At 67.7% G+C, this 113812-nt stretch carries 98 protein-coding genes and 9 pseudogenes (1 of these 107 cut by a window edge); 51 read left to right on the top strand and 56 right to left on the bottom strand.

Annotated features, from left to right (window positions below; translation table 11 throughout):
* Positions 1 to 31: 31 nt before the first annotated feature.
* Positions 32 to 1609, bottom strand: coding sequence for an oleate hydratase (locus OG219_RS01375; RefSeq protein ID WP_266821969.1), 1578 nt, complete (start codon positions 1607 to 1609; stop codon positions 32 to 34).
* Between the two features lie 313 nt (positions 1610 to 1922).
* Here OG219_RS01375 and OG219_RS01370 point away from each other — a divergent pair, with 313 nt between their 5' ends.
* The 4 genes from OG219_RS01370 to OG219_RS01355 all read left to right on the top strand — a co-directional run bounded on the left by OG219_RS01370 (position 1923) and on the right by OG219_RS01355 (position 10226).
* Positions 1923 to 3473, top strand: coding sequence for a cytochrome ubiquinol oxidase subunit I (locus tag OG219_RS01370; RefSeq protein WP_266821967.1), 1551 nt, complete (start codon positions 1923 to 1925; stop codon positions 3471 to 3473).
* A gap of 28 nt (positions 3474 to 3501) precedes the next feature.
* Positions 3502 to 4497 (top strand): cytochrome d ubiquinol oxidase subunit II, encoded by a 996-nt coding sequence (gene cydB / locus OG219_RS01365; RefSeq protein ID WP_266821966.1) that lies wholly within the window; start codon positions 3502 to 3504, stop codon positions 4495 to 4497.
* A gap of 58 nt (positions 4498 to 4555) precedes the next feature.
* Positions 4556 to 8164 (top strand): thiol reductant ABC exporter subunit CydD, encoded by a 3609-nt coding sequence (gene cydD / locus OG219_RS01360; protein WP_266821965.1) that lies wholly within the window; start codon positions 4556 to 4558, stop codon positions 8162 to 8164.
* 346 nt (positions 8165 to 8510) lie between these two features.
* The gene (locus OG219_RS01355; RefSeq protein WP_266821964.1) at positions 8511 to 10226 is read left to right on the top strand and encodes a GAF domain-containing protein; all 1716 of its coding nucleotides are present in this window, start codon (positions 8511 to 8513) and stop codon (positions 10224 to 10226) included.
* A gap of 20 nt (positions 10227 to 10246) precedes the next feature.
* Here the strand turns inward: OG219_RS01355 and OG219_RS01350 are convergent, their stop codons facing one another.
* Positions 10247 to 10438: a hypothetical protein gene (locus tag OG219_RS01350; protein WP_266821962.1), complete on the bottom strand. Its 192-nt coding sequence runs from the start codon at positions 10436 to 10438 to the stop codon at positions 10247 to 10249.
* A 707-nt stretch (positions 10439 to 11145) separates the two neighbouring features.
* Here OG219_RS01350 and OG219_RS01345 point away from each other — a divergent pair.
* Complete coding sequence (locus OG219_RS01345) at positions 11146 to 11985, top strand: universal stress protein (RefSeq protein WP_266821960.1); 840 nt, start codon at positions 11146 to 11148, stop codon at positions 11983 to 11985.
* Between the two features lie 897 nt (positions 11986 to 12882).
* On the opposite strand, the gene OG219_RS01340 is transcribed toward OG219_RS01345, so the two are convergent.
* Positions 12883 to 13182: a hypothetical protein gene (locus tag OG219_RS01340; protein ID WP_266821958.1), complete on the bottom strand. Its 300-nt coding sequence runs from the start codon at positions 13180 to 13182 to the stop codon at positions 12883 to 12885.
* 196 nt (positions 13183 to 13378) lie between these two features.
* Positions 13379 to 14362: a hypothetical protein gene (locus OG219_RS01335; RefSeq protein WP_266821956.1), complete on the bottom strand. Its 984-nt coding sequence runs from the start codon at positions 14360 to 14362 to the stop codon at positions 13379 to 13381.
* Between the two features lie 343 nt (positions 14363 to 14705).
* On the opposite strand from OG219_RS01335, the gene OG219_RS01330 reads away from it, so the two are divergent.
* Together OG219_RS01330 and OG219_RS01325 are read left to right on the top strand one after the other, a co-directional pair.
* A complete protein-coding gene (locus OG219_RS01330; RefSeq protein WP_266821954.1) occupies positions 14706 to 15692 on the top strand; it encodes a nitroreductase family protein in 987 nt (328 codons plus the stop codon).
* 279 nt (positions 15693 to 15971) lie between these two features.
* Positions 15972 to 16814, top strand: coding sequence for an Hsp20/alpha crystallin family protein (locus OG219_RS01325; RefSeq protein ID WP_266821953.1), 843 nt, complete (start codon positions 15972 to 15974; stop codon positions 16812 to 16814).
* Between the two features lie 373 nt (positions 16815 to 17187).
* On the opposite strand, the gene OG219_RS01320 is transcribed toward OG219_RS01325, so the two are convergent.
* From OG219_RS01320 to OG219_RS01310, 3 genes are all read right to left on the bottom strand, one after another.
* Complete coding sequence (locus tag OG219_RS01320; protein ID WP_266821951.1) at positions 17188 to 17367, bottom strand: hypothetical protein; 180 nt, start codon at positions 17365 to 17367, stop codon at positions 17188 to 17190.
* A gap of 489 nt (positions 17368 to 17856) precedes the next feature.
* Positions 17857 to 18867 (bottom strand): zinc-dependent alcohol dehydrogenase, encoded by a 1011-nt coding sequence (locus tag OG219_RS01315; RefSeq protein WP_266821949.1) that lies wholly within the window; start codon positions 18865 to 18867, stop codon positions 17857 to 17859.
* Between the two features lie 150 nt (positions 18868 to 19017).
* Positions 19018 to 19890: a universal stress protein gene (locus OG219_RS01310; RefSeq protein WP_266821947.1), complete on the bottom strand. Its 873-nt coding sequence runs from the start codon at positions 19888 to 19890 to the stop codon at positions 19018 to 19020.
* A gap of 380 nt (positions 19891 to 20270) precedes the next feature.
* Here OG219_RS01310 and OG219_RS01305 point away from each other — a divergent pair, with 380 nt between their 5' ends.
* The 3 genes from OG219_RS01305 to OG219_RS01295 all read left to right on the top strand — a co-directional run bounded on the left by OG219_RS01305 (position 20271) and on the right by OG219_RS01295 (position 23101).
* Positions 20271 to 20963: a response regulator transcription factor gene (locus OG219_RS01305; RefSeq protein WP_266821945.1), complete on the top strand. Its 693-nt coding sequence runs from the start codon at positions 20271 to 20273 to the stop codon at positions 20961 to 20963.
* Positions 20964 to 21303: 340 nt separating this feature from the next.
* Positions 21304 to 22332, top strand: coding sequence for a type I glyceraldehyde-3-phosphate dehydrogenase (gene gap / locus OG219_RS01300; RefSeq protein ID WP_266821943.1), 1029 nt, complete (start codon positions 21304 to 21306; stop codon positions 22330 to 22332).
* Between the two features lie 268 nt (positions 22333 to 22600).
* A complete protein-coding gene (locus tag OG219_RS01295) occupies positions 22601 to 23101 on the top strand; it encodes a hypothetical protein (RefSeq protein ID WP_266821941.1) in 501 nt (166 codons plus the stop codon).
* A 733-nt stretch (positions 23102 to 23834) separates the two neighbouring features.
* On the opposite strand, the gene OG219_RS01290 is transcribed toward OG219_RS01295, so the two are convergent.
* Positions 23835 to 24731 carry a universal stress protein gene (locus tag OG219_RS01290; RefSeq protein ID WP_266821939.1) on the bottom strand — a complete coding sequence of 299 codons (897 nt, stop codon included), beginning with the start codon at positions 24729 to 24731 and terminating at the stop codon, positions 23835 to 23837.
* 448 nt (positions 24732 to 25179) lie between these two features.
* Between OG219_RS01290 and OG219_RS01285 the strand changes: the two genes are divergently transcribed.
* The gene (locus tag OG219_RS01285) at positions 25180 to 25335 is read left to right on the top strand and encodes a hypothetical protein (RefSeq protein ID WP_266821937.1); all 156 of its coding nucleotides are present in this window, start codon (positions 25180 to 25182) and stop codon (positions 25333 to 25335) included.
* Between the two features lie 79 nt (positions 25336 to 25414).
* Here OG219_RS01285 and OG219_RS01280 read toward each other — a convergent pair whose 3' ends face one another.
* The 5 genes and pseudogenes from OG219_RS01280 to OG219_RS01260 all read right to left on the bottom strand — a co-directional run bounded on the left by OG219_RS01280 (position 25415) and on the right by OG219_RS01260 (position 30644).
* The gene (locus OG219_RS01280) at positions 25415 to 25846 is read right to left on the bottom strand and encodes a heme-binding protein (protein WP_266821935.1); all 432 of its coding nucleotides are present in this window, start codon (positions 25844 to 25846) and stop codon (positions 25415 to 25417) included.
* A 129-nt stretch (positions 25847 to 25975) separates the two neighbouring features.
* A complete protein-coding gene (locus tag OG219_RS01275) occupies positions 25976 to 26902 on the bottom strand; it encodes a hypothetical protein (RefSeq protein ID WP_266821933.1) in 927 nt (308 codons plus the stop codon).
* A 27-nt stretch (positions 26903 to 26929) separates the two neighbouring features.
* Positions 26930 to 28206 (bottom strand): annotated as a pseudogene (locus tag OG219_RS01270) (MFS transporter).
* A gap of 260 nt (positions 28207 to 28466) precedes the next feature.
* Positions 28467 to 29282, bottom strand: a complete 816-nt coding sequence (locus OG219_RS01265) for a FadR/GntR family transcriptional regulator (protein ID WP_266821932.1) — start codon at positions 29280 to 29282, stop codon at positions 28467 to 28469.
* 222 nt (positions 29283 to 29504) lie between these two features.
* On the bottom strand, positions 29505 to 30644 hold the full coding sequence (locus OG219_RS01260; RefSeq protein ID WP_266821930.1) for a hypothetical protein: 1140 nt from the start codon (positions 30642 to 30644) through the stop codon (positions 29505 to 29507).
* Positions 30645 to 30917: 273 nt separating this feature from the next.
* Between OG219_RS01260 and OG219_RS01255 the strand changes: the two genes are divergently transcribed.
* Positions 30918 to 31364, top strand: a complete 447-nt coding sequence (locus tag OG219_RS01255; RefSeq protein ID WP_266821929.1) for a hypothetical protein — start codon at positions 30918 to 30920, stop codon at positions 31362 to 31364.
* Between the two features lie 67 nt (positions 31365 to 31431).
* Here OG219_RS01255 and OG219_RS01250 read toward each other — a convergent pair whose 3' ends face one another.
* Positions 31432 to 32625: an RNA-guided endonuclease TnpB family protein gene (locus OG219_RS01250; protein ID WP_266821928.1), complete on the bottom strand. Its 1194-nt coding sequence runs from the start codon at positions 32623 to 32625 to the stop codon at positions 31432 to 31434.
* 152 nt (positions 32626 to 32777) lie between these two features.
* On the opposite strand from OG219_RS01250, the gene OG219_RS01245 reads away from it, so the two are divergent.
* From OG219_RS01245 to OG219_RS01235, 3 genes are all read left to right on the top strand, one after another.
* A complete protein-coding gene (locus OG219_RS01245) occupies positions 32778 to 33338 on the top strand; it encodes a hypothetical protein (RefSeq protein ID WP_266821927.1) in 561 nt (186 codons plus the stop codon).
* 269 nt (positions 33339 to 33607) lie between these two features.
* Complete coding sequence (locus tag OG219_RS01240; RefSeq protein WP_266821925.1) at positions 33608 to 34837, top strand: PP2C family protein-serine/threonine phosphatase; 1230 nt, start codon at positions 33608 to 33610, stop codon at positions 34835 to 34837.
* Between the two features lie 181 nt (positions 34838 to 35018).
* A complete protein-coding gene (locus OG219_RS01235) occupies positions 35019 to 35537 on the top strand; it encodes a hypothetical protein (RefSeq protein ID WP_266821923.1) in 519 nt (172 codons plus the stop codon).
* 156 nt (positions 35538 to 35693) lie between these two features.
* Here the strand turns inward: OG219_RS01235 and OG219_RS01230 are convergent, their stop codons facing one another.
* The gene (locus OG219_RS01230; protein WP_266821921.1) at positions 35694 to 36272 is read right to left on the bottom strand and encodes a TetR/AcrR family transcriptional regulator; all 579 of its coding nucleotides are present in this window, start codon (positions 36270 to 36272) and stop codon (positions 35694 to 35696) included.
* A 395-nt stretch (positions 36273 to 36667) separates the two neighbouring features.
* Between OG219_RS01230 and OG219_RS01225 the strand changes: the two genes are divergently transcribed.
* The 5 genes from OG219_RS01225 (at position 36668) to OG219_RS01205 (ending at position 41946) form a co-directional block, all read left to right on the top strand.
* Positions 36668 to 37726, top strand: a complete 1059-nt coding sequence (locus OG219_RS01225; protein WP_266821919.1) for an NAD-dependent epimerase/dehydratase family protein — start codon at positions 36668 to 36670, stop codon at positions 37724 to 37726.
* A gap of 343 nt (positions 37727 to 38069) precedes the next feature.
* The gene (locus OG219_RS01220) at positions 38070 to 39020 is read left to right on the top strand and encodes an SDR family NAD(P)-dependent oxidoreductase (protein WP_266821917.1); all 951 of its coding nucleotides are present in this window, start codon (positions 38070 to 38072) and stop codon (positions 39018 to 39020) included.
* Positions 39021 to 39412: 392 nt separating this feature from the next.
* Complete coding sequence (locus tag OG219_RS01215) at positions 39413 to 40249, top strand: maleylpyruvate isomerase family mycothiol-dependent enzyme (protein ID WP_266821915.1); 837 nt, start codon at positions 39413 to 39415, stop codon at positions 40247 to 40249.
* 134 nt (positions 40250 to 40383) lie between these two features.
* Complete coding sequence (locus tag OG219_RS01210) at positions 40384 to 41253, top strand: MBL fold metallo-hydrolase (protein WP_266821913.1); 870 nt, start codon at positions 40384 to 40386, stop codon at positions 41251 to 41253.
* A 246-nt stretch (positions 41254 to 41499) separates the two neighbouring features.
* Positions 41500 to 41946 (top strand): SRPBCC family protein, encoded by a 447-nt coding sequence (locus OG219_RS01205; RefSeq protein WP_266821911.1) that lies wholly within the window; start codon positions 41500 to 41502, stop codon positions 41944 to 41946.
* Between the two features lie 92 nt (positions 41947 to 42038).
* On the opposite strand, the pseudogene OG219_RS01200 reads toward OG219_RS01205, so the two are convergent.
* The 3 genes and pseudogenes from OG219_RS01200 to OG219_RS01190 form a co-directional block, all read right to left on the bottom strand.
* Positions 42039 to 42172 (bottom strand): annotated as a pseudogene (locus tag OG219_RS01200) (aminoglycoside phosphotransferase family protein); the annotation flags it as partial.
* A 113-nt stretch (positions 42173 to 42285) separates the two neighbouring features.
* Positions 42286 to 42780 carry a GNAT family N-acetyltransferase gene (locus OG219_RS01195; RefSeq protein WP_266821909.1) on the bottom strand — a complete coding sequence of 165 codons (495 nt, stop codon included), beginning with the start codon at positions 42778 to 42780 and terminating at the stop codon, positions 42286 to 42288.
* Between the two features lie 131 nt (positions 42781 to 42911).
* Complete coding sequence (locus tag OG219_RS01190; RefSeq protein ID WP_266821907.1) at positions 42912 to 43418, bottom strand: hypothetical protein; 507 nt, start codon at positions 43416 to 43418, stop codon at positions 42912 to 42914.
* Positions 43419 to 44206: 788 nt separating this feature from the next.
* Here OG219_RS01190 and OG219_RS01185 point away from each other — a divergent pair.
* A complete protein-coding gene (locus OG219_RS01185) occupies positions 44207 to 44791 on the top strand; it encodes a GNAT family N-acetyltransferase (protein WP_266835962.1) in 585 nt (194 codons plus the stop codon).
* Here OG219_RS01185 and OG219_RS01180 read toward each other — a convergent pair.
* The 4 genes and pseudogenes from OG219_RS01180 to OG219_RS01165 all read right to left on the bottom strand — a co-directional run bounded on the left by OG219_RS01180 (position 44788) and on the right by OG219_RS01165 (position 47617).
* Positions 44788 to 44964, bottom strand: a complete 177-nt coding sequence (locus tag OG219_RS01180; protein WP_266821905.1) for a hypothetical protein — start codon at positions 44962 to 44964, stop codon at positions 44788 to 44790. The genes OG219_RS01185 and OG219_RS01180 overlap by 4 nt on opposite strands.
* 81 nt (positions 44965 to 45045) lie before the next feature.
* Positions 45046 to 45661, bottom strand: a pseudogene (locus OG219_RS01175) (IS5/IS1182 family transposase); the annotation flags it as partial.
* A gap of 94 nt (positions 45662 to 45755) precedes the next feature.
* Positions 45756 to 47207, bottom strand: coding sequence for an amidase (locus tag OG219_RS01170; protein WP_266835961.1), 1452 nt, complete (start codon positions 47205 to 47207; stop codon positions 45756 to 45758).
* 110 nt (positions 47208 to 47317) lie between these two features.
* Complete coding sequence (locus OG219_RS01165) at positions 47318 to 47617, bottom strand: hypothetical protein (protein ID WP_266821903.1); 300 nt, start codon at positions 47615 to 47617, stop codon at positions 47318 to 47320.
* A 290-nt stretch (positions 47618 to 47907) separates the two neighbouring features.
* Between OG219_RS01165 and OG219_RS01160 the strand changes: the two genes are divergently transcribed.
* Positions 47908 to 48612 (top strand): chitinase, encoded by a 705-nt coding sequence (locus OG219_RS01160; protein WP_323183253.1) that lies wholly within the window; start codon positions 47908 to 47910, stop codon positions 48610 to 48612.
* Positions 48613 to 48759: 147 nt separating this feature from the next.
* Here the strand turns inward: OG219_RS01160 and OG219_RS01155 are convergent, their stop codons facing one another.
* The 3 genes and pseudogenes from OG219_RS01155 to OG219_RS01145 form a co-directional block, all read right to left on the bottom strand.
* Complete coding sequence (locus tag OG219_RS01155) at positions 48760 to 49536, bottom strand: polysaccharide lyase family 7 protein (RefSeq protein ID WP_266821899.1); 777 nt, start codon at positions 49534 to 49536, stop codon at positions 48760 to 48762.
* Between the two features lie 231 nt (positions 49537 to 49767).
* Positions 49768 to 50221: pseudogene (locus OG219_RS01150) on the bottom strand (helix-turn-helix domain-containing protein); the annotation flags it as partial.
* Between the two features lie 146 nt (positions 50222 to 50367).
* Entirely contained in the window at positions 50368 to 51333 is a 966-nt protein-coding gene (locus tag OG219_RS01145; RefSeq protein WP_266821897.1) for a GlxA family transcriptional regulator, read from the bottom strand.
* 79 nt (positions 51334 to 51412) lie between these two features.
* On the opposite strand from OG219_RS01145, the gene OG219_RS01140 reads away from it, so the two are divergent.
* Together OG219_RS01140 and OG219_RS01135 are read left to right on the top strand one after the other, a co-directional pair.
* Positions 51413 to 51760, top strand: a complete 348-nt coding sequence (locus OG219_RS01140) for a DUF6616 family protein (protein WP_266821895.1) — start codon at positions 51413 to 51415, stop codon at positions 51758 to 51760.
* A complete protein-coding gene (locus OG219_RS01135; protein ID WP_266821893.1) occupies positions 51757 to 52419 on the top strand; it encodes an HD domain-containing protein in 663 nt (220 codons plus the stop codon). The genes OG219_RS01140 and OG219_RS01135 overlap by 4 nt, the downstream gene beginning before the upstream one ends.
* 143 nt (positions 52420 to 52562) lie before the next feature.
* Here the strand turns inward: OG219_RS01135 and OG219_RS01130 are convergent.
* Positions 52563 to 52691, bottom strand: a pseudogene (locus OG219_RS01130) (IS5/IS1182 family transposase); the annotation flags it as partial.
* A gap of 549 nt (positions 52692 to 53240) precedes the next feature.
* On the opposite strand from OG219_RS01130, the gene OG219_RS01125 reads away from it, so the two are divergent.
* The 3 genes from OG219_RS01125 (at position 53241) to OG219_RS01115 (ending at position 56963) form a co-directional block, all read left to right on the top strand.
* Positions 53241 to 54185, top strand: coding sequence for a nuclear transport factor 2 family protein (locus OG219_RS01125; protein ID WP_266821891.1), 945 nt, complete (start codon positions 53241 to 53243; stop codon positions 54183 to 54185).
* 524 nt (positions 54186 to 54709) lie between these two features.
* Entirely contained in the window at positions 54710 to 55579 is an 870-nt protein-coding gene (locus OG219_RS01120; RefSeq protein ID WP_266821889.1) for an SDR family oxidoreductase, read from the top strand.
* Between the two features lie 340 nt (positions 55580 to 55919).
* On the top strand, positions 55920 to 56963 hold the full coding sequence (locus tag OG219_RS01115; protein ID WP_266821887.1) for an SgcJ/EcaC family oxidoreductase: 1044 nt from the start codon (positions 55920 to 55922) through the stop codon (positions 56961 to 56963).
* Here the strand turns inward: OG219_RS01115 and OG219_RS01110 are convergent.
* Both OG219_RS01110 and OG219_RS01105 read right to left on the bottom strand, forming a co-directional pair.
* Positions 56956 to 57468, bottom strand: a complete 513-nt coding sequence (locus OG219_RS01110) for a zinc ribbon domain-containing protein (RefSeq protein ID WP_266821885.1) — start codon at positions 57466 to 57468, stop codon at positions 56956 to 56958. The two genes, OG219_RS01115 and OG219_RS01110, sit on opposite strands and share 8 nt — an antisense overlap.
* Before the next feature lie 28 nt (positions 57469 to 57496).
* Positions 57497 to 58111 (bottom strand): hypothetical protein, encoded by a 615-nt coding sequence (locus OG219_RS01105; protein WP_266836429.1) that lies wholly within the window; start codon positions 58109 to 58111, stop codon positions 57497 to 57499.
* On the opposite strand from OG219_RS01105, the gene tnpA reads away from it, so the two are divergent.
* Positions 58025 to 58588 (top strand): IS200/IS605 family transposase, encoded by a 564-nt coding sequence (gene tnpA / locus OG219_RS01100; RefSeq protein ID WP_323183341.1) that lies wholly within the window; start codon positions 58025 to 58027, stop codon positions 58586 to 58588. The genes OG219_RS01105 and tnpA overlap by 87 nt on opposite strands.
* On the opposite strand, the gene OG219_RS01095 is transcribed toward tnpA, so the two are convergent.
* The 7 genes from OG219_RS01095 to OG219_RS01065 form a co-directional block, all read right to left on the bottom strand.
* Complete coding sequence (locus OG219_RS01095) at positions 58498 to 59931, bottom strand: aldehyde dehydrogenase (RefSeq protein WP_266821883.1); 1434 nt, start codon at positions 59929 to 59931, stop codon at positions 58498 to 58500. The two genes, tnpA and OG219_RS01095, sit on opposite strands and share 91 nt — an antisense overlap.
* A 572-nt stretch (positions 59932 to 60503) precedes the next feature.
* The gene (gene hpaD, locus OG219_RS01090) at positions 60504 to 61499 is read right to left on the bottom strand and encodes a 3,4-dihydroxyphenylacetate 2,3-dioxygenase (RefSeq protein WP_266821881.1); all 996 of its coding nucleotides are present in this window, start codon (positions 61497 to 61499) and stop codon (positions 60504 to 60506) included.
* Positions 61496 to 62983, bottom strand: coding sequence for a 5-carboxymethyl-2-hydroxymuconate semialdehyde dehydrogenase (gene hpaE, locus OG219_RS01085; RefSeq protein WP_266821879.1), 1488 nt, complete (start codon positions 62981 to 62983; stop codon positions 61496 to 61498). The genes hpaD and hpaE overlap by 4 nt, the downstream gene beginning before the upstream one ends.
* Complete coding sequence (dapA, locus tag OG219_RS01080) at positions 62980 to 63912, bottom strand: 4-hydroxy-tetrahydrodipicolinate synthase (protein ID WP_266821877.1); 933 nt, start codon at positions 63910 to 63912, stop codon at positions 62980 to 62982. Before dapA ends, hpaE begins: the two co-directional genes overlap by 4 nt.
* Positions 63909 to 65354, bottom strand: a complete 1446-nt coding sequence (locus OG219_RS01075) for a fumarylacetoacetate hydrolase family protein (protein ID WP_266821875.1) — start codon at positions 65352 to 65354, stop codon at positions 63909 to 63911. The genes dapA and OG219_RS01075 overlap by 4 nt, the downstream gene beginning before the upstream one ends.
* A complete protein-coding gene (gene hpaB / locus OG219_RS01070; protein ID WP_266821873.1) occupies positions 65354 to 66805 on the bottom strand; it encodes a 4-hydroxyphenylacetate 3-monooxygenase, oxygenase component in 1452 nt (483 codons plus the stop codon). Before hpaB ends, OG219_RS01075 begins: the two co-directional genes overlap by 1 nt.
* A gap of 41 nt (positions 66806 to 66846) precedes the next feature.
* Positions 66847 to 67350, bottom strand: a complete 504-nt coding sequence (locus tag OG219_RS01065) for a flavin reductase family protein (RefSeq protein ID WP_266821871.1) — start codon at positions 67348 to 67350, stop codon at positions 66847 to 66849.
* 299 nt (positions 67351 to 67649) lie between these two features.
* Between OG219_RS01065 and OG219_RS01060 the strand changes: the two genes are divergently transcribed.
* The 5 genes and pseudogenes from OG219_RS01060 to OG219_RS48230 form a co-directional block, all read left to right on the top strand.
* The gene (locus tag OG219_RS01060) at positions 67650 to 68189 is read left to right on the top strand and encodes a MarR family winged helix-turn-helix transcriptional regulator (protein ID WP_266821869.1); all 540 of its coding nucleotides are present in this window, start codon (positions 67650 to 67652) and stop codon (positions 68187 to 68189) included.
* Between the two features lie 457 nt (positions 68190 to 68646).
* A complete protein-coding gene (locus OG219_RS01055) occupies positions 68647 to 69150 on the top strand; it encodes an ATP-binding protein (protein ID WP_266821867.1) in 504 nt (167 codons plus the stop codon).
* Between the two features lie 318 nt (positions 69151 to 69468).
* Positions 69469 to 70119: a DsbA family protein gene (locus OG219_RS01050; RefSeq protein ID WP_266821865.1), complete on the top strand. Its 651-nt coding sequence runs from the start codon at positions 69469 to 69471 to the stop codon at positions 70117 to 70119.
* A gap of 30 nt (positions 70120 to 70149) precedes the next feature.
* Positions 70150 to 70959, top strand: a complete 810-nt coding sequence (locus OG219_RS01045) for an MBL fold metallo-hydrolase (protein ID WP_266821863.1) — start codon at positions 70150 to 70152, stop codon at positions 70957 to 70959.
* Positions 70960 to 70962: 3 nt separating this feature from the next.
* Positions 70963 to 71667: pseudogene (locus OG219_RS48230) on the top strand (aquaporin); the annotation flags it as partial.
* A gap of 52 nt (positions 71668 to 71719) precedes the next feature.
* Here the strand turns inward: OG219_RS48230 and OG219_RS01040 are convergent.
* The 4 genes and pseudogenes from OG219_RS01040 to OG219_RS01025 form a co-directional block, all read right to left on the bottom strand.
* Complete coding sequence (locus tag OG219_RS01040) at positions 71720 to 72667, bottom strand: AraC family transcriptional regulator (protein WP_266821861.1); 948 nt, start codon at positions 72665 to 72667, stop codon at positions 71720 to 71722.
* A gap of 204 nt (positions 72668 to 72871) precedes the next feature.
* Positions 72872 to 73750, bottom strand: a complete 879-nt coding sequence (locus OG219_RS01035; protein ID WP_266821859.1) for an alpha/beta fold hydrolase — start codon at positions 73748 to 73750, stop codon at positions 72872 to 72874.
* A 156-nt stretch (positions 73751 to 73906) separates the two neighbouring features.
* Positions 73907 to 74480 (bottom strand): annotated as a pseudogene (locus OG219_RS01030) (transposase).
* A gap of 73 nt (positions 74481 to 74553) precedes the next feature.
* Complete coding sequence (locus OG219_RS01025) at positions 74554 to 75540, bottom strand: GlxA family transcriptional regulator (protein ID WP_266821857.1); 987 nt, start codon at positions 75538 to 75540, stop codon at positions 74554 to 74556.
* Between the two features lie 304 nt (positions 75541 to 75844).
* Between OG219_RS01025 and OG219_RS01020 the strand changes: the two genes are divergently transcribed.
* From OG219_RS01020 to OG219_RS01000, 5 genes are all read left to right on the top strand, one after another.
* Positions 75845 to 76783, top strand: coding sequence for a helix-turn-helix domain-containing protein (locus tag OG219_RS01020; RefSeq protein WP_266821855.1), 939 nt, complete (start codon positions 75845 to 75847; stop codon positions 76781 to 76783).
* 177 nt (positions 76784 to 76960) lie between these two features.
* Positions 76961 to 77971 (top strand): carbon-nitrogen hydrolase family protein, encoded by a 1011-nt coding sequence (locus tag OG219_RS01015; RefSeq protein ID WP_266821853.1) that lies wholly within the window; start codon positions 76961 to 76963, stop codon positions 77969 to 77971.
* A gap of 390 nt (positions 77972 to 78361) precedes the next feature.
* Complete coding sequence (locus tag OG219_RS01010; RefSeq protein WP_323183251.1) at positions 78362 to 78793, top strand: helix-turn-helix domain-containing protein; 432 nt, start codon at positions 78362 to 78364, stop codon at positions 78791 to 78793.
* A 9-nt stretch (positions 78794 to 78802) separates the two neighbouring features.
* Positions 78803 to 79435, top strand: coding sequence for an HD domain-containing protein (locus OG219_RS01005; protein ID WP_266821851.1), 633 nt, complete (start codon positions 78803 to 78805; stop codon positions 79433 to 79435).
* A 369-nt stretch (positions 79436 to 79804) separates the two neighbouring features.
* Complete coding sequence (locus OG219_RS01000; protein WP_323183250.1) at positions 79805 to 82741, top strand: LuxR C-terminal-related transcriptional regulator; 2937 nt, start codon at positions 79805 to 79807, stop codon at positions 82739 to 82741.
* A gap of 212 nt (positions 82742 to 82953) precedes the next feature.
* Here the strand turns inward: OG219_RS01000 and OG219_RS00995 are convergent.
* Both OG219_RS00995 and OG219_RS00990 read right to left on the bottom strand, forming a co-directional pair.
* Positions 82954 to 83191: pseudogene (locus tag OG219_RS00995) on the bottom strand (DDE-type integrase/transposase/recombinase); the annotation flags it as partial.
* Between the two features lie 268 nt (positions 83192 to 83459).
* Positions 83460 to 84005: a DoxX family protein gene (locus OG219_RS00990; RefSeq protein WP_266821847.1), complete on the bottom strand. Its 546-nt coding sequence runs from the start codon at positions 84003 to 84005 to the stop codon at positions 83460 to 83462.
* A gap of 233 nt (positions 84006 to 84238) precedes the next feature.
* Here OG219_RS00990 and OG219_RS00985 point away from each other — a divergent pair, with 233 nt between their 5' ends.
* On the top strand, positions 84239 to 84403 hold the full coding sequence (locus OG219_RS00985; RefSeq protein WP_266821845.1) for a hypothetical protein: 165 nt from the start codon (positions 84239 to 84241) through the stop codon (positions 84401 to 84403).
* 580 nt (positions 84404 to 84983) lie between these two features.
* Here OG219_RS00985 and OG219_RS00980 read toward each other — a convergent pair.
* On the bottom strand, positions 84984 to 85397 hold the full coding sequence (locus tag OG219_RS00980) for a DUF6069 family protein (RefSeq protein WP_266821843.1): 414 nt from the start codon (positions 85395 to 85397) through the stop codon (positions 84984 to 84986).
* Between the two features lie 455 nt (positions 85398 to 85852).
* Between OG219_RS00980 and OG219_RS48225 the strand changes: the two genes are divergently transcribed.
* Complete coding sequence (locus OG219_RS48225) at positions 85853 to 85990, top strand: transposase (RefSeq protein ID WP_353962404.1); 138 nt, start codon at positions 85853 to 85855, stop codon at positions 85988 to 85990.
* A 630-nt stretch (positions 85991 to 86620) separates the two neighbouring features.
* Positions 86621 to 87112 carry a nucleotidyltransferase domain-containing protein gene (locus tag OG219_RS00975; protein ID WP_266835958.1) on the top strand — a complete coding sequence of 164 codons (492 nt, stop codon included), beginning with the start codon at positions 86621 to 86623 and terminating at the stop codon, positions 87110 to 87112.
* Between the two features lie 229 nt (positions 87113 to 87341).
* Here the strand turns inward: OG219_RS00975 and OG219_RS00970 are convergent, their stop codons facing one another.
* From OG219_RS00970 to OG219_RS00955, 4 genes are all read right to left on the bottom strand, one after another.
* Positions 87342 to 88901, bottom strand: coding sequence for a GMC family oxidoreductase (locus OG219_RS00970; RefSeq protein WP_266821841.1), 1560 nt, complete (start codon positions 88899 to 88901; stop codon positions 87342 to 87344).
* Positions 88902 to 89400: 499 nt separating this feature from the next.
* Positions 89401 to 91995 carry an AAA family ATPase gene (locus tag OG219_RS00965; protein ID WP_266821839.1) on the bottom strand — a complete coding sequence of 865 codons (2595 nt, stop codon included), beginning with the start codon at positions 91993 to 91995 and terminating at the stop codon, positions 89401 to 89403.
* 43 nt (positions 91996 to 92038) lie between these two features.
* The gene (locus OG219_RS00960) at positions 92039 to 92326 is read right to left on the bottom strand and encodes a flavin reductase family protein (protein ID WP_266821837.1); all 288 of its coding nucleotides are present in this window, start codon (positions 92324 to 92326) and stop codon (positions 92039 to 92041) included.
* Between the two features lie 443 nt (positions 92327 to 92769).
* Positions 92770 to 93180 (bottom strand): nuclear transport factor 2 family protein, encoded by a 411-nt coding sequence (locus tag OG219_RS00955; RefSeq protein ID WP_266821835.1) that lies wholly within the window; start codon positions 93178 to 93180, stop codon positions 92770 to 92772.
* 175 nt (positions 93181 to 93355) lie between these two features.
* Between OG219_RS00955 and OG219_RS00950 the strand changes: the two genes are divergently transcribed.
* Positions 93356 to 93961 (top strand): TetR/AcrR family transcriptional regulator, encoded by a 606-nt coding sequence (locus OG219_RS00950; RefSeq protein WP_266821833.1) that lies wholly within the window; start codon positions 93356 to 93358, stop codon positions 93959 to 93961.
* A 173-nt stretch (positions 93962 to 94134) separates the two neighbouring features.
* Here OG219_RS00950 and OG219_RS00945 read toward each other — a convergent pair whose 3' ends face one another.
* On the bottom strand, positions 94135 to 94746 hold the full coding sequence (locus OG219_RS00945) for a TetR/AcrR family transcriptional regulator (RefSeq protein WP_266821831.1): 612 nt from the start codon (positions 94744 to 94746) through the stop codon (positions 94135 to 94137).
* A gap of 185 nt (positions 94747 to 94931) precedes the next feature.
* On the opposite strand from OG219_RS00945, the gene OG219_RS00940 reads away from it, so the two are divergent.
* The 4 genes from OG219_RS00940 to OG219_RS00925 all read left to right on the top strand — a co-directional run bounded on the left by OG219_RS00940 (position 94932) and on the right by OG219_RS00925 (position 98599).
* Positions 94932 to 95783, top strand: coding sequence for an alpha/beta fold hydrolase (locus tag OG219_RS00940; protein WP_266821829.1), 852 nt, complete (start codon positions 94932 to 94934; stop codon positions 95781 to 95783).
* Between the two features lie 58 nt (positions 95784 to 95841).
* Entirely contained in the window at positions 95842 to 96744 is a 903-nt protein-coding gene (locus OG219_RS00935) for an MBL fold metallo-hydrolase (protein WP_266821827.1), read from the top strand.
* A 94-nt stretch (positions 96745 to 96838) separates the two neighbouring features.
* Positions 96839 to 97558 carry a hypothetical protein gene (locus OG219_RS00930; protein ID WP_266821825.1) on the top strand — a complete coding sequence of 240 codons (720 nt, stop codon included), beginning with the start codon at positions 96839 to 96841 and terminating at the stop codon, positions 97556 to 97558.
* A 225-nt stretch (positions 97559 to 97783) separates the two neighbouring features.
* Positions 97784 to 98599, top strand: coding sequence for an SMP-30/gluconolactonase/LRE family protein (locus OG219_RS00925; RefSeq protein ID WP_266821823.1), 816 nt, complete (start codon positions 97784 to 97786; stop codon positions 98597 to 98599).
* Positions 98600 to 98758: 159 nt separating this feature from the next.
* Here OG219_RS00925 and OG219_RS00920 read toward each other — a convergent pair.
* The 3 genes and pseudogenes from OG219_RS00920 to OG219_RS00910 all read right to left on the bottom strand — a co-directional run.
* Positions 98759 to 98974: pseudogene (locus OG219_RS00920) on the bottom strand (adenylate/guanylate cyclase domain-containing protein); the annotation flags it as partial.
* Positions 98975 to 99431: 457 nt separating this feature from the next.
* Positions 99432 to 100400: a patatin-like phospholipase family protein gene (locus tag OG219_RS00915; protein ID WP_266821821.1), complete on the bottom strand. Its 969-nt coding sequence runs from the start codon at positions 100398 to 100400 to the stop codon at positions 99432 to 99434.
* Positions 100401 to 100650: 250 nt separating this feature from the next.
* Positions 100651 to 101352 (bottom strand): SDR family oxidoreductase, encoded by a 702-nt coding sequence (locus OG219_RS00910; protein WP_266821819.1) that lies wholly within the window; start codon positions 101350 to 101352, stop codon positions 100651 to 100653.
* 94 nt (positions 101353 to 101446) lie between these two features.
* Between OG219_RS00910 and OG219_RS00905 the strand changes: the two genes are divergently transcribed.
* Complete coding sequence (locus OG219_RS00905) at positions 101447 to 102043, top strand: TetR/AcrR family transcriptional regulator (RefSeq protein ID WP_266821816.1); 597 nt, start codon at positions 101447 to 101449, stop codon at positions 102041 to 102043.
* Positions 102044 to 102276: 233 nt separating this feature from the next.
* Here OG219_RS00905 and OG219_RS00900 read toward each other — a convergent pair whose 3' ends face one another.
* Together OG219_RS00900 and OG219_RS00895 are read right to left on the bottom strand one after the other, a co-directional pair.
* Entirely contained in the window at positions 102277 to 103863 is a 1587-nt protein-coding gene (locus OG219_RS00900; RefSeq protein WP_266821814.1) for an AMP-binding protein, read from the bottom strand.
* A gap of 23 nt (positions 103864 to 103886) precedes the next feature.
* On the bottom strand, positions 103887 to 105122 hold the full coding sequence (locus OG219_RS00895; protein ID WP_266821812.1) for an acyl-CoA dehydrogenase family protein: 1236 nt from the start codon (positions 105120 to 105122) through the stop codon (positions 103887 to 103889).
* 110 nt (positions 105123 to 105232) lie between these two features.
* On the opposite strand from OG219_RS00895, the gene OG219_RS00890 reads away from it, so the two are divergent.
* The 4 genes from OG219_RS00890 (at position 105233) to OG219_RS00875 (ending at position 108924) form a co-directional block, all read left to right on the top strand.
* On the top strand, positions 105233 to 106339 hold the full coding sequence (locus OG219_RS00890; protein WP_266821810.1) for an acyl-CoA dehydrogenase family protein: 1107 nt from the start codon (positions 105233 to 105235) through the stop codon (positions 106337 to 106339).
* A gap of 165 nt (positions 106340 to 106504) precedes the next feature.
* Positions 106505 to 107029 carry an SRPBCC family protein gene (locus OG219_RS00885; RefSeq protein ID WP_266821808.1) on the top strand — a complete coding sequence of 175 codons (525 nt, stop codon included), beginning with the start codon at positions 106505 to 106507 and terminating at the stop codon, positions 107027 to 107029.
* Positions 107029 to 108090: an LLM class flavin-dependent oxidoreductase gene (locus OG219_RS00880; protein ID WP_266821806.1), complete on the top strand. Its 1062-nt coding sequence runs from the start codon at positions 107029 to 107031 to the stop codon at positions 108088 to 108090. Before OG219_RS00885 ends, OG219_RS00880 begins: the two co-directional genes overlap by 1 nt.
* A 336-nt stretch (positions 108091 to 108426) precedes the next feature.
* Positions 108427 to 108924: a helix-turn-helix domain-containing protein gene (locus OG219_RS00875; protein ID WP_266821804.1), complete on the top strand. Its 498-nt coding sequence runs from the start codon at positions 108427 to 108429 to the stop codon at positions 108922 to 108924.
* A 283-nt stretch (positions 108925 to 109207) separates the two neighbouring features.
* Here the strand turns inward: OG219_RS00875 and OG219_RS00870 are convergent, their stop codons facing one another.
* The 4 genes from OG219_RS00870 to OG219_RS00855 form a co-directional block, all read right to left on the bottom strand.
* Positions 109208 to 109585, bottom strand: a complete 378-nt coding sequence (locus tag OG219_RS00870) for a nuclear transport factor 2 family protein (protein ID WP_266821802.1) — start codon at positions 109583 to 109585, stop codon at positions 109208 to 109210.
* A 164-nt stretch (positions 109586 to 109749) separates the two neighbouring features.
* The gene (locus OG219_RS00865; RefSeq protein ID WP_266821800.1) at positions 109750 to 110532 is read right to left on the bottom strand and encodes an alpha/beta fold hydrolase; all 783 of its coding nucleotides are present in this window, start codon (positions 110530 to 110532) and stop codon (positions 109750 to 109752) included.
* 183 nt (positions 110533 to 110715) lie between these two features.
* Positions 110716 to 111612: an AraC family transcriptional regulator gene (locus tag OG219_RS00860; RefSeq protein WP_266821798.1), complete on the bottom strand. Its 897-nt coding sequence runs from the start codon at positions 111610 to 111612 to the stop codon at positions 110716 to 110718.
* Positions 111613 to 111884: 272 nt separating this feature from the next.
* A protein-coding gene (locus OG219_RS00855) for a LuxR family transcriptional regulator (protein ID WP_266835957.1) crosses the window boundary here: on the bottom strand, positions 111885 to 113812 show its 3' portion. 856 nt of this gene lie beyond the right edge of the window; the window shows 1928 of its 2784 coding nt (coding positions 857–2784); the start codon falls outside the window, past its right edge; its stop codon occupies positions 111885 to 111887.

Here is a 113812-nt window from a genome sequence, read left to right as displayed (position 1 = left end):
TTCTGGGCGATTCTTTTGCGAATGGGGCGCGCTACCGGCGGTGCATGGACTCCAGGGCGTTCACCAGCACGTGGGGGTCGTGATGTCCCTTGTAGACCTGGGGCGGTCGGCGTTCGAGTCCGAGGAGCTCGGCGACGGCGGTCCAGGCGGTGCGTATGGAGTACTCGACCGTGAAGACCACGTCGTCGGGCACCTCGGTGAACTGGCCGATGAAAGCGAGGTTCACCGATCCCTCGGGCACGACCTGCGGTCGGTCGTCGCGCCGGCGGACCAGGAACTGGCTGGTGATGTACGGCATCAGGCACGGGACGACGGTGGAGGTCGCCAGGACACGGTTCGTCAGTTCCTCGTCGAACCGCAGGTGGTGCAGCACCTCTTCCAGGATCTCCTCGCCGGAGCAAGCGGGCATCGGCTTGTCGACACGGTTCCCCGGTCGGCCGGGGAACAGGCCGTAGCCCCACCACACGGAGACACCCTCGGGCTGGTCGCGGTAGGCGGGCTGGTGGTTGGCGACGATGGTGAGCAGCCAGTTGGAGGCGGTGAAGGTCATCAGGCCGCCCTTGCCGGTCTCGCGGCCGCTGAACTTCTCCAGGGCTTCGAGGAAAGCCGGGTCCTTGGCGGTGACGGTGAACGACTCCCATTGAGAAGCCCGGATGTTCTTGTCGAAGGCGTCCGGGTTGCCGAAGTCGTCGCGCCCCCGGGCCAGTCGGTGCCAGAGCAGCCACGCGTCCGAACGCCGCGGGTGCGGTGGGGGCGCGGTCGTGTGTGAGCCGAGGCTGGACGCGTCGGTCATGGAGCCGTTGGTGACCAGGACGAGATCCTCCGGGGTCACGTGGATCTTCTCGTCGCGGCCGTCGCGGCCGTCGCGGGTCAGCCGGATGCCCTCGACCCGTGTTCCGTGACCGGGCGCGAGGTCCAGGTCGGTCACCCGGCAGCCGGTGTGGACGGTGACGCCCCGCTGCCGCAGCCAGGCCCCCAGTGGGCGGACGATCGAGTCGTACTGGTTGTAGCGGGTCCGCTGGATCCCCGACATCGAGGCGAAGGCCGGGAAGAGGTGGACGAAGCGCTTGAGGTAGCGGCGGAACTCGATCGCGCTGTGCCATGGCTGGAAGGCGAAGGTCGTGCACCACATGTACCAGAAGTTCGTGGTGAAGAAGTGCTCGCCGAAGCAGTCGGTGATCTGCTTGCCGTCCAGCAGGCCCTCGGGGGTCGCCAGGCATTTGACCAGCTCAAGCCGGTCGTGCTCGGAGAACCCCATCGAGCGTACGTCGGTGATCTTCCCGTCCGCGTCGACGAGGCGTGCGGCGTCGTCCCAGCCGAAGTCCTCGTACGCGGCGAGGATGTCCTGGGTCACCGACACTGACGGGTCGTCGAGGGAGGGGATGCCGGACAGCAGGTCGTACGTGCAGCGGAACTCGGCCTCGAACATCCGCCCGCCGCGCATGGTGTAGCCGGTCTCCGGCGTCCCGCCCGCGTCCAGGCTGCCGCCCGTGCGCTCCTGCTCCTCGAAGAGGTGGATGTCGGCCCCGTCGAATCCGCCTTCGCGGATCAGGAACGCGGCCGCGGCCATCGCCGCGATCCCGCTTCCCACCAGATACGCCTTCGCCATCACAGGCCTCCTCGCTGTTCTTCGCTCCGTGATCGGGAACGGTCATCTCCAACGATCTCCGCCGCCACGGCCCGGGTCAGTGGGCCCTTGGTCTCCGGCGCCTGACCCGTTCGGCCTGGAGGCGGGTGAAAACAGGGGACCGTTCGGCCCCAGTGCCTGGGACGTACGGGCGCTGCCCGCGCCCTTCCGCCGCCCGCGATGGTGTCTCCCAAGGGGCCGCGACCGGCCCCGCACCCTTCCCTGCCGAACCCGGGCTCCGGGGCACACGACGCGGCACGCGACGGGGTGCGCGACCCCACCCAGGAGGCCCGTTGTGGATCTGGCGCTGGCTCAGGAGAGCTTGGCCCGCTGGCAGTTCGGCATCACCACCGTCTACCACTTTCTCTTCGTCCCGCTGACCATCAGCCTGTCCGTCCTCACCGCGGGGCTGCAGACCGCATGGGTGCGCACGGGCAAGGAGAAGTACTTCAAGGCCACCCGGTTCTGGGGCAAGCTCTTCCTGATCAACGTCGCCATGGGCGTGGCCACCGGCATCGTCCAGGAGTTCCAGTTCGGCATGAACTGGTCGGCCTACTCGCGCTTCGTCGGTGATGTCTTCGGCGCCCCGCTGGCCATGGAGGCGCTGCTGGCCTTCTTCTTCGAGTCCACCTTCATCGGGCTGTGGATCTTCGGCTGGGACAAGCTGCCCAGGAAGATCCACCTGGCCTGCATCTGGTTGGTGGCCCTGGGCACCTTCCTGTCGGCGTACTTCATCCTGGCCGCGAACTCCTGGATGCAGCACCCGGTCGGGTACGAGCTGAACGAGGTCACCGGCCGGGCCGAACTCACCGACATCGCGGCGGTGTTGTTCCAGAAGACCACCCTGGTCGTCGTCTTCCACACGCTCACCGCCGCCTTCCTCACCGGCGGTGCCTTCATGATCGGCATCGCCGCGTACCAGCTGCGGCGCGCCGCGAAGGCCGGGCCCGAGGGCCACGGCTCCGGCCGGGTCGCGGCTATGCGCACCTCGCTGCGGCTGGGCCTGGTGGTGGCCGTTGTCGCCGGGCTCGGCACGGCGGTCAGTGGTGACGCGCTGGGCAAGGTGATGTACGACCAGCAGCCGATGAAGATGGCCGCCGCCGAAGCCCTGTGGGACAGCGAGAAGTCGGCGCCCTTCTCCCTCTTCGCCTACGGCGACGTCTCCGAGGGCCACAACACCGTCGAGTTGAAGATCCCCGGCCTGCTCTCCTACCTGGCCGACGGCGACTTCACCTCCGTCGTGCCCGGCATCAGCGACGTCGAGACCCTGGAGAAGGCCCGGTACGGCGATCTGGCCGACGACTACAAGCCCAGCATCCCCACCACTTACTGGTCGTTCCGCTGGATGATCGGCTTCGGCATGACGTCCTTCGCGGTCGGTGCGGCCGGCCTGTGGCTCACCCGCAAGAAGCGGTGGCTGGCGCAGGACAAGCGGCGCGGCGAGGACGAGGCGCCGCTGCTGATGCTCACCCCGGGCCGGGAGCTGGGCCCGTTCCTCACCACCTGGGCCTGGCGGCTGGCGATCCTCACCATGGGCTTCCCCCTGATCGCCAACTCCTTCGGCTGGATCTTCACCGAGATGGGCCGCCAACCCTGGACCGTCTACGGCCTGATGACCACCGCCGACGCGGTCTCCCCGGGTGTGTCCACGGCCGAGCAGATCACCTCGCTGACCGTCTTCACCGCCCTGTACGCCGTACTGGCCGTGGTCGAGGTGAAGTTGCTGGTCAAGTACGTCAAGGCGGGTCCCCTCGACGAGGAGCCGCCGCCGGAGGTCCCGACGCTGCGCGGCCCGACGGACGGCGACGACACCGATACCGACCGCCCGATGACCTTCGCCTACTGAAGACACCGACGAGAGAGAAGAAGAGGTCATGCACCTCCACGACGTCTGGTTCGCCCTGATCGCGGTCCTCTGGATCGGCTACTTCTTCCTCGAAGGCTTCGACTTCGGGGTCGGCATCCTCACCAAACTGCTGGCGCGCGACGAGCCGGAGCGGCGGGTGCTGATCAACACCATCGGACCGGTCTGGGACGGCAACGAGGTGTGGCTGCTCACCGCGGGCGGTGCCACCTTCGCCGCCTTCCCGGCCTGGTACGCCACCCTGTTCAGCGGCTTCTATCTCCCGCTGCTGGCCATCCTGGTCTGCCTGATCGTGCGTGTCCTCGCCTTCGAGTACCGGGGCAAGCGGGACGACGCGAGGTGGAAGCGGAACTGGGAGCACACGCTGTTCTGGTCCTCGCTGCTGCCCGCCTTCCTGTGGGGCGTGGCCTTCGCCAACATCGTCCGGGGTGTGAAGATCGACGCCCGGGAGGAGTACGCCGGCACCGTTCTCGACCTGCTCAACCCGTACGCGCTGCTCGGCGGCCTGGTCACACTGACCCTGTTCACCTTCCACGGCGCCGTGTTCACCGCCCTCAAGACACGCGGGAACATACGGGACCGGGCGCGAGCGCTGGCAGGGCGCACCGGTCTGGCCACCGCGGTGCTCGCCCTGGTGTTCCTGCTCTGGACACAGGCGGACAGCGGCAATATCCGGAGCCTGGCGGCGCTGACCGTGACCGTGGCGGCGCTGGTGGGTGCGCTCGCCGCCAACCAACGTGCCCGGGAGGGCTGGGCGTTCGGCCTGTCCGGGCTCACCGTGGCCGGGGCGGTCGCCATGCTCTTCCTCGCCCTGTACCCGGACGTGATGCCCTCCAGCCTCAACCCGGAATGGAGCCTGACGGTCGCCAACGCCTCGTCGTCCGCCTACACCCTGACCGTCATGACCTGGGTGGCAGCGATCATGACGCCCCTGGTCCTTCTCTACCAGGGCTGGACGTACTGGGTGTTCCGCAAGCGCATCGGCGTCGAGCACATCCCGGCGTGATCAGCACCGACGCGCCCGGCAGCCCCGCGAAATCCTGAGCTGAGAGGTTCGTTCCGGCATGAAACCCGTAGATCCCAGGCTGTTGCGGTACGCACGCGCCACCCGGCTGTTCCTCGCCGCGTCCGTGGCCCTGGGCACGCTCGGCGCCGGGCTGCTCCTCTGCCAGGCGACCCTCATAGCCGACGTGGTGACCGGAGCATTCCAGGACGGGCGGAGTCTGAACTCGCTCCAGGGCTCCCTGTTCCTCCTGGCCGCCGTCTCGGCCGGCCGGGCCGCGGTCGCCTGGCTGACCGAGACGGCGGCGCACCGCGCCTCGGCGGCAGTGAAGTCGGAGCTGCGCGGGCGGCTGCTGGCCCACGCGACCGCGCTCGGCCCCGAGTTCGTGGCCGAGCAGCGGACGGGGGAGCTGACGGCCCTGGCCACCAGCGGAGTGGACGCACTCGACGACTACTTCGGCCGGTACGTGCCCCAGCTGGCGCTCTCCGTGGTGGTCCCGGTCGCCGTGCTCGCCCGGATCGTGACCGCGGACTGGCTCTCGGCGGCGATCATCGCGGCCACCCTGCCCCTCATCCCGCTGTTCATGGTGCTGATCGGCCTGGCTACCCAGCATCGGATGGACCGTCAGTGGCGGACCCTGGCCCGGCTCTCCCACCACTTCCTGGACGTGGTGGCCGGCCTGCCCACGCTGAAGGTGTTCGGTAGGGCCAAGGCGCAGGCATCGGCGATCCGGCGGATCACCGACGAGTACCGCCGCGCGACCCTGCGCACGCTGCGGATCGCCTTCGTCTCCTCCTTCGCCCTGGAGCTGCTGTCGACGCTCTCGGTGGCGCTGGTCGCGGTGGGCATCGGCCTGCGCCTGGTCGAGGGCGGGCTCGACCTGCGCACCGGGCTGCTGGTGCTGGTGCTCGCACCGGAGGCGTACGCCCCGATCCGGCAGGTCGGCGTCCACTATCACGCCAGCGTGGAAGGGCTCACGGCCGCTGGGAAGATCTTCGACGTACTGGAGACCCCGCTGCCCCGGCGGGGCACGGCGGACGTCCCCGACCTTGCTTCGGCCCCGCTCACGATCAGTGACCTTACGGTCGTACGCGCCGGACGCCCGGCGCCCGCCGTCGAGAACCTGTCCTTGACGGTCCGGCCCGGCGAGACGGTCGCCTTCACCGGCCCCTCCGGCGCGGGTAAGACCACCGTCCTGTCCGTCCTGCTCGGCTTCACCGCGCAGACCTCGGGCAGCGTCCGCGTCGGCGACCGGGACCTGACCGACATCGACCCGGCCCAGTGGCACCGCCACATCGCCTGGGTCCCGCAGCACCCGCACCTCGTCGCCGGGACCATCGCCGACAACGTACGCCTCGCCCGCCCCGACGCCACCGACGCCGACGTACGCCGTGCGCTGCGTGAGGCCAGTGCCCTGGACTTCACCGACGCTCTGCCGGACGCCGAGCGAACCCGGCTCGGCGAGGGAGGCAGCGGCCTGTCGGCAGGCCAGCGACAGCGGATCGCGCTGGCCCGCGCCTTCCTCACCGACCGCCCGCTCGTGCTCCTGGACGAGCCGACCGCGAACCTCGACGGCGAGAACGAAGCGGCGATCGTCGACGCCGTACGCCGCCTGACCGTCGGCCGCACCGTGCTGCTGACCGCCCACAGGCCCGCCCTGCTGGCCCTCGCCGACCGGCAGGTGGCGCTCACCGCACCGCCGTCCGGTGCGGAGCGTGCCGCGCAGGCGGCGGTTCCGCCGGGTACCGCCGCGGAACTCGCGCTGGTCCGGGGGGCCGCCGCAGAGCCTCCGGATGCCCCGAGTACCGCCTCCGAGCCGCTGGGCCCACGGCATGCCGTCCGCGAGGTCGCCGATGGCGGGCGAGCGGTACCCGGTGGCACCGCCCCCGCACACGCTGCCGGCCCCGCGGGCGCCACGCCCCCGCTGCGGCGGCTGACCCACATGGCCGTCACCGGTGGCATCCGCGGCCGCCTCGCCCTGGCCGCCCTCCTCGGCGCCGCCGCCCTCGGCTGTGCCGTCGCCCTGCTGAGCATCTCGGGCTGGCTGATATCCCGGGCCTCGCAGCAGCCGCCCGTCCTGTATCTGATGGTCGCGGTCACGTGTGTACGGGCCTTCGGCATCGGACGCAGCGTCCTGCGCTACGCCGAACGACTGGTCGCCCACGACGCCGTACTGCGTGGCCTGGGCACCCTGCGTACCGCGGTTTTCGCCCGCCTGGAGCGGCTGGCGCCGGGCGGGCTCGGCCTGTACCGGAAGGGGGACCTGCTGTCCCGTTTCGTCGCCGACGTCGACTCCGTACAGGACTACCTGCTGCGTTTCCGGCTCCCGGCCACCGCCGCCGCGCTCGTCGGCACGGCGGCCTCGGTACTGCTCGCCACCCTGCTGCCTGCCGCAGGAGCGATCCTCGCCGCCGGTCTGCTGCTCGCCGGAGTGGCCGTGCCCGTGCTGACCTCGACCGTCGCCCGCCGTACCGAACGGCGGCAGGCACCGGCCCGGGGCGCGCTGGCCGCCGCCGTGCTCGACGCGCTCACCGGCACGGCCGAACTCACCGTGACCGGTGCCCTGCCACGTCGACTCGACGCCGTACGGGAGGCCGACAGGAAGCTGACCCGGCTGGCCGCCCGCTCGGCCGCCACCGCCGGACTCGGCTCCGGCCTTGTCGCGCTGCTGGCCGGGCTCACCACCACCGCCTGCGCGGCCGTCGGCGTCCAGGCCGTGGCCGCCGGACGGCTGGACGGCGTACTGCTCGCGGTGCTGGTGCTCACCCCGCTCGCCGCGTTCGAGGCGGTCGCCGGGCTTCCGATGGCCGCCCAGGCACGCCAGCGCGGGCACCGCGCGGCCGAACGCGTCCTCGACGTTCTCGATGCGCCCGAACCGGTCCACGAGCCCGTACACCCCGTCGCTCTGCCCCACCCGGCGCTTCCCCTCCGTCTACGCGGCCTGACCGCGGTCTGGCCGGGGCGGAACGATCCGGCTCTGAGCGACATCAACCTGGACCTCATTCCCGGCCGCCGAATCGCGGTCGTCGGACCGAGCGGCTCTGGCAAGACCACTCTGGCCCACGTCCTGCTCCGATTCCTCGACCCGGCCTCGGGCACCTACACCGTCGCTGGCACCGACGCCACCCACCTGGCGGGAGACGACGTGCGACGGATCGTCGGCCTGTGCGCCCAGGACGCCCACATCTTCGACAGCTCCCTGCGGGAGAACCTGCGCCTGGCCCGCCCCGACAGCACCGACGCCGAACTCTGGGCGGCCCTGTCCGGGGCCCGGCTCGACACCTGGGTACGCGAACTGCCCACCGGCCTTGACACCCTGGTCGGCGAACACGGCGCCCGCCTCTCCGACGGCCAGAGCCAACGCCTCGCCCTGGCCCGCGCGTTGCTGGCGGACCTCCCCGTCCTCGTCCTCGACGAACCCGCCGAACACCTCGACCTGCCCACCGCCGACGCGCTGACGGCCGACCTGCTCAGGGCCGCCCGAGGGCGCGCCACCGTGCTGATCACCCACCGGCTGAACGGACTTGAGGACGCCGACGAGGTTTTGGTCCTCGACCGGGGCCACGTGGTCCAGCGCGGCGGATGGGCCGAACTGGTCGAGGTCGAGGGCCCGTTGCGGCACATGTGGCGACGGGAGCACGAGGCCGAAGGCCTGTCGGCCGTGGCTTGAAGGCACCGGCACCGTGGCTGTGGGTGCCGTCGGTTTCGGCGAAACGGGCGAGCGCGGGCCGGTTCCCCGGCAGGAACGACGACCCGTACGCCGCCGACGGCCTCGGCCGCTTCGTCGCCGGGCTCGGCGCCGTCGAGCGTGTCGACGTCCCTGGGCGAGAGCGACCATGCAGGTGTCATGGTCGACAGAAAGCTGTTCCAGGGCCTGGCCGTTCCGCAGCGCCGCGAACTGGAGTCCGCTGCCCTGAGCCGCTCCCGTTCCGCCCTGTGACCCGGCAACTGTACGGTGGCAGATGAGCGGAACGATCAGCGGTCGGCTCGTTGATGGACACCTGGAGGAATCAGCGGTGGGAAGCCCCGAAGGTGGCCGCGTTCGACTGCCGCAGCTGAAGCTGGATGATCTGCTGGAGGAACTGCAGGCCCGCCTGGAGGCGGCGCGTGGAACCCAGAACCGGGTCCACAGCCTGCTGGAGGCGGTGCTGTCTGTCGGGCGCGACCTGGACCTGGGGCAGGTGCTGCGGGGCATAGCGGAGGCGGCGGCGGTGCTGGTCGATGCCGAGTACGCAGCTCTGGGTGTGATCGGGCCGGACGGGAAGCGGCTCTCGGAGTTCCTGACCGTCGGCGTGAGCGACGAGCAGATCGCGGCGATCGGGCCGTACCCCGAGGGGCACGGCATCCTGGGGGAGCTGATCCGCCGTCCGGAGCCCCTGAAGCTGTCCAAGATCTCCGAGCACCCCGCTTCGTACGGCTTCCCCGCTCACCACCCGCCCATGAACACGTTTCTCGGTGTGCCCATCCGGGTGCGGGACCAGGTCTTCGGCAACCTCTATCTGACCGAGAAGCGCGCCGGGGCCCAGTTCGACGACGAGGACGAATCCGTACTCTCGACGCTGGCCGTCGCGGCCGGGGTGGCCATCGACAACGCTCGGCTCTACGAGGAGTCCCAGCGACGCGAGCGCTGGGTGCGGGCGAGTGGGGAGATCACCCGCAGCCTGTTGTCCGGCAGTCCGCGCAGCGAGGTGCTGAGCCTGGTCGCCGAGCGGGCGAGGGAGATCGCGGGTGCGGCGCTCGCCGTGGTCGCGGTGCCGATGGAGGACATGGGCACGCTGACGGTGGAGTTGGCCATCGGGCAGGAGGCGGAGGCGCACCGCGGGCTGGTGTTGCCGGTGGAGGGCAGTCTGGTCGGCGCGGCGTTCTCTGCGGCGTCCCCTGTGACCAGTCCGGACGCCTCGCAGGACGAGCGAGTTTCGGCCGGTCCGCAGCGCTTCGCCGGACTGGGGCCGGCGGTGGCGGTGCCCATCGGCACCGGGGACGGGGTACGGGGCGTGGTGCTGCTGGTCCGCCAGGCGGGCCAGACGGTGTTCTCGGAGAAGGAGACCGAGCCGCTGCAGGGTTTCGCGGGCCAGGCGGCGGTGGCGATGGAGCTGGCGGACCGGCGTAGCGACGCCGAGCAGATGGCGCTGCTGGAGGACCGTGACCGGATCGCCCGGGACCTGCACGATCTGGCGATCCAGCGGCTTTTCGCGACGGGCATGACACTGCAGAGTGCGGGTCGCTTCATCGAGCACCCCCAGGCATCCGAGCGGGTGCAGCGTGCGGTAGAAGACCTGGACGACACCATCAAGATAATCCGCTCGACCATCTTCGGTCTGCGTGCGCGTGAGGGTGCTGCGGGGCAGACCCTCCGGGCGCGGGTGGTGCGTGTGGTCGGCGAGGCGGCGCCGGTGCTGGGATTCGCGCCCAGCCTGCGGATGGAGGGGCTGCTGGACACGCAAGTGCCGGGGGAGACCGCCGAGAATGTGGTGGCCGTGCTCTCCGAGTCACTGACCAATGTCGCCCGGCACGCACGCGCCGAGAGGGCGGAGGTGGTGCTGGAGACCGACGGGCGGGAGGTGCGGCTGACGGTCTCCGACAACGGTGTGGGAATCCCGCCCGAGGGACGCCGCAGTGGCCTGCGCAACATGGCGGAGCGAGCCCAACAGCTCGGCGGCGAGCTGGAGTTGACGAGCCCGCCCGGCGGGGGGACGACTCTGGTCTGGCGCGTACCCGTCGAGGCGGAGTAAAGCGGCGGTCGGCGCAGCGTTCAGGGATGCCGGGCGCGCACGCCCAGTTCGGGCTGCTCGGGCTCCGGGTCGGCGGCGAAGACCTGGCCGGAGCCGATGGCGCCAGAATCGTGTTTGACGGGGAGACGTGTCCCATTGCCGCTGCGTGACTGGTCCGGCCCCGGCCGGCGGTGACAACAGCCGGCGTCGGTGAATCCGCAGACGTACGGCATCGCGTCAAGCCTGCCAATCGTGCGGGACGTCGGCCACGGGCAGCCTGCCGGTGAGCCGTGCGGGACGTCGGCCACGGGGCAGCCTGCGTGTGGATCACGGCGCGGGTCACCGCTCCGGTGCGCCGGCCCAGGTCGCCTCGCGCGGACGGCAGCCGATGACCAGCAGACCGGCGTGGCTCGCCGGGGAGAGTCGGGGACCGGTGCCCGCCCTCCAAGCACCAGCAACTCGGCCCCGGCCGGGAGCAGGGCGGTCACGGGAGAACCGGTGTCCTGGTCGTCCGTGATCCGCATCTCGGGTGCGGTGCCGCAGATGGCGTCCTCCGCCCCACGTCGGACCCGGCGCGCCCACTGGCGCTGAACCGCATCGGAGGCCGACGAGCGCGGACGCCACCGCCAGGCGTGCACCAGGTGCAGCGGCGGACAGCGGCGCCTCACTGGCCGCCCACTGTGCGGCGGCCGGACTCTCGGGAGAACCGTCGACCCCGGCGACGACTCGTCGAAGCATGGTGCATACCTCCCGCGCAGATCTCCCTCTCGGTCCACGGCGTCGCGCGGAGGCGGGGCCCGGCAAGAGGGGCCGCTGGGCCCCTGTTTGAGTGCCACATGGCCAGTGCCGGGAGGCACCCGGCATCCCCGAGAGTGGTGGACGGGCGCGGAGGAGAAGAACCCGCAGCCCGCAAGGGAGAAGCAGGGAGAGGTGAACCGGCATGCGGCAGCGGGTGATTGTGGGAGTCGACGGGTCCCGGCGCAGTCTCGTCGCCGCGGACTGGGCGGCTCGGGAGGCCGCCTTGCGCCGACTGCCTCTGCGGCTCGTCCACGTGTCCCCCTTCTCGGACGAGGAGTTGGCCGCTCTGTGGCCGTACCGTCCGCTCCTGTTGCCCTCCCGGGCGGTCACCGAACTCACCGCCCGGCATCCGGCGATCCACATCGAGGGGCAACGGCTGAGCGGCGAGCCCGTCCCGGTGCTGCTCGGCATGGCGGGCGCGCAGGACGTCGTCGTACTCGGCATCCGCAGCGCAGGCGGCTTCGCGGGACAGCCCCTCGGCTCGGTGGCGCAGGGCATGATCGAGAGCTCGCCCCACCCCGTCGTCCTGGTCCCCGGTGGGCTCGCCTGGGACGGCCCCGAGCGCGGCCGCCGACCGGACAGGGTCACCCTGGGTATCGACGCCCACGCCCCGGCGGACGGCGCGATCGACTTCGCCTTCGACGCGGCGCAGCGACGGAATGCCCGGTTGCACGTGATCCATGCCTGGTCCCTGCCACCGGCCGCCGACCGGATGTCCTTCGCTGTGCCGGAGAAGGACCGGGCGACCTGGGAGGACCAAGAGGTACAGGTCCTGTCCGACGCGCTACGCCCCTGGCGTGAGAAGTACCCGAACGTACGGGTGCTGGAGGACGTCGTCCTGTTCAGCGCGGCTGACGCACTGGTCCGGGCATCGGCTCGGACGGAGCTGCTGGTCGTGGGCCGCGCTACGGCGGCGCTGGGCCCGGCCGTGCATGCCCTCGTGCGGCATGCACGGTGCCCTGTGGCGGTAGTGCCTTCGTGAGGCCGCCCGTATCACGCCCCTGACGGCCATCGGTCGAGGCCAGCGACCAACCCGGGGTGGTTGAACAGGGACCATTGGGGTCGCCCCCTCAGGGACCGTTCGGCCCCGTCCGCAGTGGATCACGCTTGTATTCACTACTCACCGTGGGGGGCGGCGTCGACGGAAACCGTCCGGACGAACGGCTGTACAGGAGGCGGGTGATGGCAGTGCGGGAGCGGCGCGGTGATCGCGGCTGTGGGGCACGCGGATCTGACCGCGGTGACGCTGGACATGGTGGAGGCCGAGCTGCGGACCCGGCTGGAGCGGCTGACCGTGGGAGCGACGGGCCCTGGTGAGTGCCGGGCCGGACTGCCCGTACCGGGTCCGAGCCCTGACCGACAGAGCGAGCAGCGCATGAACCAGAACACCCCGTCCGCGGCACCCATGCGGGTCTTCCTCCTCGACGACCACGAGGGCGTCGAGGAGTACTCAAGGCTCTTCCCGGTCTGTCCTGCCTGCCGTTCCTCTGCAACGTCTGGAAGACCGCCAAGTACGGCAAGAAGGTCTGGGTCGACGACCCGTGAGGCTGCGGCCGGTCACTGGAGTTGGCCACAGAGGGTTCGCCGGCCCTGGCACAACTTCACCCCCTGCCCCTGACGGCCGCGACGTGGTCCCGCGCCTGTACGAGGGGAGGTCGCCCGAGAAGCTGCGGCTGTGCTTCTTCGCGGCGAGTCACCGCTCGGCCGAGCCGGCTGTGGATCGGTTGTCCGCAAAGGACAGGCCCGGCCATCGCGCGCCGGCCGCCGAGAGCGCAGGCCGGATCGCTCGGGGAGCCGTCCGGTCCGACGGCAACGGGGCGAAGCATGACCGGCATCTCCCCGGATCGGTGACCGAGGATCCTCCAGCAGGTCCCTGCCTTCAGGATCCCGGCGTCCGTTGGCGACGGGCGCAGGCCGCCGGGCCCTTGAACAGGTCCGAGCGGCCCCGGGCCGAGGACGCCGCCGCGGGATGTCGGTGGTGCACGAGCGGCGGGCGCGTGCGGCTCCGCGGAGGCGCCGTCCGGGCGTGCGCGGGTGCCTCGGCCTTGCGGACGCGGCGGAGCTGTATCCGCACGACGAGGGCGTCCAACGCCGCACTCAGCGCGAAGGTCACCAGCGCCGCCGCGAGCAGCAGGACCGTGAACCGTTCCCAGAATTCCGGTGTCAGAGTCGTACCCACCGCCCTCACTCCCTTTCCATGTGGGGCCTGGTAGGGGCCCTCTCTACCTCCAGGAAACCCCGTCACGACGCTCGGCACAGGATGCCGAGCGGTCCCCGGCCGGGGCCGTAGGGCCCTGGTGGGGCCCCGAGTACGGCGTGCCGATTCCGGCGGCCCTCGTTGCACCGGCCGCCACGGGGTGGATACGACATCGCGATCAGCCCGCCGAGAGAACCTCGGCGGCCGGACGCCGGGGAGTCTGCTGACCCCGGCCTGCGAAGCCGAGGCGCAGGATCATCTGCGGGAACTGCCCGGCGACGATCGTCGTGCGCACCTGCGCGCGCAGGCGCGGCACTTCCAGGGGCTGCGTGTGGAAGGCAGCCCCGACCCGGTGAGCGGAGGCGTACAACAGGACGCGCTGCAGGGCCTGCCCGGCTCGCAGCCAGTCTCCGCGGGTGTCGTGCGACGTGCTGAGCAGTGCGACCAGTCCGGTCCGCGCGGGCCATACCGCGGGTGGGGTCGGCATGGTGCGGGTGAGGCCGAGGAAGTCGCGTCCGGCGAGCGAGGTGCAGTCCGGATGGTAGGGGCAGTCGTCGAACGGCACGCCGTCGAGGCGGCTGCTGCGGGACGGCCGTGTCCAGTGGGTGAGTTCGGCGACGCGCCCAGGGTCGGTCCGCCCGGTCTGCTCGCCGTCCCGGACCAGCTCCGCGAGCCGAATGACCTCCGTGCGGGATCCCAGGGTGTACAACTCGGCGCCCTCGGCCCTGGCGTGTTCGCGCAGTTCGTCGATCAGCGACTGGGGGAGCGGAGCCGTCCGGAACGGGCCGCGGTGGGTGTGCCGCTGCCTCATCGCATGGTGCATCAGCTCTTCGTCGGCGCTCGGACCGGCATACGGTCCCCAGGCGACGCGCGCGAGGAAGGCGGGGTTCCAGGGGTCGGGGAAGGGGCGTACGACGGGCAGGAAGCCCAGATGCCGCATGGCGAGGCGCACATTGAACAGTGCCGCACCGCAGCTGATGGCCATCTCGCGGCCGGCCGGATCGGTGCGCGGCAGGCGGCGCCTGGGATCCGCGTACAGGTCCAGCCCGGTGTTCCGGCCGGTGAAGAGCCAGGGCTGGCTGTTGTGCAGCGAAGGCGCGGTGATGGCCGCGCAGACCAGATGACCGGTCGCGTGATCGGCACGTGGATGCGTTGCGTACATGGCGGGGCCGCCGTTCGTCGTGACCTGTTCGACCTTGCTCTGGTGCCCAACGTTGCTCTGGGGCAGCTGATGTGCGCAGGGGCCGGATGTCCCTGGAGCGGGGTCGTACGGACCATGCCGTGTCGGCGGGAGCAGGCGGCGGGCAGGTAGGCGCGCCACCGAATCCCCCTCCGAGCCGGAGTGCTCCGCCGCTACGGCCATGGGAGACCGAGCGGTGGCGCGGGAGCCCTTCAGCACCGCACCGTTGGTCCCTGCGCTGCGTCGCGCGTGCGCGACTATCGTGGATGGGAGGGACGGACCCCCGCACTCCGTGATCGGTCCGGACTCCCGAGGGAGGCACCCGGTGTCTGTGGAGCCACTCGACGCGAAGACGGTGGAAGCCCTCGTCCGGGACGCTGGGGCCGCACCGTCCATGCATAACGCACAGCCGTGGACGTTCCGCTTCCGCTTCCATTCCGGCGGAGGCACATTCGAACTGCGCTCCGCCCCAGAACGCGCCATCCCGCACTCCGACCCGGACAACCGCGCCCTGCACATCGGCTGCGGTGCGGCGCTGTTCAACCTGCGAGTCGCCTCCGTTCACATCGGCCGAGAGCCGGTCACCACTCTGCTGCCCGACCGCGCCGACCCGGACCTGCTCGCGACAGTGCGCCTGGAGGCGCCCCTCGGTCCCGTTCACGATCTCGCCTCGCTGTACCCGGCCCTCAGCCGCAGGCACACCAGCCGCCAGCCGTTCACCGATCAGGACATCCCCAAGGACCTGCAGGGCGACCTCTGCGAAGCCGCCCGTGCGGAGGGAGCACAACTCACCTTCCCTGCCCCCTGGCATGTTCAGGAACTGCTGGACCTCGTCGGCGACGCCGAGGGCAGGGACGCCCATGACCCAGGCGCCCTTGAGGACCTGAAGCGCTGGACCCGTACCGGTACGGACACGGCGGCGGACGGCGTCCCCGAGTACGCCTTCGGCCCCCGCAAAGAGCGCGGACGAGCCCCGGTTCGCGACTTCGCGGGCAGGGAGGCTGTGGCCGACCGGGGCGCCGCGACCTTCGAAGACGCGCCGTGCCTGGCCCTTCTCGGCACCGTCCACGACAGTCCCGCCGACTGGCTGCGCGCCGGGCAGGCGCTGGAGCGCGTGCTGCTCGTGGCCACGCTCGGGGGCCTGGCCACCGCACTCACGTCACAGGCCCTCGAACGGTCCGACCTCCGCTGGATCGCACGCGACCCGACGACGGCGACGGGATTCGTCCAGATGGTGCTCCGCCTCGGATACGGGCCTGCGGGGCTCGAGACGCCGCGGCGAGCCGTACGCGAAGTACTCGACCTTGAATAGGCGACCGGGCGGAGAGTGCTCCGCGCCTGGCGCCGGTTTGAGGCCCTCTTGAAGGCTGGAGCTACGGCAGGTCCTCGGCCGGGGCGCCGTCAGGCGGGCGGGGCGAGACCACAGCGGTGACGGGCGCTGACCGCTGCCGTCAGGACAGGTTCGAGCGTGCCGTCGGCTTCCTCGGCGCGCATGGCCAGCCGAGATCCTTGCGGGCCAGATCTCGGCGGGATCGGTGGAACGAGGCATCGCCTCGCCTCGCAACGCGCCGAGAGGCAATCCGTCTCCGCTGTGCCGACCCAGAGCGCGGCGAAGGCCGAGCAGGCGACGGAGTCCGGATCCGTTGACGGCAAGGTATGGGCGAAGGTGCGCTGGACCGCTCCCGACGGATCTCCGCACACGGGCCTGACGAAGGTCGAGGCCGGTGATACGGCAGGCACCCCGGTCACCGTGTGGACGGACCGTGGCGGCGGGCCGGCCGGGCTGAGCGCCGGGGCCGCGGTGCTGGTCTGCGGGCGGCTCGTACGCGGACGTCCGGAGCGGCAGCGCATGGCGCGGTGGGACGCGGAGTGGGAGCGGGTCGGCCCTCAGTGGCGGAGGACGACCGTCTGCCAGGGGCCGCCCGGGTCCGGTGCTGGGCCGGTCGGCCCACGCGGGTCCCGGCCCTGGCGCGCGACGCTGGAAGAGGTGAAGAAGGAAGAGGGAGGAGACATGAGCGGCATAATCGAGCGGCTGCCGGGCTGGTCACCATTGCCAGACCTGTTCGGCTGGATCGAGGCCGGGTTCCCCGGGGTGCACGCGGTTCCAGGGCTGCACGGCATCCGTGTCGAGGAGCACCTGGCGGACGGGACGTATGTGCTGCGGGCCGAGCTCCCGGGCATCGACCCGTCCGAGGACGTCGAGATCAGCGTTACGGAAGGCGTCCTGACCTTGCGCGCCGAGCGCAGTGAGGGAACGACTGAGAAGCATCACACGGAGTTCCGCTACGGCACCTTCGCCCGCTGCGTCCGGCTGCCCGCCGGGGCCAAAGGCGACGAGGCGACCGCGGAGTACGAGGACGGTGTTCTGACCATCACGGTGCCGGTGCCGGAGACGAAGACGGGTACCAGGACCATCCCCGTGCGGCACGTCTGAGCGCGGGTTCGCGCTGAGCCGCACCACGTGTGCGCGGCCGGTACGTTCTCCCGGCCGCGCACACATCTCCGGGTCGCTTCATGCTCTTGTCTCCTCCTTGCGCTGTTGAACTTCGTCGGCGGGGCCAACGATCGGCAGATCCACGGGGGTTGTTCCCCTGGAGGCATGTCCGCCCCCACCTTGCGGAAAGGTTCGTGGTGGTCGATGCCGGACACCGAGACGAGGATCTCGCCGAGCCCGGTGGCGTCCAGCGAGGCGAACTGTCGGGGCGAACGGTGCGAGCTCGCCGGGCCTGCCGGAGTGAGAGCGAGGGTGGTCGTGTCGGCCACCTCGCCGGGTACCTGGGTCACCTCGTAGGGCAGGGAGACATCGGTCATGGCCGGTCGCTGCTGCCGTGGGGGGCGTACAGGTCGAGCAGCCGAGTGCGGGCCGCGTGCGGCCGGTGGGTGAGCACCCGGCCGCCGCGCCAGGAGATCACCGCGTACAGCGAGGTCGACGGGGCCGAAGGGCCCTGAGGGGGCAGGGCCTCGGCCGTGGGGCTGTGGCGCGACACTTGCGCCTCCCAGCCGCTCGCCTCGCCGGCCGGGCCGTTGCCGGGCCCCGGTGGGGGTGGGGCGAGCGTCCTCGCGCAAACTTCCGCCTGCCGGGCGTGGCCCTGCTCACGCAGGTGCGTCCTCAGTCGGGATCTGCCGGTCCGGCCGCTCGACGACCGCGCTCCCGGCACACCGCCGGGTCGGGCCATGTGGTGGGTAGCCGCGCGTAGAGCCGGCATTCGGCCGCCGGCGCGGGACCGTCACCTGCTGTCGCTGGTCCCGGTTCCCGGGAGGGAACGCCACCTCGGCGTCGCCGCGAAACAGGCCCCGGACTGCAGTCGAGCGGCCCGTGCAGCCCCGATCCGCGTCTCGTCGAGGTGGCGCTCCTGCGGTCGAGCAGACCGCGCAGCTTCGCCCGGCTGCCCTCCGCTCAGTCCTGGATGCGACGGACCACGAAGATGTCTCTTTCCCGGAGGGCGGTCGCGAGCCTGCGGTAGTGCGGCGTCACCTCACATCTCGAAGACGATGCGGGCGGTGACCTGTCCGTTGAGGACTTCGTCGATGGATTCGTTGACGGAGTCCAGCGGCCGGGTCTGGTAGATCACCTTGGTGCGGCCGGCGACGTGCAACTGGAACACCTCGTCGAGGTCCTGGCGGGTGCCGACGATGGAGCCGATGACGGAGGTGCCGTTCAGGACGGTGTCGAAGATGGGGACCCGGATGGTGCCGCCGGCGGGCAGGGCCACCATGATCAGCTTTCCGCCGCGGCGCAGCCCGCCGTAGACGGAGGCGAAGGCCTGCTCGTTCACCGCGAGTGCGATAGCTGCGTGGGCGCCGCCGTGCTGCTTCAGCACCTCGGCCGGGTCCTCCTTGCGGGCGTCGATGAGGATGTCCGCGCCGAGTTCGCGGGCAAGTTCCAGCTTGTCGTCGGTGACGTCGATCGCGGCTACGGTCGCACCGGCGATCTTGGCGTACTGCACGGCGAGGTGACCGAGGCCGCCCACACCGGAGATCGCCACCAGCTTGGCCGGACCGACCCCGGCTACCTTCAGCGCCTTGTACGTCGTCACACCGGCGCAGGTCAGCGGAGCGGCGTCGCGCGGATCGATGCCCTCCGGCACCAGCTGCGCGAAGTCGGCGGAGGCGAGCATCTTCTCGGCGTACCCGCCGTCGCAGCCGTAGCCGGTGTTGACCTGGTTCTCGCACAGGGTCTCCCAGCCGGAGAGGCAGTGCTCGCAGCGCCCGCAGGCATAGCCCAGCCACGGCACCGCGACCCGCTGCCCCATAGAAAGGTGGGTCACGCCGTCGCCGAGCGCCTCCACGATGCCGACGCCCTCGTGACCGGGGATGAACGGCGGGTTGGGCTTGACCGGCCAGTCACCGTGCGCCGCGTGAATGTCGGTGTGGCACAGCCCCGACGCCTCGACGCGAATCCGCACCTGCCCGGGGCCGGGCTCCGGGTCGGGACGCTCCTCGATCACCAACGGCTCGCCGAAGGCACGGACAACTGCTGCTTTCATGGTGCGCTCTCCTCTGATCCGCCGGTGTTCACCGGCCCTCGGTTCCGGTCTCAGCCTCTGACATCCCGCCGTTCGGCGGGCAGGGGCCGCAGGTCCCCGGGACGGGGCCTACCGGCCCTCGGCCGCCAGGCCCTCATCGCTCTCCGGCCCTCAGTCGTGCGGGACGACCGCCACGGGGGCGGCGGCATGGTGCAGGACGGCATGTGTGACCGGGCCGATGCGCATGCCGAGTGCGGGCCGGTGCGCCTTGCGGCCGACGACCACGAGCCCGGCTTCGACGGTGGCCTTCAGTACGACCCCGGCTGCGAAGGCGAGTTCGAGTGTCCGGACCACGGGTACCTGCGGGTGCTTCTCCCGCCAGGGCTTGAGCAGTTCGTCCAAGTCCCTGTCCACCCGGGCCTCCATGCCGCCGTCCTCGTCGCTGATGTGCAGCACCGCGGGGTTGTATCCGTAGACGGGAGGCAGGCTCCAGGCGTGCACGGCACGCAAGGTCGCCCCACGCGCGGTCGCCGCGGCGAAAGCGAACTCCAGCAGTGGCTCGGCCGATTCGTCCAGGATCTGGAGCGCGACGACCACCTCGCCACCGTCGGGCTCGGCGGCGGACCGTTCGGTCGCCCGCACCATCACCACCGGCCCCTTGGCGCGGGCGAGTACCTGCTGGCCGACCGAGCCGAGCAGGAAGCCTGCGATGGCGCTGTGCCCGCGTGAGCCCAGCACCAGCATCTCGGCCCCGTCGGCCTGGTCCAGCAGGACCGATGCCGCGAGGTCGGAGACCTGCCAGGTGTCGATCGGCAGGTCCGGATACCGGGCGGCCAGATCCTCCTTCGCCTCGCGCAGAATGCGCAGGGCCCAGCGCTTCTGGGTCTCCAGGTCCTCGGCGGCCGGCACGTCGTGCGGCTGCCAGATCCAGGCGTGGACAAGGCGCAGCGGCAGTCCGCGGCGCTGCGCTTCCCGGGCGGCCCAGTCCGTTGCAGCCAGGCTCTCGGGGGAACCGTCCAGACCGACGACGATGGGGCGAAGCATGAGAAGTACCTCCGTGTCCGATGCGGAGGGCCTCGGACGTTCCGCCCGGCCCTCACCCCGAGAGTGGTGGAGGGGCGGCGTCGGGCCCAGGGGCCGGTGGTCCCGGGTTCGGGCCCGTGGGCCCTGCCGGCAGGTGTCCTGCCCGGGCCCGGCGGTCATGCCCGCAGCCGGCCGGTGACTACGGCCGCGTTCGGATCGGCGAGCTCGTGGGCCTTGGGCTGACGGTCGAGCGACATAGCCTGAGACACACGTGCGAAACTGGCCCGTCCCGTTCCGGCCTCGCGGCGCGGCAGGCTGCAGGCCTCCTTACGAGAAAGATCCGGGACCCACCCACTCAGTCGGGTACCGGCGCAACCGGCGCACGAATCAGGAGCGATGTGATGGCGGACAGCGAACACCCCACCCCGACGGCCCCGATCAGGGTCTTCCTGCTTGATGACCACGAAGTGGTGCGGCGCGGCGTGCACGACCTGCTCGACGACCAGCCGGACATCACCGTCGTCGGCGAGGCCGCCACCGCAGAACAGGCACTGGTCCGCGCCACCGCGCTGCGCCCGCAGGTCGCGGTGCTGGACGTACGCCTGCCGGATGGGAACGGTATCGACGTGTGCCGCGAACTGCGCTCCCGTATGCCCGACCTCGCTTGTCTGATGCTCACCTCCTTCGACGACGAGGAAGCGCTGCTCGACGCGATCATGGCCGGTGCCTCCGGCTACGTGCTCAAGCAGATCACCGGCTCGGACCTTGTGTCGGCCGTACGCACCGTTGCGGGTGGCCAGTCCCTGCTCGACCCCAGCGCCACCACCAGGCTGATGGCCCGGCTGCGCGGCGCCGAGGAGAAGAAATCCGAACCGGAAGCTCTGCCGGGCCTCACCGACCGCGAGCGGGAGATCCTGGCGCTGATCGGTGAGGGGCTGACGAACCGCCAGATCGGCCAGCGCCTCTTCCTCGCCGAGAAGACCGTCAAGAACCACATCTCCCGGCTCCTGGCCAAACTCGGCGTGGAACGCCGCATCCAGGCTGCGGTCATCGCCACACAGGCACAGGACAGGCTGGAGAGGGACAGGCCCTGAGGCACCGGCCACGGGCGCGGCAGCCGGACAAGGGCCTCCGGTGTGCCGTCCCTCGCCGGACTCCGCGGCCGGGTGTCGCCCGCACCGCTCGCCGGACTCCGCCCAGCGAGCACGGACTCGTGTACCGCCTCTCAACGTGACGCGAGTTCTGCGAACAACTCCCCGCAGTACCGGCGTTACGCCGTGGCCTATCACGCGGACTGTCTCGTGGCCGTCGTCCGAGGCAGGTGATGTCGGGCCGAAGGTCCCTCGATCCGCCCCCGTACGGCCCACGTCCCACCCGGTCCGGAGCTCGCAGGCTGGTCTCACACATCAGAGACCGACCGGAAGGACGACGGACATGACCGTGCGGGTAGGCATCAACGGCTTCGGACGCATCGGGCGCAACTACCTGCGCTGCGTGCTGGAACGTGCCGAGGCCGGGACCGGTACACCAGTCGAGGTGGTGGCGGTCAACGACCTCACCTCCCCTGCGGCGCTGGCCCATCTTCTGGAGTTCGACTCGACCTATGGTCGGCTGCGCCGCACCGTCGGGCACGACGACACGTCGATCACGGTCGACGGCCGCCGCATCGTCGTGACCGCCGAACGCGACCCGGCCGCCCTGGCCTGGGGCGAGTTCGGCGTGGACGTGGTCATCGAGTCGACCGGCCGCTTCCGCACCCGCGAGGATGCCGGACTGCATCTGAAGGGCGGCGCCCGCAAGGTGCTGCTGTCGGTGCCCGGCAAGGGGGTCGACGCCACGATCGTGATGGGCGTCAACGAGAGCACGTACAACCCCGACGGCGACCACGTCGTCTCGAACGCCTCCTGCACCACCAACTGCGTGGCACCGATGGTGAAGGTCCTCGACGAGGCTTTCGGTATCGACAAGGGCCTGATGACAACCATCCACGGCTACACCAACGACCAAGTGGTGCTGGACGGCCCGCACAAGGACCCGCGCCGCGGCCGTACGGCGGCCGTGAACATCATCCCGACCAGCACCGGAGCCGCCCGCGCCGTCGGCCTCGTACTCCCGGAATTGGCCGGCACCCTGGACGGCCTCGCGGTCCGCGTCCCCGTCGAGGACGGCTCCCTCACCGACCTCACTCTGGTGCTCAACCGACCCGTGACCGCGGACGAGATCAACGGCGCGTTCCGGGAGGCCGCCGACGGGCCGCTGAAGGGCATCCTGCGGGTGTCCGACGCGCCGATCGTCTCCCGCGACGTCGTCGGCGACCCCGCCTCCTGCGTCTTCGACGCACCGCTCACCCTGACCCACGGAAACCTGGTGAAGGTCTTCGGCTGGTACGACAACGAGTGGGGCTACACCAACCGGCTGCTCGATCTCACCGAGTACGTCGCCGCCCGCCTTCCGGCGAACTGACGATCAACGTTCCCCGTCCCCAACCAGCGGCCGCCGCACCGGATCTGACTCCGGGCGGCGGCCACTCGCCGTTCTACGAGATGTCCGGGGCCCGGCCCTGGATCCGTGCCAGGGCCGAAGGTCCCTCCACAGGCTGCGCGGCCGGGCCGATCGTCCCCCGGCGGCGGACCCGCGTGGCCCTCGGCCCGTAACGCCCGAGCCTGGGACGGTACTTGTGTCGTACCGCCCGGAACCGACCGAGGCGGCAGTCGGAAATGGGGGCGTGGCGATGGGTACGAAGGTGAGGCTGTGGCGTTGGCGACGCAATCCGCTGCGACGCCGGTCGGACGCGGCGGAGGCCTGGGTCGTCCTGGCGACGGGCCTGGCCATCGCCATCGGCGCGCCGATGGCCGGGGCGGCGACGGCATGGACTGTCCAGGACAGCCTGGACAGTCAGCGTCAGGACCGGCACAGCACTACGGCGGTGCGGTGGACCGGGCCGGACGGAACCACCCGCACCGGCGACGCGGAGGTGAAGACGGGCCTCAGGGCCGGTGACCGGGCCACCGTGTGGACCGACGACCAGGGAGCCCGCACCGGCGAACCGGCCGGCCCCGCCGAGGTGGAAGCCCGAGGCGGCCTGTCGGGGGCCGTGGCCGCGGGCGGGGTCTGCGCCGTACTGCTCACCGGCGGCTGGGTCGTCCGGCGGCGCCTGGACGTGCACCGCGCGGGCGAATGGGAACGCGAATGGGCCGAGGTCGGCCCGCAGTGGGCCCGCAAGCGTGCCTGACGTTGTCCATCGTGGCTGCCTGGCTGCCGCCGCGACGGCCGCCGTATGCCCCGGGGTGAACTCCCATCGTTGCAACCCGCAGTGAAGCACCAGCCGAGCAGGCAGCCCAAGGCGCCGTCACCGCCCCCGGCGCACCCCCAGGCATGAACGGCCCTTCTCCAAGCGGCCGTTCACCAGGGCTCTCCCGGGGACGGCCAGTGAACGCTGCTGGACCTCGGCATCCCCATCGGCTCCCCGGCCATGAACCAGTTCACGGTGCCGCCCACGGACCAGGCGTGTACTTCGGCGACGGCTTCGTCGGGATGAGCCGCGAGATGTGGGACGCGGTCGGACCCAACGCGCGGGAGGTCGCCCCCGGCGTCCGCCCGGATCACCAGAAGGGTTTGCCGGCCGGTGACAGGACGGCCGGTCTGTGGGCGCGCGCAAGGGGCGGGAACCGCGCGCCGTACCGCGACCGTGGACGCTGCACCTCTTCTTCTCGGCCCAGACGGGCTTGCGCGTCGACACCTGAGCCATGGAGGCGGAATCGATGGAAGCCAAGGACCGGCGCCCGCTTCTCGCGGACCTCGATTGCGCGGTGCGCGGTACTGAGCCGCTTCTGGGCGTCTTCTTGAGCCAGTCCCTGGCTTCATCTGCAGTACATCACCGCAGAGGTGCGGCCAACAGGGCCGAACGGCCCCGAACCGGCCGAAGAGCGGACCGTGCGCGCCTCGGTGGCAGGGGGCGCAGGCCGTCACTCGTGGGGGATCACCGCCACGGGCGCCTCGGCGTGATGGAGCACCGTGTGCGTGACGGGCCCGATGCGCGCGCCGAGTGGGGTGCGGCGGATGTGGCGGCCGACGACGATCAGCGAGGCGTCGCGCGCCGCGTCGACCAGATGATCGCCCGCGTTGCCGATCGCGGTCTGCTCGACGACTTCGACCCCGGGGAACTTCTTGAGCCATGGAGCCAGCGCCTCGTCCACCGCGCTCTTCTCCTGCTGGGCCAGTTCGCTGCCCAGTGCCGGGTCGGCGGAGAGTCCGTAGGCGAAGTAGGGTGGCAGGCTCCAGCCGTGGACCACGCGCAGGGCCGTCGCACGGCGGGCCGCGGCCTCGAACGCGAACTCGATCAACGTGTCGTCGGGGTGCTCGTGGTCGAGGCCGAGTACGACATCGCGGTACGGGGTCGTGATGGACGGGCGTCCTTCGGGGTTCGGCTGGTGCTCGTCCTCGGCCCGCGCTCCGGAGCGGACGAGGACGACCGGCCGGGCGACCTGACCCACGACGCTGAGCGCCACGGAGCCGACGAAGTAGCCGACGACGCCGCTGAGGCCGCGGGATCCGATGACCAGCGGCTCGGCCTCAGCGGCGGCGGCCGGCAGTGCTGTCGTGGGCGCGTCGCGGACCTGCTCGGAGGTGATCTCCAGATGCGGGTGGTGGCGCCCCAGCCGCTCCGTCGCGTCGCCCAGCACGCGGTCGGCCCAGTGGCGGCGCGTCTCGTCGTCCGACACCGGCTCGGCGTACGGCTGCCAGTCCCAGGCGTGGACGAGGTGCAGCGGGAGTTCGCGGAGCGCGGCCTCGCGGGCTGCCCACTCCGCCGCGGCAAGGCTCTCGGGCGAGCCGTCCAGGCCGACGGTCACGGTACGGGGCATGGTGAGGACCTCCTCGGGGTGGGTGTACGGATCACGCTCGCAGTCCGCGGCAGTGCCGCAGGAGGGCCGACCGGCCCAAGTGCTCGTGGCAGTCGGCCCTGTTGGCCAGGGCAAGCCGGGCCGGATCAACGTGTCCGCCTTTGCGTGCACGATGTCGTGGGCATCGGCCGGGGCCCCTGTAGCCACGAGGCCGCACTAGGGAGTCGTACTACCGATACCGGCCCGACTCGGCGGGGGCGGCACCAAGGAGCGACCGTTCTGCCTGCCCCGGGAGACGCCTGTCGTCGGCGTCACGAAGGCATGGCCGGCCCCTGCACGAGGCAGAACACCACGGCATCGCGCAGGGGCCGATCGGCCCTCATGATGGGGCCCTGACGGCTCAAGCGACGGCCCGGCCCGAGGCGCGAAGGTGGAGGCAGGCGCGACGATGGGCCAGGAGGCACCCGCCATGGACACAGCGCAGCCGAGGCGGACCGAGTCCGGAATGGCACCGAGCAGACCCGCCCTGCTGACCTTCCTGGGCGGTGTGGGAACGGTCACCGGGAGCAAGTTCCTGGTCGAGAGCGACCACGCACGCGTCATGCTCGACTGCGGACTGTCCTAGAGCCTCGCCGATCTGCGACGCCGCAACTGGCGCCCGCCGCCGTGCGACGCGTCGTCCGTAGCACTGCCGCCCGCGTGTGTCAGCCAGGGTCGGCGGAGAGGCCGACACTTTCCACGGCGGCGACCGCACAGGTTTCGTCGTTGTCGGAGGTGTTACCGCTGATTCCGACGGCGCCCAGTACACGGCCGGCGCTGTCGCGGATCAGTACGCCTCCGGGCACCGGGGCGATCCGGCCACCGGAGATGGAGCTCAGCGCGTCGAAGAATGCGGGCGCCGCCTCAGCCCGGGCGGCCAAGGTGCGTCCGCCCAAGCCCATGCCCAGGACGCCCCAGGCCTTCGCCTGGGCGATCTGCGGTTGCAAGAGGCCGCTACCGTCCTCCCGTTGGCAGGCCACCAGTGCGCCTCCCTGGTCCAGGACGGCGACGGTGAGCGGGTGGAGGTTCTGTCGTCGGCCGGTCGCCGGCGCGGCGTCGACGATGTGCGCTGCCTGGGACAACGACAAGGGTTCCATGAGCCGTTCTTGATTCCTCGGTTCGTGGGTCGGTCTGCCCGCGCTTCCCGGCGACAGTGGCTGTGGGACACGGTGTCCCACAGCCACTGACTCTTCACAGGCGCGGTGGGACAGGCCCCGCGCGCCCGATCAGGCGATGGCCTGCTCCGCTCCCTGCCCGGCGTCGGTGATCTCCACGTAGTCGAAATCCTCCGACTCCTGCGGCGGTACGACCGGTACGACCACCGGTGGCAGACCCACGGCATAGAGCTCGGCCCCGGTCTCGGCCGTGAAGTCGAGCGTCTCGTCGGATTCGACTTGGATGGCCGCCAGCCGTTCGACCGGCGTCTGTTCGCAGGTTCCACTGCCGGACAGCACCACGATCAGCCGCCGCCCGCGGGGCTCCCTCGACGACCAGTGCGCCGTCGGGCCGAGCCTGGTCATCTCCATCCACATGCCGCGCTCGGAGAACGAGCCCAGGAACTTGCGGTCCACGCGGTCCGCGCCCGGTACCGGCAGCCAGTTGAACCGCTTAGGATCGGCGATGATCACGTCCTTGTAGCGGGGCTTGGGGTACTTGAGCCGTTCGCCGTAGACGTGTTCCCAGATGGCGTTGAGCATCCACTGCGTCTTGCCGTCCGACCGGTGGTAGTAGTTGCCGTCGAACCGCCCGGTCTCCGACATCTCCTTCTTCGCCCGGCGGCGCTGCTCGATGCTCATGAACCCGCAGCCGGACGCACCGCCGAACTGGAGGACGAGCTGGACGCGTTCGCCGGGAGCGGCGTCGCCGAGCGCGTCCTCCTGCGGGCCGTACGCCGTGCCCTCGGGGAAGTAGCCGACCTCACCCTCGCGCAGTACGAGGCCATGCCCCAGGTTCATGTCGCCACGGACCGGAAGGCGTATCTGCTCGAAGTTGTGGCGGTGGCGCGGCATCCAGAAGTCGGCATCCTGACGACCCAGGATGTACATGAAATTGTCGGGGGAGTCGGGCTCTCCCTTCAGCAGGTGCTGGAAGGAGACGTCGCCGGTGGGGTGGTCCTTCACCCAGGCTTTGTCGTCGAAGTGGGTGATCTTCATGCTGTTCTCCGGGAGAGGGGGAGTCGTTCAGCCGGCGGGCGTGGGATCCGCGGCGACGGGGTGGATCTCTGCGGGGCGATCCGCGGCCTTCTGCAGGACGAGGCGTCCGAGGGCGAAGACGGTGCCGGCACACGCCGCGCAGACAAGCCCGGCGACGACGAACATCGCCCCCATGCTGATCGACGCGGCGACCATCCAGCCGCCGACGGTGGGGCCGATGATCCCGCCGACCCGGCCACAGCGCATCGCCCAGCCGACACCCGTGGCCCGCAGGGTTGTGTCGTAGTAGGTGGCGAGCAGCGAGACCGTGCACATCTGGGCGCCGATGGCGAAGAAGCCGGCGACGAAGACCGTGCTCAGGAGCCACGCGCCCGATGTGCCGGTCTGTCCGACGCAGGCGATGCCGACGGCTCCCAGGGCGTAGGAGAGGCTGATCACCATGCCCGGCGCCCATCGGCCGGACAGTCTGCTGATCATGAGGCTGCCGAGAATCCCGCCGACGTTCAGCGAGGCCACGGCGAGGATCGCCGCGGACGTGCCGATGCCGGCCCGTGTGGCCAGTGTGGGGAGCCAGTTGACGATGAAGAAGGCCATCAGCAGCGTCAGGAACAGGGCAACCGACAGGAGCGTGGTGCCCAGTGCCCGCCCCTCTGTGAACAGACTCCACACAGGAGTCCGCCGAGGGACATCCCCTGCCTTCGTCTTCGCCTGTGCCACCTGTTCCTCGTCGATGCCCATCCGGGCCAGGAGCTTCGCGATGGCGGCGTCATCGTTCCGCAAGGACAGGAAACGAATGGACTCCGGCACGAAGGCGATGATGAGAGGGACGAGCAGCAGCGGAAGGACGCCGCCGACGACGAAGATGCTGCCCCAGCCGTATCGGGGGATCAGGTGGGCGGCCAGCACGCTGCCGAGCACCGAGCCCAGCGGGATGCCGCAGAACGTGATGGCCGCCACGGTGGCCCGTGCCCGCTTCGCGGCGTACTCGGCGGCGATCGCGATGGCCCCGGCAACGCGCCGCCGACACCGAGACCGGTGACGAACCGGATGACGCTCAACGAGGTCATCGAGTCGGCGAGAGGAGTGGTGAGAGAGGTCGCGCCGAAGAGGAGAACAGCGAGCACCAGTGTCGGCTTCCGGCCGATCCGGTCGGCGATCACCCCGGTGGAGATCGCGCCGATCAGCCCGCCGAACAGGCCGATGCCGAAGACGAAGCCGAAGCTGGAGGGGGAGACGTGCCAGGTGGTGGCAACGTCGGGTGCGGCAAAGGAAATCGACTGGGTGTCGAACCCGTCGAGGACCATTACGGCGACGCAGAGCGTGATGATGAGGGTTTGGAAGCGGGATGTCTTGCTGCGGTTGATGAGCGAGTCAAGATCGGGACGTGCGTCGGCACTCAAGGCGCCTCCTGGGTGTGTGCGGCTCTGAAAAGTCCCCCTTGGTTCTCCGGATCACCGCGAGGCACGGATGTCCGTGTCCGCGGCCGATGGGCGCGCGTGCTGTGGCGAGAACGCAGGGCCGCCGACGACGGACCGATGGTGCCAGGGCGTCGGCGGGCAGGTTCTCAGCGGGTCAGCGAGACCAGCTTTGTGCTCATGAGCGAGGAGATGAGGCGCGTGTAGCTGGGATCGGAGAGCCGGATCTGCTGCGTCCCCGGAGAGGAGGTGAGAAGTTCCAGGGCGTGATCGTGGTAGGCGCGGGTGGCCTGCTCTGCCCGTTCGGGGTCTCGTGCCTCCAGTGCCTCGACGACGAGGATGCGGTCGTTGTGGAGTGCGCCGGCCACCTCCCGCAGGGGCAGCATCTGACGTTGGGACAGTTCCATCGCCAGCTCCACCTGGAGCTGACCGAGGAAGGAGCAGATCGCGGCGAGTACCGGGTTGCCGCAGAGCCCGGAGAGCAGCCGCAGGAAACTCCGTAGATCCTGCATCGCCCGGTCCAGGTCCTCGATGGAGGCGAGCCGCTCGGCGGCCTCCCGCAAAGAGGCGAGTTCCTCGTCGGTCGCGTGGCGCGCGGCGAGCCCGGCCGCGTGCGAGTTGACCACTCCGAGGATGTCCATCACGTCCGTGACGGAGGAGGCCTCCAACTGGATGGCCGAGGCCAACGACACCGCGATCAGGGTCTCTGTCCGCACGGTGACGATCGATCCGCTGCCGTGCCGGACCCGGACCAACCCCTGGGAGGCAAGGGCACGAACGGCCTCCCGCACTGTGGCGACACTGACTCCGTACCTCGCGGCAAGATCACGGTCCGGTGGGAAGCGCGAGCCGTGGGGGAGTTCGCCACGCAGGATCCTGACTCGCAGATCCTCCAGGATCTGATCTGCGACCCGCACTCGGTCGATCTTCAGATAGGCCCGCGAGCCGTCGGGGTTCTCCTCCATGGCTGACGCCTCCCTCGGAGTCCGTGACGTGCACCACAAAGTACGTACAGCAGTGACTAGTGTCAGTGACTGGTCACTTGGTAGGTTCCTATGCGCTGCCGAGTGGCCACGACACCCCGACCTCGGCGCATCTCAACTGCCACCCACGCAAAACGCCCGGCCGGGAAAACCCGGCCGAGCGCCTGCATGAAACTGCTCGCGGACTGAATCGTCTAGAAGGGGTCAGCGAGTCGAACGCTGGATCAGCTCATACTGCGCGGAGGTGGACTCGCCGGTGATGAGTCCGTAGTAGCCGACGGACCAGAACTGCCCCTTGCGGCCGGTGGGCGCGAGGGCCTCGATGTCGTACGACTGGGTGTGGCCGCTGGGGACGGCATCGCCCGCGACGGAGGTCCAGACGCCGTCGCGCAGGCGCCAGTAGAGGGCGGTGCCCTCGTAGCCGTAGGGGTCGCCCGAGACCCAGACGGTGCCCTTGCCGTCGCCGGTGATGGCGCCGGCCCACAGCCCGCCGACCGGCCCGGTGACGTCGTGCCAGCTGTGGCCGTCCCAGTGCAACACCTTGGTCTGCTGCGGTTCGTCCTCGACGTACGGCGTGAGAGCGGTGACCCAGACACTGCTGGCGGACTCCTGGTAGACGGCCGTGACCCGGATGTCGCTGCCGGACGGCGCGACGTCGGTCCACGAACTGCCGTCCCAGTGCAGGAGCACGGATCGGCTCGGCTGACCGACGTACGCGAACTGCCCGACCGCCCAGGCGTCGCGGGAGGTTCGCGCCTCGATAGCGGTGATGCTGACGCCGGCTTGGAGGGGGGTGCTCTGCCAGACGCCGTGGGCGTAGGAGTTGATCGCGGTGTCGCCCACCAGCCAGACCTTGCCGGGGACCGCGGCGAGCTTCGCGAATCCGTAGCCCTTCTCGGCGGGCAGCGGCGTCTGCGTCCACCGCTTGCCGTCGTAATGCGCCAGGGTCTCGCCCTGCTGGTCCCAGCCGTACGCCCAGACGTCGTGCGCCGACACCGCGTCCCCGGCGTGCCACACGCCGGTCGCCGGCACGCCGGGGGTGGACTGCTGCTGCCAGGTCCTGCCGTTCCAGCGCAGGATGACACCCTGGCCGACGCCGTCGATGTACTGGACTCCCACCGCCCAGGCGGCATTCGGACCGACCGACGCGATGTCGAAGAGCGCTGAGTTGTCCGAGAGCGTCCCCGCCAGGGACGTGTGCCAGGCAGGAGCCGAAGCCTGGCCCGGGGCCGACGGGGCGGGAACCGCACTGTCCGTCGCTGCGACCGAGGCCGGGGCGACGGCCACGGTAGCCGCCGTTAACGCCGAGACAATCGCGACCTTGAGGTACGTGCCTGTCTTCATGACTGCTCCCCGTTGTCTACGTCTACGGGGGAGCCGCGTGGATCGCAACTTCGCCCCCGTTGCCGCTTGCTCACCCAGGAGACCGTTCGCCCCGCCGGACGGTTGTGCCAGCAGCAGCGGTAGCACCGCGGCGCCGACATGGCCTGGAACCGGCTCGACCCCCGGCGGTCCCACCTGACGCTCGCGCCGGCGGAACCGTTTCAGCGGGGCGCCGTGTCCTCCTTCGCGGAAGGTGGTTCCACGCCGCGGAACCACCTGCGAAGGGGGATGGCCATGTGGGAGGTACGCGAGGGAGCACGGTTAGGGGCTTGGGCCGTCGCCGGGGTCATCGGCCTGGCGGTGTTGTACATGATCGGAGCGTTCGCCTTCGGCGGCGCGGCGTGGATCACCGCCCCGTTCCGCGGTGAGGTCGAGAAGCGCAACAACACCGTCGGCTCGGGCGAGTTCCGTCAGACCACGTACGAGGAGTTCTTCGATCTGTGCGAGGCCGTGCAGAACGCCGAAGGCACGATCCAGGTGCTCCAGCAGGAGCGGAAGGCCGCTTCGGAGACCCGCAGGACGCAGATCGACCAGTCGATCACCGCGCTGAAGGCCAGCCGGATCGAGTCGGTCAACGACTACAACTCGAAGGCCGCCCAGGAGCACCGCGCGCCCTTCCACGACAAGGATCTGCCGTACCGGCTGGATGCCACCGCCGAGCGCACGACGTGCACCAACTGATCCCCATCTCACCCTGGGAAGAGGGCAGCACCGCTTGACGCTCGCCCCTCCTGAAGGGGGGAGATTCTTACGGCTTGCGCCGTGAGACTTCCTGTTTCATCGCCGACTGCCCGCCCGGAGTGCTCCGTTGAGGTCTTACACCAGCTCCACAGGCTGCAACCGCCCGTCCGGCGGCCAGAAGGTTCTTCGCCGCGTTCACGTCCCGGTCGTGGGTCGTCCCGCAGTCGCACGTCCAGGTGCGGACGCTGAGCGGCATCTTGTCCTGCAAGGTGCCGCAGGCGGAGCACAGCTTGGACGAGGGGAACCACCGGTCCACGGCGATCACCTCGCGCCCGTACCAAGCGGCTTTGTACTCCAGCATGCTCCGGAACTCCGACCACGCGGCATCGCTGATCGCACGGGCCAGGCTCCGGCTCCTGACCATGTTGCGTACGGTCAGGTCCTCGATCACGAGCGTTTGGTTTTCGCGCACGAGTCGAGTGGTCAATTTGTGCAGGCCGTCCCGCCGACGGTCGGCGATCCGGGCATGGATCTTGGCGACCTTGAGCCGGGCCCTGTTCCGGTTCGCCGAACCCCTGGTCTTCTTTGCGAGGTTCCGCTGAGCCTTCGCCAGGCGAACGCGGTCCTTGCGCTCGTGGCGCGGGTTGGTGACCTTCTCCCCGGTCGACAGGGTCAGCAGGTGGTCCAAGCCCACGTCGATACCGACCGCGTTGCCGTTGGCCCGCAGGGGCTCGAGGGACGGGTCGTCACACAGCATCGAGACGAACCAGCGGCCCGCAGCGTCCTGCGACACCGTCACCGTCGAGGGGTCCGCTCCCTCGGTGAGGGGCCTCGACCACACGATGTCCAGCGGTTCAGGCATCTTCGCCAGTGTCAGTTTCCCGTCACGGAACCGGAAGCCGGACGTGGTGTATTCCGCCGACCTTCGGGACTTTCGCCTGGACTTGAAGTGCGGGTGCTTGGCCCGCTTGGCGAAGAAGTGGGTGAACGCCGTCTGCAAGTGCCGCAGCGTCTGCTGCAGCGGAACCGAGGAGACCTCGCAGAGGTAGGCCAGTTCCTCGGTCTTCTTCCACACCGTCAGCATGGCCGAGGTCTGGTTGTAGTTGACCCGTTCCTGACGCGTCCACGCCTCCGTACGAGCGGCGAGCGCCAGGTTGTAGACCTTGCGAACGCATCCGAAGGTGCGCGACAGCTCGGCTGCCTGCGCAGCGGTCGGATAGAAGCGGTACTTGAACGCCCGCTTCACGTGATTCCCGGTCACGCTCACAAACCAGCGAGTCCACAAGTAGAGACCAAACCTGCGGGTCAGGGCACGGCGATCCGCCCTGATGGCGAATCCCAGCTCGATGCCCGGCTCCGCAGGAATCCGTTCCCTCTCCACCCTGAAGAGCGGACTATCCACGGAGGAATCCGATGAAGAAGTTCGTACGCATGGCCCTGGCCGCCGTCATTGCGCTCGTCGTGGGCCTGGCCCTGACGTCCTGCACCGACGACTCCAGCCAGGACAAGGAGAACAAGGCCAAGCAGGACAACTACGACCACCTCGTGGCCCAGCAGCCGGCGGGCCGCATGGAGTACTCGCCGACCCGCGAAGCGATCAACCAGTGGATCAAGACGTGGGGGAAGCGGGGCAAACTCTCGTACGTCTACATCCAGAACGCCAAGGGCGAGTACGGGTACTTCATCATGAAGGGCCTGCCGGTGCCGCGCTGCAAGATGCTCACTCCGACGGAGAAGGTGGAGTCCACCAACAACGGCGTCGCGGTTCTCTCACAGCCCGGCATGGACGGTACGTACACGTCGGGCTCCACCTGCAACGCCTACTACGGTTTCGATGCCACGACGGGTGCGTACATGGAGTTCACGGTCGGCACGAACCAGTCGTTCTTCCTGTTCGACAAGCCCATGACGATGCCGGAGTACGCCAGCGCCAAGCAGTTGGGGCCGACCTCGGTGAAGGACGTCGAGAAATAACCTGGAGCGGGCGGGGGCCGGTTGAAAGAGTTCCGGCTCCCGTGTCCCGCCGAGCGGCACGGTCCCACGGGCACGGTCTGACCCTGCTCCCCGCTGGCACCCGGCTGCTCGACGCCACGGACGCGGTCGACGAACCGGATACCGCGCGAGACGCGGAATGGCGGCTGCTCGGGCGACTCGTTGAGAGCCACGCCAGGAGGGTTACGGTCCGGGCGGCCCGTCGCTCTTATCGTGTGGGCACGACGGGGCGGCGGGAGGCGGGCGGACAGGTGGCGGGACCGGAGATCGATTACAAGGCTGTCTTCGAGGTCTTGCCCGGCATAGTGGCGCTGCTGACTCCTCAGCTGGTGTACGCAGACGCGAACGAGGACTTCACGCGTAGCTCCGGGCGCACTCGCGAGCAGCTGATCGGGCGGTACTTGTTCGATGTGTTTCCCGACCGGCCCGACGACCCTGCCTCGAGCGGGATGCGGAACCTGGGAGCGTCTCTGCGCCGGGTGGTGGCGACAGGAGAGCGCGACACCATGGCCCTGCAGCGTTACGACGTCGAATCGGTGGACCGGCCCGGTGAGTGGGAGGAGCGGTACTGGAGCCCGGTCAACGCGCCGGTGCTGGACCCGGACGGCAACGTAGTGCTGCTGATCCATCGGGTGGAGGAGGTCACCGAGCTCATCCGCGCCCGTGGCGGGCGAAACGGTGGTGACCGGGCCCGCGTCATGGAGGCCGAGCTGTACACGCGCGCCCGGGAACTGCAGCAGGTCAACGAGCGCCTGCGGCAGGCTCACGCCCGCGAGCGCGAGGTTGCACTCGCCTTGCAGGATGCGATGCTGCCCGCTCCTGGCGAGGTGGGTCACCATCGCGCTGCTGTGCGCTACCGGCCCGCTGCAGGCGCGCTGAACGTGTGCGGCGACTGGTACGACCTGGTGGACCTGTCCGGCGACCGCATTGCGGTCGCTGTCGGCGACGTTGTGGGTCACGGACTCGCCGCGGCAGGCGTCATGGGCCAATTGCGCAGCGCTCTCAGCGCCGCTTCCCGGGTTTCCGCCGGCCCGGCCCAGGCGCTCGAAGTCCTTGGTCTGTACGCGCGTTCCGTCGAGGGCGCCGAATCGACCACGGCTGTGTCGGTCTGCATCGACTGGGACACCCGCACCCTCACCTACAGCAGCGCCGGTCACCCGCCACCCGCCCTCCTGCGGGGCGCGGGCAACGTTGAGTTCTTGGACCAGGCCACTGATCCCCCTCTTGGCGCCCGCCCCGAGCATGCCGCCCGCCCACAGGCCGCTACTGGCTTCGCCGAGGGCGACACGCTGGTCCTGTATACCGACGGCCTGATCGAACGCCGCCGCGAAGACATCGACGTCGGCCTGGGCCGCCTCAACGATGCCCTGGCCGACCATCAAGGAACCGAACCCGAGAGCCTCGCCGATGCCCTCTTGCTCGAGTTGCTTCCGCCCGGCGGCGCCACCGACGACACCGCCCTGGTGGTCATCAGACTGTGAGAGCTGGGAGGCGGGCGGCCTCCCAACACGGCACGGCCGACTCGGGGCGCTCCCTCAACTCCAGTCCGTTGAGCAGCTGGTCGGGGCCGACGGCGTATCGCCGCACCGGTTTCACCACCGCAGGCTCCCCTGAAAACGCTCTGAAACCGCGATGAATGGGGGGTCGGCCACGCTCTGCCGCATGACGACAACGACAGCCCCGCGAGAGTCAGCGGCCCGGCAGGGGATCACCATGAACGGCCTGCGACTGATCCGCCGCCACGCGCCGGTCTTCGTGCGCTTCGCAGGGCTGGGCAGCGGGGTCACCCTGGCGGCCTCGGCGGCCCTGGTCCTGTTCGCGCAATGGATGCCGTGGATGGCGGCGAACGCGCTGACCACTGTCGCCTCCACCGTGGCTGCCACCGAGCTGCACGCCCGTGTCTCGTTCGGTCACGGCCGGCCCGGCTTGGCCGGCCACCTGAAGAGCGCGGCCACCATTGGCGCCGGCTGGCTGGTCACGTCCGGCGCGGTCGGTGTGCTGGCCGCGCTCCGCCCCGACGCCGGGCTCGTCCTGCAGCAGACGGTGTACCTGTCGGCCACCGCGCTCGTCGGGATCGGCCGCTATCTCGTGCTGCGTCTGGCCGTGTTCGCGGAGAGGGCCCCGCGAACGCGGACCGGCGGCGGCGTCCGGGTGCGTACCGCATACGACGCGGCGGCGTGAGGCCCGGCGAGAAAGCACTGTGGCCCACCGTGGCTTGAGCAGGCGGCGCGTCCCTCGGGGGCCCTGCAGTCCTCTATTCGATCCGGACGCGCCTGACCTGGACGCGGACGACGGCGGCGAAGATCCGTGGACTTCACCGGTCTTCATCCATGCCGCTCAGGACCGGGCGCGGATTCCCTCGTAGAGGAGGTCGAGCACCCGACTCACCTGATCGCGGTCCTCGAGCACAGGCGCGACCATGGCGATGCCGCTGAGGGCCACCACCACATCGTCCGGTTCGACCTCGGGACGCGTGGCTCCCGCCGCCGCGGTTGCCGCGAGCAGCGCGCCGACGGCTTCATCGACTTGCCCGCGGCTCTGCGCGAACGGGTCCCTGCCCGCGGCCACGACGGCTTCGAGCGCTTCCGTCAAGCCGATCTTGGTGGCCCAGTAGTCGACGAACCGGTCCATCCAGATCCGCAGGGCATCTTGGGGTGGCTCCTGCTCCAGCAGTTCCATCGCCCCGGCGCACACGGCATCCAGTTCCGAGCGGTAGGCCGCTTCGATGAGGTCTTCGCGTGCCGGGAAGTGGCGGTAGATGGTGCCGACACCGACGCCCGCCTCCTTGGCGATCTCGGTGAAGGGGACGTCGGGCCCTCGCTCGACGAACAGGTGCAGCGCCGCCTCGAGGATGCGGGCGCGATTGCGCTGCCCGTCCGCGCGCGGTCTGCGCTGCGTCGTCTCGGTTTTGGCCACAGTCACCCCTAGGAAGCGGAATCCATTCCATTTGCATGTTAACTCCCGGGCGGAGGGGTGTGGGCCAAGGCCGCAGGTCGGGCGGCTGGGAGCCGGCTCCCGCGGCGCTGGGTGCGCCCCGCCCGCGCCCGGACTTCAATCCGCGGCGCCGTCGAGCCCCCGCTTGCATCCGGAACGCATTCCGGTTAGCTTGGTCTTACCGGAATGAATTCCGGATAGCGGTACAGCTCCGCGACAGGGGCCCTCCCGAACATCCCTTGGCTGTTCGCCGTGGTGCGCCGACTGTCCACCGAGCGGAGCCGGACCCCGAAAACAACCTTCTGACGCCCGACGGGCAAGGCTGAACCAATAGCCCTCCGGCGCGGGCGCCACTCCACTGCGAAGGACTGAGTGCAATGAACACAGAAGACCTCTCATTCCCCGAGGACGAGAAGGTGCTGGTCACCGGCGGCAGCGGTTTCGTCGGCGCCCACACGGTCGCACGCCTGCTGCGCGAGAGGCATCAAATCCGGGTGGCGGTCCGGGGGCCCGCACAGGAGGCTCAGGTGCTGGCGGCGCTCCGGCAGGCCGGGGTCGACCGGGCGGACCTGCTGGAGTTCGCGGTCGCGGACCTCAGCGCCGACGACGGCTGGGCGCAGGCCATGGACGGGATCGCGCACGTCCTGCACCACGCGTCACCCTTCCCGCCCACTCCTCCCGAGACGGAGGACGAGGTCATCCTCCCCGCCCGCGACGGCGCGGTTCGGGTGATCGCCGCCGCCCGCAGCGCCGGGATCCCTCGGGTCGTGATGACATCCTCCTTCGCCGCGGTCGGGTACACCCTGACGCCCGACGACCACTACACGGAGGAGAACTGGACCGACCCGGACACCCCCGGGCTGCCCGCCTACCACAAGTCGAAGGTGCTGGCCGAGAGGGCGGCGTGGGACTACGTCAAGACCAACGGGGGCATCGAGTTGGCGGTCGTCAACCCCACCGGCATCTTCGGCCCCCAACTCGTGGACCGGCCCTCAGGCTCGATCGGACTGATCAAGGCCCTTATGGCCGGGCGGATGTCCGCCGCGGTGCCGGTCTGGAACTTCGGCGTCGTCGACGTACGCGACGTCGTGGACCTGCATCTGCGCGCGATGCTGCACCCGAAGGCCGCGGGCGAGCGATTCCTCGCCAACAGCGGATCGTCCAGCCTGTTCAAGATCGCGAACATCCTTCGCGAGCAATTCCCCGCCGCGGCCGACCGGTTGCCCGCGACGGAACTGACCATCGAGCAGGTACGCGAGGCCGCGAAGACCGAGCCCGCGTTGAAGGACGCAGCCGTTCTGGAGGGCCGGATCCCCAACATCAGCCACGAGAAGGCCAGTTCCGTCCTCGGCTGGGAGCCCCTGGACGTCAGGGACACCATCGTGGCTACTGCGGAGGCCCTGATCGAGCTGGGCGCGGTCACCCTGCCGGAGTAGGCAGTACCACGTCGTGACCGACGACGAGCTCGGTCGTCAACCGTGAAGTGGCGAACAGTCCGTGGTTGTCGGGGCAGTACGCCGCCTCTGTCACCACGTTCAGGGCCGGGCGCGGATCCCTCTCTGCAGGAGGTGGAGCACCCGGCTCACCTGTTCGTCCGGATCGACCTTGGGGTGCTTGCCCGGGCTGCGCGTCGCAGCCCGTCGAGCACCCCTTATATCCGGAACACATTCCGTTCAACTTGATCACGCTTACCGGCCCAGGTTCCGGATAGCGATTCGCCCCGCGTCGAAGGCCCGCAAACGCCTCCACGGGGCACGCCGACACCAACGGAGATCCCCCATGAACCCCCAGCAGCGCCTCACCACGCCCTTCGGCTTCCACAGCACCGCGAGCGAGGTCATCCAGGGCGTCGACCTCACCGGCAAGCGCGCCATAGTCACCGGTGCCACCTCCGGAATCGGCGTGGAGACGGCACGCGCCCTGGCCGGCGCCGGAGCCGACGTCACTCTCGCCGTCCGCAACGTCGAGGCCGGCCACCGTGTCGCCGAGGAGATCACGGCCAAGACCGGCAACCCCCGGGTGGCCGCCGCACCGCTTCAGCTGGCCGACCAGGCCTCGGTCGCGTCCTTCACCGACGCCTGGCATGGCCCGCTGCACATCCTGGTCAACAACGCCGGGATCATGGCGCTGCCCGAACTGCAGCGCAGCCCCGAGGGCTGGGAGCTGCAGTTCGCCACCAACTACCTCGGGCACTTCAACCTTGCCCTCGGCCTCCACAAGGCGCTCGCCGCCGCGGGCGGCGCGCGCCTCGTCTCCCTGAGCTCCATCGGCCATCTCTTCTCCCCGGTCGTCTTCGACGACATCAACTTCGAGCGCCGCCCCTACGAGGAATGGGCCGCCTACGGCCAGGCCAAGACGGCCAACTCGCTGCTGGCCATCGAAGCGGCCACGCGCTGGGCCGACGACGGCATCACCGCCAACGCCGTCATGCCCGGCGGCATCCGCACCGGCCTCCAGCGCCACCAGGAGGGCAACATGACGCCGGAGATCGAGGCGGCCTTCGACGCCTTCGCCTGGAAGACCGTCGAGCAGGGCGCCGCCACCTCGGTGCTGGCGGCCGCATCCCCGCTGCTCGCGGGCGTCACCGGCCGCTACTTCGAGAACTGCAACGAAGCCGAGGTCCACACCCACCTCGACCCCACCGCCACGACCGGTGTGCTCCCGTACGCACTCGACGCGGGCGACGCGACGCGGCTGTGGGACGTCGCCACCAAGATGCTCCACGGGTAAGACGCTCCGCCCCTGAAAGGAACGCGCTCGGGGGTGGCCCGCTCAACACGTCGTCTGCCGCCGCCGAGGACGGCGCGGTCGGCATGGTTGGCATGGTTGGCTACTCAGCGACCAAGGCCGAGCATGTGGGGGATGACGCTCCCCGCCGCTGCCCTCGCAGGCCTCTACGCCTACCGAAACAGCTCCCCTTCGAGGGCGACGCGTACCGAGAGGGCGCAAGTCAGCTCGCCGACCGCTACACCACGAACTGCCGCGAAGTTCCGTTGTCCGGACCACGCCCGAGGCCGGGCAGGACCGTGGCACGCGAGGGCTTGTAGCCCGGCCTTGAGTCTGATTGGGTACGGCGCGCCGGATACGCGAGGGGCGCGAGATGGCGGGAGGGAACAGCCAACGTGCAGCCTACGGCGCAGCAGCACATCCACGGGCCTCTGCCCGAAGGGCTCGCACGAGCGATACATGAGACTGCCGGTGACATCGCCACGCTGTTGAAAGGCACCTCCGACACGACCGTTCCCGTACCGGATTCGCAGTGGACGGTCGGCGAGGCGGCCGCCCATCTGGCGCTGGCCAACGAGCTCATGGCCGACCTGGCAGCCGGGCACCAACGTCCCTACGGCGACGGCACGACGCAGAGCCTGGCCGCAGCGAACGCACAGGCCCTCGCCTCGTTCGGGGAGCGCGGGGCGGAGCCGCTGGCATCGATGATCACAGAACAGGCCGACGCGTTCCTCGACGCGGCGGATCGGGCCGCCGCCGACGAGAGCATCGTCGGCCCGGCACTCGTCACGCCCCTGGGCCCCATGGACAGGAACGTTCTCGCGTCCTACCTGCTGACGCACATGCTGGGCCACGGCTACGACCTTGCCCGTGCGCTGAACCGCCCCCACATGATCGACCGCGACCGTGTCGGGCTGTGCATGCCGTTCATGCTCTCGGTCATGCCGCGCGTCGTCGATTCGGCAGCCGTCGCCGACCTGACTGTCCGCTACGCCATTCGCCTCCGCGGCGGCGCGGCGTTCGGCGTGAGCCTGGGCGACGGAGCTGTGCACGTGACCCCGACGACGTCGAGTCGTCCGGACTGCACCATCCTGATCGAACCCGTCGCCTTCCTCCTCATAGCGCTGGGCCGTCGCAACCCGTGGAGGGCCATCGGGCAGGGGCAGGTCGTTGCCTGGGGACGCAAACCCTGGCTCGCGCCCCGTTTCCCGACCCTGTTCACGGCGCCCTGATTCCAACCGGCAGGTTGCTCCCTGGCACTTGATGTGCGGTGATAGCGTCCCGGCCGAGGACGAGAGCGCCATGTCTTCCGGACGAGCCGTGCGCCACACCCGGGGCGCCAAGAGGTCGCACTTCAGGAGGCATTGTGTCCGGTGCGGGCGAACTCGGCGGCAAGCAGCTCAGCGCAGAGCCACTAGGCGTCGACTGGATTCACGGGTCGCCGTCCGCCAAGCACAACACCGACCCCGATCTTCAAGTGCACTGGTACGACGAGCACACGGTGTTGCTGAGACAGAACAAGGCGATCAACTACGAGGCTCCGTTTCTGTACGTGCTGTTCGGGAATCGCCAGGCGGTCCTGATCGACACGGGTGCCACAGAGTCAGCGGATTTTCTTCCGGTACGCCGGACTGTCGATGACCTCGTCGAGACGTGGCTGGCTGGTAACCCCCGTGACTCGTACGGCCTTCTCGTACTCCACACGCACTCGCACAGCGACCACGTCGCGGGCGACGGCCAGTTCCTCGACCGGCCGGACACGATCGTGGTGGGTGGCGATCGGGATGCCGCCTGGACATACTTCGGGTTCGCCGACGACCCGGAGGCGGTGAGGCCGCTCGATCTCGGGGGGCGGGTACTGGAAGCGCTCGCGACCCCGGGCCACGACGCTGCGGCCATCACCTTCTACGACCCGTGGACCGGGTTCTTGCTGACGGGAGACACCGTCTACCGCGGACGGTTGTACATCGAGGACTGGTCGGCATTCTCACGGAGCATCGACCGGCTGATCGCATTCGTCGACCACCGTCCCGTCACCCACGTCCTGGGCTGCCACATCGAGATGACACGCGAGCCTGGTGTCGACTACCCGATCCGCACCACGTACCAGCCAGACGAACCCCCGCTGGAGATGACCCCGGCCCACCTGCACGCCGTGCGCGCGGCCCTGGACGAAGTCGGGCCTCAACCCGCCCGACGTGCGTTCGCCGACTTCATCCTCTGGCCCAAAGAGTGACGGACAGACGCGCCGGACTCCCGCCTTGAGTCCAAGGGTGCGAAGGGCGAGCCGGGGAGGTGTCCTCCGAACCGTGGCGCCCGGCGACGGCGCGACACCGCCCAACGCTGCGCCCCCATTGGACAGGGCCGTGTCGGCGTCGTAGCGCTCATGAGACGCACGGATTGAGCCGCGCCGATAGGCTGATGGGGCTCGGCAAAACGTGCACTCAGCCAGAACTCCAGCGAACGCAGCACAGGAGGAATCGTGGCCGGTCAGTTTGAGGCGACAGCCGAGATCAACCGCCCTATCGAGGAGGTTTTCGCCTTCCTCTCCGACGGCACGAACGACCCCAAGTTCAGCCCGAGGGTCCAGGCGATCACGAAGGCTCCGGAGGGGCCGACGGCAAAGGGCACGGTCTTCACGAGCACGGTCAAGGACGCCGGCATGAAGACGGGCCGGACGTTCCGGATCACCGAATTCGACGCTCCCCACCGAATCCGCTGGACGGAGACCTCGAAGAACATCGTGACGGCGGACGAGGGTGGCTATGACCTGGAGTCCACCGGTCCGGGCACGACCAAGGTGAGGATCTTCAACAACCTCGAAGGCCACGGCATCGGAAAACTGCTGGTGGGCTTCGCCCTGGGTGCAGCACGCAAGGACGCACCCGCGTTCGGGCAGCGAATCAAGGCGGCGGTGGAGGCGTCCTGAGCGACTGGCCCCCAGGTGCGGTGATCCCTCGGTTGAACCACGTGGAATGGTGGTCGTCGAGAGGGCTCGCAAATGCCCAGCCGCGCACGAATCGGGACCGGCGCCAGAGCCATCACCTCGACCTCGACGTCGATCCGCGACTGATCGGCGTCCACCTTCAGGAACACATCGCCGACGCGCAGAGTCGCGGCTCGGAATAGGCGTCGAGGACTTCGACCTCATCCATGGGCGACCGGTATCCCGGGGACAACCGCCGACGTCGCCGGGTATATCGCCACACACCGATGATCAGCGGTGGCCGCAGCCTTCCCGCAGCCGACCCACGAGCAAGATCAAGGTCTATGGCTGGAGGTCGCGCTGGTACCAACCGCCTGACTTGCCGCCGAGATCGGCCGGGGTGGCAGGGCCAACCGGGACGAACCCTGCCTTGGCCAAGACTTTCTGGGACGCGGCATTGTCGTGGGAGGTGGCCGCCCGCAGTGTGAGCAGGCCGTGCATCGCTGTCGCCATCCGGCACAGCTCCCGGACGGTCGCGGTCGCCACGCCGCGGCCGGCGACCCGCTCCGCGACCCGGTAGCCGAGTCTGGCAGTGCCGTCCTCCAAGTCGTACAGGTTGAACCTGCCCAGTACCGAGCCGTCCTCGGCGACGAGCACGTAGAAGGCGCACACGCCGGCCTCCTGCTCGGCCAGCGAGGCGTTGTACCGGTCGGTGAACTGGTCGAAGAAGTCGTCGCCGCGGTCGGAGATCGAGGCAGCGAAGTAGCCGCGGTTCGCCAGCTCGAAGGCCAGGACCGCCGGGGCGTGGCCGGCATGCAGCCGCTTCAGCTCGGGCATTGCCCGACCCTACCCAGATGGTGCGCTGAGGCCACATGAGTTTCCGCCAGCGGCAGACTGCCTTGGTCTTGGGGCTGGTTCCAGGGCCTCAGCAAAGTCGGGTGAGGATGTCCGGTTTCGGGACGGGTGCTTTAGCTCAGCGAGTGACGCAGGTAGCGCGACTCGGGTGGCCCGAAGGTCAGCCCGTTCTCGTCGAGGGCGTTAGCGATGGTCAGTTGGCCGTGGGGGAAGTGGAAGCTGACGGCGACTGTTCCCTGGGCCATGTCGGTCCCAGCCCATTCGAGGAGCTCTACGTCCTGAAGACGCTGGCTCTGGAGGGCGTGCAACTCGGGGCGTATGTCGTGGCGCCACTGGAGATCGAAGTCGGGCCACAGGACCGGGCGGTGGGTGTCGACCGTGTTCCAGGTGATCGAGAGGTCGTCCAACTTTGCGTGGTTGATCTCAACCTGCTCTCCGGTGAAGTCGAGCAGGACGGGGCAGTCGGAGAACCACTCGTCGTCCTGCACGTCCCAGACCAGCCAGGCATGGGTCAACGGGCGGCCGATGAGCGCATGCAGTGGCCGGCCGTGGGCTGCCAGGACCGCGGAGCGGCCGTTCAGCCAATGAGGCCGGTAGTTTTCGATCCCGAAGTCGAGCACCCCGGGATCCTCTCAGAACGAGACATCTCGCAACTTTGCCGAGGCCCCGGGATTGGTTCGGGAACCTCACGACGACGTTCTGGCGGGCTGGAGCCTGATTCACGTCGCCAGATGTGAAGAACGCTCCGGCGATTTCCCACAGGCAGGCAAGCACTATGCGCGCGCCGTGGAGATCGGTGCCCGAATCCACCAGCACGCGATGGTCCAGGAGGCCGAGGTGGGACTCGCGCGGATCCCCGGTCCCAACTAGGACTTGTCCGGCCCATCCTGCAACAGAGGTAGATGGAGACAGCGGTGTTTCCTATCTACTGAGGGGCTACAGAGGCGCCAATTGCACCCCGTCTGTGAACGGGCCACCCACCTGTTCGGCGAGCCAATGGACGCGGGCGATCTGGTCGTCGTTCCGGTTCCGGACGTCCAGATCCCACCGAACCGCCGCGGGCCTCCGACGAACTGTGCTCCTTGTCGCCCGCCGCCCGCCATTCGAGGTCGGGCAGTACGTGACGTACTTGCGAGGACTGCAGCCGCAGCAGAGTTACTCATCTCGTCACCGTAGACGGCACTCCCAGACTGGGTGTGACGTCGTTCAGCGGCCCGGCATGTTGGCGTCGAGCGGACCCAGTTGGTAGAGGTTCTGTGGCTTCCCGACGCTCTTACCGAATGTCTGGTCGGGGGCGCTGGTTGAAGGCAGGCACGATCTGCTGGTAGGCGGTGCCTTGGTCGTGAGGGCCGGACGTGATCGGATATTCGGTGTTCTGCCCGCCCCATGAGGACACAACATGGTGCGCATGACTTTGGCCACCCCCGTAGTGAACACCGCTCGCCTGCGACTGCGACCCTTCACCGACGCCGACGCGGACCCACTGTTCGCGCTGCACAGCAGCACCGACGTGATGCGCTACTGGGACTCCCCGCCGTGGACCGACCGGGCCCGCGCCGAGCGATTCATCGCGATGTGCCAGACGATGGCGGACGAAGGCACCGGGGCGCGGGTGGCCATCGACCGTGCTTCTGACCGGGCCTTCGTCGGCTGGTGCGTTCTGGCCGAATGGAACCCGGACTACCGCAGCGCGTCGTTGGGCTACTGCCTCGCCGAGGCGATGTGGGGCCACGGCTACGCGACGGAGGCAGCACACGCCCTGCTGCAGTGGGCATTCGACACACTGGACCTGAATCGAATCCAGGCCGAGACCGACACGCGCAACGTGGCATCTGCCCGGGTCCTGGAGAAGATCGGATTCAGGCGTGAAGGGACGCTGCGGGAAGACTGCGTCGTGAACGGCGAAGTGTCCGACTCGTGGGTGTTCGGATTGATCAGGCGAGAGTGGCGGCCGTCGGCCGTGCCGATTCCAGCCCACGCAAAGCGGCGCTAAGCCCGTTTCTGGCAGAGACCGCGTCCGGGTCGAGTGAGGAAGACTTGACGGGCGAGGCGTCCGAGGCAGCTGAGGGTGACGTTCATGGCCGGGTCGTCCGTGGGCATGCCGAGGAGTTCGTGCAGCTCACGGACGCGGAACGCCTGGTCGGGGTGGGTGCTGAAGGCGTTCACGATGACCTGGTAGGCGGGGGTCAACTCAGGCGGTGGTCTCGTCGTGCTGGGCCTGGAGGTCTGCCAGGAGTTCGTTGATGTTCATGCGGCCAGTCCGAGGGTGTCGCGCCACGCCGACTCGGGGTGGTGAGGCGGCGGGTCATGTTCGCGATGGAAGCCCAGTAGACGCGCGAGGCTGAGGTGTCTGGTCGGTGGTCGTACTCACGGGCGAGGCGCCGGTGAGGGTGCAGGGTGCCGTTCGTCTGCTCCACCACCTACCGCTCCGGCTGCGGGACGAAGCCCTTGCCCTGGTCGGCAGGTTGCGGCGGACGATGTCGACGGTGATGTCGAGCATCGCGCCGTGGATGACGACTTCGTCGTTGAAGCCCTGCTCCACCGGGGCTTTCTCCAGGCGGTGCCCGCATGGTTCGGCGGCCTGGTCGAGCAGAGTGGTGACGACGGCGTTGTCGTGGGCGGACGCGGCCAGCACGACGACACCGATGACCAGCCCCATCACATCCACGGCCAGCCCCCGCTTGCGGCTCGGCACCTTCTTGTTGGCGTCCAGTCCCGTCGTGGTCTTCAGGACACCGGCTGCCGCGCGGACCGACTGGGTTTCGATGACCACGAGGGACGGGTCCTCCAATCGCCGGGCTCTCTCCCGCACTTGGCAGCGCAGGAGTTCCTGGATCCGCTGGTCAAGCTCGTCCTCGCGCCACAGGCCTAAGTCCCGGTGATGAATCCGTTGCGCCGCAGATACTGGCCGCGACGGCCGCCGTACCTCGTCCTCGACGGGTACCCGGTACGACGCGTTACTTCGGTGCCTGGAAGCCGCCGATCTGCTGTTCGAGCAGGTCGGCCAGCCGCAGTGTGGTGCGGTCCTCGAACATCGGACCTATGAGCTGCACGCCCACCGGCAGACCCTCGCAGGACCGACCCGCGGGTATCGCGGTGGCGGGCAGGCCGGGCATGGTGGCCAGACCGGCCCAGACGAGCTGGTCGAAGTACGGGTACTCGACGCCGTCGATGTCGAGCCGACGTTCCAACAGATCAGGGTTGTGGTCGTGCGGGAACGCGGGAGTCGGCGTGATCGGACACACCACGGCATCGAACTCGCCGAACAGCTGCCGCCAGCCGTGGCGGTGGAGCTCGCGACGGTTGTTCACCTCGATCCAGTCGCGGTGGCTGCACACCATGCCGCGCAGCCGCGCCGCGTCGAGACTCTGGTCGTGTGCGCTCAGTCCGGCGGCGCGGGTCCGCAGCTGCTCGTACGCGTCGACGGGGAAACGCGCAACGGAGCCCGAAAACAGCAACTGCGTGTAGAGCGTCCCGGCTTCGGTCAGATCGGGCAGCAGCGCACTGTGCCGTTCGACGCGGGCGCCGCCGTCGACCAGCGCGTCGGCCACCCGGTGCACGCCCGCGCGCACAGCGGACCCGGTCGGAATGAGCGGATGCTCGTCGAGGACCAAGACCCGGAAGTCGCGGAGCCGTTCGTGGCGCGCGGGCGGCAGCGTCACGTGGTGCGCCACGCCGAAGGTCAGTGGGTCCGGTCCGGCCATGACGTCGAGCAGGAGCGTGAGGTCACGGGCGGTGCGCGCCATCGGACCGACGACGGCGAGGTCGAGGTCGACCGGCAATGCCGGCTCGGACGGCGGGACCATACCGCGGTTCGCGGCCAGCCCGAGTGTCGGCTTGTGCGCGTAGACACCGCAGAAATGCGCGGGGGTGCGCAGCGAACCGGCGAGGTCGGAGCCGATGGACAGCGCGCCGAACCCGGACGCCAGGGCCGCCGCCGATCCACCGGAGGATCCGCCCGAGGTACGACCGTGATCCCACGGGTTGTTGGTGGTGCCGTAGATGTCGTTGAAGCTCTGGATGTCTTGTAGTCCCAACGGCACATTGGTCTTACCGAGCACCACCGCGCCGGCGGCTTTGAGCCGCGACACCTGTACCGCGTCCTCGGCCGGTACAAAGTCCCGGTACTGCGGCATGCCCCAAGTCGTGGGCATCCCGACCATGTTGTAAGACTCCTTGACTGTCACCGGAATACCCAGGAGCGGCCGATCCTCGCCCCGGCCGAATTCCTGGTCGGCACGACGCGCAGCCGCCCGGGCACGATCGAAGTCAGACACACAGATCGCGTTGATCACTCCCTCATCCCGCTCAATCCCAGCGATCGCCGCCTCAGTCAATTCCACCGAGGACACTTCACCAGCGCGCAACGCGGCCGCCAACTCTCCGGCCGACCGAAAATTCCAATCCATGAATCCGACGCTAACGGACCGCCCTGGAGGCCATAAAATTCCGCTTCCCGCAACGGAAAAGTCTTCGAACACTCGCCTGGCGGGGGCGAGTGCGAGTCCGGGGCCGGGGATCAGGGCAGGTATTCGTCCGGGTACAGGAATGTGTCGTTCTCGGCGTAGTAGATGACTGCCTCGCATGCCTGTTGCGCGGAAGGAATGGCCCCGTCATGGTGCGCACGCCAGGTTTCCAGGACGTCGCGGATCAGGACGGCTTCCAGGAGGTACGTGCGGCCCTCTGTATCTGGCTGGCTTGTGCCTTCCCGGTTGGGGGCAGCCATCGCGTCGCTCTGCGCAGTCCAGGGCTCGCTGGCGAAGACGGTCAGGCCGTCATCCTTCACAGTCAGTTGGCTGACCAGTTCCTCAAGTGTCACGGGTACTCCGGCTCGGCTCGTCGGCTAACTGAGAGTCCCATGTGGCGCGTGGTTTGGGGTTCGTGGAAGGTGCCGACGTGGAGCATGGCGAACAGGACGTTGATGCGGTGACGGGCGAGGCGGAGGACGGCTGACGGCGGACGCCGCCGAGCGGGACGCACCGTGGGAACCACGCCTAGGACGGTCTGGCGCTGGGAAGGGGTAGCCCTGTCAGTCGATCACCCCCCATCGCCGCGAACTCCCGTGGCTCCAAGGAGAGATGACTCATGCTCAGATTAAGGAGCAGGACCATGCTGGCCGCCCTGACCGCGCTGTGCGGACTGCTTTTCACGGCCGCCGCTCCCGCTCAGGCCACCGCCCCGGCCCGGCACGGTTCCCGATTCGTGGTGAGCGAAGTGCAGTTCGAGCGGATGTTCCCGGACCGGAACTCCTTCTACACCTACGACGGGCTCCTCGAAGCCACCGAGGCGTACCCCGCCTTCGCCCGCACCGGCAGCTGGACCGTCCGCAAACAGGAGGCCGCAGCCTTCCTCGCCAACATAAGCCACGAGACCGGCGGTCTGTTCTACGTCCGGGCGCAGAACGAGGAGACCTACCCGATCTTCTGCGACGCCACCCAGCCCTACGGCTGTCCGGCCGGGACCTCCGCGTACTACGGGCGCGGGGCAATCATGCTGAGCTGGAACTTCAACTACAAGGCCGCGGGCGACGCGCTGGGCCTCGACCTGCTCAACAACCCCTGGCTGGTGGAGACCGATCCGGCCGTGGCCTGGATGACCGCGCTGTGGTACTGGAACACCCAGACCGGCCCCGGGACGATGACCGGGCACGACGCGATCACCGGCGGTCACGGCTTCGGACAGACGATCTGGAGCCTCAACGGTTCCACCGAGTGCAACGGCGGCCGGCCCGACCAGATGCAGCACCGGGTGGACCTCTACCTCGCGTTCACCGACATCGTGCACACCGCGCCCGGCGCGAACCTGACCTGCTGACTGGAAGGCGCACGGGGGCAGTTGCCACATCGGCGGATCTCCACCGCACCTGACGAAAGACCGGACGGCCCGGAGTTTCGGCAACACCGGGCCGTCGTGGGGCTGTCGATCTCTTGGGCCGGGTCGCGTGTGCGTCCCCCGCCTCCGTCAGCCGTGCGAGACGTTCAGCCCGTAGAACGCCACCCGCGCGCCCTTCGTGGTGCTGTCGGAGGACGACTGGTTGTAGGAACCGGCCTTGAAGTACTGCTTGTACGGGAAGAACGACGACGGGATCGTGTAGCGCGTGGAGCTGCCGTTGACCGTCAGGTTGATGGTGTTGCCGCCGGATACGGCGATGGTGTAGCTCCACGTCTTGCCGACCGATACATGGCCCACGGTGTGCAGTGTCTGGCCGCCCGCGGGGGAGTTCTCGGTACCGACGACGATATCGCCGTTCGACCGGTAGTACAGCTCCACCAGCGGCTTGGTGGAGGAGCCGCCGGAGCCGAGGTGAATCTGCCCCACGCACACGTTGGACGTCACCGACACCACGCGCAGAGTCGCGCTCAACTTGTGGCTGCCGCTCAACGACCAGTCCGCCGCACTGCCGTTGCGGTTCATCTCACGCAACTCGGAGCGGGCGTAGTTGGAGTTCGGGGTGGTGACGCCCTTCTCGGGTGCCCAGAACGTCATTGCTCCGTCGCGGGTGTCCGTGTAGAAGTACGAGTCCTGGAAGCCGTTCGCGCCCTGCAGCCGGGACGAGGATATGGTCGTGGGACTGCCGGGTGACCCCACGGGCTCCTGCAACTGCCAGACCGACAAATCGAAGTTGCCGCCGGGAGCGACCTTCGGATCTGCGGCGCCGGCGCTTGATGTGCCCAACACGGTGACCACGGCGACAGTGGCCGCGACGGTGGACGTCGCGAGAACTCTGGTACGGATCATGGTGCCGTCCTTCGGGATGTGGGGGAGGACAAGCCGAGTTCAGGAATGTGAACGACTGGTTCACCTGTGAACCGGTGTGTCGAGACGGTAAAGGTCTGAACCAATGCCGTCAAGAGTCCTGTTCCTCAGCCCCGACTCACGGTCCGGTTACGCACGACCCCATTGCCGCGGCACGGTTCCCAGACCCTTTGGTGCCTCCAGCGGCGACTCGCTATCTGGCCTGGTCGAAGGCGCGCCGGTGCCGAGGCCGATGTCGGTGGCGATCTGTTCGACGCTGTGCTGTGAGCGTTCGAGTAATTCGCGGGCCAGGTCGATGCGGGCGCGCATCACCCACTGCATCGGCGTGTAGCCGGTCTCCTCGGCGAAGCGCCGGGAGAATGTGCGCGGCGAGACCCCCGCCTGCCGCGCCAGTATGTCGAGGGTGAGGGGCTCGTCGAGCCGGTGCAGTGCCCACTCGCGGGTGACGGCGAAGCGCTCGCCGAGCGGCTCGGGGACGCTGCGCGGCACGTACTGGGCCTGGCCGCCGCTGCGGTAGGGGGCCCGACCAGGCGCCGGGCTGCGTGACTGGAGGTGGCGCCGGCCGAGGGGCGGCCTGTGGTGGGTCGTCACGGTCCGGGAACCGGCAGCCGGGGACGAAGGCGATGTCGGCCTACTCAAGCGCGTCGAGGCCATGGGCGACGTGGTGAAAGGGGGTGCTACTTCGATGGATCTTGCTTCGGCACACCGAGACCCACACTTTGGACGTCGCCAACATGACCGCACAGGGTGAAGTTATGGCCGCCCTGTTTGCGACGGTTCTTCGGCCCTCTGTTCGGAGGCAGAAGGCAGCAGTCAGGAGGCGAAGGTTCGGCGGTATCTCGACGGGCTGGTCCTGGTCATCGCGGTGAAGTGGATGCGTAGTGACTCCGCGGAGCCGAAGCCGCATCGGTGGGCGATGTCATCGATACCGAGGCGAGTGGTCTCGAGGAGTTCGCGGGCAGAGGCTACGCGTTGCATGGCCACCCACTTCATGACGCTCGTTCCGGTCACGGCCTGGAATCTGCGGCGCAGCGTTCGTGTGCTCATGTGGCTGTGCTGGCTAACCGACTCGAGGGTGAGCGGCTCGTCGAGGTGTTCCAGAATCCAAGTGATCACGTCGGTGATCTCGGGGTCACCGCCGGGTGCGGTGTGCTCGATGAACTGGGCCTGTCCTCCTTCGCGGCGGGGAGGGCTGACCAGGAAGCGGGCCATGGTGTTCGCGGCGGCCTGACCATGGTCGAGCCGTAGGAGATGTAGGCACAGGTCGGTTCCGGCGAGGACGCCCGCGGAGGTGAAGACGCCAGTGTCCTCGACGTAGAGCTCCGCTTCGCGGAGCGTGACCGACGGATGGCGCTCTCGCAGCAGTCCGGCCCAGTACCAGTGGGTGGTGGCGCTGCGGCCGTCCAAGATCCCGGCTGCCGCCAGGGCGAAGGCGCCCGTGCAGATCGACACCATCCGACTCCCCCGGTGGTATGCGTCACGCAGGCGTTCGACCAGCTCAGCGTCTGGAGGCTCTGTGGGGTCTTGCACTCCGGCGACGATCACGGTGTCCGCCGTATCCAACCGGTCGAGCGGCTCAACCTCGCGGGGCACCAGCGAGTTCTCCGCGGGAACAGGACTCACCAAGGTCAGCTCATAGGGGGCACCGCCGGGCCAACGGGCGGTCACGTAGTCCGGCCAGTGGCCGAACACCTGCTGGGGAACGGCTACGTCCAGCAGCACGTAGCCCGGCTGCACCACTACGGCGACCTTGGCCGGATCTTTGGGATTACTGTCCATCTGGCCATCGTAATGGTGACCTGGGACTTTCTAGGCTGGTCTGGTCATGTCGATCGCGAATAGTGAGGAGATGCGCAACATGCACGTTGTGATCGAGACATGGACCCCGAAACCCGCCTTCTTCGCCGCCGACGAGGAGACGCTGAACAGTCTGTTCACAGGGATGCAGGAAGCCATCAAGCAGCTCGAGGAAATCGGCGTTGTGACGCTCGGCTGGGGCAGGGTGGAACCGGCCCCGCAGTCCACGTCCTACGAGTGGTTTGCGATCTGGCAGGCCCCTTCGAGGGAAGGAGCCGATGTGTTCCTGGGCGGTGTCGAGAGTTCCGGCTGGTACAACTACTTCGAGCAGACCAACCTCGTGGGTGAGCTGCGGTCGGTCGACGTCGTCAGCGCCGAGGTCCGGGCACTGGAGGCAGGGGTCAAATGAGCGTGCTCGACAATCTGCCGGAGGAGATCGGACGGTGGCCGCGTACAGCGGCTACGGAGGCCGCTATTGCCTTCACTGCCGAGCACGCTCCGGAATGGCTGCTCAACCACAGTGTCCGCAGCTACTTCTATGCTCGCAGTATCGCCACCGCCATGAACCTCGTTGCGGGTACGGACTACGACGACGAGACGCTCTTTCTCGCCACAGTGCTGCACGACATTGGCCTGACCGACGCAGGGCAGGGTCCGAACCGGTTCGAGGTGGACGGTGCGTTCCGGGCCGCTCGCTTCGCCCGGGAGCACGGGCTGTCCGATGTCGCCGCCGACCAGATCTGGGATGCGGTGGCGCTGCACACCTCCTCGGGCATCGCGCCTCACAAGCATGTGATCTGCGCTCTCGCGCAGTACGGCATCGGTGCCGACATTTTCGCTTTCGGTGTCGAGAACGTGGACCGGGCGGTACTGGACGCGGCGCACGCGGCATTTCCGTATCTGGACCTGCGCAAGAACATCCATGATCAGCTGGTCCATCAGATCGACGAGAAGCCGTCGAAGTGGGTGCCGCTGTCGTTCGTCGACACCGTGTACCGCAAGTACCGGCCCGACAATCCGTTCCCCGGCCTGGATGAGCTGCTCGCCGGCCCGGTGCGTCCGGACTGACGATGTCTCGCGGTGGCTGAGGTCGACTGTCGTGGCCGTTTGTCGGCCCGGTAGCCGTGACGAAGAGGACGCGGAGCCAGGCACCCCGTGTGCCTGGCTCCGCGCCTGCGTTCACCTGGCATCGCGGTCCTGCAGCTCGCCGCGACGGCCAGAACCAGGCCGAGGCCGTCTACCACCAGGCGACGCTTGCGGCCGGCTACCCTCTTGCCGCCGTCCCAGCCAGATGCCGAGTCCGGGATGTTCGTGGCCGTCGGGCGCGGCGAACGGCCCTCCTTGGCCACATAGCGCACCGTGTCGATCATTTGCCGGTGACAGAAGCCCTCCGGTCGCCAGCCCCGCCCCTCCAATCAGGCCCGAACCGGCAGCATCGCCTGGACGACCTGCCACTCCGCCTCCGACACGTCTGAGACGTAACTCGGGGCGTGGTCCGGGCCTGGATGCCGTATTGGCGAACCTGTGCACGAGACTGGCACACGACGGGGAAGCCCTGTTGGGCTCCACTCACGCGGACGCCGGGCACTGTGGCAACAGGGCCTCCTGGTGCTCGGATTGGCTCGCACCCCCGAAGTGCTATGGGGCCTTGCCGACATGCCCCGCCCCTCACTCGATCACCCGATCGGGAGGCCTGTTCGACCAGGCCAGCTCCGCAGTCGCCGCCTCGTCGGCCGTTGGTTGATGCCTCGCAATCTCGCCTCGGGTGGCCGAAAGTATGTACTTGAAGTCTCAAGTAGTCAGTGTTTGTATGGCGCCGTTGATGTTTCAACTTTGAAACGTAAAACGTATCCATCTGCCTGCCCAGTGGGATCGGAGATCTGAGCACCATGACCGTCACCAGCCGCAGTACCCTCGCTGCCACATTCGTGGCTGCAGCCCTCACCGCCGCCATAGCCGTGCCTGCCACCGCGGCAACTCCGCCAGCGGCCACCGTCCGGCACACCGGTCACCCCGCTGCCCCTTGGGACGGCGAGAACGCCGGCCTCCAGTACCAGAAATCCGTCGCCGTCGCGGTCCTCAAGGGGCTGTTCGAGCGGGGAGACACCCAGGTTGTCGACCGCAATGTGCGCCGGGACTACATCCAGCACAATCCGACGCTGCCCAATGGCATCGATGCGCTCAAGAACCTCGGCGTTGCCATCCATCAGCAGTTCCCCGACGCCAGGTTCAACGTCAAGCAGGTGATCTCCGAGGGTGACCTGGTGATAGTGCATTCTCACGTCCAGCTGACCCCGGACGACCGCGGCGGCTCCTACTACGACATCTTCCGTTTCCAGGGCGGAAAGCTCGCTGAGCACTGGGACGTGATTCAGGATGTGCCCGCGGTGTCGGTCAACGGCAACGACATGTTCTCCACCGTCAGTCAGCCTCCGGCTCACCAGACCGGACCCCGGTGGCTGACGACTGCGAACAAGCGGTTGGTGACCGGCTTCGTCGATCAACTCTTGGTCCGCAAGGACCTGTCCGCCATCGACCGCTACGTCACTCCCGACTATCACCAGCACAACCCGACCATCCCGGACGGTGTCACTGGGGTGAAGGCCGGACTGGGTGCGTACTTCAAGCAGTACCCGCAGCTGACGGTCACTCCCAAGCGGATCATCGCCGAAGGCGACCTGGTGGCCGTGCACAGCCACTACGTCAACGCGCCCGGCGAGCGGGGTACGGCGGTACTTGACCTCTTCCGCGTGCAGAACGGAAGGATCGTCGAGCACTGGGACTCTCTTCAGGAAGTCCCGGAGACATCGGCAAACGACAACACGATGTTCTAGCCGAAATACCAGCCGGTGCCAGCCGGTACGGGACTAGGCCTCGACATGAGTTTGGGTGGCACCCGCGGACGGTGTCATTGCGAAGCCTCGCAAGTGAGCGGCGGCGTCGTTGGCGTCGGGCCAGCGGCGCTTTGCCGTGACAGGGTCCGCGAACCGCGTAGGACGGATGTGGAACCGCGCTTGCGACCCCGACTCAAAACGCCATGACTCCGCCAGCTGCCTGCCCTCGTTCGTATCGTGAAGACCTGGGCTGGCAAGAGGATTCGGGCCGACAATTCAGGCGCATTACTGACCGAGATCCGTCGACGGGTTTGACTGCTGTGCCTTGCTCAGGGTGATGGCGGTGCGTTTTTGCAGTGCTGAGATTGATCGTCAGCCGACACTGCCATCACCTTGAGGATTCCCTCTCCCTCTCGTCATGTGACGACTCCTTCGCCTGGACGCAGAGTGCATCAACCCACGCGGACGGCGCCGATCACGTACTTAGATCGTAAGGCGCCCCCTTCACTGCTCAGAGGAGAACGATGTCCCTGCTCCGGCCGTACCGCTTCGCTGGCGGCACTGCTGTACTCACCGGTGCCGCCAGCGGTATGGGTGAACAAATGGCCTACGGCCTGGCCGCTCGCGGAAGCAATCTGGTCCTGCTCGATCGCGACGCGGAGCGCCTCAACAATGTCGTGCACATCGTCCGTGATCGTCACCCCGATCTGCGTGTCCACGCCTTGGTGGTTGACCTTGCCCACCAGGACGCCCTCGACACCGCGGTCGAGCAGATCCTCGTCGACCACCCTCGCATCACGCTTCTGGTCAACAATGCCGGCGTGGCCATGGACGGGTGGTTCGAGGATCTGTCGGCTGAGGAATTCGACTGGGTGGTGCGTATCAACTTCCACGCGCCTGTCGCTCTCACCAGACGACTGCTACCCATCCTGCGGAGCTCCCCGGGAAGCCACATCGTCAACGTATCCAGCTTGTTCGGTCTCATCGCACCCCCAGGCCAGGTCGCCTATGCCTCCAGCAAATACGCTCTGCGCGGTTTCAGCGAAGCCCTGCGTCATGAGCTCGCCCCCCAGGCGATCGGCGTAACCACGGTGCACCCCGGTGGAATCCGGACCCGTATCTCCGAGTCAGCACGGATCGCCGCAAGTCTTGCTGACAAACAGTCAGGGAACGCTGGATCCGCTTCCTTTGACAAGATGCTCACCTACCCCGCCGATAGGGCTGCCGCCGGGATCCTCGACGCCATTGCGAAGCGCAAGGGCCGGGTAGTAATTACTCAACTCGCCATCTTCGCCGACATTGTCGGCCGTATCTTCCCCTCCACCTACTGGACGGTCCTGAGTCGCCTACGCCCCTCGGCCACAGGTGCATCTCGCGTCACCCCCACCCGATAGATGTCACTCAGGGACACGCAAAGGCAGTCATAGCTCGGCCCGGTCCACGTCGACGAGGGGAAAGAGTAGCCACCCGCGTCTGGACCCGTTGAGACGTCGGTGGAGTCTGGAAGGGCACCCCCCCCGACTCACTAGTTCTCGTTCTGTCGGCTCTGTGACCGTGTGCGTGCTCTGAGGCTGCCAATTCAGAAAACGCCACACGCTCGTGCGTGCAACGCCGCATGCACTGAGGTGGGGATGTCTACCGTCATTACTGCATCAAGATCGATTCTGCGGGCCCGCTCACAGGTAACCGTGCCCGGTTCAACCAGCCACACTCGATGAAAGGGAGCCACACACCGTGACCGATACACCCCCGCTCATCTTCACTCAGCTCTCTCTCCCTGACTCGGAGATTGCCCGAAATGCGTTTGCGTTCAGCGCACGCGTCACGCCGGAATATCTCCTGAACCACAGCGTTCGAAGCTACGTCTTCGCCCGTGCGCACGCGAATCACCGTGACTTGCGGTCCGGTTTGGACTACGACGACGAACTCCTCTTCCTCAGTTGCGTCCTGCACGATGTCGGGCTGAGCGAGCAAGGTAACGGGGATCAGCGTTTCGAGGTCGACGGGGCCGACACGGCGGCGGAGTTCCTGCGGGAGCAGGGAGTTGAGGAACCACGTATCCAGGTCGTCTGGGACGCAATCGCCCTGCACACTTCCGACGGAATCGCCGCGCGCAAGGGAGCGGAGGTATCCATTGCGCAGGCGGGCATTACCACCGACATCCTTGGTCTGGGTCGCGAAACACTTCCTGCCGGCCTCGCCGATGACGTGCACGCCCTGCTTCCTCGCTCCGACCTGGCGTACAGGTTCACCGATGCCGTCCTGAGCCAGGCCCTTGCCAAGCCGCAGAAGGCCAGCCCGACCACCTTCGTAGGTCAATCGCTGCGTCGGCATCTACCGTACGGCGCCTACCCGGATTGGCACGACCTGCTTGCGACGACTGGTTGGGGCGACAAGCCCGTGACTACCGGCGGTCGGCGACGTGCTGATACGCCACAGCAGGTGGGCCCCCTGTTCATGGAGTACCTTCAGGCCGGAGATCTGGAAGGCCTGGTGTCGCTGTACGAGCCGAACGCTCACTTTGTTCCGCAACCCGGCAATCACGCAGTCGGCACGGAGGCCATCCGTAACGCTCTGCGTCAGCTGATCGACAGTGGTGCAAAGCTGAAGCTGGAGCCGCGCGAGCTGCGCGTGGTTGGTGACGTCGCCCTGGTATCCAACACCGCAACGCTGACCGGAGCCACGCCCGAGCCCGTCGTATCCAACACCACTGAGATCCTGCGGCGTCAGCCCGATGGCGGATGGGTTCACGTCGTCGACGATCCATTCTTTACCTGAGCGAGTGCGGAGTGCCGCGCGCGTAGTACCGGTGCGGGCCAACCAGCTCCGCCGGTACTACGACCGGTTGACGGGCTTTTGCCATGAGTCCGCCGCGCTCGCCGAGCTCCGAGTTGGGGAACCATTTGGCGCATACGGACGCGGCTGGTGCGGGCTGACGAGACTCGTTTGCTGATGCCATCAAAGGCATGTCCGTCCTCCGCTTTTGCGCGCGGCGGGATCTAGCCATGACTCCTCCCGCCTTGATAGGGAGGGGCTTGTCGCCATACCGGGTTGGCGTCGCGACGGACCAGCCCGACCGTGGAACATTGAGTGCCCCGACTGTGCCAGCGTGCGTGGTGTAGCCGCAGCTTACGCAGTGGAACTTCTTCTGGGTGGGCCGGTTCCCCTTCGCGGTGTGCCCGACTTCGGGGCACTGCCACGAGGTGTGTCGCGAGGGTCCACGGCGAGCATGTCCTGTCCGGCGGGCGCTTTCAGCCTTGGCGTGCAGGATCGTCAGAAACACCCCCAACCGGCGTCAGCTATCGAGCGGGTCAGCCCGAACTTCGCGGCGACCCTGGTGGGCAGGTCGCCGCCTTGTGCGCGTAGCGCGGGTTGGGGACGAATCCACTGCCTGAATTGGACAGGTAGTTGGCGATGCCCCGGTCGATACCCGACCACACCGAAACGGTCTTGCCCCTGCCAACTACCGGGCGGCGCTGATTGACCGCTACGTGCCTGACGCCCTGGAGGCGGACACGGGCGGTCGGGTCGTGCGAGGGTGGAGCCCCAGCGGTATCCGTCACGCTCCTTCGGGACTCGACCGTGCCGAACCGGTTGAGGCCGCGACTACGGGAGTAGCCGGGGATTTCCCCGGCCTTGACCCGGCAGAAGAATGCCGCAAACGCTTTGTCAAGCCGGTGAAGCGTCGCCTGTTGCGATGAGAAGGACCAACGTCCCTGCCGCTCGGGGTTGCACGCCTGGATGTCCCTGAGCTGTGCGGATTGCATCCCGTACGCGACGCTGGTCTTCGAGACGTGCCGGTAGGCGTCGCGGCGTTCCTGCAGGGCCCCGATGAGGAGATGCTGACGCGCTGCGAGGCGATCATGCGGGACATGTGCCAATCCTTCGAGGCTGAGCTGCGTGAGGTCAACTGCGAGGGCCATCACGTGTACCTCCTGGCGCACTTCCCACCAAAGGTCCAGCTCTCGAAGCTGGTCAACTGCCTCAAGGGCCTCGGCTCCCAGTACCTGCGAGCCGAGCGCACCGGACGGATCAACCGGATCGACACCGGATCCGTCTTCTGGTCCCCGTCCTACTTCGCAGGGCCCTGCGAGGGCGCACCAAAGGGCATCATCAAGCAGTACATCGACCAGCAACAACGTCCACTCTGGCCAACACGTCCAAACAGCCACGAGACCGCACTCCCTCCCGGCTTGAAATCCGGGAGGGAGTGCGAAAACCGGGGATGCCCCTTCCGGACTGTGTCGCTGGCACTCGGCAGAAAATCCGGAAGGGGCGTTTTCGCGCTGGCTGTCAGCGCGAGACGCGCAAGCTACGCCAGCGACGTCCAGACACTCTTCACTTCGGTGTACAGGTCAATGGCGCCGCTGCCCATTTCGCGGCCCCACCCACTGGATCCGTAGCCGCCCCACGGCGCCGAGGCTTCCACGGGGTTCGGCATGTTGATGTAGATGGTTCCGGCGCGCACGCTGCCAGCGACACGGTGGGCAGCGCCTACGTCCCGGGTCCACACCGCGGCGGCAAGTCCGTACTCGGAGTCGTTGGCGCGGGCGATCACCTCGTCTTCCTCGTCGTAGGTGAGGATGGAAAGCACAGGGCCGAAAATCTCTTCCCGAGCTATGCGCATGTCGTCACGAACGCCGGCGAAGACAGTGGGCTGATAGAAGTAGCCGGGCCGATCGGCGCGAGAGCCGCCTGTGAGCAGGCTGGCACCCTCGTCTATGCCACTTCGGACGAGTGCGTCGATGTGGGCCTGGTGTTGGCCAGTGACCACGGGGCCGAGGTCGGTATCCTCGGAGCTGCCCGGCCCGAGTCGCATCTGGGCGACCGCCTTGGCGCATCGCTCGGCGAATTCGTCGGCCAGCGACCGGTGGACGTAGAAGCGAGTGTAGGCGGCGCACACCTGTCCGCTGTTGAGTAGTGCGCCTTGCAGACACCCAGTGACGGCCGCATCGAGGTCGGCATCGGGCATCACGATGCTGGGCGCCTTGCCGCCGAGCTCCAGAGAGACGCGCTTCAGGTTGCCTGCGGAAGCATGCACGATTGCGCGTCCGGTCTCGGTGGAGCCGGTGAAAGAGACCTTGTCGACGCCCGGGTGCTCGACCAGAGCGCGACCGGCGTCCGGGCCGCCAGTGAGTAGATTCAGCACACCGTCAGGGATGCCCGCCTCGTGACACAGCCGCACGAGGCGAACCGTCGTCATGGGTGTTTGCTCGGCGGGCTTGACGATCACCGTATTGCCACAGGCCAGTGCGGGCGCGATCTTCCAGCTCGCAATCATCAGGGGGAAGTTCCACGGAGTAATGAGCGCGCACACCCCGACCGGTTCCCGCTTGGTGTACTGCAGGACGTTGGGAAACGACATAGGAGCCGTCTCGCCGTATAGCTTGGTGACCCAGCCTGCGTAGTAACGGAAGTGCTCGGCTGCGCCCTTGACGCTCACCATCCTCGAGACGCCGATCGGCTGGCCTTGGTCGAGGGTTTCCAACTGAGCGAGTTCCTCAGCATGTTCCTCGATCAGGTCACCGATGCGCCACAGAATGCGAGCCCGTTCGGACGGCGCGATGCCCGCCCAGGAGGGGCTTTCGAGTGCCGCCCGGGCTGCCGATACTGCCTCGTCGACGTCTTGTCGGTCGGCGTCGGCACAGCGGGCGTGTGCCACACCAGTTGCCGGGTCGAGGGTATCGAATTCAGCTCCGGACGCGGCTGATTGCCAGGTGCCGCCAATGAACAGGGTCTTGCTCATTCCCTACTCCTCGGGTTTGGTTGTGAGTGCTGTGTCGCCAAGGCCAATACGGCACACCCCCCCCGCGATACGGCGTGTGCAGGCTCTGGTCTGAAGCGTCTCTGGGGCGTTGTTGTGCGAGTCCTGTACGGCTCGGTTGCCGCCCCACATGTGGCGTTGACGGGTGCGGTAGTCCGATTGCGATGACCCGCATCGAGCTTGTTGATGTCAAGGAAGGCGGAGAAGCCGTCCTCGGATTCTTCCGAGTGTCTGAAGTGCGATTGGCCCAGACGTACCGCGGAGGGACACCGTGCCCGTTTCGATTGAACCGTCGGACCGCTGTGTCATCGGATCGGTCTATCGAGCACCGTCCGCTTGCCTTTCGTGCACAACACCGAGACGACATGTGCAGGGCATGCAAGTTGGACGTCTCGCCCGGTGGTGCTACCAGAGGCACGAAGTTTTGACGGACGAACTCCAGCCAGAATTCGAAGCGTCCGGCGGACGTGTCGTCTCGCGGCGTCGTCGCTAACGGCACGGCTATCAACTGCGCGGAGGGGGGCTCGATCTGGAGGACCCCCTTGGGGAGAGGCTCAGCCGAGTCCGTCTGCGCCGACCTGAACGGCCGACTCATCGAGCACGGCATCTGAGATGTCCTGAGGCCGTCCGCCCAGATCCAGGACCGGCGTGGCCTCCTTGTACCAGGACTCGATCACGGCGTTGCCCCAGAAGTCGCGGCGGCGGTCGTCGTGGACGTTCCAGACGTACGTCTCGTGGTCCGGGTCGCCGGTGTAGTAGTCCGAGGTGTAAATCTCCACTCGATGACCATCAGGGTCGCGGAGGTAGAGATAGAAGGCGTTGGAGACCCCGTGGCGCCCGGGGCCGCGTTCGATGTGATGCTCCTTGCGCAGCGAGCCGAAGATGTCGGCGCATCGCAGGATCTGGTGGGATTCGTGGGTGGCGACGCCCAGGTGGTGCAGGCGGGGGCCGGCACCGCCGGTGAAGGCGACGTCGTGCACCGTCTGCTTTCGATACATCCAGGCTGCGTACAGCTCGTGTTCGTCGCCTTCGATGGTCTCCGAGCAACCAAAGCCGAGGGACTCGTAGTGAGCGTAGGCGGCGGGGATGTCGGGGGTGCAGATGTTGAAGTGGTCCAGGCGGGCTACCTCAGCACCGTGACGGATGTCGTAGCGCTGAATGAGACGTTCGGCGTGTTCGATCTCGTAGAAGAACTCGACAGGGAAGCCCAACGGATCGATCACACGTACAGCGTCGCCGATGCCGCGTGTACCTTCTCCCTTCTTCAAGCGCTTGACGGGGCGGCCGAGTTCGGTGAAGAACCGCTCGGCCTTGTCCACGTCTTCAGGGCTGCGTACGCGGTATGCGATGTGGTCGAGGGCGGCCAGTTCACCCCGGCGCAGCACTAGGGAGTGATGAGTGAGTTCGTCAGTGCCGCGTAGGTAGAGAGAATCAGCGTCCTCGTACTGGACGTAGAAGCCGAGCATGTCGACCCAGAACCAGCGTGCGGCACCGAGATCGGTAACGGCGAGCTGGGCATAGGCGGAGCGGACGACATCAGGTGCGTTCATGAGTCAGCCCCGAACCGAGGGGTGTGAACGTCGCCGAGTGCGACGTGGATGATCTTGGATTCGGTGTAGAAGTCGATGGAGTGGGCGCCGCCCTCTCGGCCGACGCCCGAGTCCTTGACCCCGCCGAAGGGAGTACGCAGGTCCCGGACGTTGTGGGAGTTGATCCAGACCATGCCGGACTCGACGGCATGGGCGAAGCGGTGGCCGCGCTTGAGGTCGGTTGTCCAGATGTAGGCGGCCAGACCGTACCGGGTGGCGTTGGCGAGTTCGATCGCCTCGGCCTCGTCGTCGAAGGGGGCAACAGCGACGACCGGGCCAAAGATCTCTTCCTGGAAAATCCGGGCGTCAGGCTTTACGTCGGCGAAAACGGTTGGTTGAAGGTAGTTGCCGTCGTTCAGGTGGTCAGGTCGAGTGCCGCCGGCGACGAGCCGGGCCTCCTGCTTGCCGATCTCGACGTAGTTCAAGACTCGTGCGTAGTGCTCGGGGTGGACCAGCGCGCCGACTTCTGTTGCCGGGTCGGAGGGCAGCCCGACTCGTACATTTGCGGCCCGTTCGGCGAGGCGATGCACGAACTCCGAGTAGAGCGATCGCTCCACGAGCACCCGTGAACCGGCCGTGCAGCGCTCGCCGTTGAGGGAGAACACCCCGAACACGATCGAGTCGAGTGCGGCTTCCAGGTCGGCGTCGGCGAAGACGACGGCCGGGGACTTGCCGCCCAGTTCCATGGAAGTGGTCTTGAGGTGCTGGGCGCTGGACCGGATGATGCGCCGACCGGTGCCGGTGGATCCGGTGAAGGAGATCAGCGGCACGTCCGGGTGGTCGACGAGGGCCTGGCCGGCCTCCTCGCCGATGCCGTGGACGATGTTCACCGCACCCGCGGGTACGCCCGCCTCGGCGAAGATCTCCGGCCACAGTGACGCCGAAAGCGGTGTCCACTCGGCCGGCTTCAGGATCAGCGTGCATCCGGAGGCCAGTGCGGGCGCCAGCTTCCAGCTTTCCAGCATGAACGGTGTGTTCCATGGCGTGATCAGCCCGGCCACTCCGACAGGAGTGCGTCGCACGTAGGAGAACTGTTCCTCGCCCTGCCGGAAGGCCTCCTCGCCGAGTGCGACGATGACGTCCGCGAAGTAGCGGAAGTTCTCCGCTGCGCGCCGCGCTTGGCCGCGTGCCTGGGTGATGGGTAGTCCGGTGTCGTACGTCTCGTAGGCGGCCAGCCGGTCGTGGCGGGCCTCGACTGCGTCTGCGATGCGGTACAGCGTGGCGGCTCGGTCCCGGTTGGACAGTCCCGCCCACTCCGTGGAGGCGGCAGCTGCCGCGCGCGCTGCCCGGTCGATATCGGCTGCAGAACCGCGGGCGGCCTGCGCGTACGGGGTGTTGGATACGGGATCGGAGACGTCGAACGTTCGGCCGTCGGCGGCATCGACGAGTTTGCCGCCGATCCAGTGGCGGATGACAGATGGCAAGCCCTTGGGGATCGTGGTCATCGTGCGTCTCCGATCTGTGAGGTGAGATCGCCGCCCTCGGTGAGCAGCGCGCGGATCTTCACGAGGCCCGCGTCGGTGGGAGTGATGAGCGGCGGGCGGACATGCGGGGAGGTGATGAGGCCCTGCTGGTGCAGCACCCACTTCGCAGGCGCTGGGTTGGTCTCGACGAACAGCAGGTCGACCAGCGGATGAAGTCGGTAGTGCAGGTCGCGGGCGGCGTCGAACTCGCCTGCCTCCCAAAGCTCGTACATCCGGGCGACCGCAGTTGGGGCGATGTTGGCGACGGCCGACACGAACCCCGCGCCCCCCAGTGCCATGAGCGGTAGGCAGAGCAATTCGATGCCGGACCACACCAGCAGCGAGCGGCCGCAGGCGTGCAGGACGCGCGAGAAGTGCTCGAAGTCCTTTGTCGTCTCCTTGACTCCGACGAAGTTTTCGAAGTCGGTGAACAGGCGCTTCACTGTCTCCGGTGCGATGTCGACGGCGGTGCGTGACGGCACGTTGTAGGCGACGATCGGCAGGTCAGGGAACTCCCGGGCCACCGTCGCGTACCACTGGTAGAGGGCTTCCTGCGTGGGCCGTGCGTAGTACGGAGTGATGACGAGCGCCGCGTCGGCGCCCAACTCCTGTGCTGCGGCGGTGAGTTGGAGGGTTTCGTCGAGCTTGTGCGAACCAGTGCCTGGCAGGAAGGGGACACGGTCGCCGATTTCCTTCGTGACGGTACGCATCGCCTCGATCCGCTCAGCGGCGGACTGCGCACTGGGCTCGCCGGTCGATCCGCCCAGCGAGATCCCGTGCGAGCCGGCCTGGAGTTGGAAGCGGATCAGTGTCCGCAAGCTGTCGTGGTCGACGGCGCCGTCCGCGGTGAACGGCGTGACGACGGGGGCGATGGACCCGCGGATTGAGGACGGGTCACTTCTGAACTTCACAGGGACTCTCCTTGCGTATTGCGCTGCTTGCGCCACTGCTCGTACGGCTCCCGCCACTCCGGCCCCAATGGATAGAGGCCGTCGATGCCGTGTCCGGTCCGTACCTGCTCTGTGATGAACCTTTCCTGCGCCTCCTGCTCGCGGCAGTCGGCGATCAGCTCCTCGGCCAGCTCTGGCGGTACGACCACCACGCCGTCGGCGTCCCCGACGATCAGGTCGCCGGGCTGGACCAGGGCGCCACCGCAGGCGATCGGCACGCCGGTGTCCCAGGGGATGTGACGGCGGCCGAGCACGGACGGATGCTCCCCGCCGTGGAATACCGGCAGACCGAGTTCCGTCACGGCCGCGCTGTCGCGCAGCCCGCCGTCGGTGACCACGCCCGCCGCACCGCGCTGCTGTGCGCGCAGTGCCAGGATGTCGCCGATCGTGCCTGCGGAAGTGTCCCGCCGGGCGTCCATCACCAGCACCTGGCCCGGACGAAGCTCTTCGATAGCCCGCTTCTGGGCGTTCATGCCGTTTCCGTACCTCTTGAACAGGTCCTCGCGCAGCGGCAGATAGCGCAGAGTGTGGGCGACACCGACCATGCCGGTGCCCGGCTGTGTGGGACGTACGCCGTCGATCGACATGTGCGGCAGACCGCGCTTGCGTAGCTGTGCGCTGAGCGTGGCGACCGCGACCGAGCGCAGCCCGTCCTCGATGGCCTTGGCGAGCAGCGGTTCGGGGACGTACGTCGATCCGTAGGCGGCCTCGCGCTCCGCGGGATCGACGCGGGGCATGGCGCCGTACGAGTCGAGCGCGGGCCCCGCGGCGATCGGATTGCGCAGCCGCCCAGTGGACAGCCCGCTGCCGCTCACCTCGACTTCGACCAGATCGCCTGGCGAGACGACGGAGGCGCCGGCCGGTGTGCCGGTGAGGATCACGTCTCCCGGCTCCAGTGTGACCAGCCGGGACAGGTCGGCGACGAGTTGTCCGAAGGGGAAGAGCAGTGTGTCGGTGGTGTCGTCCTGGACCAGCTCGCTGTTGACCCAGGTCCGCAGCTGCAGGGCGCCTGGGTCGAGTTCACGAGCGTCCAGCAGCCGCGGCCCGATCGGTGTGAAGCCGTCGGCGCCCTTGGAACGGAGGTTGGAGCCGCGGTCGGCGTACCGCAGGTCGTACACGCCCGCGTCGTTGGCCGCGGTCACCCAGCGCACATACGACCAGCCATCCTCGGGCGCCACGTGTTGGGCGCGCGAGCCGATGACCAGCGCGATCTCGCCCTCGAAGCCCAGGAGTTCGCACCCCTCAGGCCGGAGAATCGCCTCCTTGGTACCCGACAGGGACGACGGCGGCTTGAGGAAGTACGACGGCTGCGACGGTACCCGTCCGCGTTCCTTCGCCCGGCTGCGGTAGTTGAGGTGGACCGCGATGATCTTCGATGGGGGGTTTCCGAGCGGATGCGTCATCAGGAACGCTCCAAGAATCCCTGGACCTTGGCCTTGTAGGGCTCGCGGTCGTAGGACTTCACATAGGCGCCCGCCATGCGGACCGGGTCGCCGAAGAAGTAGTACTCGTACAGGGCCTGGCGGCTGGAGAAGGCAGAAATGCAGGTGTCCCACACCAGTCGGAAGAGCTTCACGCGCTCCGGGCCGGTCAGAGTCGCCGACTGCAGGTAAGCCTCGATGTCGGCGGCTGCCGGCCCGTTGATGTCCAGTTCGGTCGGAGTGGCCATCAGGCCGGAGGCACCGAGCTTGCGGAGGATCTGGGGGAAGCGCTGGTAAAGCTTGGGGTAGAGGTTGCGGGCGGCGTTCAGCGGGGCGAAGGCCGGAGTGAGGACGCCGTACTCGTTGATTTCGGCGTCGGCCTCGGCGGCGCGCAGGAATGCGCGCAGCATCTCCAGCGTGGCGATGATCTCGGCGATGTCCTCCTGGACGTGCTGGAACTGTTCGATGCCGATGGCCTCGGTGAGGAGGGACACCAGGCCCAGGATGTATTCGGTCTTGGCGGACGTCCGGGTGACGACCTGATGCGTCATGTGCACCACGGACGCCGTCTGGGAGTAGAAGCCGTTGCACAGCTCCGCTTCGCCGAGGACGAAGCAGCGCTCGTAGGGCACATGGACGTCGTCGAAGACGACCACGCAGTCCGATTCCTCGAAGCGGGAGGAGAGCGGGTAGTCGTGGCGGGGGCGGTTGTAGCCGAGTGGTTCGCGGGCGATGTATCGCAGGCCGGGGGCGTCGTTGGGAACGGCGAAGGCGTACGAGTACGGCTTGTCCTCGGGGGTGCCACGCAGCACGGTGGACGGGAAGACGAGCATCTCGTCAGCGAACGGGGCGATGGTGGCGAGCATGCGCGCACCGCGTATGACGACCCCGTTGTCATCCTCCTTCACGATCCGCGCCGCCAGCTTGCCTCCGGCCTGCTGGGTGCCGGCCACCGCACGGTTGACCTGCGGCGGGATCAGGGTGTGGGTACACAGCAGGTCTTCTTCGCGGACCTTCTCGTAGTAGCGGCGAATGTTCTCGCCGAAGGCGGGGTTGGCCTGGGCGAACCAGTCGGCGGCGGAGGCCAGTGCCATGAGGGAGCTGTTCATGTAGTCGCCGGTGCGGCCGAGCATGCCGTTGCTGTGGTCGGCCCACACCTTGAACGCCTTGCGTCGTTTGACCAGGTCGTCCGGGGTCTTCGGGTTCAGGAACGAGGTGCCGACCGGTTCGCCGGAGGTGGGGGAGGTGTAGGTCAGAACGTCCTTGTGCTCGGGGGAGTGCTGGAGGTCGTACAACTCGGCGTACGTGCGCACCACGTTGCGGAAGGCCGGGTGGTCCTGGACACCGCCAGAGATGGTCTCGCCCTGGATGTGCACGGTGGGACGGGAGGTGGACAGTCGCTCGAGGTATTCCTTGCCAGTGCGTGCGGCCATGGTGGTGCTCCTGAGGGGTAGTCGGCGGGGACGTTGAGCTGTCAGATGAGGTGTTCGATGCCGTCGGACGACTCGGACGCTGTACCGAAGCGGCTCCAGGCATAGGTGAGGGCGTCGCCGTCACGGTGGCCGAGATCGATGACCTGGCCGACGACGAGGGTGTGATCACCGCCGTCGTACGAGCGCCAGGGGTCGCACTCGATCCAGGCGAGGGGGGCGGCCAGCCGTGGCACCCGGGCGTCGGCCACCCAGTCGGGCTCTCCCAGCCCTTGCGCCCCCGCGAACAGGCGGGCCAGACGTTCCTGCTCGGCGCCCAGGACGTTGACGCAGAACGACTGGTCGATGAGCCGGTCGTGGCACCGGGCTCTGCGAGCGACGCTGATCAGCACCAGTGCGGGGTCGGCCGACACAGACGTGAACGAGTTCATGGTGGCGCCCCGAGGGCCGTCCTCGCCGTCGTAGGTGACGACCGTGACGCCTGTGGCGAAACGGGACATGCATGCGCGCAGCGCGCCGGGGCTGGGGGGAGCTAGGACTTCAGGCATGAGAACTCCCATGAGTGGCACTCGCATCGCGTCTGCCGTGGCGGGGCGCGATTAGGGAAGCCGGTGAGGCACAAGGTGTGACGCCATACCGGGGTGGTTTTGCACCATTCGGACCCGAAGTGTGAATCGGGAGGAACAGTGATGAAAGCCATAGTGAAGGCTTTGATTAATTGGACGATACTCGTTGCCGGACCCTTTGGGAAGACCTGAACTACAGCCTCCTGTTACTTGTCGGAAACATCGCGAACCGGCCCAACTCCTCGGGCGAGCCGCCTCCGCCTGCGCCCTACACTCCAGGCATGACCTTGGAACCGTCCGACCCCGAGCACCTGCACTTCTGGTCGTTCATCGACTACGCCGTCGAGCGGGTTTCCCGGGAACTACCGAGCATCGACCCGCTCGCCATGCGGCTGGTGTTCACTCTTCATCGAGCGGCCAACATGCTCGTCTACGACCTCGAATCCACCGTGCACCGGCCACGCGGCTGGTCATGGCCCGGCTTCCGCGTACTGTTCGCGATCTGGCTGACCGCTCCAGTTGAGGCGAAGCAGGTGGCGGAACTGTCCGGCATGAGCCGGGCTGCAGTGTCTGCGCTGGTCAACACGCTGGAGCGTGACGGTCTGGTGAGGAAGGGGCGTGCGGCCTACGACGGACGGGCTTTGGAACTCTCCCTCACCGAGTCCGGGCGGGAGGCGATCGCGTCCGCATTCCTGGCTCACAATGAGCGGGAGCGGGAGTGGGGGAGCGCTCTCAGTGAGGATGAGAAGCGCACGCTGATCGAACTGCTGGGGAAGCTGACCACCCACTCCGTCGACTTCGATGCCAGGCATCGGGCTTGACGCAGATGATCGTTGTCAAGGCGTGCGTCTGCACCGCCGGTCGGGTCGGCTTGATCGCCGGAGTCCACCACGCGGACGGTAGGAGACGGCATCATTGTCTCGACCTGCGTGGGGAGTGCCGTGCGGCAGGCTCCGCACGGCTGTATCCGGCTCAGGCAGTGGTTACCGCTATGGCCCGCGCGTCCCGGCCTGGGTGGGGCGGCCACGGTGAACGGACGTGCCGGGCCAGTGATTACGATTACCGAAGGCCAAATAACCCTGCGTGGCCAGAAGGTGTCTCAGGGGTCTGACTTGCGGGTATTTCGGTATGGTCTGTCGCTTTTTAACCGCACCGTGTCGCGTTTAGATCCTGAATCCCGCGCAATTTAGTCATAGCTTTGATTATGTCAGTTCGGACATCCTGACGCTGTCCCGGCGTCGGTGCTCCGTACGACCCGCTCACCCTGAGAGGCTCCTCATGCGCCTCGCCGAAGCGCCCGTCGCACCAGCCGGGCCCACCCCTGAGACGGCCACCTACGGCCAGAGCAATCGAGCTTTGCTCGCATTGTCCGCCACCGTAGCCTCTGTGCCTGTAGCCCGCGCCTGGGCAGCTGATGTGCTGAGGCACTGGTGCGTTCCCTCAGACGCGATGGATTCCGGCCTTCTCATTCTCGGGGAACTCGCCGCCAACGCTGCCGTCCATGGGCGTAGCGAAATGACAGTGCTGCTCTGTCTCGGCATCCGAACCCTGCGCATCACGGTGGTCGACTCGGGCGTGCGTGACCCCCACGCGAGGGGCGCAGTCGATCCGGACGAACATGGTCGCGGCTTCAATATCGTTCGCCTGTTGGCAGCATGGACGGATGTTCGCGATACCGCCCAGGGGCGGACAGTCCAGACGCGGCTGCGGTGGTTAGGAAGGTGCTCTGGAACACATCTCCCTGGTTGTCGGTGGAGTTGGGAGTCGTGGAACTCTCCCTGAACGGATGCCTGTTGATCGCGGTGGCGCCGCTGAGCGCGACGAAGGGCCCGTACGACGACAGCATGCTCGGCGCCGATTTCGCCGCCGTCGATGTGCACGGCTGGTCCTCCCGTAGCGCTGAAGCGACGGCAAGCGAGGGGCGGGTCAGCGTTCGTCTCGTTCGGGTTCGTACTCGAAGCGGCCAGAAACCTGTCGGTTTTTCACCATGGGGCGTCGTCTGCGTATCCAGAGGGATCTGTTACCTGGCCATAGCTTTGACACTGTCAGCCCGACCGAGACAGAGAGCCGGGTGACGGAATCCGGAAAGGACGACAGGTGATGAGTTCCGTGGAGCGCATTCGACTGACCTACGCCTTCGACGCCTATTGCGGCTGGTGCTACGGCTTCGAGCCGGCGCTGCATCGCTTCGCGGCAGTCAATGCGGACCGGATCGAGTTGCGTGTGCTGTCCGGCGGTTTGTTCACCGGCTCGCGCGCTCTGCCGGTGTCTGCGTATCCGCATATCCCGGGCGCCAATGGGCGTATCACCGAGTTGACCGGCGTCACTTTCGGTGACGGATACCGTGCCGCGCTGGCGGACGGCAGGGTCGCAATGGACTCCGCCGATGCCGCCGTGGGGCTGGTTGCGCTGCGCAATCAGCCGGGCGCGGACGCCCTGGATGCTGCCGCTGTGATGCAGCGCGCCTGGTATGTCGACGGCCGCAGCCTCTCCGATGTTGAGGTCTACCGGGACCTCGCCGCCGAACTGGGCCTGGACGCCGACGCGGTAGCAGACGCATACGCCTCGCCCACCGCGCGCGCCGAGGCGGAGGCCGACTTCCTCAGGGTGCGCCGTCTGGGCGTCGACGCCTACCCGACGCTGGTGCTGCACACCGCACACGGCACCGATCGCCTGGGCGGCCCGGTCTCTTCGGCCGAAGCGCTGACCCATGCTCTGGATCAGCACCTGGCTGCAGCAACGAACGCCTGATCCCCTCACAGCACTGTGAAAGGCACAACCATGTCTGCCTTGACATATACGGTTCACACCGCTGGCGACATCGGGCTGCACAAGTCGTCAGTACTGATCACAGGCGAGCGTGAAGCGCTGCTGGTCGACGGCCAGTTCACGGTCGCCGAGCAGCACCGGGTCCTGGCGGACATCATCGACAGCGGCAAGCAGCTGACCACCGTTGTGGTCACCTCCTCCGACCCCGACTACTACTTCGGCCTGGAAGTGATCCGGCAAGCGTTCCCCGGCGTCAGGATCGTCGCCACCGCCACCACCGTGGAGCGGATCAAGTCCAGCTGGGAAGGCAAGCTGAAGACTTGGGCGCACCTGGGCAGGAACCTGCCCAGCGAAGTGGTCATCCCGGAGGTGCTGGACGGGGACCGCGTCAGCGTCGAGGGCCACGACTTCGAGCTCCGCGGCGGCCACCCGGATCTGGTCTGGCGCACCGAGTACCTGTGGCAGCCCGAGGACCGCGCAGTCGTGGGCGGGGTTTTGCTGTTCGCCGGCCTGCATGTGTGGACCGCTGACACCCCCACCCCCCGAGAGCGGGCCGCATGGGTCGAGACACTCGTCGAGATGGAGCAGCTTGACCCACAGTTCGTGGTGGCCGGACATCGTTCCACCGACGCGGCCAACGACGTCTCAGCGATCACCTTCACCCGCGCCTACCTCGCCGCACTCGAGGAGGAGCTGGCCAAGAGCGGCAACGACTCCAAGGCGCTGAAGGTCGCGCTCCTCGAGTGCTACCCGGACCTGGGCCTGCCGGTCGCCCTGGACCTGGGCACCAAGGTCGCGACGGGTGAGATGGCCTGGGGCTGACCGATGCTCACCCCTACCCGGGTGTCCACGCGGATGGACACCGGCCTGGCGTCGGGCGGCGGAAGCGACGCCGCGGGGCGGGCCCCATCCACGGGCGGCATGACTGTCTGGGCATCAGCTGCCGTGGAGTTCGCACTCACCGGCGGTGTGCTCTTTGCCGTGGTCAGCGCCGTGCGCTGGGTGATGACCTCTCCGTGCAGCCGGGTCCTGCGGGAAGTGCACCTCCAGTTCGCAGTTGTGGCGGTGATCATCGGTGCTGCGCTCGCGTGGGCGCTGTCCTCACCGTGGGGCCGCTACTCCGGCGGACACCTCAACCCGGCCGTCACTCTCGGCCTGTGGTTGACCGGCGCGATCAATGGCCGCCGTGTTCTGCCATACGTGGCCGCCCAGCTCACAGGTTCCGTGTCCGGCACGGGCCTGGCTCGCCTTGTGTGGGGCCCGGTCGTCGGCGATCGTATGGCCTACGCCGCCGTAAAGCCCGATCCCGTCTGGCCAGTCGCCGCTGTGTTCGTCGCCGAAGCCGCGGCCACCGCCGCAACCCTTACGGTCACCCTGGTGTTGATGTCCCGCCCCACGTGGAGGAGATGGATCCCACTTGCCCGATCCACCGCTGTCGCCGTAGTCATCGTCATCCTCGGCGCCATGACCGGTGGGTCCGCCAACCCCGCCCGCCAGTTCGGCCCTGCAGTGTGGGCACACCACAGCGTCTACTGGTCACCTCTGTGGATCTACATGGTGGCACCGCTGGCAGGAGCGGCCCTCACCGCCGGGGTTGCCCGGTATCAGGCCCACTGTCTTGGCCATTCTTCGAAGACTGCCCGCGCACAGACGCACGAAAGGCCGTGGGAGAGTGACCCGTCCGCTGATGGAAGAACTTACTGAAATTGGTGGCACTGGTGAAGCCGAGTTGTGCCCCGATACGGGAGGCTGACTGGTCGCCGTGCGCCAGGAGGCGTTTCGCCTCCAGGATCACTCGCCGGTCGATGAATTCCTTCGCTCCCACACCGGCTCCGGCGACTGCGGCCCGGGAGAGGGTGCGAGGCGAATACCCCAGAGCGCGGGCATAGTCTTCCAGACGACGTGTGCGGGTGAAGTCGCGCTCGACGGCGTCACGGAAGTGGACGAAAGTTTCTCCAGGGTCTGGAGTCGGGCTGCCGACCGGTGTGGTCCGCTGTGAAAGGCGGAGTACCAGAACCGACAGCAGATGGCGCAGAACTGCTACGTGGGCTTCCAGCGAAATGCCGTGCAGTCCCTGGAACTCTAGTGCCAGATGGTCGACGGCCATCGCCAGTGCGTGGCGATCTTCGGGATCGGGAGTCTGAAGTACAGGGGCGTGCGGATCGTCCACGCGTGACGCGGTCACGGTGCTCTGATCCAGAAAGTCGCTCTCAAAGAGGATCAGCGTGCCCTCGGCCTCGTGCAGGTCGCCCCATTGCTGAACCTGACCGGGCCGGACCCATAGCCAGGACCCCGGCTTTAGTGCGTAGCCGGTGAAATCCACTGTGTGCCACAAGGAGCCACTGGAGAGTGTCATCAGATGATGGAACGTTGGTCGCTGCGGTGCATCGAGGCCGGCCTCGCCCATGCGGACGGCAGCTCGCTGCCGAAGGTCCGCGAGTGACATGATCTCGACGCTTGCCGGTGTACTGACCGGGGGAGCGAAGCCGATGTCTGCAATCTCACGCGAGCCGCGCTGCTGCCTCACCATTACCTGTAGCCACCATGTGCTCAGAGAAGCCTACTCACTCCATTCTCGCCGTGGTCAGACCACTGTGAGGCGCAGCCGCGCGGTCTTCTTGGACCGGACGGCTGCGCCGAGTCAACCAGGCCGCGGCGGTCAGAGACCACAAAGGACTGTGGAGGGTCCAGGCGCCTCAGTCTTGTCAGCGACGGCGATGCCCACGCCCCGTGTTCATTCGCGTTCGAGGAACGTGATGACGTCAGATGCGAACTCTTCGTAGTGTTGGAACAAGAACCCGTGTGCCGCATCCTCGTAGATCTTGACGGTCGCGTTCGGTAGCAGGCCGGCGATGAGGTAGGAGTATTTCGGCAGGATCATCGGGTCACTGTCGCCGTTTGCCACGAAGACCGGAGCAGTCAGCCCCTCGAGTTCCTCGAACAAAGTCGTGTTCGGCACACCCCATTTCGTGACTGCGTCGTACTGAGCCAGTCGAGTCGCCCAGTCCGTCTCGACGTCTCGGCCGTCCGTACGCGAATAGATCCTGGTCAGGGTGTTCCCACCCGAGGCGCGGCTGGCCTCCGACGCCGTGAAGAACACGCTCATGTACTCGGCGGCCGACGTCTGCGGTCCGCCGACGGCACCGATCACTTCGGGCGCCCATCCGTGCATGCCGCGCGCACCTTGCGGTGCGGTGGACGCGAGGACCACCTTGTCAACGGCATCCGGACGTGCGAGTGCGACGCGCTGCGCCACGAAGCTGCCAATGCTGAAGCCGAGCAGGTCAAAGGTCTCGGTGCCGAGAGCAACGGTGAAGGCGAGGACTTCGCGTGCCATCTGTTCGATGGTGTCAGCCGGCGTCCCGGTGCTGCCTCCGACACCTTGGTAGTCCATTGTGATCACGCGGCGGTGTTGCGCCAGTGCGTCTATCAGGGCCGGATCCCAGCTATCGAGGTTTCCGCGGAAGTGTTGGAGCAGTACCAGTGCGCGGCCGTCACGCGGCCCGACGTCGCGATATGCGTATTCCACGCCGTCTGCGGCCTTCATGCGAAGGTTCGGAGCGGATTCGTATTTGTTGGTCCCCGCGCTGGGCGCGGCAGTGGGTTCGTCCATTGTGGGGCCTCATTCTCCGTTCGCTGCCAACTGCATCGCGGCACAGTTCGGGTCTGCCGCCGATGCAGTCAGTATCGAGAGAGGTCTTGACCCAGGGCATCACGCATCTAGGTGAGGGCCGGGGCAGCAGGGGATCGCCTCAGAACGGCTGCAAGATCAGCCGAGTTGTCGGCGGGTGATGAGGCAGCAGGTGAGTTTCAATGTCGGCGCGGCGTTCCCATCGGCTCCGCAGGCTTCGGAATCCGCGGAGCCCGGTGAAGGTCTTCTCGCCCCCCACCGGTAGGTGCCCAGGCTGGTGCGGCGCCGTGCTCCGCGGAACTGGTCGCGGTCGTTGCCGCGGTCGACTGACCGCGAGTCCGGCTCGCGGCGAGGATGGCCGACGCGACCGCTAACCGGGGGAGGATCGCGTCGAGCAGGGGCAGCAGCTGTGTGACGTCGTTGCGGTTACCGCTGGTCAGCAGGGCGGCGAGTGGGGTCTGTGCTCGTCAGCGATCAAGTGGTGTTTCGAGCCAGCTCTGCCTCGGTCGACCGGCGAGGGGCTTGTACGCTGCCCCAGGGTTCTTACGTGAGGGGAGTCGATCACTTGGCGAACCCGTCCAGTCGTGATGCGGCATTGAGTTCGATGAGCAGGACCTCGTGAGGTCGCTGCCAGACGTCGGCCTTGTTTCCCGCAGCAGCGGCTCCAGACGGTCTCACAACTCATCCGACCGTTCCACGGCGAAGTCCCCATGCGGCATCGAACGCTCAACTCCCGTCCCGGACACGGCGATCAGGGCTGATCCATCTCTTTGTGTTAGCTGATGTTAGGGCGTTGCTCCTGTTGCCTCTGGTTCCGCCGCATCGGGACTTGATGGGTTCGCGAACGCGCGTCGGTAGGCCGTGGGCGTAGTGCCGAGGGCATCGCGGAAGCGGGCGCGGAGGTTGGTAGTGCTGCCAAGTCCGCATCGGGCAGCAATCTGCCCGATGCTCAGCTCGGTGGCTTCCAGGAGCTCACGGGCGTGGTTGATCCGGGCGGTGAGCAGCCACTGGTGTGGCGTAACGCCGGTCTCCTGACGCCACATGCGGTTCAGCGTCCGTGCGGACACGCGCGCGTGTCGGGCGAGCGCGTCCAGGCGGAGGTCCTCATCGAGGTGCTGCAGTGCCCAGTCACGAGTGTCGGCGAGAGAGTGGGCGGTGGGTGATGGCAGGGAGCGGTCGATGAACTGGGCCTGGCTGCCTTCTCGGTGTGGCGATGCGACCAGTGCCCGAGCGATTTCGTTGGCGACAGTTGCGCCGAGGTCTTTGCGGACCAAGTAGAGGCACAGGTCGATGCCGGCGGTCACCCCTGCGGAGGTGAGAAGGGGACCGTGGTCGATGTAGAGGACGTTGCGGTCCACGCGTAGATCGGGGTAAAGACGCTCCAGGTCGTCGGCACTGGCCCAGTGTGTGGTCACCGTACGGCCGTCCAGGAGTCCGGCCGCGGCGAGGGCGAAGGCGCCGGTGCAGATGGAAGCGATCCGAGTACCCCTGTCGAATGCCTGCCTCAGGGCAGTGGTGACCTCCGGCGCTGGCGGAAGCTGGTACTCCGCGTACCCGGGCACGATGACCGTGTCGGCCTGGGTAAGGGCTGGTAGCCCTGCTGTGACGCCGATCGTGAACCCGGTGCTGGTTATGACGCTGCCCGGCGCGGCACCGCACACGGTCAGTTCGTACGGGGTGCCAGGACGCTGGGTGAAGATCTGGGCGGGGATACCCAGGTCGAGGGGGAGTACGCCGGGCAGTGCCAAAACAGCGACACGGTGAGGTTCCATGGCTAGTATGTTACGGTCACAACTTTCCTGACGTGTAGCGCGGGCGATGTACTTCATGGCTGATCAAGGAGTTGCTGGGGGGCGGCTTGTGCTCACGCCATTCACCGCGCCGTCAGCAGGCTCGCGTGGGAGTAGGCGTGCACTGTCCGCCATGTCGGATGATCGGCCTCTGCATAGGTGCGGGACCCGACAGCGGCCATGAACAGCGTCGAAGTAAGGACCGCGACGATCGGGAGGCCAGATTGTGGTCTTCAGTACGGAAACGTTGGCACCGACGACCCCTGGGGTGAGCATGCTGAATTCTATGGATGTGCTTGTCGCCAATGGCCCGGATGAATGGGCGCAGGTCATCACCGATAGCTTTGTGCCATTGTCACTAGGCTCCATGGCTGCGTCCTTTCATGGTTCGGTGCGTTCCAGCTCTCTGGGATCCGCAGTCACGCTCACAGACGTACGTACACATGGTGCGTCGGTAGTTCTGCGGACGGGCCGCTTGGTGCGTCGTGAGCCGAGCGATGACTGCTTGTTCTCGCTCCATGTCGACGGCGAAGGCGTTGTCCTTCAAGGGGACAGCGGGACCGAGTGGTCTCGCGGCGGCGGTGCGCTGTACGACGCCTCGCGACCGTACGAGCTGCGCTTCCGGACCGACGCGCGGCAGCTGGTCCTTCAGGTGCCGCGAGAACAGCTTCGAGACCGGGGTAGCCGGGTGGAGGAGGCGTACGGGCGCGGGCTGCCCGCTGGGCACCCTACTGTTCGCGTCCTGGCTGCCTATATGCGAGAACTGGCCGATACCTGCGACGTCCTCGCTGGCGACCAGAGGGTCGAACTGGGTCTCACGGCCGTCGATCTCCTGGCCACGGCTGTGCGCGCGGTGGTAGGGGAGGGTTCCGGTGTGCCCACCGGACGCGCCGCTCTGCTCGCCTCAATGCAGACGCACATACGCGAACATATGTTTGATCCTCGACTCACTCCCGAGTCCCTCGCTCATCGTTACCGGGTCTCGGTGAGATATGTCGGGGATCTGTTCGCCGGAGCCGGCACTTCTCCCGCAGCCTTCATCCGGGCCGAGCGCCTGCATGCGGCCTACCGCATCCTGACCGACCCGCGGAGAGCCGGCTCGACCGTGTCTGCTGTGGCTGCCCGCTGTGGCTTCGCTGATCGCACCACGTTCACGCGTGCTTTCGTCCGCGCCTATGGCCGGACTCCCGCCGAGGTGCGTGGGGCGCTCGGCCGGGAAACGTGACGGCTCGCCACCTCGACCGTCCAAATGCGCTGGTCGGACGTGTGCCATGCGCGGTTGGCTACAGAAAACGCCGCTCGCTGGTGCGTGGAACGCCGCAGATTCGCAGACGCTGGTACCTACTGTCATTTCACTCTCAATTCACTCTCAGTAAAATGCCCTGACAGTAGGAGGTCCGAAATGACAACCACCTATCGTGTTGCCGCTGTCCAGGCCGAGCCTGTGTGGCTTGACGCCGACGCTACCGTCGAGAAGACCATTGGTCTGATCGAGGACGCCGCCGCCGAGGGTGCTTCCCTGGTGGCCTTCCCCGAGACTTGGATCCCGGGGTACCCGCTGTTCCTGTGGCTCGGTTCCGTCGCCGGTCAGGTGCCGTTCGTGGGGCGGTACCACGCCAGTTCGCCGACCGTCGATGGCGAACACATCACCGCGATCCGAAGGGCTGCACGCCGTACTGGCGTCACTGTCGCCCTGGGCTACAGCGAGAAGGATCACGGAAGCCTCTACATGTCTCAGACGCTCATAGGGGCGGACGGCTCCGTGTTCTTGCATCGCCGCAAGCTCAAGCCCACCCATGTCGAGCGGAGTCTCTTCGGCGAGGGCGACGGCAGTGACCTGAAGGTTGTCCGAACTCCGCTCGGCCGACTCGGTCTCCTGAACTGTTGGGAGCACCTGCAGCCGCTCAGCAAGTATGCGATGTACGCACAGCACGAGCAGGTCCACGTCGCCGCCTGGCCCGCTTTCGGCCTGTACAAGGGCCTTGCCTACGCACTCGGTGCTGAGGCGAATATGGCCGCCACTCAGACCTACGCTCTTGAAGGCGGCTGCTTTGTCATCGCTCCGACACAGGTGATCGGCGAACGTGCCCTGGAGACCTTCACGACCACCGACGACCAACGCGCACTGCTCGCGAAGGGTGCCGGCAACAGTCGCATCTTCGGCCCCGACGGCACCCCCCTGGGTAAGCCGCTCGACGAGCAGGCCGAGGGACTGGTTGTCGCTGACATCGACCTCTCCCTGATAGACCTTGCCAAGAACGCGGCCGACCCCGCCGGGCACTACGCGAAGACGGACGCCACTCGCTTGCTGCTGGACGACCGTCCCAAGTCTGCCGTGATCCGTCCGGGCGAGGTCGAGGGCCCTTACTTCCCCGAACTGGATGAGTCCCCGGCGGATGGCGCCGTTGCTTGAAGCGGCGGTTGTAGTTCACTTTCGCTGACAGGGGTCACCGAGTGATCCTCATGTACCAGATCCTGGCGCTCCGCTGCTTTCGGAAGTGAAGCAGGATATTCAGGCACAGCTTGGCTTGTACGTGCCGGGCCGTGAAGGCCGTGAATGAGGAATCTGAATCGTGGCGGTATGGTCTGCCTTCTTTGGCTAGAGCTCTTTGCAATCTGCAATAAGAGCTAGAGAGGGCAGGCAAACCGTCACCTTGGCAGGTCGTCACGGAGGCGGCCCATTTCCGTAACCGCGGTTGAGCCTGCCTCCGCTCTTCAGTCGGCGGCTCGTCATCCGTAAACCACTCACTTGAGCCTGGATCGCGGACAAGAGTCGAGAAGTCGGTAGTCGACCGCACCTCTCATGAGAGTGCCCAAAGGAGATGACCTGGCTCGCCATGCGCAGGTTTCCACCCGCACTTTGATTCGAATGTGGCGACAGGAGACCGGTTCCAGTCCCCATCAGTGGCTCGTTACCGCCCGCCCCAATAACGCCCGCGAGCTCCTCGCGGCCACCGATCTGAGTGTCGAGCGAATCGCCGCACGCAGTGGACTGGGCAGCGGAAGTAGCATGCGCGCGCTTCGGCGACACTCCCGGTATCACTCCCACGGAATACCGTCGCGGCTTTCGGCAGTCGAAGGACTCGTATGGGTAGACCCTGGGGCACGTGATGGCTGCCAAGGCCGTGGGGGAGGGGGCACCTCTGCTTCGGCTGATCCCCGTTCCAGTGAGTGGCGCGAATGTTGCGACGGGTGTCACACATGCCACTGCCGAGGGGACAGTTCAGATGTCTAGCCTACGCATATGGACTTCTCGCTTGACCTACCTACCGGCCACTTGGCGGAGGCCATCGTCTCCACTGTGCGCAGTTCCGAGACCACTCCACTGTTCAACCACAGCGTGCGCAGCTTTCTCTTCGCCGAGATCGTGGCTGCCCATGAGGGGTGCCTCAAGGACGACGCCTACGACCGTGAGCTGCTATTCGCCGCGACTGTCCTGCACGATTTGGGTATCGGCAACCATGCGAAGGGCGAAGCGCGCTTCGAGGTGGAAGGTGCTGACCTGGCGGCTGACTTGCTGCGACAGTACGAGGTCCCCGAGCCAGACATCGATCGAGTATGGGAAGCAATCGCCCTGCATACCTCTCCTGGGATCGCCGAGCGTCGGGGCTTGCTGAGCTACCTGACCCGCGAGGGCGTGGGGCTCGATTTCGGGCGCAAGGCGGAGATCGCCCGTGCCTGGGAGAAGCAGATCCACGGTGTCTATCCGCGCCTTGACATGGTTCGTTCGCTGGTCGACGCGATTGTTGAGCGAGCCGCTCAGTCAGATGCTGCCGCGCCTCGATACGCCATCGGCGGTGAATTGCTGCTGGAGAGACAGACCAATGGTGTGACGAGGATGGAAGTGGCCGCCGCCTCCTCTCCGTGGGGAGCGTGAACTAATCGATTGGCCACGCTTCGTGGCTCTTTAAGCCGTTTGGGTTGCACCATTTTAGGGATTTACTGAGTCGCGGTCGGGTTTACCAGAAAGAATGCATGGGCCGACCGCGGGAGCTGCTTTTTAGAAGCCTTAGCAGCGATCGGCGGGCGGTGGTGGACTGCCAAAAGTGTCACGTAGTTTCGGCAGAGTCCCATCTCGTGTGTATCGGAGTAGTCAGTGGCAGTCACATCGCCAGTCGAGGAAATTGACGCCGATAGTGATTGCCCCGCCACCGCCTCCCTTGGGCTGCGCGTGCAATCTGAGGGGCTGCGATCGATTCTTAGGCGCAGTTCGATCCCGTAGTAAGTTCTGTGAGGAGGCAAACCCATGGGCAGCCTAGCGAACGGTCCGACGAGAGGCGTACAGCAAGTCGGCTCGACGATGCCAGAACCCATGAAACGGTCCGTGCTGAGGACGCCCGCAACACGACGTGTCGTTGCTTCCAATATTCTGCGAGGTCGCACGGAAGAGATGACGACGGCCTTGCACATGCTCCGTGCGACTTCACGGTGCGGTCGTGGCCAAGTCCTGATCATTACCGGCGATCCGGGCTTGGGTAAGTCGGCCCTGGCTCAGAGAATCGTCGCTGCGGCGGATGCGATGCACTTCCGAACCGGCGTAGCCAGCGCTGATGCAATCGGGCATCTGTCGCCAGGGATTCCGCTCCTTTTTTCGATGCGCCACGCTTCTCGTCCCCTGCTCACGAGCGAAGAGATGGCAGGTCTGGTCACACAGATACGCGAACCGTTGATGCTCCTTGAGTCGGTTGCCAATCACTTAGAAGCTGCCGCCGAGGCAGGTCCGGTCCTTCTGATGCTGGATGATTTGGAGCGAGCGGACCAGATCACCAGGTTCCTCCTGCGAAATCTTCCACTTCGACTGGCGTCATTCCCAATTATCTGGCTGCTTGTGGGGCGCACGGTTCACGACAGTGTTCTGAACGACGTGAGCACCCTGCGCGACTATCGAGCCGCCCAAATCGCTGTCGAGCGACTGGACCTGCATCCTCTCTCGTCCCGAGCAATTCTGGATTTAGCACACGACAGACTCGGTGTGCGACCACCGGAAACTTCCGTTGAACTCTTGATGCGTGTGGACGGCAGTCCCTTCCTGGCCGTGCAAGTCATCGACGCGCTGGTCGGCAGTCGCTGCAAAGTCGACGAGAGTGGCGAGCCGTCCACGACAGCGCAGGCATCCATTCCCCGGCCGGTGGCGCGGGCGCTGCACAGCACGTTGCTAAGGCTCAGTCCGCAGGTCGTCGAAACGATTCAAGTCCTGGCCGTTCTCAGTCACCCAGCGTCGCCACGCGACGTGCAGGACCTGACAGGATTCTCGCCCCGTGAGAATGCTGGCGTGTTGGACGAGGCAATCGACGCCGGCGTATTGTTTCAAAGCAACGGAAGAATTGCGTTTCGATATCCACTAATACGTGAAGCTGTACTCGCGGACCTGGCTGAGCAGGCACGCCGCGCTCTACATCGTCGGTGTGCGACTCATCTAGCAGCAGCCGATGCCGACAGTGCGCTGGTCGCTGCCCATGCTCAAGAGGGTATCGAGCCTGGTGAAACGGAGTGCGCGGCGCTCATCATGCAATCCGCAGCGGATCTGGTGGCGAGAGAGCCACAGGCTGCTGGTGAACTCGCGATAACAGCGTTTCGTGCCTTGCGGCCCAGTGATGGGACTTACCCAGCCCTCGGCGAGCGATGTGTTCGGATCCTCGGCATGGCACAGCGCTGCGAGGACGCAGTCACGGTCGGTGATCTGATCCTGGCGCACCTGGATTCCGGAGACACGTCAGGGCGAATCGAGTTCGCGCTCGCCCAGGCTCTATGGCTGGCCGGCCGCTGGGAGTTGTCATCGGCGCGATGCGCCTCGGCCTTGAGCAGATCAGATCTCACCGTTGCTGTGAGAGCTAGGCTGGGAGCCCTTCAGGCCCTCCTCGGGACCCGGCTGCGGGGAGCCCGAGTTACGCGAAAGTCGGCTGAAGCGGCTCTGCGAGAGGCCCGGCGACTCAAGGACTACGAAGCCCGCGTCACCGCGTTGCAGGCCCTCGCCGAGGTTGCTCGTAATAGTGCCGATCACGTTGGATCTTTGTCGTACATCCGGCAGTTGCAGGTCGAGGCCCCGCCAAACTCTTTCGCTCAGGAGGTCATGGCGCTGCAACACCTGGATCGCTACCGTGACGCTGAGACGCTGCTGAGGCACGCCCGGAGTGAGTCTGCCGAACATTCCGCATCATTGGCTCCTGTACTGATGCACGCGCAGATCTGGCAGGACTACGACCTGGGTCGTCTCAACGAAGCCGAGACTGGAGCCCGTACGCTGCTCGCCCTGGCACGCGAAAACGGCTTGCGATTGTACGAGCTCGAAGCAGCATCGGTTGTAAGCATGGTCGCCTTGAACCGAGGACGGTTGGAAGTCGCTCGGAACGAACTCGCCGTCAACGGGAGCGAAGTTACCGCGGACGAGCACATGCACCCGTCTTTGGTGCTGCTGACTCGTAGCTGGTTGAGCGCTGCCGAAGGCGAGCCGAGCGCCGCGATCCGGTTGTTGTCGCCTCTGATGCGTACCGCCCACACCGAGCGCGATCCCTGGCCTTGGAAGCCGGGCTGGCTGCCCATCCTGGCCGGGATCGGCGTCGCTGACGAAGACACGGCGTTTCTCGAACGCGTGCAGTTGCTGGCCGAGATCGGCGCGGCTAGAAATCCCGGTGTGACCAGCTTTCAGGGGACCGCGTGGCACATCAAAGGTCTGATTCGACGAGATGGTGCCCTGCTCCGCCGCGCAGTCGACGTCTTGGCGACAGGACCCCGTCCGCTTCTCTTGGCCGGTGCGCGGGAGGACCTGGGCAAGCATTTGCTTTCTGAGCAGGAGCAGTCTGACGCGATTGCGCAATTGGACAAGGCTTGGCAGGCATATCGGCAGGCCGACGCGATTGGATCGATGTTGCGCGTCCAGCAGATGATGTACCAGGTCGGCTGCCGGCATGCTGGACGGGTCACTGAGGAGAGTGAGCCCGCATCTAGGTGGCTGACGTTGACCGAAGCTGAGCACACGGTTGCCCAACTCATGGGCTCGGGATACTCGAACAAGCAGATCGCCAGCCGGCTAGGGGTTTCCCCGAACACAGTTGGCACTCATGCCCGGTCCATCTTTGCCAAGCTTCAGGTTCGTTCCCGAGTCCAGCTGAGCATCCAGTATCACGATGAGATCGTGCGGGCGAATGCCACGCCGGAAGACAGCCTTGGTGCGAGGCGAAACTAGCGACGTTCTGAGGGGACGTTGTGCGCCTCGCTCGTACAGCGAAGCCGAGGAAGTCGTAGTGAGGGACTTCCGTCTGAGCCGTGGACACTGTTTGCTCTGCGGCAGTGGCCGGCGTAGTTGCCCGCTGTTCAGGGGCGATCTGGCTGACCTGGCCGATCGCTGAATGCCTTGTCCTGGTGTGTTGTAGAGGGTAATCCAGCGGAGGACCGCCAGGCCGGCCTCGCGCCGTTGTCGCTGTGGAACGCCGCCGCGAGTGTGGGCGGCGGCTTCGAGGGCGTCGGTGATCAGATCGGTGCGCGCATGGTCGGCGATCGCCCAGCCTGCCAGGCGCTTCGAATGGAGGTCGAACACCGCGGCCAGGTAACTGAATTGGTCGGCGTCGACGGGCAGGTAGGTGCTGTCGCCGACGTGCTTGGTGTTCGGTTCACCGGCGGTGAACTCGCGCTGCAGGAAGGCGGGGGCCCTCGGCAGCGTCGGGGGCGGACGCCCCGGACTGGCGCGGTACAGCGCGAGGGCGTCGACTCGGAGCTCAGCCGAGTACTTGTAGGTCCCCAACGGAAACTCCTGATCTCTGGAGCCTCATGGGCCCAGCGTCCAGGGTGTCCACTGCCAGAGGGAGACTTCCTTGGCCGGAGATGGCGTGGGATGGACAGCCGCGTGACTACCGGCGGTCGACCAGGGGGCCGATCCGCGGGTTTGTGTGGCGGGTCGGTGCGGTTCAGTTCCTGATGAGCAGGACCAGGCTGGCGATCACTACGGCGAGGACGACCGCTGCAACGCCGTATCCGACGCGGTGGGCGCGCAGGACGGGCAGGTGACGGTCGACGGCGAGTCGTCCGGGGCCGGTGAACGCCAGGCCGGCGGCCGTAACTGCGAAGAGGAGCTCGTACTCGATGCCATCAGGTGCGAAGAAGCCGCCGCCCCACTTAACAGCGATGGCGTTGATCATCACGCCGACCACGGCGGCCCCGGCCAACGGGGTGATGAGACCGAGTACGAGGCCCAGGCCTCCGAGCGTCTCGCTGAGTCCTGCTATCACGGCCATCGTCTTCCCGGAGGGGTAGCCGCTCATGGTGAAGAACTGTCCGGTGCCGTCCAGGCCTCCGCCGCCGAACCAGCCGAACAGCTTCTGGCTGCCGTGGGCTGCGGCGGTGATGCCGAGAGTCAGGCGGACGATCAGCAGGCCGAGGTCATAGGCAGGCAGCGGCGGAGGGGCGGAGTCGGACTGGGCGGTGGAGCGCAGGGAATTAGACGTGGACGTCATAACAGCCTCCTGTCACGAGCAATGTCTTTGAAAGTTCAAGCTCTCGCAGCCTACCTGTGAGAAGTGTGAGAGTTCAACAATCAGGTGGGTGGGCAGGTGGGTTGAGTCATCTCCGCCATCGAAGGTTCACCGGCCTGCCGACCGGTGTGATCGCTGAACTCTTCGCGGAGGTAGACCTGTTGTGGCGCGTGCGACACCAAGCGAGGCTTGAGTACCGGCTGCGGAAGCGGGCAGTGGGTGCTGGCGCGAAGCGCGCTTGGTGTTCGTCGACCGACTGCTGGCCACCCTCGTTCATCTCCGCCACGGCCACTCACGACGTGCTGGTCTGCTGGTTCGGCGTGGATCGCTCCACCATCACCCGGGCCATCGGCGAGCTGCGGCCGCTGCTCGCCGAGTGAAGGTGAACCGTCGGTCGCGGAGGCCGGCTACGAACCTGGTCGAGGTTGTAGGGCACCTCGGATCGGCCGCGACTGTTGACGGCACCGAGATCTGGGTGGGACGGCCGACCGCCCGACACGAGGACCGGGAGAAGTTCATCTCCGGCAAGAACAAAGCAGAACGCCGTCAAGGCCATGTGGGTCACGGACGAGGACGGCCGTGTGTCGCTGTGCAGCCCGACCGGTGGAGATTCTCACCGATGCCGGCTATCAAACGCTCAGTGCACAGACCGGCGGACGGGCGGTGGCTGCACCGCACCGCAGGGTCAAGAAGGACGCGCCCGACTGGTGCGAGGAGATGCACGAGCTGCGACGCAGGGCTCGCCCCTCTTGCCGCATCCGGGTCGAGCATGGCATCGCGCACCTTACGAACTGGCGGTCGCTGGCCCGTCGGCTCGGCCGCCGCGAGCATATGAGGAACATCGTCCAGGCCGTCGCCAGCCTGCTCTCTCGTCGGGGGTACCTGGCGCCGATGCCGACACGGCGGATGCGAACAGAGTGCCCTGCCGACGTCCCCGATGCCTCGCAATGCACGAGCTCGTCAGTCCAGCGGCAGGACCTTCCGGTACGCCGTCACCGCGATCACCGCGACTGTGACGTGCATCAGCAGCAGGGCGACGACGCCGGTCACGCCACCAGCGTCAAAGAGCAGGAAGTCGGGCACGAACGACACCATCACGACGACGGGGACGAGCCACCGGAACACCCCCGCCGAGTTGCCGGACGCCTTGCGGACTATGGCCCAGCCGATCGCGCCGACCGTCACGCCGACCGCCGTCAGGAAGATGTACGAGCCCGGGTCCAGCGGCTCGAAATCGTCCGGCGCGCCCACCGCGTGTGCCAGTACGGCGATCACTGCGTTCAGTAGAGATGACAGTACGACGGCGGCCAGAACGCCTCCCACCACGACGAGTGGGCCGGGGCGGGTGGTGGTTGTCTTGGGGGGTGTGGACATGGTGACTCCAATGGAGCGAAGGCGGCGGATGCAGCGGGAGGCTGCCGGGTACGCCTGATTGTTTGAAAGCTCAAGCATCATCTTGCATCGAGTGGCTTGAGTGTTCAAGGTCTTGGTGGCTAGTAGTGCTTCGTTACGCTGGGTGATCTCACCTGGTGAGCGTTGTCCGCGCTATGAGACTGAGGGAACCGGTTCCAGGGTGAATTGCCATGGATCGTTGCTGATGTGTTCGGCACGTTGCCGTGGCCGAATCAGCGGTGGTGGGGCGGGTGTTGTGTGCGAGGTTTGACGCTGGATAGTCGGTGTAAGTCGATCCAGTCGACGGCCGAGCGCCTGCCGGACGGCAACATGCAGGATCTGCAGCAGTTCGTGACCACTCGCCGTGGGGGCTACGTGTCGTTCTCCAGGTTCCCGGCGGGCATCGGTGAGGGTGGCCGGCCAGTGCTGCGGGTGCGTTGCACAGGCGGGCGAACTGGCAGGTCGCCGTCAGCATGCGTACCGCTCGAGCCACCGCGCCCTGCCCATTGGGGTGGGAGCTGTTCTTGTCCGAGGAATGGCATCAGGATCAGCGGCGGCGCCGGCGGGCCGGGTAGTCCGACTCGCTCTGCAGGACCGCGACCGTGACACGACATCTACCGCAATCAGGCCCAGGCTCGTGGCATCGATCCGACGATCGCCCTGCGCGGAACCTCTACACGCACTTGCCTTGGCCCCACCGCTGGCTACTCAAGAGGCATGTCCTGCCTGATTGCACGGCTTCCGACGCTCACGCATCGGCTCAGAACACAGGACCGACATACGCGCGTGAGTACCCCCGCGACGGGGCAACCGAGGCCTCCCATCGTTTGCTGACCCTGTGTGATGCAGCAGCGACCCGAGGCCTTCCTCAAGCTCGCTCCCGCATCACCCGCAGACAGCTCAGAACATCTCGGCGACCGTGGCTGTGTGCGTGGGTAGTGACACCGCCTGTCGGTGAGCGACGACACCACCTGGTCTCATGGGGCAGCGGTATCGATGAGTTTGGACATCACCCGGGTGCTTGCGGTGGGTGCATCATCGAGACCGACACCGACTCCTTCCACCTCGCCCAGACCCGAGCCAGGGGCCGAGCAGCACTCCGACTGACGATCACAACGGGCTCTCTTCGACAAGAGCCTGTCCTGTCGGGCCCAAAGGGAAATCATTCGCTGCCCGAGGCGGGCGCTTCTAGCCTGCATCGGGTGATGAAGGCCGATGACGTGTTGTTTGTCCTGGCCCTGTTGCGGCGGGCGAAGGTGGATGTCTGGGTCGGTGGAGGATGGGGGATCGATGCTCTGCTCGGTGAGCAGACCCGGGACCATCGCGACCTGGACTTGATGCACCGGCACGACCAGGAAGCCGCTGCGTTGGCGGCCCTCTTGGCGGAAGGTTTCGTGGAGAGCCTGGACTGGAGGCCCATCCGATTCGTCGTGACGGCCCCCGACGGGCGAGAGATTGACCTTCATCCGCTGGTCTTCTCCGACGACGGTTCAGCGGTGCAGGCGTCACCCGATCTGCAGCGTCCTTTCGTCTATCCCTCCGTGTGCTTCGTGACGGGGACCGTCCAGGGGACGCCCGTCCCGTGCTTGTCCGCCGAGCAGCAGGTCTACTTCCACCAGGGATACGAACCATTGGAACGCGATCGGCACGACATGGCGCAGCTCCGCCGCGTCTTTGGGATCGCCACGCACTTTTGACCCAAGTCGTTGGGCCGAGGCTCTTTCACACACGCATCAGGCCGCTCCCCTCAGAAGACCCCATCATCGCGTCAACGGCCGCCCGCAATCGTTTCGTTGGCAACGACTGCGGGCCACTCACATTCTCGATCACCTGTTCAGAGGAGCATGGGTGTTTCGATGCGCCCGTGAGGGAGCGGGGAACACGTGGCGTGGACGAAAGTTCCGTCCACGCGCTTCTTCTCCTCGCTCATTGCTCGCCGATTCGGGCAGCTGCGAACTCCCCGATCATCGTCGAGGGAGCGTTGGTGTTACCTGAGGTGATCGAGGGCATTACTGATGAGTCCGCTACCCTCAGCCCTGCGATTCCTCGGACACGAAGGCTGCGATCGACGACTGCGTCCTCGCCGGCGCCCATCGCGCATGTTCCGACCGGGTGTACATAGGGCATGGTGGCGCGCCGCACGAACACTTCGGTCTCGCGGCGGGTCATCGGGCGAGTCGGCGCGGCCCAAGTGCCCGCCACCGAGGAGAACTCCTTGGTGGCTGCCAGATCCTGCGCCAGGTGCACGCCCGCGATGAGTGCGTCGAGGTCTGCGGTTTCGGCGAGCATGTTGGCGCGAATCTGCACCGGTCCCTCGGCGCTCGTGAGCTGGACCGAGCCGCGACTGGCGGGGCGCATCAGGCATGGCAGGAGCGTCACCGCGTCGGGCGGAACATCGTACTGTTCGCCGATCTCCCGGGAGAAGTAGGGAATCTGCACGGCGAGGATCATCACGTCCGCAGTCGGGAGGCCGCTACGGCTGCGCCACACGACGCTCGCTCCCTCGAGATTGTTGTTCGGCGGTGGCAGTGCTCCTCCAGGAGCGAGGCACAGTCCGGCGACGATCGGGTGATCCTGCAGGTTCTTTCCGACTCCCGGCAGGTCGGCAACGATCTCGATCCCCGCTTGTTCGAGTTGTCGGACTGGCCCGATGCCGGATCGCAGCAGCAGGGCTGGTGACCCGATCGCTCCGGCCGAGACAACGACTTCGCACGCCGCGCGGGGTGACCACGAGCGGCCTGCGATGGTGACGTCGGCACCGACGCACCGGTCGCTCACCGTGACGAGCTTGCGCACCTGAGCCGCGGTGACGACCGTGAGCCGCTCGTCGTCGGCCTTGTCCTGCAGGTATCCGGTCCACGAGGAAACCCGGCGGCCGTCACGCACGTTCAAGGTCAGCGGCCCCGCCCCCGACGGCGACGGCACGTTCAGATCGTCGAGATACGGCAGATCCAGCGCGCGGGCGGCGTCGATGAGCCCGGCCGCTACCGGGTGTAGATCCCGGGCGCGCTCCACTCGGATCGGTCCGCCGGTTCCGTGCAGGGGACTCGGGCCGTCCTCCCAGTCCTCGCTTCGCCGGAACAGTGGCAGCACGGATTCGTAGTCCCACCCCGCGTTCCCCGCAGCTGCCCATTCGTCGTAGACCGCGCGGTCGCCGCGCATCCAGATGAGCCCGTTGATGCTGCTTGAGCCGCCCAGTGCCTTGCCTTGCGGTAGCGGCAGGGTCCGTCCGTCCAGGTGGGGTTCGGTGTCGTACTGGTACTGCCAGTCCCGCCGGGAGCCGAGGTTCTCGACCCACCGCGTGGGTGTGGTCAGGACGTCGTCGCCGTCGACGGCATCACCGGCTTCCAGCAGCAGTACCCGCACGTCTTCGTGCTCGAGCAGGCGTGCCGCGACGGCGCACCCGGCCGAGCCAGCGCCTATCACGATGTAATCGAAGGTCTCCGGCAGGTCGCCGGGGGTGGTCTGGTTTCCGTCCACAAGCATGTGGCGACGATGCCACGAGAGCGTCCCACGGGACCTCGTTGATCGTGGTGAAACGAGTGGCTGCCGCAAGTCGTCGCGCCAAGATCACCAGATTCAACTATGGCGGGTTCGCCGGCCGCCCTTTACACCGTCGCAGCGAGCCGCCCACGCACATGTACGTCGATGCGATTGACCGCGAGGCGCCGGTGAGAGCTCGGACAGGAGATCACCGGGCTGGCTCGCAGCAATCGCGCGCGGGGGTCAGCGCCCGCGGCCGATCGCCCGGAGAGTCTCGGGCTCTGCCTGTGGCCGCTCTGGAAGGCGTCGAACGCACATGGCACAGGCAGACCGGCCTGTCGGGCGCGGAATGCACAGGTCAGGCCGCTGGAACGGTCCCGTCTCCCTGCTCGACTGCTGCGGACGTCGCGTCACGACCGCGCTATCAGATCTGGCACTGCACGCGCGGTGTCCTTTCGTCGGATGCGGCAGTGTGGGCTCTTGCACCGGCGGCCGTCTCTCATCAATCCAGGTGAGATCGTTCGCGCTGAGCGGTGACAAGCCTGGCCAACTGCAGCCGGGAACTGATGCCCAGTTTTCCGAACACGGCCCGCAGGTGGGTGGCGACGGTGTTGGGGGAGAGGAACAGCTCGGTGGCCGCGGACTTGTTGCTGTGCCCGTCGGCGACGAGGTCAGCCACGCGCCGCTCGGCACCGGTCAGCGCGCCCCAGCCCGTCTCCGGACGATGCGTGGCGGGTGCCCAGCGGCGCCGCGCACCCGCAGCGCGCACCACCGGATACAGCCGGCGCAGCTCTCCCTGGGCACCGAGCTCGTGGTAGAGCCCCGCCGCCTGATCCAGCGCCGCCAACCCCTCGGCGCGACTGCCCGCACCTAGGAGTGCCTCGCCATAGTCAGCCAGCGCCGTGGCCAGCAAGAGCGGCCTGTCGACGGGCCGTAACGTGTCGACCGCCTGACGCAGTTCGACGAGATCGTTCGTGGCGAGGCCGGTGATGTGGGCGTGGACCGCCGCAGGCACAGCCAGTCCGCTGTTGCGCTCGGCAAACGTTCTGGCCATCGACACGCTCCTCCGGGTCAAGGGGCTGTCTCCGGAAGCGCGCGCCACACGGGCCACCAACATCTGCCATTCCGGCAACCACCGCGTCCGGTGGACAGCGCCGTCTTGATCGACCTGCCGGGCGAGGTCGACGGCCCGACTGTCCTCACGGGCGACCGCCAGTACCGTCTGGAGCATCAGCAGCGCTGTCGGCCAAGCCGGATCCTCATCGAGCGGCAGCCGCTGCGCCAGGCGGACCTGCTTCTCCAGTGCCCGCAGGTCCCCCCGCAGGAAGGCGATCCAGGCCAGTCGTACACGCAGGTTCCCGGCCGCCAATCGATCCTCGGGCAGGGCGGCCAGCTTGGCCTGCGCCGACTTCCATGCTGATTCGAGATCCGCTGAGCAGCCGAGCAGGTCACCGGAGACCGGGTAGCGGCCTTCGAGGCCGGCGACCTCGGCCGAGGCCCACCGTGCCAGCCTCTCGCCCTCGTCGTCTCCGGCACGCCGCGCATCCGCGAGCACTTTGTCCACGGCCGCGCGCGCGGTCTCAACATCGCCGGAGCGTGAGTCGGCGAGCATTGCCACGGCGATGAGTCGCGCTCTGTCCCGTTCAGATAGATCCGTGCTGCCCAGGATCTGCCATGCCCGTGATCGCATCGTTTCCAGTAGCCCGAGTCGCCACAAAGGCATTGCGATCGAGACTTCTGCACGTACAAGGACGGCGGTCGCCGGAGCACGCGCGATAACGCGATCGGTGAGCGCGATCGCCTCCCGGTCGTGGCCTGTCTCGGCGAGTACGCCGACCGCGCGCGCCGCGAGTTCCGTCCACTCCGGAACTTCTGGGCCGACCAGCTCAATCGCCCTGGTGACCAATCGAGCCGCGTCGTTCGGCGCGCTTCCGCGTGTCCGCTCGGCGGCGTCGACGAGTGTCGTGGCCGCCGCGAAGTCGCCTGGCCGGGCGCCCGCGAGCAGGTGCGGGGCACATGCCACGGGGTCGCTGCCTGCGACGTGCAGTGCTTTGCTGTGCAAGGCCGCGCGTATCGAGGGGGGAAGTGTCTCGTAGATGGCGCGGCGTTGAACTTCGCTCCGGAACGATATTCGCTCGCCGTCGTCGATGAGGAGGCCGACGCGGGTGACCTCGGCCAGCTCGGGCAGGACCGTCTTGCCGGGCAGACCGTCCAGCAGAGCTGAGACGGCGCCGGGGGTGAATGAGGTGCCGAGCACGGAGCCCGTGGTCACCAATCGCGCCGCGGCCTCCGGCAGCGACCGCAGCTGTTCGCCGGACCTGGCCACCAGGCGCTTGGGTATAGGCGGCTCCGTGTCGGCATCGAGCCCGTAGGCCGCCTCGGCCAGTTCGACCGCGATCAGCGGATTGCCACCGGCGCCCTCAAGCAACGCCCGCAGTGCCGGCCCTGGATCGCCGTCCAACCGGTCGCAGGCGATCTGGAGCATGGCGTCGGTAGGCAAGGGGGGTACAGCGATGGTCTTCGACGGGAGCTGCCGGGTTATTTCCGCCAAGGTACGAGACATCGGGCCGGTCACTGTGTCCCGAGTGGACACAAGCCATACGACGCGATGCCCGATGAGACGCTCCGGCAGCACGCGCAGCGCGGCCGCGGTCAGCTCGTCAGCCCAGTGGACATCTTCAAGGGCCATCAGCACAGGCTGGCGAGTGGCAGTGGTCTCCAGCAGATCGGAGATCCGGTCAAGCAGCCACGGCGGACGTTCGTAGACGGACGCGAGTTCAGCGAAGAGTTCGGCGGGGACGAGCGGGTGTTGACCCGTCCGCAGCGCCCAGACCAATGCCGGCAGTTGCGACGAAAGCACAGCGCTGTCACTGCGGCCGTGGCCTACGGCGAAACCGATGCGAGCGGCCTCACGGGCGGCCGCGTCGGTCAGTGCGGTCTTGCCGATCCCTTCCTCGCCGCTCAGTACCACGGCAGCGGACTGACCGGTCCCCATGGAGTACTTCAGGACTCTGGACACGACCGAGATCAAGTCCTGGCGGCCGCGCAGCGGGAACCCGTCCTGACGGCGCAATCCCGTGTTGAGCAGCTGGTCCAAAGTTGCAACACCCCTTTAGAAACCGGCCAAGCCGCGTCTCGAGTCAGCCATCGGCATCACCGCTCTCACCATCGCGGTGCCTGAGGTCGGTGACCTGGACGACGGCGAGGGTGTGGTCGCCGCGGTAGTACGAGCGGCCGGGATCGCACTCGATCCACGCGAGTGGGTTGGTCGGCTGATGGGGGAGCCGGTCGTGACGCCGGGCTCGGTGAGTGACGCGGATCAGCACCAGTGGAGCCTCGGCTGACACGGACGTGAAGGAGTTCATGGCGGCGCCCCGTGGGCTGTCCTCGCCGTCGTAGGTGACGGCCATAGCGAAGCGGACATGCATGCGCGTCCCAGAGCGGCACACGCGATGAGGTATGTCGTCGCGGGCCGGACTGTAGCGGTGAGTCCGCGAACCGACTGTGGTGTTTCGCGTCGATGGTTCACGGTCAACCTCCGCTTTGGTTGCTGATGTTGCGCGGGCCTGCCGTCGTGAGGCTGTGGCAAGGTCATCACCACATTGCTTTCCTCCACATCACGTGAACAGGTGAGGTGGTGTGGGGCGCGCCGGGGGTGCGCTGTCTAGGTGGTCACCGGCGTGGTCATCGGTGTGATCCGGTCAACGGGGCTTTGCGGACACCCTCAGTTCGGCGGCGACCTGTCTTTCGGAGTAAACGGTGCCCATGAGGCGAGCCACAGGGTGCTCGGCCTGGGGCAGCGCCGCCCAACCGACTGCCGGGCCGGGCTCGGTGGCGGTCCAGTGCCACGACTTGAAGCCACGCGGCTGCGTTAGGGCTGCGGCTCGTGCGGGAAGAGGTCGCCGAACATGGGCAGCCCGCTGCTCGATTCGCCACGGGTGACTTCGTCCTGCCAGACGTCCCAGTGTTCGGCGAGCTTGCCGTCCTGCATGCGTACGACGTCGGTGGTGATCAGAGACCTGGGGCTGCCGTTGCCGCTGAACCGGCCGTAGAGCATCACGTAGTCTCCCTCGGCCACGACGGTCTGGTTCTCGTACCGCAGGGTGCCGGGAAGGGACTGCACGAGATCGAACAGTCCCTGGCGCCCGGGCCCGATGTGGGCGCTGTGCTGCACGTACTCGGCGGACCAGTACTGCTCAGCCGAAGTGAAGTCACGCTTGTTGAAGAGCGCGTCGAAAGCCTTGAGGACAACGTCCTTGTTCTGCTGCGGTGTTGTGCTCATGGTGCACCTTCCGTGTGTGTCCTGCCGAGCGGCGCTAGTGAGCCCCGGCAGACTGGTGGCTATGGCGTTCACGTTTTCTGGTGTGATCGCACCAGAATTCGACTGTAGCAAACGGTGCGCTATTATGGTCCAACCACGCCAGAAAGTTTGTGGGTCGTCTTCCGAGGGAGCCGCGATGCCGGACGTTGTACGCCGGGGCAGGCCGCCCGCCTTCAACCGCGCAGCGGCGATCGACCGGGCGATGGTGCTGTTCTGGGAGCGCGGATATGAGGGGACGTCCTATGCCGCGCTGACGGCGGCGCTCGAAATTAGCTCGTCCAGTCTTCAGAATGCCTTTGGTTCGAAGGAGCAGCTGTTCCAGGAGGCGGTTTCCCACTATCTGAATGATTCGGTCGAGTGGATCTCCGACGCGCTCGACGTCGGGACTGACGCGTTCGCCGCGTTCGAAGCCATGCTGCAGGCGGCTGCCGTGGCGTTCGCCGCCGATGATCACCCGAGGGGCTGCCTGGTTTCACTGGCAGCCACCCAGATTTCGCCGGACCTGGAGTCGGTCGGCCGGTTCGCTGCTGAGGCTCGCGGTCAGGTGGATCGCACGCTGGCGAACCGTATCCGCCGTGGCATCCACGAAGGAGACCTTCCGGTGGATACCGACGCGGACGTGCTCGGCATCTACTTCGCGACCGTGCTGCGCGGCATGGCGATCCAGGCTCGAGACGGAGGCTCAGTGAAGACCTTGCAGGCTGTGGGCCGGCTCGCCATGAAATGTTGGCCCCGGCGCTGATCGGGAACGGTTCGCGCGGTGGCTGCCGGCGGGGTTGAAGGCCTTGGGTCCCGGCGACCACTGGACTGTAGCTCTTCCTGGCGTGGCGCCGAGTGTGCCTGAAACGAGCCGGTCGACGGGTACTGCTTGGCGTGCGCGAACATCGCTCCGTGCTGTCGTGGATGCCGGAAGTCTCACCTTGGGGCCGTAGCGTTCAGGGCCAGGTCTAGCAGTGTCTCGGCCGCACGCCGAGCGTCCGTGAAGGCTTCCGGGTCGTCGCAGGAGGCGGCGAGCGCGTTGGCGCCCTCGTAGAGCACGGCCAGTTGCCGGCCCAGGGCCTCCGGGTCGGCCGCTCCGGCCTCCGCGGCGGTGGCCACGAGGCGGTCGCGGAAGGCCTTCTTGTGCCGCTGCGCGAGATGGGCGATCTCGGGCAGTTCTCCGGCGCTGTCGACGACGGCGTTGTGGAACGGGCAGCCGCGGATGACCGCCGCCGGGCCCCCGTCGATCGGGGCGAAGATCGCCAGCAGTCGCTGTACCGGTGTCAGATCGGTGCGTTCCAGCTCCGTCTCGGCGAGGACTGGCGTCTCTTTCTCGAACCGGCGCAGGTACTCCTCCACCAGCGCGTTCTTGGTCGGGAAGTGCACATAGAAGGTTCGCGGCGACACATGCGCGGCCTCCATCAGCGCTGCCACGCCGGTCGCGTGGATACCGCGCGCGTAGAAGAGCTCCCCGGCCGCCCGCAGGATGCGCTCCCGGGCGCCGCGTCCGCCGCGGGCGGCCCCAGTGGTCGTTGCCTCAGTCTCCATACCCGCAAGTATAGCGACCGCTTTACATCCGTCGAGGGAGGGAGTAGCTTCAGCGTCATCGAAGTAAAGCGATCGCTATACATCGGTCGCAGGACATCGATGGCGCTCAGTGGCCGACCAGCGGTTTCCGTGCGCCGGAGCATCCATCCCGGCCCGTGCGGGGCCGACCCCGAAGGGAGAGTCCGATGACTCAGCTCTACGCACAGGCACCCGTCAAGACGGTGTCCGCCGGCAACGGCATCGAGTACGCGTACCGAGAGGTCGGCGACGGTGACGAGGGCGGGGTGCCGCTGGTTCTGCTCATGCACTTCCGGGGCAACCTCGACTACTGGGATCCCGCCCTGGCCGATGCCCTGACCGAGGGCCGGCGCGTCATCGCCTTCGACAACACCGGCGTCGGCGGGTCCAGCGGCACCACGCCCAGCACGGTCGCGCAGATGGCGCTGGAGGCCATCGCCTTCCTCGACGCCCTGGACCTGGCGCAGGCCGACATCCTCGGCTTCTCCCTGGGCTCCTTCGTGGCCCAGGAGATCGCGCTGATCCGGCCCTCGCTGGTACGGCGCCTCGTGCTCGCCTCGGCGGCACCCCAGGGCGCACCCGGTATGCACGGGTGGGCGAAGTGGGTCATCGACTCGGTGGGCGGCCCGGAGGTCGTTCCCTCCCTCGTGCTCGACGTCTTCTACACCCGCTCGGCCGGGAGCCGTTCCGCCGGCGAGCAGGCCATGCAACGCATGTTCACCCGGGCCGAGTTCGACACGCCCACCAGCTGGCAGACGCGCCAGGCGCAGTACGACGCGGTCACCGCCTGGGGAATCCCCAACGTCGCGCTCCTTCAGCGGGTGACCGCGATCCAGGTACCCGTGTTCGTCGCGGGCGGCGACAGCGACCCGATGATCCTCCCCCGCTACTCCCACCTGCTCGCCGGGCTCATCCCCGACGCGGAGATCAAGATCTACCCGGACGCGGCACACGGCTTCCTCTTCCAGCACCACGAGGAGTTCGCGGGTGACGTCAAGGAGTTCCTCGACCGTGCATGAACAGCCCGACGACAACATCAACCACCAGACCACATGCAGTGATTGACAGGAGACCCCCATGTCCACCAACACCAACTCCGGCCTCGGTTATGACGTGTTCGTCGCGGACCCGCTGCCCATGGCCGGTCCCGGAATGCTCCCGAACGCAGAACCCCGCACCTTCCAGCCCATCGCGGTCACCCTGATCCACGGCACACAGGACGCCGTGCTCGTCGACCCGCCGCTCACCCTCGACCAGGCACAAGCGGTCGGAGACTGGGTCCAGGCGAGCGGGAAGCGCCTGACACACATCGTCGTCACCCACGGCCACGGTGACCACTGGTTCACCGCCGGGGTACTGGCCGAACGCTTCGGCGCCCAGGTGATCGCCACCGCAGGCGCCATCGCACAGATGCACAACAACGTGTACGCCCGGGAGGTCCTCTGGGACGTCCTGTGGCCCGGCCAGATCCCCCCGTCACCCGTCACGGCCGTCGCGGCTCCCGGCAACCGCCTCACCCTCGAAGGCCACGACGTCAGCCTCGTGGAAGTGGGACACGCGGACAGCGACGACAGCGCGGTCGTGCACGTGCCGGACCTGGACCTCGTGGTCGCCGGCGACGCCATCTACAACGGCGTCCACGTCTACCTCGGCGAGTCCGCCGACGGCGACTTCGGCCCCTGGCGCCAGGCCATCGACACCGTCGCCGCGCTGGCACCACGCCACATCGTGGCCAGCCACCAGAACAAGAACCTCGACGACGACGCCCCGCGCCTCCTCACCGAGACCCGCCGCTACCTCGACGACGCCGAGGCCGCGCTCGCCACGCACGACACCCCGGAGGCGTTCTTCCAGACGCTGCTCGACCGCTACCCGGAACACATCGGCACGACCGTCCTCTGGGTCAGCTCCCGCGCCCTCTACCTCGCACGCGAAGGCGGCGACCCCGTACAGAACCTCGTCGCGGCCTGGCGGCAGTAGCCCGGCCGGCTTGTCGGCCTACCGGCCTGTCGGCAGCAAGCCGACAGGCCGGGGCCCACCCGCAACACAACTCCCCACGAATGGACGGCGTCGCATGAGCGACCTGCTGAATCTCGTTCTCGAGGCCCACGGCGGCCTCCCCCGCTGGCAAGAGGCTCAGACCATCCGCGCCAAGGGCTCCCTGGGCGGGCTGCTGTGGCCCATGCGTGGCCAGGAGGGGATCTTCGCCAAGGCCGACATGACCGTCGACGTACAGCGACAGCACCTGGTCTACCAGGGTTTCACCAGCCCGGAACTGCGTGGGGTGTTCACCCCCGACCACGTCACGATCGAGAAGCGGGACGGCGAAGTCGTAGCCGAACGCACCGCTCCCCGCGAGGCCTTCGCCAGCCACGGCCCGGACACTCCCTGGGACGAGCTCCACGCGCTGTACTTCGCGGGCTACGCGATGTGGAACTACCTCACGGCCCCGTACCTGCTCACCCGCCCCGGCGTCGTGCTGGAGGAGGTGGAGCCGTGGCAGACGGACGGTACGACCTGGCGACGGCTCCGCGCCACCTTCCCCGACGACATCGCCACGCACAACACGGAACAGGTCTTCTCCTACGACAGCGACGGCCTCCTGCGACGCCACGACTACGCGCCCGACGTACTCGGCCGCCCCAGCGCCGCGCACTTCACCGAACAGCACATCACGGCATCGGGACTGGTCTTCCCCACCCACCGGTACGTCGTGCCCGCCCCAGAAGACGGACGCGCGCTCAAGGAACCGGTCCTGATCTCCATTGACCTCACCGAGATCTCCGTCGACTGACGCAAGCAAGCCCGACTTCACCCTGACGTCCCTCCGGGGACTGGCCAAGGAGCAATGACCATGCGCGTTTCGAACGTAAGACGGACGCTTCTTTCGGCGGCCATCGCCGGGTTGGCGGCTCTGTCCCTCACCATCTAACCGGCCGCCGCCACCTTCCCCGCCTCCCATCCCCGCATCCTCGTCGAGTACGACCGTGGGTCTGGGCAGCAGCCGGAGAACGTGGTCGTGACCCCCAACGGCAAGCTGAACGTTGTCCTGGCCCAATCCGCACAAATAGAGGAGGTGTCACCGGGCGGCCACCGACGACTGCTGGCCTCCCTCCCGCAGCCCGCCGACGGTGGCGTCAACACCCCGTCGCTCGGCTTCAGCCTCGCCACCGGACTGGTGCGCACCGACGACGGCACCCTGTACGTCAGATACGCGGCCGGCGACGACTCCCTCACGGGCATCTGGCGCATCCGGCCCGGCGGCAAGCCTCAGCGCATCATCCCGCTCAGCACCGCAAGCTTCCCCAACGGCATGGCACTGGACGAGCGCACCGGCCGGCTCTACATCGCCGACTCCACCCGCGGAATCATCTGGCGCGCCCCCATCACCGGCGGAACCCCCACCGCCTGGGCCTCCGGCGCGGACTACGAACCGAGCGGCCTGCTCGGCGTCAATGGTCTCAAGCTGCACAACGGCGCGGTGTGGGTGTCGAACCTCGACCAGGGGCGGCTGCTTCGCGTGCCGGTCACGCCGGACGGCAGCGCAGGTCCGGCGCAGACCAAGGCGTCGGGGCTCACGTCGTTGGACGACTTCGAGTTCGTCGGCGACACCGACGACGTCGTAGGCACTCTCAACGCCGCCAATGAGGTCGCCCTGATCCACCCCGAGAACGGCAGCCACTCGACCATCCTCACCGGCGAAGACGGCCTGCGAGGGCCGACCTCGCTCGCCTTGCGCGGCAACAAGCTCTACGTCCTCAGCGCCGCCTTCGTCATCGAGGACGGAAAGCCCAACATCCTCACTGCCAACTTCCACCGCACACACCACCACTAGAAGAGAGACGACGACCCGGCCGCGCCTTGCCTCCCCCAGAGGCTGCCGGCCGGGCCGTCGGCCATCTCCACGCCGAACGGGGATGGGGGCAAGGGTTCGATCCGGCGTGATTGACCACCTCGCGACCGCCGGCTGGGACAACGAGCCCGGACTCGGCGCCTAGGACTCGGTGTCGCGGCGGGCGAGCAGGCATGGTTCGACCACGCCGAGGCCGCGCACCGGGCGCTGCCACATCGGCTGGAGGGCGAAACGGTAGGAGGGCGGTTCCTCGCCCTCCTACTCCGCTGCGGTCGCTGCTGCGGCGGCCTCCGCCTCGGAGGCGGGCATGTCGCCGGTGCGGACCAGTTCCTCCGCGAAGGTCCCGTCGACCGGCACGTCGTGCCCGTTCTTCAGGACGGGCAGGTTCTGGCAGAACCAGTCCTGAACTCCATCGACTTCAGCGAGAACTCCGTCGCCTGACGACGGGTAAGCCCTACATGGGATCGGGCAGTGCGTCACCTGTGGTGTGCGCCCCGGGCTCGGCTTCCGCGAAGAGCTCGACTGAACGTCGCACGATCGACCAGGGAGCCTTCTCTGATGATCGGATCGCCGGTCTGGGTGATGGGAATGTGCCAGGCCCTGAGGCGAGGGTGCGCGCACCGGCAGCGCTGGGTCGGAACGGCAGCTGCCTGTCGGCGACTCCGCTGAAGGAAGTCCGGTCCGCCGACATGGCCGCCTGGGGCGCTGGCATGTGGATACGGCCGTGGCTGACTGCCTGCGGTTGGAGGTTCTGCTCTGCCCCCGGGGGGCGAATTCCAGAGGTCGTCGGAGCCCGGGGGAGTCTCAGGAGGAGTCAGTGGTCGTCGGCTGTCGGGGCGTCGTGCAGGTGGCTGTGGGCCTCGTGAACGGCGGCGCGCCCAGCTTCCAGTGCGGTCTCGAGGAGGTCGCCCTGGCGGGCCAGGCGGCCGACAGGCGGTGTGCCCGGGGCAGGGCGGACTGAGACGATCGCCGGGTGGTGCGCCAAGTAGGCGTCGTCTTCGGCCAGGCGCGCTTGGCGGTCGACGAACACTTGGCGCAAGGCTGCGGACTCACGGCGCAGCAGAGTCCTGGCGATGACCGGGGCAGAGCGCGAAGGGCGCGCCGCGTCGATCGCACGCCGGGATCGCAGCACCAGGACATGAGTCGCGCCCTGGGACAGCGCGGTCCGGTAGGGCACGGATTCGGAGACGCCCGCGTCGTAGAACCGGCGCCCGCGCAGCATCACGGGATCGCCGGCCAGGAGCGGCAGGGCAGCGCTGGCCCGCAGCGCCAGGCGGAACTCCGCGGCGTCGCCGATGAAGGGCTGCAGGTCGGTGGACTGCCCGGTAGCGGCGTCGGTGGCCAGCGGGTGGTATTCGACATCGCTGGCCAGGATCGAGGCAAAGTCCATCGGCGCGAAGTCCTGGTCGCCGTATCGGTAGAGCACTTCGTAGAAGGTGTACAGGTCTACGAGCGGTCGCCCGCGCAGAGGGTTGGAGTGCCGGATCGCCGTTCTGGCGTAGCGGGGATCTGCCCAGAAGCGGAGCGACTGCGGGCTGCTGCTCAGCAGCCACGCTCCGGACGCGGCGCCGGCAGAGGCGCCGTAGACGGCGTCGAAGCCGTTGGTCAGGCCGAGTTCGTGCAGCGCCAGCGCCATTCCGCCGGCGATGATGCCGCGCATCCCGCCGCCCTCGATGGCCAGCGCGACGCGGTGTCCGTCGGCGCGTGCGCCCGGACGGCTGTCGGCCTGCGCGCGCTCGGTGAGCACACGCCAGACCTGGTGTGGCCCCTCGGACTCTGGCATCGCAGCAGGTGTGGAGTTCATCGCGGTCAAGGCTCCAGGGGCGGCTCGGGGGTGGAATCTGTGTGCAGGGCCGAGGCGGCGCGGGGTTGGCGTCGCCCCGGTATCGCTCGGCTGCTACGGGCAGGTCTTGCTGGCGATGGCGGCCTCGGCCGAGTGCCACAGGGTGCGGCGGTTCGCCCAGCCAGGGCTCAGTTCGGTCATCCGGGCGACGGTGCCAGGGGCGGTGGTCTCCTCGGCGAACGCCTGGAGATCAGCGTGCGAGTTGAGGGTAGAGCGCGCCGAGGTCACCGGACAGGCCGGCCTTGACCTGGCGGGTCATCTCGTCGGCCAGTACCTCATAGGCGTCGGCTTCGACCCCGTCCAGGGCCAGCGCGGCGACGCTTGCAGGGGAGGACTTGGGGGCATCGATGTGGGCGGCCAGGTCGGTGTCGACGAAGCCGACGTGTAGACCGGTGACATTGATGCTGCGGGGCTTGAGGTCCAGGCGCAACGAGTTGGACTGAGACCAGAACGCGGCCTTGGACGCGCTGTAGGAGCCGCCGAGGGCGATCCAGGACACAACCGAGTGCACGTTGAGCAGGTGGCCGCCGCCGTTGGCCTCGATGATCGGGACAAAGGCCCTGGTGGCGAGCAGCGGTCCGTAGAAGTTGGTCTCGAAATCGCGGCGCGTGTCCTCGATCGGCGACGTCAAGTAGGAGGCGGCGACGGCCGTGCCCGCGTTGTTGACCAGGATCGTGACGTCCGGCGCGGCCGCCGCGGCGGCGGCCACCGAAGCCGGGTCGGTGACCTCAAGCGCCAGCGGGACGGCGTCGGGGTGGGTGACGGTCCTCGGATCGCGGGCGGTGGCGTACACCTTCTTGGCACCCCGCGTGTACAGGTCCTCGACCAGTGCCTTGCCTATCCCTCGGCTGCCGCCGGTGACCAGGACGGTCGAGCCTGCGATTGCGGTCATGGACCTACTCCTCACACATTGAAAACCGATCGGTTTCAGCCCACGGTAAACCGATCGGTTTCCATGAGCAAGCCAGCGACGTACTCTGGCCGGTATGACCGTGAGTTCCCCCGCCCTGACCGCTGCGCCGCCCGCGGCGGCTGTCGCACCCCGCGAGCGGCTGCTGGACGCCGCAGCGCTGCTCTTCTACCAAGAGGGCGTTCATGCGGGAGTCGAGGCGCTGTGCCGGGCGGCCGGAGTGTCCAAGCGGTCGATGTATCAGCTGTTCACCAGCAAGGACGAAGTCCTGGCCGCGAGCCTGGAACGCGCGGCGCTGACCTACTGGGAGGCGCTGAGCCCGCGCAACGACGACCGCGCGCCGCGCGCCCGCATCCTGCACGTCTTCGAGCAGTTGGAGGCGCTGTCCGGCTCACCGACCTACCGGGGCTGCCCGCTGGTGGCCACCGCAGTCGAACTGAAGGACCCCGAGCACCCGGCCAGCGCGGTGGCTCGGCGTTTCAAGGACGGGCTCACCAACTATTTCCATGAGGAGGCTCTGCGGGCGGGCGCCCCGGACCCGAATCAGCTCGCGAGCCAACTCACTGTCGTCTTCGACGGATCCAGCGTAAGTGCTGTCGTACAGGCTCAGCCCCTGCGGGGCTTGGCGGTCACCACAGCGACCACGCTGTTGGACGCGGCGGGCCTGCGGTAAGAGCCTGGCCGCCGCGGCATCGCGGACACGAGGTGCCGCCGGGGGCCGTCGAGCGTCCGCGGCCCGTCTGCGGCACCTCCTCGTCCGCACCGGCGTGGTCCGCGGTGACTCTGGTGAGGAAGTCTCCGCGGTGGAGGGAGGCGATTCCGTCGGCCGGCCCGGTTCGCGACAGCATCGTCTGCGGCGTCGAGGGGGCAGGGCATCGGCCCATTCCCCAGGCCCTTCGCTGCGCATCAGACCACCGGCTCTCGTCGACGCAGGTCCTTGCGTAGGATCTTGCCGGCCGGGGACTTCGGGATCTGGTCAAGAAACTCGACCAGCCGGACCTTCTTGTACGGCGCGACCCGGGCTGCGACGAACGCCTGGACCTCGTCGGCATCCAGGCCGGGGTGGGTGTCACGGCGCACGACGAACGCCTTGGGTACTTCCTCTCCCTCGTGGTGCACCCCCACCACCGCGGCGTCGGCGATCCCGCCGTGCGTGAGCAGCAGGGCCTCCAGCTCGGCGGGGGCGACTTGGTGTCCCCGGTACTTGATCAGCTCCTTGAGCCGGTCCACGACGTGGAAGACGCCGTCGGCGTCAACGGTCACCATGTCGCCGGTGTGCAGGAAGCCGTCGGCGTCGACGGTGGCCGCGGTCGCCTCGGGGTTGTTGAGGTAGCCGCGCATGATGTTGGGGCCGCGGCACCACAGCTCGCCCCGACCTCCGGGCGCGGTGTCTTCTCCGGTGACGGGGTCCACCACCCGGGCCTGAAGGTTGGGCATCAGCATGCCGACCGATCCCCGGTCGAGGTCGGGCCGTGCCACGGGGATGCCGTGAGTGGTGGGACTCGACTCGGTCAGGCCATAACCCTGGACCACGACAGCGTCCAGCCGTTTCGCGAGCGCCTGCGCCAGGTCGCGGTCCAGCGGGGCGGCCGCGCTCATGATCAGCTTGACGCTGCTGAGGTCGTACTCATCCAGCTGGGGACAGCTGAGCAGGGCCAGGGCAATGGGAGGCACGATGTAGAGGTGGTCGATTCGGTGCTCTTCGACCGTGGCCAGGAACCTCAAGAGGTCGAACCGCGGCATGGTGACGATCCGGGCTCGCTGGTACAAGGTGCCGTTCATGAGGCCCGTGATGCCGTAGATGTGGAACAGCGGCAGCACGGCGAGCACCCGAGAGTCGGGACCCAGGAGGTTGAGCGGTTGGGTCTGCAGCACACTGGCCACCAGGTTGCGGTGGGTGAGCATGACACCCTTGGGCAGGCCAGTGGTGCCCGAGGAGTAGGGCAGCGCGGCAAGGTCATCCCCGCCGAGTGCAACCCTTGGGGCCGGGGCGGTGCTCGCCAGGAGCTCGTCGAAGCCGGTTTCACGAACCGGGCCGGGCGTGACCTGGGCCGGGCCGAGCACGATGATCTCCTCCACCCGGACCTTGTCCTCGGCCACCGCGGCGCGCGCCCGGTCCAGGGTGTCGGCAGACGAGAACAGCACCCGGGCGCCGGAATCGCGCAGCTGATGGGCCAGTTCGGCCGGCGTGCAGAGCGCGTTGGCCGGTGAGCAGACTGCGCCGGCGCTCAGTACGCCATGGAAGACCGCTGGGTAGTCGGGGCAGTTGGGGGAGAAGACGGCGGCCACGTCGCCGCGGCCCAGACCGCGCTCGGCCAAGCCGGCCGCGACCCGGCCGACGGCGGCGGTCAGCTGCCCGTAGGTGTACCCGTGATGGGAGGTGCCGATGACGGCAGGGCGGTCGGCGTCCTCGGGGCCGAGCTGGGCGAACAGGAACTCCGGCAGGGAGACCTCCGGGATGATGATGTCCGGGTAGGGACTGCGGATGATCATCGGTACTCCTCGGCTCTGGGCAGTCAGCGTGCGGACGTGGGCGCGGGTCGGGGCTCCTTCGGCAGGCCGAGCACCAGCTCCCCGACGATGCCGCGTTGGATCTCGGAGGAGCCGGCGTAGATCGTGCCGGCGAGGGCGTTGAGGTAGACGCTGGTCCAGGACGCGGACGAGTTCGGCGCGCCGGGGTCGTCGGTGTGGAACCAGTTCGGCGAGGGCCGGCCGGCGGGCGTCAGCGCGTCCAGGCCGAGGACGTCCACGGCCAGCTCGGTGGCCCGCTGGTGGTACTGGCTCCAGAGCAGCTTGAACGCGGCGGCGGCGGGCCCGGGTTCCTCGCCTGCGATCAGCGTGGCGGCGGTGCGCAGGCCATGGCAGCGCAGTTGCTCGACTTGAACGTGGCACCAGGCGATCCGGCGTCGGATGTCGGGGTCGTGGTGCAGATCGCGCTCGCGGACCAGCTCGATCAGCCGGTCCAGTTCGTTGCGGAAGCGGATCGGCGCCTTGAGCGCGGTGGCGCCGCGCTCGAAGCCCAGCAGCGTCATCGCCACAGCCCAGCCGCGGTCGACCTCTCCCACGACCAAGCCGAGTTCTGTTGTCGCGTCGTCGAAGAAGATCTCGTTGAAGTCCGCCTCGCCGTTGAGGTTGCGGATCGGGCGGATGTCGATGCCGCGCTGGTCCAAGGGAACCAGGAGCATGCTGATACCGCGGTGCGCCGGGGCGTCGGGGTTGGTCCGCGCCAGGACGAACGCCCAGTTCGCCCTGTGCGCGCCGGAGGACCACAGCTTCTGCCCGTTCAGTACCCACTGCGCGCCGCGCGGTTCGGCCCGCAGGGAGAGCGAGGCCAGGTCCGATCCGGCGCCCGGCTCGGAGAAGCCCTGTGCGAATACGTACTCGCCGGAGGCGATCCTCGGGAGAAACCGGCGCAGGAGGGCCGGGTCGCTCCAGCGCAGCATGGTGTTGCCCAGCATGGTGATGCCGAACTCGTCGTTGTCCGAGCCGGAAGGGACGCCGGCTGCGGTGAGCTCCTCGATGACGACGGCCAGTTCGGCCGGTCCGAGGCCGGCGCCGCCGTACTCCTGCGGCCACGCCGGGGCTACCCAGCCGCGCGCGGCGAGCGCGGCCCGCGTCTTGTGTTGGAACGTCTCGCGCTCGATCGCATCGAGGGCGCCGATCCCCCGCCAGTCCGGCGGGACCAAGTCCGCCACGAATGCCTGGACCGAGGCGCGGAAGGCCGCGGCCGGCTCGCTGCCTTGGGGTTCCACCAAGACCTCCTGGTGTCTTCTGTAGGCGAATGACCAGAACAGTTGCGTAGATAGACTGACTAGTCAATGCTGGGCGCCATGGATTTCCCCCCGAGGTGAGGAGGACCCCGATGCGCTTCGCGCCAACCGACGAACAGCTCGAACTGGGCCGTACCGCGCAGCGGTTGCTCGCCGCCCACGCTCGCAACAACGTCCTTCCTCCGCCATGGGACGCGATCCCTCAGACCCTTGACCGTGAGCTGCAGGCCTCGCTCGCCGAACTCGGACTGCTCGGCCTGGGCGTGCCCGAGCGGCGGGGCGGCTCGGGCGGCGGGATTGCGGACTTGTGTGTCGTGGCCGAGCAGGTGGGGTCGGCCCTGCCGGTCCTTCCCTTCACCGCCACCGCGGCCGTCGCCGCCGTACTGGCCGAGCGCCCCGAAAGTCCCGCCATCCGGTCCGCGCTGACGGGGGTCGTGGACGGTTCCGTCATCGCCGTACCTGCCTGGGAGACTTTCCCGGCCGACATGGTGCCCGGCCGCCGCGCGGGCTCACTGAGCTTGACCGGCATGACGGTGGACGGCGTGCTGGCGGCGGTGCCGTTCGGCCTCGACGCCGACCTGCTGCTTGCTTTCGCCGACGATGCCGGCGCCCGACCGCGGCCGGTGCTCGTGGAACTCGCCGAACCGACCACCGAGCGGACCCCAGTGGACTCGCTCGACGTCACCGAACCGATGGCGAGCCTGCGACTGACCGGCGCGAGGGCCCTACCGCTCGGTCCGCTCAGCGCGCACATGATCGCCCGCATGCTCACCGTGCTGTCGGCCGAGCTCATCGGTACCGGTCGACGCTCCCTGGAGGGCGCCGTGGAGTACGCCGGGCAGCGCAGGCAGTTCGGCAGGCCGATCGGATCGTTCCAGGCCATCAAGCACGTACTCGCGGACCGGTCCGTCCAGCTCGACGCCGCCCGGATGCTCGTCCAGGCGGCCGCCCACGCCCTCGACACCGAGGACACGGACGCCGACGTGGCAGCACGTACCGCGCTCGCGGCGGCGGCCGACGCGGTCGAGGCAGTGACGGCCGACGGCCTGCAGACCCATGGCGGCATCGGCTTCACCTGGGAGCACCGGTCTCACGTACTGCTCAGACGCGCCCGTGCCCGGCGGTCACTGCTCGGCTCGCCGGCCCACCGGTTCGACGTACTCGCCGACCGTCTTCTCGGATCGTCCAACCGGTCCTGATGTGTGCCTGACGGGCCGTCGTCCCACAGCGGTCGGCCCTTGGGCTGCGCCAGCATCCTGTCAGCACCACAACGCGCCATCGACTCAAAGGACTATCTGTACAACTTTCCTGTTCAGACCCCTCTATACCGGGATCTCACTACTGATTGAGGAGGCGACCAGACCATGGAGTGGACGGGCGCTCGCTACAAAGACAAACCAACGGTCGAGGTGCCGATCTGGATCGAGGCCCCACCGCAACGGGTATGGGACCTGGTCTCCGACATCGAGCTGATGCCGAGCTTGAGTACGGAGTTGCAGTCGGTGGAGTGGCTGGATCCGGAAGCACAACCCGCGCGGGGGGCCCGCTTCGTGGGGCGGAGCAGCCACGAGGCGCTGGGCGAGTGGGCCACCACCTCCCACGTTGTGGAGTACGAGCCGCCCAGAGTGTTCGCCTGGGCGGTCGAGGACCCCGAGCAACCCTCGGCGATCTGGCGATTCACCCTCGAACCCAACAACGGCGGAACGCTGTTGCGGCAGTGGATGCAGCTGGGACCGGGCCGCTCCGGTCTCTCCGTCGCGATCGACCGCATGCCGGAGAAGGAACAGAAGATCGTCTTCGTGCGGATGCGGGAGTTCGAGGTCAACATCGGCGACACCCTCATGGCGATCAAGAAGCTCGCGGAGCTCCCCGGAAAGGCGAGTGTGTGATGCGTACGTCGACCACGATCGAGGCATCCGGGGGGAACTGGTCGGAGACGGTGGACTTCGTCGTCGAGGCGGAGAAGCTGGGCATGGACATCTGCTGGGTGGCGGAGGCCTGGGGTTCCGAGGCGCCGTCGCCGCTCGGCTATCTCGCCGCCCGGACGGAGCGCATGTTCCTCGGCTCCGGGATCATCCAGCTCGCCACCCGCACGCCGATGGCCATCGCCCGAGCGGCTATCACCCTGTCGCAGATCTCCCAGGGGCGCTTCCTGCTGGGCCTCGGCCCGTCCGGCCCGCAGGTGATCGAAGGACTGCACGGCGTCCCCTTCGACCGGCCGTTGTCGCGCATGCGGGAGACCGTCGAGATCGTGCGGCACGCCGTATCGGGGGAGAAAGTCTCCTACACCGGGCGGGAGTTCCAGATCCCGCTGCCCGATGGGGGTGCCAAGCCCATGCGCCTTTCCATGCGTGCCGAGCACGAAATCCCGATCTACCTGGCGACCCTCTCGCCGAAAATGCTGCGACTGACCGGCGAGATCGCCGACGGATGGCTGGGCACCAGCTTCGTACCCGAGGGCGCCAAGGAGGCGTACTTCGACCACCTGGACGCGGGCCTCACCACCTCCGGCCGCTCACGCGCGGACTTCGACATCTGCCAGGGCGCCGAGGTGGCCTTCGCCGAGGACGAGGACGCGCTTCGGGCGATGGTGGCCGGCCGGAAGAAGGAACTGGCCTTCAGCCTGGGAGGCATGGGCTCGCAGAGCACCAACTTCTACAACAATGCATACAGCCGCCAGGGCTGGGCCGACGTCGCAGCCGAGGTGCGCGAACGCTGGCAGGCCGGCGACCGGGACGGCGCGGCCGAACTGGTCACCGACGAGATGGTCCTTGGCACCACGCTCATCGGTACCGAGGACATGGTGCGGGACCGGCTCCGGGTGTGGCGGAACGCCGGCGTCGACACCGTTCGCTTCTACCCGGCCGGCGAGACCCTGGAAGCCCGGCTCACCACCCTGGGCAGGGCTCTCGACATGGTCCGTGCCATGGAGCGTGAGCCGGTCCGGTAGGCAGGCGATCGAGGATGCCGCCCGGCAGGCTGTTTCTCAAACCCGGCCGCGTACGCGCGACGGATCGTGTGCCCAGGACCTGGCACCTGGTGGGCTGCTCGCCCCCGGCGCCTTCGGCATCACAGCGCCGATCCCACGGTGTCGCTTCCGTCCACGACCCGGTTACGCGACCACGGTCGGCTCGGCCGGCGCAGTGTGCTGCTCGCGGCGCCATACGTGGCGAACGGCTCGCAGTGCCCTGCCTCAGGCGCGCACGACTCGGCGGCAACCACGCGACCGGCGGATTCACAGATCCGAAATAATGAGTCCTATGTTGAGACCTATATGCTAGAGGCCATGAGGCGGACCTCTTTCGCGAACTGGCCGTGCTCAGTCGCGCGCACCATGGACATGCTCGGGGACTGGTGGACGCCGCTGGTACTGCGGGAAGCCGTGTACGGGATCAAGCGATTCGACATGTTCCAGCAGGAGCTCGGCATCGCTCGCAACACCTTGGCCGACCGTCTCCGCCGCTTGGTCGATGAGGGCCTGATGGAGAAGAAGGCCTACCAGCAGGAGCCAGTGCGCTACGACTACGTGCTCACTGAGAAGGGTCGCGACTTCTTCGGTGTCCTGGCTGCCATGAACGCCTGGGGCAATCGCTGGCTCAGCGACGAGCAGGGACCGCCGGTCGTCTTCCACCACGACCGCTGCGGTCACCAGGGCGACGCCGAGGTCGTCTGTGCCTCGTGCAAAGAACCGATGACCGCCGAAGACACCCACCCGCGGCTCGGCCCTGGCTATCCCCAGCACCTTGCCGAACGCCCGGAAATTCGAAGCCGCTTCACTGCCTGAGAGGGCCCAGGCCCTGAACGACGCGAGGCGGCTCGGCACGATGCCAGTTGGGCGACTTGAGCGTTGGTCCCGTGATCGTCTCCTCGCTCTGTGGTGGCAGCATTTGCGAGGGGGTTGGGTATGGCCAGGGGAGAGACAGGCTATGGATTTCTGCAAGTGATCACGGGCCTGGTCGTGCAGTGGCAGGGGCGTTACGACAGCGCCGGCCGGTGGTACCCGGAGAAGGCGCGGAACACATAACGGGGGTGGCCGGGGCTTCGGGGGCCCGGACACCCCCGGATGCTCAGGCGGTGCCGAGGGGGTTGAGGATGGCCATGCGCCAGGTGCCGTCCTGACCACGGCTGGCGACATTGGCGGTGGTGCCGGTGGCCTTCTGCCGGTTGCCGTCGGGGGTGGTGACTTCGAGGGTCCACTCCTCGCTGATCAACGCGGTGTCGGCGCCTGCCACGATGCGTGACGGGCCGTTGGACAGCTGGGCGTTGCCGGCGATCGACCCGGCGGTGTAGTCGCGCAGCGCCTGACCGGTGACGGTCTCACCGGTGACGGTACGCATGACGGCACCGGGCGCGAACAGGCTCATGACCTCATCAAGATTCCCGGAGTTCATGGCCTTCTCGAAGGCCGGGGGGAGCTGCGACGGGTCGGTAAGGGGAGTCGACATGGTCGTTCCTTCCAGAATTGGGATGTCGTGCAGATCGTTGAACAGTTGAAATGGCGGGTGCTGAGGCCCGCGTGAGAAATGTCCGCCGGGATGCGCCGTGGGCAGAGGACGGCAGCGCCGTGCTGACCGCCGCCGCAGGTTCGACGTATGGGGGCGTGGGATCGTCAGGCGTACCGTCGAAGGAAGCCGGCCAGCGCCGGGTTGACGTGGTCGGGATGAGTGAGGTTCGGCGTGTGACCGGCCCCGGTCACGGTGAGCAGCTCCTGGGTACCGGGGAGGTTCCCGGCCAGTGCCTGGCCCAACGGGTAGGGGATCGGCTGGTCCGCGTCGCCATGGACGACCAAGGCCGGCACTGTGATCTCTCCGAGCCGGCCGGTGATGTCGTCCGCCCCCATCAGCACCTGCACCGCGTCGGCGAGCCGTTCATGCGGCTGCGCCTTCCACTTCGCCAGCCACTGATCGTGGATCGCGGGCTGTCCCAGCAGCATCCCGAGCAATATCGGGGCCACTGCTTCCGGACCCGCGCCGCGGAATCCCTCCGACACACCGCGCATCTGCGCCAGCGCCTCGATAGGCCAGGCGCCCGACGTCGTGTCTATCAGCGCCAGGGCCTTGACCCGATCCGGCGCCAGCAAGGCGGCGCGCATCGACAGAAAGCCACCCTGAGAATGCCCCACCAGCGCCGCCTGCCGCACGCCCAGGTGATCCAGCAGCCCGATCAGGTCGGCGGCCGAGTCCCAGTAGGTGTGGGTCTTGCCGTCGTCCTCGGTCCGGCCGTGCAGCCGCTCGTCCCACACGACGACCCGGAAGTCCCCGGCCAGAGTCTGGATCTGATGCACCCACATGTCACGGTCCATGAGGTTGCCGTGGCTGAAGACCACGACCGGGCCCTCACCACCGCTGTCCTCGAAGTAAAGACGGGCACCGTTGACATCTGCGTACGGCATGGTTGATTTCTCCCTTCCTCCCGGCCTCACCGGGCAGTCAGAGGTTTGACCGGAAGCGGATAACGCGCTGACTGCTTGCTTAAACAGTGCGCGACGCGAGCGGCGCAGGCGAGGTACGCAGGAGACGTGCCATGGTCAAAATTGGACTCCCCGATCCGCTCGCTGTCCTGGCGGGAGGAGCTGTCAGCGCTGCGTGGCGCGGAAGGCCCCGGGAGTGGCACCCACCGTCCGCTCGAAGAACTTCCCGAAGTTGGTGGGCTCCGTGAATCCCAGCATGCGCCCGACGGACGCGACAGGAAGGCCGGTATGAACCAGCAACCGCTTGGCCTCCAGGGCAACACGGTCGTCGATGAGATCCTTCGCGGTGCGGCCCGTAGCGGCCAAACAGGCCCGCGTGAGCGTCCGCGGCGAGTAACCGAGGTGCGCGGCATACTCGGCAGCACGGCGCCTCGTGGCGAACGCGCGTTCCAGCTCGGCACGGAAGGCCCTGAACACTTCGCCGCCCGCCGCGGGATTCCATTCACCGGGATGCGGCAGCCGGGCGATGCGCACCAGCAGCGCGGCAAGAAGCTGCCGCAGCAGTTCCACGGTGAGTTCCGCCTCCGGAGCGTCCCACTCGGCCAGCGTGGCGTATTCCGCAGCTATCTCAGCCACCGCCACGGACATGGCTCGGTACTCCACCGCAGACAGTGAGAAAGCGGCAGGTGTGAGCGCCTCGTTGATGACGGCTGCACTGGCAGGCAACGGGGGCGGAAAGGCAGGCGTGAACATCACCAAGGTCGCATCAAGATCCGCGATGTCCCCCTGGGGACCGGCAGGGAAGCGCTGCACCTGACCAGGACGCAAATGGAGCAGAGTCCCCGGAGCGCATGGGTACTCGACAAAGTCGATCAACGCGGTACCCTCGCCACGGGTGACCAGGGTCAGCTGATGGAAGTCCGGACGGCTGGGCGCCGCCGCGACAGACGGCATAAGCCGTTCACGCAGCATTGCGAAAGACAAAACCTCAAGCCCCAGCCGGGGTTGATCCGGATTGTCATAGCTGACGTCGACAACATCCGGGCGTCCCAATCCAGCCATACGCCAATGATCGCAGCTACAGCTACCACACCAGCAACGAGCCTCCTTCATCTTGAAAGGCACTGGCTGACGGCGGTCGTGGCAGACTCCCCGCACGCGGTCACCTACGGTCCGCTCGCAGAGTCGGATCCGCGCGGTCGTGGCCCGCAAGAGGATCGCCGCGGTGGGCTTCGTCGGCGGGGAATGCGCCCGCGGCACAACCAGCCCCTTACGTCGTCATCTCGCCTGAGTGGCAATCAACAGCAGGTGCTGGCAACGCCGCGGGAGCGGATCTACGGGCGTCGGCGTGCGGTGCTGAGTTCAGGCACCCGCTCGGTCGCGGTGCGTTCGTTCCAGACGTTGGCTAGTTGCACGCGAGAGTGCACGTCGAGCTTCGCGAAGATTGAACGCACGTGTGTTCCCACGGTGTTGGGTGACAGCCCCAGCGTGCGGGCGGCGGCCTGATTGGTCTGCCCTGTGCTGATCAGTTGTGCGACTTTCTTCTCCGCTTCGCTCAGCGCGGCCCACCCGGTACGCGGCCGCTCGAGATCATTGATCCATTTGGAGCGGCGGATCCCGGCGCGGCGCATGGTGTGCTGAAGCGAGAGTACGGATCCCCGCGCGCCCACTTGGTGATAGAGGTCCCAGGCGAGGTCGAGGTTGGCCACGCCTTCCTTTCGCTGACCGGAGGTCAGCAGCGCCCGGCCGTAGTCCTCGTAGCCGCTGGCCTTCAACAAGGGCCGTGGGCTGTGTGCGAGCGCCTCCGTGGCCCGCCGCAGGAGAGTGAGGTCCTGGCGAAGGGTGCCGCGCAGTTGTAGCGCTATTCCTTCGAAACTGGCCACCCCGGGGTTGCGGGCAGCTCCCTCCTCGGCAATGGCCACCGCGTACTCGGCGAAGCCCCGATCGCCGGCGGCCAGGCCGAACCGGGTGAAGCCCCTCATCCAGCCGGGCCACCAGGGCCAGTAGGTCGGCGACTCCCTGGCCCGGTACAACGCGGGGGACAGGACAGACATGGCCTGGTCGAGGTTGCCTTCCGCCGCGCTGATCCACCCCTGCAGCAGGTGCAGGCCCGGCAGGCGGACCTCGTCGTCGGCGTCGGCGTGCGTCAGGGCCGGGGCCAGGCGATTGCGGGCTTCGACGATGTCGCCCCGCAGCAGCGCGACGGAGCTTGTGATCATGATGGCTTGCAGGCCGTGCGTGTAGTTGCCGAGCTCCTCGCTCAAGGCGATCAGGGTTCGGGCGGTGGAGTCGGCGTCATCGAGGCGGCTGAGGCCGAACTCCTGCCATAGCTGTGTGTACAGCACGGAGGGCAGGATCGCTTCGACCTGGTTGCGCGCATCGGCGTGGGCGGCGCTGAGCATCGTCTCTGCCTCGGCGAAGCGGTCGAGCAGTTGCAGGGCCAGTATTTCCTGAGCCAGGTGCGATTGGCCGGCGGTCGTGCGCAGTGCGCGGAAGTGGGCCAGGGATTCGGCGTGGTGCCCGGAGTTCTTGGCGACCTCGCCGAGAGCCTGGAGCGCCACGGCGATCGCCTCACGGTCGCCTGCGAGCCGGGCTTCGGTCAGGGCTGGTTCTGCCGCCTGCCTGGCGATGTGGGCCGGTTCTGTGCGCGTGAGAGCCAAGGCGCGCGAGGAGGTGAGCCGCGACCGTAGCGCGGGCGACAGACCGGGCTGGGACAGTGCTGCGTCGATCCGGGTCAGGGAGTCGGCGAGTCGGCCCATCAGCCACAGGGCCCGGGCGGCCAGGACTTGGATGCGTGCGGTGGTCGCGGGATCGTCGGACCGGGCCAGCAGCGTGTCTGCGACCGAGACCGCCTCAGCGCAGCGTTGGACCCGGGAGAGGATGTCGACGCAGTGTTCTCCGACGGTCAGCCAGGCGGACTGTGCGGGACGCAGGAGCTGGAAGGCCTGGAGGGCGAGGTCGCCTGCGGTGTGGGGCATGGCCGTGACAGCGGCGTCGGCGGCCTGGGTGAGGATCCTCGCGCTGGCCAGGTCCCCGGGCATCGCGCTCGCCCGTGCGTGCGGGGCGGTGCTCAGCGGGCCGTGCCCGGTCGCCATCAGGTGTTCGGCGCAGCGTTGGTGCAGTGCACGTCGGGTGTTGTTGGTGAGGTCGGCGTAGACCGTCTCGCGAACCAGGTCGTGCCGGAAGCTGAGGCGGTGGTCGCGGGCGGTAAGTAGACCGGACTCGACGGCCAGCTCCGCCCAGGCCCATACATGGGCGGCCG

Origin of the sequence: Streptomyces sp. NBC_00038 (assembly GCF_026343635.1) — a bacterium.
Classification (GTDB): Bacteria; Actinomycetota; Actinomycetes; order Streptomycetales; family Streptomycetaceae; genus Streptomyces.
Note: the sequence above shows the minus strand (reverse complement) of the source record. Positions and strands in the feature narration are given on the sequence as shown.

Excerpts from the sequence above, each read along its gene's own strand:
- OG219_RS01375 (WP_266821969.1), bottom strand. The coding sequence starts at position 1,609 with ATGGCGAAGGCGTATCTGGTGGGAAGCGGGATCGCGGCGATGGCCGCG.
- cydB (WP_266821966.1), top strand. The coding sequence starts at position 3,502 with ATGCACCTCCACGACGTCTGGTTCGCCCTGATCGCGGTCCTCTGGATC.
- cydD (WP_266821965.1), top strand. The coding sequence starts at position 4,556 with ATGAAACCCGTAGATCCCAGGCTGTTGCGGTACGCACGCGCCACCCGG.
- OG219_RS01350 (WP_266821962.1), bottom strand. The coding sequence starts at position 10,438 with ATGCCGTACGTCTGCGGATTCACCGACGCCGGCTGTTGTCACCGCCGG.
- OG219_RS01345 (WP_266821960.1), top strand. The coding sequence starts at position 11,146 with ATGCGGCAGCGGGTGATTGTGGGAGTCGACGGGTCCCGGCGCAGTCTC.
- OG219_RS01335 (WP_266821956.1), bottom strand. The coding sequence starts at position 14,362 with ATGTACGCAACGCATCCACGTGCCGATCACGCGACCGGTCATCTGGTC.
- OG219_RS01315 (WP_266821949.1), bottom strand. The coding sequence starts at position 18,867 with ATGAAAGCAGCAGTTGTCCGTGCCTTCGGCGAGCCGTTGGTGATCGAG.
- OG219_RS01310 (WP_266821947.1), bottom strand. The coding sequence starts at position 19,890 with ATGCTTCGCCCCATCGTCGTCGGTCTGGACGGTTCCCCCGAGAGCCTG.
- OG219_RS01305 (WP_266821945.1), top strand. The coding sequence starts at position 20,271 with ATGGCGGACAGCGAACACCCCACCCCGACGGCCCCGATCAGGGTCTTC.
- gap (WP_266821943.1), top strand. The coding sequence starts at position 21,304 with ATGACCGTGCGGGTAGGCATCAACGGCTTCGGACGCATCGGGCGCAAC.
- OG219_RS01295 (WP_266821941.1), top strand. The coding sequence starts at position 22,601 with ATGGGTACGAAGGTGAGGCTGTGGCGTTGGCGACGCAATCCGCTGCGA.
- OG219_RS01290 (WP_266821939.1), bottom strand. The coding sequence starts at position 24,731 with ATGCCCCGTACCGTGACCGTCGGCCTGGACGGCTCGCCCGAGAGCCTT.
- OG219_RS01285 (WP_266821937.1), top strand. The coding sequence starts at position 25,180 with ATGGACACAGCGCAGCCGAGGCGGACCGAGTCCGGAATGGCACCGAGC.
- OG219_RS01280 (WP_266821935.1), bottom strand. The coding sequence starts at position 25,846 with ATGGAACCCTTGTCGTTGTCCCAGGCAGCGCACATCGTCGACGCCGCG.
- OG219_RS01275 (WP_266821933.1), bottom strand. The coding sequence starts at position 26,902 with ATGAAGATCACCCACTTCGACGACAAAGCCTGGGTGAAGGACCACCCC.
- OG219_RS01265 (WP_266821932.1), bottom strand. The coding sequence starts at position 29,282 with ATGGAGGAGAACCCCGACGGCTCGCGGGCCTATCTGAAGATCGACCGA.
- OG219_RS01260 (WP_266821930.1), bottom strand. The coding sequence starts at position 30,644 with ATGAAGACAGGCACGTACCTCAAGGTCGCGATTGTCTCGGCGTTAACG.
- OG219_RS01255 (WP_266821929.1), top strand. The coding sequence starts at position 30,918 with ATGTGGGAGGTACGCGAGGGAGCACGGTTAGGGGCTTGGGCCGTCGCC.
- OG219_RS01245 (WP_266821927.1), top strand. The coding sequence starts at position 32,778 with ATGAAGAAGTTCGTACGCATGGCCCTGGCCGCCGTCATTGCGCTCGTC.
- OG219_RS01235 (WP_266821923.1), top strand. The coding sequence starts at position 35,019 with ATGACGACAACGACAGCCCCGCGAGAGTCAGCGGCCCGGCAGGGGATC.
- OG219_RS01225 (WP_266821919.1), top strand. The coding sequence starts at position 36,668 with ATGAACACAGAAGACCTCTCATTCCCCGAGGACGAGAAGGTGCTGGTC.
- OG219_RS01220 (WP_266821917.1), top strand. The coding sequence starts at position 38,070 with ATGAACCCCCAGCAGCGCCTCACCACGCCCTTCGGCTTCCACAGCACC.
- OG219_RS01195 (WP_266821909.1), bottom strand. The coding sequence starts at position 42,780 with ATGCCCGAGCTGAAGCGGCTGCATGCCGGCCACGCCCCGGCGGTCCTG.
- OG219_RS01185 (WP_266835962.1), top strand. The coding sequence starts at position 44,207 with ATGACTTTGGCCACCCCCGTAGTGAACACCGCTCGCCTGCGACTGCGA.
- OG219_RS01170 (WP_266835961.1), bottom strand. The coding sequence starts at position 47,207 with ATGGATTGGAATTTTCGGTCGGCCGGAGAGTTGGCGGCCGCGTTGCGC.
- OG219_RS01160 (WP_323183253.1), top strand. The coding sequence starts at position 47,908 with ATGCTGGCCGCCCTGACCGCGCTGTGCGGACTGCTTTTCACGGCCGCC.
- OG219_RS01155 (WP_266821899.1), bottom strand. The coding sequence starts at position 49,536 with ATGATCCGTACCAGAGTTCTCGCGACGTCCACCGTCGCGGCCACTGTC.
- OG219_RS01145 (WP_266821897.1), bottom strand. The coding sequence starts at position 51,333 with ATGGACAGTAATCCCAAAGATCCGGCCAAGGTCGCCGTAGTGGTGCAG.
- OG219_RS01140 (WP_266821895.1), top strand. The coding sequence starts at position 51,413 with ATGCACGTTGTGATCGAGACATGGACCCCGAAACCCGCCTTCTTCGCC.
- OG219_RS01135 (WP_266821893.1), top strand. The coding sequence starts at position 51,757 with ATGAGCGTGCTCGACAATCTGCCGGAGGAGATCGGACGGTGGCCGCGT.
- OG219_RS01125 (WP_266821891.1), top strand. The coding sequence starts at position 53,241 with ATGACCGTCACCAGCCGCAGTACCCTCGCTGCCACATTCGTGGCTGCA.
- OG219_RS01120 (WP_266821889.1), top strand. The coding sequence starts at position 54,710 with ATGTCCCTGCTCCGGCCGTACCGCTTCGCTGGCGGCACTGCTGTACTC.
- tnpA (WP_323183341.1), top strand. The coding sequence starts at position 58,025 with ATGCTGACGCGCTGCGAGGCGATCATGCGGGACATGTGCCAATCCTTC.
- OG219_RS01095 (WP_266821883.1), bottom strand. The coding sequence starts at position 59,931 with ATGAGCAAGACCCTGTTCATTGGCGGCACCTGGCAATCAGCCGCGTCC.
- hpaD (WP_266821881.1), bottom strand. The coding sequence starts at position 61,499 with ATGAACGCACCTGATGTCGTCCGCTCCGCCTATGCCCAGCTCGCCGTT.
- hpaE (WP_266821879.1), bottom strand. The coding sequence starts at position 62,983 with ATGACCACGATCCCCAAGGGCTTGCCATCTGTCATCCGCCACTGGATC.
- OG219_RS01075 (WP_266821875.1), bottom strand. The coding sequence starts at position 65,354 with ATGACGCATCCGCTCGGAAACCCCCCATCGAAGATCATCGCGGTCCAC.
- hpaB (WP_266821873.1), bottom strand. The coding sequence starts at position 66,805 with ATGGCCGCACGCACTGGCAAGGAATACCTCGAGCGACTGTCCACCTCC.
- OG219_RS01065 (WP_266821871.1), bottom strand. The coding sequence starts at position 67,350 with ATGCCTGAAGTCCTAGCTCCCCCCAGCCCCGGCGCGCTGCGCGCATGC.
- OG219_RS01060 (WP_266821869.1), top strand. The coding sequence starts at position 67,650 with ATGACCTTGGAACCGTCCGACCCCGAGCACCTGCACTTCTGGTCGTTC.
- OG219_RS01055 (WP_266821867.1), top strand. The coding sequence starts at position 68,647 with ATGCGCCTCGCCGAAGCGCCCGTCGCACCAGCCGGGCCCACCCCTGAG.
- OG219_RS01050 (WP_266821865.1), top strand. The coding sequence starts at position 69,469 with ATGAGTTCCGTGGAGCGCATTCGACTGACCTACGCCTTCGACGCCTAT.
- OG219_RS01045 (WP_266821863.1), top strand. The coding sequence starts at position 70,150 with ATGTCTGCCTTGACATATACGGTTCACACCGCTGGCGACATCGGGCTG.
- OG219_RS01040 (WP_266821861.1), bottom strand. The coding sequence starts at position 72,667 with ATGGTGAGGCAGCAGCGCGGCTCGCGTGAGATTGCAGACATCGGCTTC.
- OG219_RS01035 (WP_266821859.1), bottom strand. The coding sequence starts at position 73,750 with ATGGACGAACCCACTGCCGCGCCCAGCGCGGGGACCAACAAATACGAA.
- OG219_RS01025 (WP_266821857.1), bottom strand. The coding sequence starts at position 75,540 with ATGGAACCTCACCGTGTCGCTGTTTTGGCACTGCCCGGCGTACTCCCC.
- OG219_RS01020 (WP_266821855.1), top strand. The coding sequence starts at position 75,845 with ATGGATGTGCTTGTCGCCAATGGCCCGGATGAATGGGCGCAGGTCATC.
- OG219_RS01015 (WP_266821853.1), top strand. The coding sequence starts at position 76,961 with ATGACAACCACCTATCGTGTTGCCGCTGTCCAGGCCGAGCCTGTGTGG.
- OG219_RS01010 (WP_323183251.1), top strand. The coding sequence starts at position 78,362 with ATGAGAGTGCCCAAAGGAGATGACCTGGCTCGCCATGCGCAGGTTTCC.
- OG219_RS01005 (WP_266821851.1), top strand. The coding sequence starts at position 78,803 with ATGGACTTCTCGCTTGACCTACCTACCGGCCACTTGGCGGAGGCCATC.
- OG219_RS01000 (WP_323183250.1), top strand. The coding sequence starts at position 79,805 with ATGGGCAGCCTAGCGAACGGTCCGACGAGAGGCGTACAGCAAGTCGGC.
- OG219_RS00990 (WP_266821847.1), bottom strand. The coding sequence starts at position 84,005 with ATGACGTCCACGTCTAATTCCCTGCGCTCCACCGCCCAGTCCGACTCC.
- OG219_RS00980 (WP_266821843.1), bottom strand. The coding sequence starts at position 85,397 with ATGTCCACACCCCCCAAGACAACCACCACCCGCCCCGGCCCACTCGTC.
- OG219_RS00975 (WP_266835958.1), top strand. The coding sequence starts at position 86,621 with ATGAAGGCCGATGACGTGTTGTTTGTCCTGGCCCTGTTGCGGCGGGCG.
- OG219_RS00970 (WP_266821841.1), bottom strand. The coding sequence starts at position 88,901 with ATGCTTGTGGACGGAAACCAGACCACCCCCGGCGACCTGCCGGAGACC.
- OG219_RS00960 (WP_266821837.1), bottom strand. The coding sequence starts at position 92,326 with ATGCATGTCCGCTTCGCTATGGCCGTCACCTACGACGGCGAGGACAGC.
- OG219_RS00955 (WP_266821835.1), bottom strand. The coding sequence starts at position 93,180 with ATGAGCACAACACCGCAGCAGAACAAGGACGTTGTCCTCAAGGCTTTC.
- OG219_RS00950 (WP_266821833.1), top strand. The coding sequence starts at position 93,356 with ATGCCGGACGTTGTACGCCGGGGCAGGCCGCCCGCCTTCAACCGCGCA.
- OG219_RS00945 (WP_266821831.1), bottom strand. The coding sequence starts at position 94,746 with ATGGAGACTGAGGCAACGACCACTGGGGCCGCCCGCGGCGGACGCGGC.
- OG219_RS00940 (WP_266821829.1), top strand. The coding sequence starts at position 94,932 with ATGACTCAGCTCTACGCACAGGCACCCGTCAAGACGGTGTCCGCCGGC.
- OG219_RS00935 (WP_266821827.1), top strand. The coding sequence starts at position 95,842 with ATGTCCACCAACACCAACTCCGGCCTCGGTTATGACGTGTTCGTCGCG.
- OG219_RS00930 (WP_266821825.1), top strand. The coding sequence starts at position 96,839 with ATGAGCGACCTGCTGAATCTCGTTCTCGAGGCCCACGGCGGCCTCCCC.
- OG219_RS00915 (WP_266821821.1), bottom strand. The coding sequence starts at position 100,400 with ATGCCAGAGTCCGAGGGGCCACACCAGGTCTGGCGTGTGCTCACCGAG.
- OG219_RS00910 (WP_266821819.1), bottom strand. The coding sequence starts at position 101,352 with ATGACCGCAATCGCAGGCTCGACCGTCCTGGTCACCGGCGGCAGCCGA.
- OG219_RS00905 (WP_266821816.1), top strand. The coding sequence starts at position 101,447 with ATGACCGTGAGTTCCCCCGCCCTGACCGCTGCGCCGCCCGCGGCGGCT.
- OG219_RS00900 (WP_266821814.1), bottom strand. The coding sequence starts at position 103,863 with ATGATCATCCGCAGTCCCTACCCGGACATCATCATCCCGGAGGTCTCC.
- OG219_RS00890 (WP_266821810.1), top strand. The coding sequence starts at position 105,233 with ATGCGCTTCGCGCCAACCGACGAACAGCTCGAACTGGGCCGTACCGCG.
- OG219_RS00885 (WP_266821808.1), top strand. The coding sequence starts at position 106,505 with ATGGAGTGGACGGGCGCTCGCTACAAAGACAAACCAACGGTCGAGGTG.
- OG219_RS00880 (WP_266821806.1), top strand. The coding sequence starts at position 107,029 with ATGCGTACGTCGACCACGATCGAGGCATCCGGGGGGAACTGGTCGGAG.
- OG219_RS00875 (WP_266821804.1), top strand. The coding sequence starts at position 108,427 with ATGAGGCGGACCTCTTTCGCGAACTGGCCGTGCTCAGTCGCGCGCACC.
- OG219_RS00870 (WP_266821802.1), bottom strand. The coding sequence starts at position 109,585 with ATGTCGACTCCCCTTACCGACCCGTCGCAGCTCCCCCCGGCCTTCGAG.
- OG219_RS00865 (WP_266821800.1), bottom strand. The coding sequence starts at position 110,532 with ATGCCGTACGCAGATGTCAACGGTGCCCGTCTTTACTTCGAGGACAGC.
- OG219_RS00860 (WP_266821798.1), bottom strand. The coding sequence starts at position 111,612 with ATGGCTGGATTGGGACGCCCGGATGTTGTCGACGTCAGCTATGACAAT.